This is a genomic window from Alkalimonas mucilaginosa (assembly GCF_036327005.1).
In the GTDB taxonomy this organism is placed as follows: Bacteria; Pseudomonadota; Gammaproteobacteria; order Enterobacterales; family Alteromonadaceae; genus Alkalimonas; species Alkalimonas mucilaginosa.
This window is the reverse complement of the sequence record NZ_JAUGZK010000005.1, coordinates 1-115,343: the sequence shown is the minus strand read 5'-3', so window position 1 is coordinate 115,343 and position 115,343 is coordinate 1. Positions and strand designations below refer to the sequence as shown.

The following is a 115,343-nucleotide window of genomic DNA, read 5'->3' as shown; positions in this document are numbered from 1 at the left end:
TTACCTATGCAGAGCTGCGCTTTGGTGCCATCGGTAAAAAGGCTTCGCCAAAGCACAACTTGATAGTAGATCAGTTTATGGAGCGTGTTGACGCTGTGCTGCCGTGGGATAAAGCAGCTGTAGAGGCCACAGCGACAATAAAGCGCTATCTGGCCGAACGTGGTACGCCTATCGGTGCAAATGATGCTGCGATAGCTGGCAATGCGATTGCCGCGGGGTGCGTTCTGGTAACTAATAACACCAGAGAATTTGAGCGAGTGCCTGACCTTCGCATTGAAGATTGGTCAGCATAAGAGGATACAGTATGCCGAACGATATTGACGTATTAAACATTTCTATCGGCGATGGCTAGATGCCATCGCCATCGATATGCAGGCCGCATTCACGGCCAAAGCCGTTAAAGCGGGTGTCTTCTTCGCTCATGCCGGGTTCAAATTTGACGGTGGAGTGGGTATCGCCGACCGATAAATAGCCTTGCTCCCACAGCGGGTGGTAGCTCAGGCCGTGCTCTTTTAGGTAATAGAACACATCCTTATTGCTCCAGTCGATGATGGGCTGCACCTTGACCACGCCACGGCTGATTTCCACCACCTGCTTGTCGGCCCGGGTGCTGCTCTGGCTGCGGCGCAGGCCGGTAAACCAGCAACCGACATTGAGCTCACGCAAGGCGCGTTGCATCGGTTCCACTTTGTTCAGCCGGTTGTACTCCTTAATGCCTTCGGCGCTGTGCCACAGCTGGCCGTAACGCGCTTCCTGCCAGCCAGGCGAGAGCGCAGCGCGGTAGACTTTCAGGTTTAATCCCAGTTGCTCGGTCAGCTGATCGATAAACCGATAGGTTTCCGGGAATAAATAGCCGGTATCGGTCAGCACCACCGGGATATCGGCTTGCTGCTGCGTGACCAGGTGCAGCATCACCGCCGCCTGAATACCGAAGCTGGAGCTCAGCATCGGTTGCTGTGGCAAATGCGCCAGCGCCCAGCGCACCCGCTCTGCTGCGCTAAGCGGGGTCAGGATGCTGTTGATTTCAGCCAGCCAGTCTTGCCGGGTGGCTTCATCCTGCGTCAGGATCTGTCGAAATTTGCTCATTCTGGCCTCACTCAGGCATGAAAATCGGTTTTGGAAACTTTGACTTCCGCCACCACACCGGCGCGAATAACAAAATCGCCAAAGCACTCATCGGCCAGCCGCTCGTTGGCCCAGCGGCCAATCAGCTGATCGAGCGCAGTTAAAATCTCGCTTTCGCCGACATTATCCAGGTACAACTTCGGCACCCGGCTGCCGACCCGATCGCCGCCTAAATACAGGTTGTACTTGCCCGGCGCCCGGCCGACCAAACCGGCTTCGGCCAGCATGGCGCGGCCACAGCCGTTAGGGCAGCCGGTGACTCGCAGCACAATATGCTCATCGGCCAGTTGGTGTTTGCCAAGCAGGCCTTCCACCTTGGTCACCAGCTCTGGCAGATAGCGCTCGGCTTCAGCCATCGCCAGCGGGCAGGTGGGGAAGGCGACACAGGCCATCGAGTTCTTGCGCTGCTCGCTGTGGCCATCATCAATCAGGCCGTATTTTCGGGCCAGCTGTTCAATCTGGGCTTTTTGTTCGCTCGGCACACCGGCCACAATCAGATTCTGATTGGCGGTCATCCGGAAATCGCCCTGATGCACTTTGGCGATCTCGGCCAGGCCGGTTTTCAGCGGCTTGCCGGGGAAGTCCAGCACCCGGCCGTTTTCGATAAAGAGGGTTAAATGGTGCTTGCCATCGATGCCTTCGACCCAGCCAATGCGATCGCCACGGTTGGTAAAGGTATAGGGCCGTACCGGCTCGAATGGCACACCCACCCGCTGCTCGACTTCGCGGCGGAAATTATCCAGCCCGATGCGATCGATGGTGTATTTGGTTTTGGCGTTTTTGCGGTTGACCCGATCGCCATAATCGCGCTGCACCGTCACCACATGCTCGGCCACTTTTAAGGTGTGTTCCAGCGGAATAAAGCCCAGCTCATCGGCCCGGCGCGGGTAGGTCGAGGTATCGCCAAAGGTCATGGCCAGGCCACCACCCACCAGCACGTTAAAACCAACCAGCTGGCCGTTTTCGGCAATGGCAACAAAGTTCAGATCGTTGGCATGCACGTCGATGTCGTTATCCGGCGGGATCACCACTGTGGTTTTGAATTTACGCGGTAAGTAGGTATCGCCCAGAATAGGCTCCTGCTCGGTGGTTTCGACCTTTTCTTCATCCAGCCAGATCTCGGCGTAGGCGCGGGTTTTTGGCAGCAAATGTTCACTGATTTTTACCGCCCACTGATAGGCTTGCTGATGCAATTCCGACTGCACCGGGTTGGAAGTGCAGAGCACGTTGCGGTTGACATCGCCGGCCGTGGCGATGGAGTCAATGCCAATCTCATGCAGGAACTGGTGCATCGGTTTGATGTTGGGCTTCAGCACGCCATGGAACTGGAAGGTCTGGCGGGTGGTCAGCCGGATACTGCCGTACATGGTTTTCTCGGCGGCAAAGCAGTCGATGGCCAGCCACTGGGTTGGGGTGATAATACCGCCCGGCATCCGGGCCCGCAGCATCACATTGTGCAGCGGCTCCAGCTTTTGCGCCGCCCGCTCGGCGCGGATATCGCGGTCATCCTGCTGGTACATGCCGTGAAAACGGATCAGCATAAAGTTATCGCCGTTAAAACCGCCGGTGATTTCGTCCTGCAAATCGGTAGTGATGGTGCCACGCAGGTGATCGCTGTCGGCCTTTAACCGCTCGTTATCAGACAGCTTGCCCTCGGCAACAAAAGCTGGGTTGATCGGATACTGGCTCATTAATACACATCCTTCTGATAACGTTTGGCTTGCTTCAATTCATCTAAATACTGTTCGGCCTGCTCCGGGCTTTTGCCGCCGTGCTGCTGGATAATGGCCAGCAGGGCCTGGTGCACATCTTTCGCCATCCGGTTGCCATCGCCACAGATGTACAGGTGAGCGCCGCGTTCCAGCCAGGCAAAGACGTCGCTGCCTTGTTTTAGCAGCTTGTGCTGCACGTAGATTTTCTCGGCCTGATCGCGGCTAAAGGCCACATCCAGCCGGCTCAGCAGCCCTTGCTTCAGATACCGCTGCAACTCAACCTGGTACAAGAAATCCTGGGTAAAGTGCGGGTTGCCAAAGAACAGCCAGTTGTCGCCGCTGGCGCCGCGCTGCTCACGCTCTTGCAAAAAGGCGCGGAAAGGGGCGATGCCGGTGCCGGGGCCTACCATGATGATTGGGGTGTCGTCGTTGACCGGCAGACGGAAGTTGTCGTTTTTCTCGACAAAGACCCGCACCTGGTCGCCTTCGGCCAGCCGCTCGGCCAAAAAGCCGGATGCGCCGCCTAAATGGGTGCTGCCAAAAGCGTCGTAGCGCACCACGCCAACGGTTAAATGCACTTCGTCTTCCACCTCGGCTTGCGATGAGGCAATCGAATAAAGCCGGGGCTGTTGCTTGCGCAGCGCATCCACCAGCTGCTGGGCGCTTGGCATGCCCGGGTATTCGCGCACGATGTCGATGATTTGCCGCACTGCCAGATAATCCCGCAGCGCTGTTTTATCCGCAGCAAGCACTTTTAAGGCCTCGCTGCCAATGGCGGCGGCGTACTTGTCGACAAAGGCCGGGTACGACTGGGTCAGCTCCAGCTGGCAGGTTAAGGCCTCAGCGATGGTGAGGCGCTGCTCGCCGAGCCGCACCGGTGCGGTGCTGGCAATGGCGGTGATTTGCAGCAGCTCGCGAACCAGCGCCGGATCATTGTCGAAATAGACGCCAAGTGCATCGCCCGGCTGGTAGCTCAGATCCGAGCCAGCCAGTGAAATTTCGATATGGCGCACGTCTTTGCTGGAGTCTCGACCGGTGATTTTCTGGTTGGTGTACAGCTCAGCGGCAAACGGCTGTTGCTTGCTGAAGCTGCTGGCAGCGGCGGCGGTTTGGCCCGGCCAGGCAATGACCTGAGCACCACTGGCAGGCGTCGCACTTTCTTTAAACTCCGGCTCAAGCACCTCAATTAACGCCTGATTCCAGCTGATGGCGGCGCTTTCGTAATCGACATCCAGATCCTGCCGGCCTTGCAGTGGCTTAGCGCCCAACTCAGCCAGTCGCTGGTCAAAATCCTGCGCTGTTTTGCAGAAAAATTCGTAGCTGGTATCACCCAGGCCAAGCACGGCGTATTTCAGCTGTGGCAACTGCGGCGCTTTTTTGCTGAACAGGAACTTGTAGAAGGCTTCAGCATTCTCTGGCGGCTCACCCTCACCGTAGGTGGAGGTAACGATGGTCAGGAATTGCTCGTTCTTCAGCTGATTGGCCTTGTAATCGGCCATATCCATCAGGTTGACCGCCCACTGTTTGGCCTTAGCCTGCGCCGCCAGTTGCTCGGCGACATGGCGGGCATTGCCGGTCTGGGAGCCATACAAAATGGTCAGGGTCGCTGCCGGGGCTGCACTGGCAGCAGGCTGCTGCGGCAAAGCGCCACCGGCCAGCTGGGCACTGGCCGCCAGATAGCCACTGACCCAGGCTTGCTGAATGGGATTAAGCTGGCTAACCAGCCCCTGCAACTGCTGCACCTGCTGTTCCGACAACGGGCTGGCCTGCGCGACAAGAGAAGACAAAAGCATAACGACACCTGTTCGATGATAAGGACGCTAGCATAGCCGTCTATATGGATGCGCGTAAAAGAATAGATCTCTCTTTTTTATTCCTTTATGGAATTACAAAGTGGCATGTCGGTTTAGCAAAAGGACTATTTTTTGGTCAATTTCCTTATTTTCGCCAATAGTTCAATCAGAAGCTCATATAAAATACTATTAAAAACAATGAGATAAAATTTGGCATTGCGGTTGCAAAAGTCCATTCACTTGAACAGCAATTTGCATCAGCAACACCCAACAAGAAGGAACAGCATGATGAGCAGCCTCGTATTAACCACCGCCCTGGCATTCACTCTGAGCAGCGGCACGGTGCAGCACCAGCAGTGCAACTTTCAGTTGCAGCATGATTTAACCCTATCGCCGCAGCAGCTGACCCTGTCTTCGGCTGGCTCCGAGCTATGGCGCATCGACCAGGATGGCAACTTCTGGTTGCAGCAAGAAGCGCAGCAGACAACCCCGGCGCAGCGTGCACAGCTGATGCAGTACCGTGAGGGGGTCTATCAGCAAGGCCAAAGCACAGTGCGCATTGTGGTCGAAGCGATGGACCTGGCCTACAGCGCCGTCGATCAGGTGCTGACTGAACTGACCGGCCGGCCGCTGGCGCAGCACAAGGCGATGCAGAGCGCGATGCAACAGGTGGATGACGCCAGAAGCCGGATTATTGCTGAGCAAGGCGATACCCTGGTGATCCGCGGCAGTCAGCTCGATGCGTTGGATGAAGCCTTTGGCCCCGAGTTTGAAGCCGCCGTTGAAGAAGTGGTGAAAAGCTCGATGGGCAGTATTTTCTGGCAACTGGGCAAAGCCTTTTTCAGCGGCGAAGGCAACTTCGAGCAGCGGATGGAAGCCTTTGGTCAGCGGATGGAAAAGTTCGGCGAAGAGCTCGAAGCCAGCATGAACTTAAAAGCCGAAGCGCTGGAGCAACGTGGTGATGCTTTATGCGAGCACATTCAGCAACTGACTCTGCTCGAGCAAAGTCTGATCAGCGAACTGCCGCAACTGGCTCCTTATGCGCTGTTTCAACAGGATGCTCAGGCGAATCGCCGTTAAACCAGTCTTAGCCAAAACACAGTTCCCAACCACAGCCTTGGCGCCTTACTCCGAATGGATAAGGCGTCTTTTTTAGTGAGCGGCAGGCTCAATCCCCAACTCAGCTCGCAATGCCGCCAAGCGCTCAGTCTGGCCAAAAACTTCGGCAAACTCGTCCAGAGTCACGCCTGCTGCGGCATCGCTGGTGTCGCAATCTGTCCGGTAAAGTGCACGGGCGATGCGCCATTCGGCTTTGACCACGGCACCCATCATGGCGGTATGGCCGCGCTTATCGCGGATGCAGCGGTCAGCGCCGTGCTCCAGCAGCAATTGCACTGCGGGCAATTGGCCGGCATAGGTCGCAATCATCAGAGCGGTATAGCTTTGCTCATTGCGGGCATTGACCGGATAGCCATGCTGCAAAAAAGTGTGCAACACCTCGGTATCGCCCAGGCGGGCGGCGGCAAAAAAGTACTGGTCCAGCTGATGGCTGGTGGGCTGAGCCTGAGTGCCGGGCAATGCCAGCAGCAGGCCAAGGCATAACAACCACTTGTTCATGTGTACTCCTTGAAAGTAAATGCCTGCAAAGCTCATCCAGGTGCAGGAAGGATATACGAGCTTTGCAGGACTTTAAGGGGTTAAACAGCTGACCACTCCTGCCAGTGGTTTAGCGCAGGGCTTACAGGGCGGCAGCCAGTTGCTGCACCCGGCTTAAATCCCCTGCGACGGCTTCTGTCAGACGGCTGCCGTAATCGCGGTCCGCTTTGTAGAAGTGCGACAGCATGGCATGCTTGCTGTCACTGTCACGGACTTGCCCAAGATCGGCCGCCAGATTGCGGATCAAATTGCTTTGCTGCTGAGCACTGAACGAGCGGAATAGCTCACCGGCCTGGAAGAAGTTGTCCTGCTTCTCGATGGCGATTTGTTGCACCTGGCCTGTTAATGGCGTTTGGCTGGCCCGGGCGGCTGTGACCGAAGGTTTTGGTGCGATGCGGCTTGGCTCGTAGTTCACATCCGAGCGGGTGTTGCCATGGTTGGCTGCACCATCCTGATTGTTGCTGTTGACGGCAACCCTCGGGCGGTTAATCGGCAACTGCTGGTGATTGGCACCCAGCCGGTACAGCTGCGTATCGCTGTAAGAGAAAATACGTCCTTGCAGCAGACGATCTTCCGATGGCTCAATCCCCGGGATCAGGTTGGCTGGGGCAAAGGCCGATTGCTCTGTTTCCTGGAAGAAATTATCCGGCATGCGGTTCAGCGTCATGGTGCCGACTTTCACTTCCGGAATATCTGACCATACCTTGGTTGCATCCAATGGGTGGTAGCGAAAATCGTTCAGCTGCTCCGGGCGCAGGGTCTGAATGTACAGATCCCACTTCGGGTAGTTGCCGGCACCGATGTGGTGGTACAAATCGCGGGTCAGGTGGTTAAAGTCTGCCGCCTGGGTTGCTGCGACCTGGTCCAGATCCAAAGAGTTCACGCCCTGCTGACTGCGCCAGTTAAACTTGACGTAATGGACGTCACCTTGTTCGTTCACAAATTTATAAGCATGCACGCCAAAGCCATCCATTTCGCGGTAGCTGGCCGGTGTGCCTAAATCGGAATAGACAAAGGTCAGCATATGGGTGGAGGTGCCGCCATCCAGCGAAAAGAAATCAAAAAAGCGATTGGGGTCCTGCAAGTTGGTGACCGGCGATGGTTTCAGGGAGTGCACCATATCCGGAAACTTGATGGCATCCCGGATAAAGAAGACGGGCAGGTTGTTGCCCACCAGATCCCAGTTGCCGGCATCGGTATAGAATTTGGTGGCAAAGCCACGGGGATCCCGCAGTGTTTCCGGGCTGTGCAGACCATGAATCACGGTAGAAAAACGCACAAAGACCGGTGTGACCTTGCCGGGCTCGGCAAAAGGCGCAGCCATGGTCAGGTCCGATAAGTCTTTGCTGGCGACAAATTCGCCATGGGCACCCGTACCCCGGGCATGCACCACCCGCTCAGGAATGCGCTCACGGGCAAAGCGCTGTAATTTTTGGATCAGATGCACATCCTGCAGCAGCACGCTGCCATTGGGGCCGGCGGTGATGGAGTTCTGGTTGTCACCGACCACAGCGCCGTTGTCACGGGTAAGGGGCGCATCGGCAACGGCGGCCATGCTGACGCTGATGGTTATGGTAAGTATAGTAGGCTTAAACATAGCTTTTCGAACCTTTTTGTTTGGGTTGATCCTTCCTGCCGGCATAGACTAGCGCAGATAAACTGTTTTGAAAAAATGATTAATGTAGATTGAGTTAATCACTTTTTATGATTTATGGGCCAGTATTGCCTGGCTGAAAAAACAGGTAAGATGAGCCCCTTGAAAACATAAGGGTTGCCAGGATGAACAGACTAAAAGCAGGGCTGCTGACGCTGGGCCTTGGAGCCGTGGTGCTGCTTGGTCAGCAGTGGGGTTATCCAGCCTGGCAGGCTTGGCTTACCGAGCGGGAAGCTGCCCGGATAGAGGCAAAAAAATCAGCGCCAGTCACAGCGCAGGCGGTGCCTGAGCGGCTCAATCATCAGCGTATGCTGGCCGATCTAAGCTGGATGGCGCATCCTGATCGCGAAGGGCGTGAGTCCGGCCAGCCCGGCGCCTTAGCCACCCGGCACTGGTTGCTGGAGCACTACCAACAAATTGGCTTGCAGCCAGCCGGGTTAGAGGGCTATCTGCACGAGTACGAAGTGCAGGAACACATTCAATTCAGCGGGCTCTTTCGACAGCGTCAGCGGCAGATTGAAGCCATCAGCAATGCGGCTAACGTGCTGGGTAGTCTGCCGGGCAAACAGCCTGACTTGCCAGCCATTGCCATTACAGCGCATTACGATCATCTGGGGGTTCGTGACGGCCAGATTTTTCATGGTGCCGACGACAATGCCTCGGGTGTAGCGGCCATGCTGGAGCTGGCGCGCTACTTTGTACAGCATCCGACGGAGCATCCGCTGCTCTTTATCGCCCTGGATAGCGAGGAAAAAGGCCTGCAAGGGGCGGTCGCCCTGTTCCGCGATCAGGCGGTAAAGCCTGAGCAGCTGGCTTTTAACGTCAATCTGGATATGTTAAGCCGTGATAGCGAGCGTCAGTTGTTTGCGGTAGGCACTTACCAACACTCCTGGCTGCATCCCATTCTGGATCAGGTACAACAGCAGAGCTCAGTGCGGCTGATGCGGGCACACGACAGGCCCTGGTGGCGGGCGGGACGCACCGAGAACTGGGTCAACAGCTCGGATCATGGAGTTTTCCACCGCCATGGTGTGCCTTTTATCTATTTTGGCGTGGCCGACCATCCGGATTACCACACGCCACGGGATACCAGTGATCGGGTCGATGCCGCCTTTTATCAGGCGGTTACTGAAACCGTGCTGGATTTTATTGTAAAACTTGATCAGCAGCTGGCCGCCAGGCATAGGTGACAAGCCGCTAGCTTTGAGTATACTGAGCAGATTGAAACAATTGAGCATGCAGTAATGAGTGAATCAGTAACCCCAGCCAAACCCGCCCGCAAAAAAGGCGGCTTTTTTAGCAACCTGGTGTTTAACATCATTATTCCGGTGGTGATTTTAAGCAAGTTCAGCGGCGATGCGCACCTGGGGCCGATGTGGGCTTTGGTGGTGGCACTGGCGTTTCCGGTGGTCTATGGCTGCTGGGATTTTGTCCAAAGCGATAAAGTGAATTTCTTCTCGGTGCTTGGGGTGATCAGTGTGCTGCTGACGGGCGGTATTGGCTTGTTGCAGCTTGATCCGGCCTACATTGCCATCAAAGAAGCGGCCGTACCGGCGGTGCTGGGCATTGCGGTGATCCTGACCCACAACACCCGCTATTCGTTGGTGCGCAAGCTGCTACTGAATGACGATCTGATCCGCACCGACAAGCTGGCTGCTGCCCTGGCCGCCAAACAGGCAACCCAGCAGTTTGAGCAGAAAGTCCAAATCAGCACTTACCTGCTGGCCAGCTCCTTTGCGCTGTCGGCCGTGCTTAACTATGTGCTGGCCAAGTGGATCGTGGTTAGTCCGGCTGGCACCGAAGCCTTTAATGCTGAGATTGGCCGCATGACCGCGCTCAGCTTTCCGGTCATCGCCATTCCCTGCACCATTATTATGATGGGCGCTGTGCTTTATCTGTTTAGCCAAATCGGCAAACTGACCGGCGAAGAGCTGGATCAGTTTTTGGTGGGTGCGCCTGAAAGCTAATTTTCAGGACGCAGTCACTTCTTTTAGCCGCCAGGAAAACAGCACCCCCAGGCCACTCATGGCGGCGAACAACACCAGCACCGCAAACAGCGACCAACTGGCCACCACAGCACTGACCAAACCGGTTAGCAGCAACAAGGCCCCAATCACGGTATTGCTGACCGAAACGTAATCGGTACGTTTGTTGCCGCCGGCCATATCCAACAAATAGGTTTTACGCCCCACCCGCACTCCGGCATGCGCAATGCTCAGCAGCATAAACAGCAGGGGGTAAAACCAGATGCTGGCCACCAGCGCGCCATCGAGCTGACTGGCGATGGCGGCAATAAAACAGAATACTGAGGCCAGTGCCGCCGCCAGCAAGAGCACCCGACGGCTGGACCAATCGGCCAGCCAGCCCCAGATGCTGGAACTGAGCAAACTGGCCAGGCTGCTCGCCAGCAAAAAAGCCCCCAATAAAGCGCCCGAGCTGCTGTGCTGCTGCGCCAGCACAATCAGAAAGGGCGTGGCCAGCGCCGAGCTGAGTAGCAGTGCCCGGGTAATGACAAAATGGCGAAACAGCACATCGTCGCGCAGCAGCGCTAAGTTGGCAAAGGCTTGCTGCATGGCATTGCCTCCACCGCTGGTTTCGCCGGGTTCTTCATCAATCTGGCTAAATAAGGTGGCTGCGCCAAACCACAGCATGGCAGCCCCCAGCAGCAATAGCACATAGATCAGCACGCCGGCTTCTTTGGCGCTGCTCAGCAGCCAAATAGAGACGCCTGTGGTCAGCAAACCTGACAGGGTGCTGGCCAGGCCGGTTAGACGGCCGCGTCGCTGCTTTGGGATGGTTTTGCCCTGCACATCTTTCATTGCCACCGAGTTCAAGCCACGGCCCAGGCTAAAAACCACCAGCAAGCCGAGTATCGCCAGGCCAGCGCTTAGCCCCTGCAGCCAGAGCACCGCCAGCACCATGCCAAACAGGCTGAGTGCCTGGATGATGGCACCAAGTACTAAGAAGGGTTTGCGCAGCGCATGCTGGCGCACCCAGGCGCCAATCAGCAGCTGCGGCAGCAAAGATCCCGACTCGCGAATAGGCACCAGCCAGGCAATTAAGGCTGCAGGCGCGCCCACTGCGGTCATCAGCCAGGTTAGCACGGTTTTCGGGCTGGTCAGTAAATCGCCCAAGCTGGTCAGGGTTTGGCTGATTAAGATTAAGAAAAAATTGCGCGGCACTTCGGTACAAGCTTGCTCCGAGATATCCTTGCAGGCACGGGCATCTTCTTCGTTGGCTATCAGGCTGTACAGCTTGTCTACTTTTTCCTGGGATGGGGTCACGCTACCTCCGGATGGTGATTCTGACGAAAAAAGTCGCCTTTAGACTTCAATAGCCTTAGTCTAGCAGGCTAGTGTATTGAATTTTAGTCATTTTTATTCTGGCACTGATATTGCTGGATTTATCGTGTCTTTTCTTTGCCAAGGAGCTTGTATGCATCTGCCCGCCTGGTCCCAACTCTGGTTGCTTAGCCAGATCGAATGGCAACGGCTTTTTTTAACCCGCAGAGGCTGGTTAACCATTGCCGCATCTTGTCTGCTGTGGTTTGTGTTGCTGCGCTATCTGGTGATGCCGCTCAGCCAATGGATGCTGGATCCTGCCATTATCGAAGGGGCTGAAATGGTCGCAGGCTGGGTCGATGTGCGGCAGTTATTGCTCTGGCCTCGACCAGAACTGAGCCTGTTTTGGTTACTGGCTTTGGTGTTAAGCCCGATGGCGGCCGTGCTCTTTAGTGCCGGACAGATTTGCCGCGATCGCAGCCGGGGTACCTTGCGCTTGTACTGCCTGCGTATCAGTCGCAGTAGCTTGCTGCTGGGGCGCTTCCTTGGCCAGTTGCTGGTGCAGGGGACTTTGCTGGCACTTACTATGGCAGCCAGCCTGGCGCTGGCTTTTTGGCAGGGGGCGGCTTTGAGCCTTGAGCTGTTAAGCGCGGCCTTGTTTTGCTGGGTTTTTGTGATGCTGTGCTTGCTGCCTTTTACTGCCTTGATGAGCCTGATGTCGGTGTGGCTGAACTCCAGTCGGGCTGCCGTTAGTCTGGCCATCGTCGTGCTGAGTGTCTTGCCAGTGGTGTTAGGAGTGCTTGCCTATTACTGGCCCGGTGTGCTGCCGCTGTTTGGCTGGTTGCCTGGTGCTCAGATCCCTTCACTGATGAACAGTCAGCCCTGGCAATCCTGGGCACCCTTGGCCCTGCCGGTTGGGCAAGCGCTGTTGTTGTTGGCACTTTCGCTGTATAGCTTTCAACGGAGGGGCATATGACAGTACTGGTCGATTGTCAGGGGCTGACTAAGCATTTTGGCAACAAGGCGGTATTGCAGCAACTGGATCTGCAGCTCCATGCTGGAGCTCCGATTGCGCTGGTGGGTGCCAATGGAGCCGGTAAAACCACCTTGCTGAGTGTGCTTTGTGGCTACATTCAGCCCGATCAGGGCCGGGTGCAGGTGCTGGGGCATCAGGCGGGTAGTCCAGCCCTGAGTGGACGCTTAGGTGCTTTGCCACAGGATGCGCAGTTTGATCCGGATTTTGGTCTGGCCAGGCAGTTGCATTGGTTGGCGCGTTTGCAAGGGATGTCAGTGGCAAAATCCCGGCAGGAAACTGAGCGGGTGTTGGCGCTGGTGGATTTAACGGCAGAAGCGGGCTCCAAGGTAGCTCAGCTAAGCCACGGCATGCGCAAGCGGCTGTCAATTGCCCAGTCTCTGCTGGGTGAGCCAGAGCTGGTGCTGCTGGATGAGCCAACTGCCGGGCTGGATCCGCTGCATGCCAAAGCCTTGCGCGATTGCATTCAGCGGTTAAGTAAAGACTGTACCTTTGTAATCAGTTCGCACAACCTGTTTGAGCTGGAGCAGCTGTGTGGCACTGTGCTGATGCTGGAACAGGGCCAGATTCGGCAGCAAGTAGCCCAGGCCAGCGGGGCAGGAGTGCTTCGCTTGCAGCTGTGCCAGGAAAATTATCAACCTTTGCTGCCTTTGCTGCAGCAATTGCCTGGTCTGGTGTCTTTTCAGATAGTGAGCAAATTGCAGCTGGAGTTGCAGTACGATGCCGAGCGGGCGGCCGATTTTGATGTCCTATTGCTGCAATTGTTGCACCAGCAGGGCATTGACTATCGGCAGTTAAGCCGGGGACAGTCACTGGAGCAACAGTTGTTTCAATCAGACGGCTAAGCCAACAAACTGAAAAGTGTTGGCCTTTGTGCTGTTTACTTGACCTGTAGCCCACCCTTCACCACCACCGGAATGGCTTCAAGCAGGCGGATGTTTAGCAAGGGATTGCCTTCAACCGCGACCAGATCGGCATAGGCACCGGGCTCTAACAGGCCAACATTCAGCTGACCTTGTTCATTGCGCCAGTCCAGCAAAGTGGCAGCGTGCAGGGTGGCACTCTGAATGGCTTGCAAGGGGGTCATACCCCACTCCACCATGTAGGCAAACTGGCGAGCATTGTGGCCATGGGTATAAACGCCAGCATCGGTGCCATAGGCCAGATTGACACCGGCCGCGACCGCGCGGCGAAAGTTTTCGCGTTGCAGTTGGCCGACCTGTCGCTCTTTGGCCAGAGACTCAGGCAAAATGCCCGCTGCTTCGCCTTCACTTAAAATATAATCGCTGACATAGATGTCCATCACCAGGTAAGTGCCACGTTCGGCTGCCATTGCCAATACTTCGTCGTTTAAGAAGCTGGCGTGCTCAATGGAGTCGACGCCAGCCTCAATGGCCCGTTTCATACCATGCAGTCCATGAGCATGCGCAGCCACTTTGGCACCACGGTCATGTGCTTCGGCCACCAACGCCTGCATCTCTGCCAGGCTGAACTGGCTGGCATTCACATCGGTGTTGCGTGATAGCACACCACCGGTGGCAGTGAACTTGATGAGATTGGCGCCGTATTTCATGTTTTCCCGAACCCGTTTGCGGGTTTCATCCGGGCTATTGGCGACACCAAAGCCAGTAGCGGCATAGGTATGGGGCAGTAAATTGTTGTCGCAGTGACCGCCTGTCATGCAAATCGAGTGGCCGGCCACCCGCATTCTGGGCCCGGTAATTTCCCCTTCATCAATGGCATTGCGTAAATCTACATCGGCAAAACCCGCTGCGCCCAGGTTGCGGACTGTGGTAAAGCCAGCATGCAGCGTGACTTCGGCGGCGCCAACACCAAAAATAGCTTGCCGTGACGGAGTAGAATTTAGCCGGCGAAAGCCATGTTGCTGCGGATTGGAAGTCAGATGCACATGCATATCAATAAGACCAGGCAACACGGTATAAGCGGATAAATCCAGGGTTGGGATGGCGCGCTGGGCAGGCGATAACTGACGAATGGGCAGGATTTGCTGTATGCGTTGATCCTGAACCAGAATAGCCTGGCTGGCAGTTAGCTCTCCGCTTTGGACGTCCAGCAGTTGGCCTGCCAGTATCAGCTTATCGGCAGCCAGGGCGCCTGTGCTGCACAGCAGTAGCAACAGGCTGGCTATGGCGCTTCGTGTCATCCTTTACTCCTGATCTGAGCTGGGCGGTGTGCTTGGTTGCTTTAGTGGTTGCTGTGCAGCCAATAAGGCGTGCAGTTGTTGCTCCAAGGCATCTACTTTTTCACGGGTGCGTGCTAACACCTGGCGTTGAACATCAAACTCTTCCCGGCTGATGACATCCAGATCAGCCAACTTTTGTTGCAGCACAATTTTGATCTTACTTTCAATATCATCAGCAGCCTGGCGCACTTTGGCCGGGATAACGGCTCCAATCTGCTTGGCCAAATCTTCAATTTTTTTGGGGTCGATCATAATGGGAACCTTTGTTTGTCTGCACAGAGGCTGAGTATAACAAAGCTTGCGCTGCTCTTTTAGCGGATTTTCCGGTAAACTGGCCGGCCTGCTAAACAATGTAAAATGAGCTCTGCCAGTTCGCAATGAAATTAAATCCGCAACAGAATGAAGCTGTGCATTACATCTCCGGACCCTGCCTGGTATTGGCGGGGGCTGGCAGCGGTAAAACCAGGGTAATTATCAATAAAATTGCTTATTTGATTGAGCAGTGCCAGTTGCCTGCCCGCCATATTGCTGCCGTGACCTTTACCAATAAAGCCGCCCGGGAGATGAAAGAGCGTATTAGTTTGCAACTGCCTAAGCCGGCCTGCCGCGGTTTAACCATCTCGACTTTTCATACTCTGGGTCTGGGCATTTTGAAAAAGGAATATCGGGCGCTTGGCTACAAAGCCAGCTTTAGTTTGTTCGATGATCAGGATTCGATGGCACTGTTAAAAGAATTGACTGAAGCAGACTATCTGGGTGACAAAGACTTACTGAAGCAGTTGCAAAGCAAAATATCCAACTGGAAGAATGATCTGATGCTGCCGGAACTGGCACTGAAGCAGGCGCAGCAACCGGAAGAGCAGCTGCAGGCCCAGTACTACTTGCGGTACACCCAATTACTAAAGGCATATAATGCCTTTGATTTTGATGATTTAATTTTATTGCCAACCTTGCTGCTGCAGCATCAGCCCGAGGTAAGAACGCGCTGGCAGCAAAAGATCCGCTATTTACTGGTAGACGAATATCAGGATACTAATACCAGCCAATATCAGTTGGTAAAGTTACTGGTTGGTGAGCGTCAGCGTTTTACTGTGGTAGGTGACGATGATCAGTCGATCTACTCCTGGCGTGGTGCCAAACCGCAAAATCTGGCGTTATTGCAGCAGGATTTCCCTAATCTTAAGCTGATCAAGCTGGAGCAAAATTACCGCTCGTCTGAGCGGATTTTGAAAGCGGCCAATATACTGATTGCCAACAATCCGCATGTGTTTGAAAAGCAGCTGTTCAGTGATATCGGGTATGGCATGCCACTGAAGGTATTGCCCTGCAAGCACGAAGAGGATGAGGCAGAGAAAGTGGTGGCGGAAATTATTTCGCACCGTTTCAGTAATCGAACGCACTACAAAGATTACGCATTATTGTATCGCAGCAATCACCAGGCACGTATTTTTGAAAAGGCGCTGATGAGCAACCGCATCCCCTACCGGATCTCCGGGGGTACCTCGTTCTTTTCCCGAGCAGAAATTAAGGATGTGATGGCCTACCTGCGTTTACTAGTCAATCAGGATGATGACAATGCGTTATTGCGAATTATCAATGTTCCACGGCGGGAAATAGGGGCCGCTACTCTGGAAAAGCTGGGCACTTTGGCACATGAACAGCACAGCAGTTTGTTCAGCAGTTGTTTTGCACCGGAGTTGGCGCACCGTTTGCCCGCCCGTGGTTATCAGGCTGTGCAGGGATTTGCCAATTGGATCCTGGCACTAACGGAGCAAGTCAAGCGCTCTGAGCCTGCCGATGCAATCCGTGACTTGATCCGGCAGAGTCAGTATGAAGCCTGGCTGTTCGAAACCAGCAATAGCCCAAAAGCCGCTGAAATGGCGATGAAAAACGTCAATGAGTTATTTCGCTGGATTGTCGAAATGCTGGAAGGCAAAGAGGACGATGAGCCCATGACTCTGCCGGAAGTCGTCACCCGTTTAACCTTACGCGATATGATGGAGCGTCAGGAACAGGATGAGCAGTCGGATCAGGTGCAGTTGCTCACCTTGCATGCTTCAAAAGGGCTGGAATTTCCCTATGTGTTTATGGTGGGTATGGAAGAAGGCATTTTGCCGCACCAGGGCAGCATTGATGAAGACAACATTGAAGAAGAGCGCCGATTGGCGTACGTTGGTGTGACACGGGCACAGCGTGAGCTGTTTTTTACCTATGCCAAAGAGCGTCGTCAGTACGGTGAGGTGATCCGGCCTGAACCAAGTCGTTTTTTGTATGAGTTGCCACAAGACGATCTGGACTGGCAACACAGCGCAGCCCCAAAAACGGCAGAGCAACGGCAGGAGACAGGTAAAGCCAATATTGATCGCTTGCGGCAATTGTTAAAAAAGCCGGATTAACCGGCCTGTACTTCCCGACAGCTTTGCATCTTGCTGCCGGCATCAGGCTTTGGGGCATTCACCTCCAGCATCTCTGCGGTAAAAATCACAAAACGATTGCTGCCAAGTGATTTTGCCTGATACATGGCCGCATCGGCATCACGCAGCATTTCATCGGCATCCTGGTAATCTGTGTGGTACAACGCAATGCCAATGCTGGCACCGGATAAAACCTGCTGTTGTTCAATAAGCACCGGTTGCCTGACCGACTCAATAATACGATCGGCAACCTCCTCAACATCCAGTTGCTGTTGAATATCCGTCAGCATCACCACAAACTCATCGCCACCGAGGCGTGCGACTACATCATGCTCACGCACTGCTTGTTGTAAGCGGTGGCTGGTTTCAATCAGGTAATGATCACCACAGGCATGGCCAAGACTATCATTGATGGCTTTAAAGCGGTCGAGATCGATAAAAAGCAGCGCCAGTCTGCCATCGCTTTGTCGTTTACGTTGCCTGAACTGTTGCTGCAGCAACTGGAGAAAGCGCGGACGATTTGCCAAACCGGTCAGGGCATCGTGATTGGCTTCGTGAAACAGCTTCTCTTCGATTTTTTTGCGTTCTTCAACCTGCAGACGTAAGAACAGATTAGTCTGGCGTAACTCCCGGGTGCGTTCAAACACCTTGCGTTCCAGATCTTCCTGATGTTTGCGCTGTTGTTCAGTTGCCAGCTTGCGTTGAATGGCAACGGCAATATGGCGTGATACAAAGCGCAGGATCTTCAATTCCTGTTCGCTGTAATCGTATTTATAATCGTAAGCTTGCAGGGCAATCACACCAATCACTTCATCATCCAGCAGCAGGGGGGCTCCTAACCAGCTGGTTGAGTAGCGGGTGGTGCGTAAGGAGGTGACCATGCCACGGGTAATGTCTCCCTGCTGGTTCAGTTGAGTGGCAGCAGCGCCATCAATCAGTGCCGCCTCACCACGGCGGATAATGTATTCAGTAAGTCCTTTACCTAACGGGCGCTTTGGAGCTGCAGGCGTATATTGATCACGGTAAAAGGGGAAGCTTAGGGTGTTATCGCTGGCATCAAGCAAGGCGATGTAACAGTTTTCCGCATACATCAGCTCACACAATACCTGATGGATATCGTGGTAAAAGCTTTGCATGTTTTTGCTGCAGGCTGACAGCTCTGAAATCCGATACAGTGAACTTTGCAGCTTCTCCGCTGCAATCCGCTCTTTGATTTCTTTTTGTAGCTCCTGATTGGTCCGTTGCAGCTGCCGGGTGCGCTCGCGCACTGTTTGCTCCAGCAGCTCACGGCTGCGGACCCGGTCAATGGCAGTGACAGTATGGCTGCCTAAGTGACCAAACACCTCAAGATCCTGAGCTGTGTACTGTTTCTCCGGATCATAACTTTGAATGGCCATCACACCGATGACTTGTTGCTCCCGCTTCAGCGGGATGCCCATCCAGTGAGTTGGCATGCTGCCCTGAGCCTGAATGGCACCACTGGCGATCAGCTGCTCAAACTGCTCTTTGTTGCAGAGTAAAGGTTGTGCTGTGCGAAACACATAGCCTGTCAAGCCGGAAGCAAAGGCATCTGAGGGAACTTGCAAAATAACTTGCTGATCTTTTTCATCGGAGAAGTACTCGAGTGTAAAACTGTCCGATGCCTGATCATGCAGCACCGTGTAGAAATTTTTGGCATGCAGCAGTTCGGCTACCATTTGATGAATGGCAGGATAGAATTCTTTCATATCAGCAACAGTGCTTGCCAGTTCCGACAGGCGCAACAGGGCACCCTGAATGGTATAAGCCTGTCGGTATCGGTCGGCCATATGCTGCAGCCGCTGCTGATTGGCGTCTGCGCGCTGCTGTGCGCGGGTACGATTCGTTAAGTCCTTCAACTTCGTCTCTAATAATTATTGTTGGCTTTGGCGCATAAAACTACACCATTATGCACAAACTTTGCACAGAGGGAAATCAAAGACCATCGAAATTAGGCTGTTATTTATACTTTTTTAATATAGAAAGTAGCGAAATATCTATAAGGGGGTTCTTGCTGAGGAAGCAAAGCTGGCCTGATGCTTTCAGGCCAGCGTACAGGAAATGCAGTGATTAAATATCTTTAATCATAAAGCGAATGGCTTCAGCGATTTCATCTTCAGAGCAATTCATGCAGGTACCCATGGCAGGCATATTGCCAAAACCCTCAATGGAGTGACGCAGCATCACGTCAAAACCCTGATCGATACGGGCTTGCCAGGCTGAAGCATCCCCAGGTTTAGGCGCATCCAGGGCTCCAGTGCCATGGCAGGCAAAGCAAGCGGTTTGATACACCTGCTCACCACTACGAGGGCCTGTATCAGCAACGACCTGAGCCGGGGCTTCACCATCCAGATACACCTGGCCAACCGGAGCAATGCGTTTACGTAGCTCCTCATCAGCAGCAGAACTTGTGGCCAGGCCAGTGAACAGCAAAGCACATGCAGCCGTCGCTACAAGGTAGATTTTTCTCATCGTTGTGGGTCCTGTTTCAATTTTGTACAAATCTTGCGCCATTATAGCGAGCCCGTTGACGTTGGGGAAGCCCCGTTCAACCATGCCGTGCTGTTCTCAGGCAAGCTCGAGTAGCGCCGCAATTAACTTTTTAATGCCGCTGTTGGCTTCTGCAACCGATTGAGCCAGCATGTAAGCTGGGGTGGAAACTACCTTTGCCTGATGATCCACCACAATATCCTGTACCTGGCACTGAACATGCTGTGCCCCCAGGCTCTCCAGCGCAGCGGCTGTATCCGTATCGGTACCAATGGTCAAACTTACCGGCTGTGGATAAATGAGTGGGATTAGCGCTGGAGCTATGCAGATAAAGCCGACCGGCTTGTCTGCCGCTGCAAATGCCTGGATGCATCGCTTCAGCTCCGGTAAGACAGTGGCCCCAGCACCCTGAAGCGCAAAGTCCGACAGATTTTTTGCCGCGCCAAAGCCACCGGGCAATACCAGAGCATCAAAGTCTGTGGCGACTAATTCCGTCAGAGGCTTAATCGCGCCTCTGGCAATACGGGCAGCTTCCACCAGCACATTGCGTTGTTCGGTCATTTCTTCGCCCGTCAGATGATTGATCACATGGTGTTGGGTAACATCCGGGGCAAAACACTGGTAACTGGCATGCTGCAGCTCAAGGTGCAACAAGGTGAGCACTGACTCATGGATCTCTGCGCCGTCGTATACGCCGCAGCCACTTAGAATAACCGCTACTTTCTTCATTATCGCCTCCTGTAAATCATTGTTTATAATGGCTTATAGCAAAGCATTCTTAAACCGATTTTCTTAAGCTAAAATTATTTAAAAAAATGGCTGGCCTGGTTCTCTTTCTGTGATAGTCTACACAACCGCTGACGATGCGTCTGCTGGTTTTTTCTGATCGCCATCAGCTGCCATCAGAAATAATTTTCCACACGATGGAATAAAAAAAATAATAAGGGTTCCAGCTGTTCTCCCTGTTAAATACATTAATACTTTCAATAAGTTACCTGGTGCGAATTTAGCGTTGACCAGCACATTCCTACACCTTCAACTTATCTTTTGCACAAAGTTATCCACAGATTGTCCGGGCGAGGCTACTTTGAACTTGCCACAGTGATCCTGACTATATCCCTTACCCTGCCTGTAGTATGATTCTAACCTAAGCATGACACCTATTGGCAAAAGTACAGGATGCACTATGGCTTCACACCCGGATACTCCTCTTGTTTTAGTAGATGGCTCCTCTTATCTGTTTCGGGCGTATCACGCCCCGCCTCACCTGACCAACTCAAAAGGTGAAGCCACAGGAGCTATTTACGGCGTGGTCAACATGCTGAAAAGCTTACTTAAACAATATCGGCCTGAGCAAATGGCGGTGGTTTTTGATGCCAAAGGACCAACCTTTCGTAACGAGCTTTATGCCGATTACAAAGCGCACCGGCCACCTATGCCAGATGATTTGCGCAATCAGATCGCGCCATTGCATCAAATTATTCAGGCTATGGGTCTGCCACTGTTGTGTATTTCCGGGGTAGAGGCCGATGATGTGATTGGTACCCTGGCCAGAGCCGCCAGTGCGATTGGGCGCGATACGGTGATCTCAACGGGTGATAAAGACATGGCACAACTGGTCGATCAGCATGTCACCCTGATCAATACCATGACTAATACTGTGCTGGATCCAGCGGGTGTGGAAGCAAAATTCGGAGTGCCACCGGAGTTGATTATTGATTATCTGGCATTGGTAGGAGATAAATCAGACAACATTCCCGGCTTGCCGGGAGTGGGCGATAAAACGGCTACGGCCATGTTGCAGGGCATTGGCGGCATTTCAGCCTTGTTAGCTCAGCCGGAGAAGCTGGCTGAACTCAATTTCCGTGGCGCCAAAACCATGGCAGAAAAGCTACTGGCACATCAGCAGCAGGTGGAGCTGTCGTATCTACTGGCTACCATCAAAACCGATGTTGAGTTGCCCTACCAACTGGATGATTTAACCATACAACCAGCGAACACCTCTGCTTTAGCTGAGCTGTACAAAGTTTGCGAGTTTAATCGCTGGCTGAAAGAATTGCTCAGTAGTGACACTGAGCCATCCAGCAATAAAGTCGATGCCGCAGCACTGGAGCAGGAGGCTGAGCAACCGGTGGCTGTCAGCCTGGATCAGTCGGGCTATCAAACTGTGCTGAGTGAGCAGGCGTTTGAACAGTTAATGCATGAGCTGGCGCACAGTGAGCTGACGGCATTCGACACCGAAACCACCAGCCTGGATTATATGGAGGCAGAGCTGGTTGGTCTGTCTTTTGCGACCGAGCCAGGTAAAGCCTGGTATTTACCCTTGGCGCACGATTACCTGGATGCGCCGGCACAGCTGGATAAAGAGTGGGCGCTGGCCAGATTAAAGCCGTGGCTGGAAGATGCAGGCAAAGCCAAAGTGGGGCAGAACCTGAAATACGATCAAAGCGTATTGGCACGCTACAGCATTGCTTTACAGGGCATCGCCTTTGATACCATGCTGGAGTCGTACGTGTTGAACAGTGTGGGCTCCCGCCACGACATGGACAGTCTGGCGTTGAAATACTTAGGCCACAATACCATTAGCTTTAACGATATTGCCGGCAAGGGCGCCAAACAGCTGACCTTTAACCAGGTTGAACTGGAACAAGCCAGTCGTTATGCCGCAGAAGATGCTGATGTCACCTTGCGTCTGCATCAGACTTTATGGCCACAGCTGCAACAAACGCCATCGCTGCTACAGGTACTGCAGGATATTGAAATGCCATTGGTACCGATTTTATCAGCGATGGAACGGCATGGTGTCCTGATTGATGCCAGTTTATTGCGTCAGCAAAGCCAGCAACTAGCTGTACGGCTGGCAGAACTGGAACAACAGGCACACCAATTAGCAGGGCAAGAGTTCAATCTGGCTTCGCCAAAACAGCTGCAGCACATTTTGTTTGAGCAACAACAATTACCGGTTTTGAAGAAAACCCCAAAAGGGACTCCATCCACTGCAGAAGAGGTATTGCAGGAGCTGGCGCATGACTACGAGCTGCCGCGCTTGCTGATGGAGCACCGTGCGCTCAGTAAACTTAAATCCACCTATACTGACAAGCTGCCAAAAATGGTAAAAGCATCAGGGCGGGTGCATACATCCTATCACCAGGCTGTAGCAGCCACCGGCCGGTTAAGTTCAACTGAGCCGAACTTACAGAATATCCCTATTCGCAGTGAAGAAGGTCGGCGCATTCGGCACGCCTTTATTGCCCCACAGGGTAAAAAAATACTCGCTATTGATTACTCGCAGATTGAACTGCGTATTATGGCGCACCTTTCAGGTGATAAAGCACTGCTGGATGCTTTTGCAGCCGGGTTGGATATTCACAAGGCTACCGCTGCGGAGGTGTTTGCCGTGCCTTTGGCGGAGGTGACCTCGGAGCAACGTCGTCGCGCCAAAGCGGTAAACTTTGGGCTGATTTATGGCATGTCAGCTTTTGGCCTGGCACGTCAGCTGGATATTGGTCGTCAGGAAGCTCAGCAATATGTGGATCGTTACTTTGAGCGTTTCCCGGGGGTGTTGGCTTACATGGAGCGAACCCGCAAGCAGGCTCATGAGCAGGGTTTTGTTGAAACCATTTTTGGTCGTCGTCTGTACCTGCCGGAAATCAATGCCCGTAATATGGCCAGGAAAAAAGCCTCTGAGCGTGCAGCCATCAATGCACCGATGCAAGGGACAGCTGCTGATATCATTAAACGAGCGATGATAGATGTTGCAGCTTACCTGGAACAGCACAGTGAGCTGCAAGCGGTGATGATCATGCAGGTGCACGATGAACTGGTGTTTGAAGTAGCCTGTGAGCAAGTTGACACTGCAGCCCGTGAGCTGGCGACAGTGATGGAGCAGGCCGCCAGGTTGAATGTGCCGTTATTGGCAGAGGCTGGCTTTGGCGATAATTGGCAGCAAGCGCATTAAACAGAGCCGACAGCACGGCCATGGCATGGTAATTTTATTACCGCAATATGGCTTACAAAGGCTGAAAAATGATTTTTTGTAGTTTTTTTACCAAACCTGCTTGATTTTTTAGCAGTGCACGCTAACATAGAAAGGGTAGGGTACAGAGGTAAGATGTTCTATCTTTCAGTGTCAGAACCCGGTTCTACACCAGAAGGTAAGCTTACTATTAGCCGCTCCACTGCTTGCAGTGGAGCGTTTTTTTTATGTCCGGCGGGAAAACAAGAATAATTTTTTAGAGTAAATACTTCAAACTGGTATTTTTTTGTAGTATCATTACAACGTCTCGATTGAGACACCCTGTTGATTTGAACTAATAGCTTCTCCCCGTTTGCTATACCGGCCTCCACTGTGAGGCCGTTTTTTTATCCGTTTTCTGGGTAGAACCATTGCGCCAGGGCTTGCTCCAGCTCGGGTAATCCTTGTTTGCTTAAAGAGCTGAATAGTTGCACCTGCACATCACCCATAAAAGCCAGGGCTGCTTCCGATACTTCCAACAGTGCTTTTTTACGTGGCCCAGGGCTTAGTTTGTCCGCTTTGGTTAGTAATAGCCGTACTGGTAACTTACTCGCTACTGCCCAATGGATCAGATCTTGATCCAGATCTTTCAATGGATGTCGGATATCCATCAGTACCACCAGGCCTTTCAGGCTAACGCGTTTTTCCAGATACTCACTCAGCGAGCGTTGCCATTTTTCTTTTACCGCCAGTGGTACCTTGGCAAAACCATAACCAGGCAAATCAATCAGTCGTTGTTGCTCGGTCAGTTGGAATACATTAATAAGCTGGGTGCGGCCAGGTGTTTTACTGGTTCGGGCCAGGCTTTTTTGCCGGGTTAGGGTATTAAGGGCGCTGGATTTTCCTGCATTCGAGCGGCCAGCAAAAGCGACTTCAATGCCTTCATCCGGTGGCAGCACCCGTATATCCGGGGCACTGGTCAGAAAGGTGGCTTGTTGGTAATTGATGGTTTGGGTGCTCACAGCAAACTCCAGTAAGTTTTTTCAGGCCCAATCGCTGCTTTTCACCGTGATCAGACAACATTGTTGTTGCTAAGCCAGCGTCGCTTGGGACGGTTTTCTTGGTTCGGATAGCCTATTGTAACGGATCGAATGGATCGGAAGAAGCAAATGCTGTATAGATGGGATTTTATATTAGCCAGATTCGTGTAAAATAAGTAGCTGGAACAACTTAAGCAATAACAATGGTGCCACCAAGCTGGCGACTAAATGCGGACAGAGACGGAAACAACATGAAAAGACTTGTACTGCCACTTACGCTGTTATTCAGCATGATAGGAGCGGCCCACGCATTTGATGGTGATGCGGCGGCCGGAAAGGAAAAAGCAACCACTTGTGTTGCCTGTCATGGCACCGATGGCAATAGCCCGATCGATATCTATCCAAAAATCGCTGGCCAGCATGCTGAGTATCTGTACAAGCAATTGCAGGACTACAAGCAAGCTATGCAAACCGGTGGTGAGCGGGGGCGTAGCAATGCGGTGATGTTTGGCATGGTGGCTGGTTTGTCCGATCAGGATATGCGCGATCTGTCTGCCTATTTTGCCTCGCAAAGCATGTCTGCCGGAACAACGCCAGAGCATGCGCTGGAACGCGGTCAGCAATTGTATCGCAGCGGAGATGCCGAGCGTGGCATACCAGCCTGTATCGCTTGTCATGGCCCTCGTGGTGCTGGCACCAGCTTGTCTGGTTTTCCGCGCATTTCTTTCCAGCATGCGCCCTATTTGATCGAAACTCTGAAGGAGTTTCGCAGTGGTGCCCGCGCCAACGATATGAATGGCATGATGCGTGATATCGCCCGTAAGATGACTGATGAAGACATTGAAATGGTGTCGCTGTATCTGGGTGGTTTGCATTAAGTCGGTGCTGTGTTGAAAAAAAACCAGCCATTAGGCTGGTTTTTTTGTATCTTCAGCGCAGCTTGTGTGAGATATATCTCACACAGGCTGTAGGATATTTGCCTGCTTTGTTTTCTGTGGGTAGTCTAAAACAGGGTTGTCACCTGTCTAATGTATTGATGCATATACTATTAGTGAATAACCAGATAGCGGTAGTGGATTTTTTTCCGTTTAGAGGTTGTTATCTAGTGAAATTGGCGTAGATTAACACTTCGTTACATGAGTAACGCGTCGAAAAAACGGAACTACGGCACGGAAAGCTTAGTAAGTGCGACGACGAATATACCATTGCTGCGATGCTCGTGCGCTATCTATGGATGACTAATAAAGTATCAGGACGATCGCAAACAAAAAAAGCTACATAGGGATATTACAAAAAAATATCAGGGACCATTCCGGACGCGCTGTCCAAATCAGGTCATTATGACTGCAGCAAATGAAAGTGTCCACTTTAGGCACATGGCAAAGGCGATAAGGTAACTTATCGCCTTTTCTTTCTTCTTAATTCTTCGTATCACTCCTTCCAAACCATAAGGATGTGTTAAAATACAGCACATCGATCAGCGACTTTACCGGCGTTCAGCCAGAAGCGCTTACCAGGTATCAAAACATGACACGTCAAAAGAAGACCCGCAATAGCGGTGAAAATGGGCCTCGTTTTTTACCAGCAGCAGAAGTACGTAAACAGCGGGAACGTAAAGAAGAGAGTAAAAAATCCGGTGCTGGTGGCAAACCGGGGCAGCGTAATTCGCAATTGCTGCGTAAAGCAAGCGAGCCGTCAGGTGGTAGCAGCAATAAAGATCCGAGACTGGGCAGTAAAAAGCCGGTCCCACTGTTGCCAGAGGGAGCCGAGGCTGCATCGCAAGGCTTAAAGCCTATCCAGCCGAAGGCATCGATTGCCAAAGTGGTTGTTGCATCGGGCTTAACCCCCGAACAGGAGCTGGCCCAGCTGGAACAGGACAGCCGTTTGCAGCTGTTGTTAGAACGGGTTGAGCGTGATGAAGTTTTAACCGGCAAAGATGCGAAGTACTTTAATCGCATGACAGAGCGCTATGAACAGCTATTGCAGCAATTAGGCCTGGCCGAGGACGCAGAACCGGAGTTGCAGGATCCGTTGGCTGAGTTTGAGCGTACTGATTGGCGAAAACAGCTGCTGTCGGATGATGAGGAAAACGGATGAGTTGGTTGTGGTTGAGCTTATTGTTGGTTGGCGCCGCCATTATTGCTGGCCTGGCTTTTTATGCCGGGCGCTTGTTGCGGCTGGTACGATTACAAAGCCTGCAAGCCGAGCAAGCAAAACAAAAGAAAAATCAGTATTTGATCGACAGTATTGTGGTTATCAGTCGGGCGATGCAGGCTGAGCAATGCGAATTATCCGAGGGGGCGTTACGGATTTGGGTATTACTGGACCATCTGGAGCTGGTAGAAAAGCCGGATCCGGTCCGTGCTTACCCTGGGCTGCATCAGATGTATGAAGTTGTGAAGGATATGCCAACCCACAAAGCCCGCAAAGAGCATGACAAACGACATATTCGTCAGTTGGATCAGATCCGTGAAAAAGCCGAAGAAGATTTAAAGGACTTTATTCTGGCGGATGTAGAGACGCTACTGCAGCGATACCGGCAGCAGGCGAGCTCCTGATTTTACGGCAGCCGCTCTGAACGGCTGCTGTCTAAACTTCTCAATCGTGTTTATAGATCACACCATCTTTCATGACAAAGCTAACCTGGCCCATTAAGGCGATGTTTTCCAGAGGGTCTCCCGGTACAGCGACCAGATCGGCTTTTTTACCTTGGGTGATAGTACCGAGCTGTTCACTGATGCCGAGCAATTGGGCACCATGGTAGGTAGCAGAGCGGATCGCTTCAATCGCAGGCATGCCCGCTTCGGTCATATAGACAAACTCTTTCCAGTTATCGCCATGGGGGCCAACACCGGCATCGGTTCCAAAAGCAATCTTTACGCCTGCCTGCCAGGCTCGGGCAAAGGTCTGCTGAATGAGAGGGCCTATTTCCTGGGCTTTGGGCCGCACCAGCTCAGGAAAGAAACCAGGCATCACGGCCATTTCAGCAACAAATTTACCAGCACTGATGGTCGGTACATAATAGGTACCATGCTTTTTCATTAAGGCTATGGTGGTTTCGTCCATGTAGGTGCCATGCTCAATGGAGTCTACCCCGGCTCGTATTGCCCGCTCCATACCTTCTTTGCCATGGGCGTGGGCAGCAACTTTAAAGCCATAGTCTTGTGCGGTGGCCACTACCGCCTGGATTTCTTCTTCCGTAAACTGAGCATTCATCCCACTGGCAGCCACGCTTAAGACACCGCCGGTGGCTGTGATTTTGATTAAGTCTGAGCCTTCTTTATAGCGTTGACGCACTGCTTTGCGCGCCTCTTCAGCACTATTAATCACCCCTTCGACCGGGCCGGGATCCCCCATACGACGAAAGGTGATGCCATTGGTTGGATCGGCATGACCGCCAGTGGTAGCCAGTGATTTACCCGCTGCATAGATGCGAGGCCCCTGAACATAGCCGTTGGCGATGGCATTTTTTAAGGCTACGCTGATCTGGTGGCTGTCACCAAGCTCCCGTACCGTGGTAAAACCAGACAGCAGGGTTTTATTGGCAAAAGTAGCACCGCGCAAGGCATAGTCTGCTTCATTCATACGGAAGCCTTCCGCATAAGAGGATGCGCTGATCTGCGTCGAGAAATGGGTATGCATGTCCATCAGACCGGGCATCACCGTATGTTGACGTAAGTCAATCAGGGTATCGGCTGCGCCGGGGGTGAGAAAACCTGCTGCCACGCGCTGAATGATGCCGGCTTCAATCACGATACTCTGGTTGTGCAGAACCTGGTTATCTTCCGCGGTAATCAGGCTACCGGCATGAATGATGGTGGCGGCATGACTAGCCGTGCAGGCCAGAAAACAACAGGCAGCTAATAACCTTGGTCGTAACATAATGGCTCCAGGCGTGAGACAAAGGACAGCTTCCAATCTGGCAGCATTTTTCTTTACAGCAAGATGGATGCGACCAATAGCAGCATTTGGCTGTTTAAATTCATCAACCTGTGACAATATCACGTAAATCAAACAGCGAAGCGGGCCGCTGCCTCAGAGCTGCCCCAGCAGAAAGCGGTAGTCGGCACTTTGCAACCAGAGCTGGTTTGGATTGGGCTGGGGTTGTTGCTGGGCTTCTTCAATCCATTGGTAATAGACAGTGCGGCAAAGCCGGGCTTGCAAGTCTCGCCAGAGTGCAATATAAGGTACCCGCTGAGCCTGATAATCTTGTAAGCAGATGGGATGGTGCTGGCCAATCAACACCTGCTCATTCAGGTTGGTGACGGCTATCAGGGCTGGTCCTGCCGACGTTTGCTGCCAATGCCAGCTGTGGATCAAAAAGGGCACATCCTCAACCTGAATACGCACTTTTTCTACCGGCGTTTTCAGAAAGTATTCCTTGCCTTCGTAGACCAGTACAGAAGCGAATAATTTAACCAAAGACAAACGGCCGATCGGACTATCCTGATACAACCACTGACCCTGCTGGTCAATACGCAACGCCATATCACCGCAAAAAGGCGGATCCCAGCTGTCAAATGGCGCTTGCTGGTGTTCCAGTTGTTGTTGTAGTTTGTGTAAACTAAGCATGGCTAAGGCTTGTTGCGCATTCTGATTGCAAAGCTTAGCGTAAAATGGAAAGGAAATAAAAAGCAGATTGAAAGTGGGGTGACTGATGGGGCTCGAACCCACGACAACCGGAATCACAATCCGGGGCTCTACCAACTGAGCTACAGTCACCACTCTGGTGTGGGCGGTATTTTAGCGAAAATTACGCTGGGTACCAAACTTTTTTTCCCTTGACGGGAAAATATCCTGAGATCAGCGACATTGCGCCTTAAGTCTGTCGACCTTGTGCTATGATTGCGGCGTAATAACAGAAAACCCGTTGGAGATATTTATGGATGAAGTAACGAATTTTGTGGCAGAGAATCAGGAGGTGGTGTACCACCATCTGATTAGCATCGTTATTGCCTTGGTGATCTTTGTGATAGGTCGCTGGATTGCCAAAGGCATCAAAGGATTTTTAGAGCGGTCTTTGCTGGCACGCGCTATTGATAAAGCTGTGGTTAGCTTCCTTGGCAGTATTGTCTACACCCTGATTATGATTGCCGTCCTGTTGATGGCGTTGTCGCATGTTGGGGTCCAAACTACGTCCTTTATTGCCATTTTAGGTGCTGCAGGTCTGGCGGTTGGTCTGGCACTGCAAGGCTCTTTGGCCAATTTTGCCTCCGGAGTATTGATTATTATTTTCCGCCCTTTCAAAGCCGGTCACTTTATTGAAGCCGGTGGGGTTATGGGGACAGTGGATAAGATTGAAATTTTCCAGACGATTTTGAAAACTCCGGATAATAAGCAAGTCATGATCCCCAACGCCCAAATTACCGGTGGTGCCATTACCAACTTTTCTGCCGAAGCTACCCGTCGGGTCGACTTGGTGATTGGCATTAGCTACGACTCTGATCTGCGTAAAGCAAAGCAAATCCTGGCTGACATTCTAGCTGCGGACAGCCGCGTCTTACCAGAGCCTGCGCCTGTTATTGCCATAGGTGAACTGGCGGACTCTTCTGTGAATATTTTGGTGCGGCCCTGGGTTAATGCTGCCGATTACTGGGGTGTCTACTGGGAAACCCTGGAGAACGTGAAGCTGACTTTTGATGAGCAGGGTATTGGCATTCCGTTTCCACAAATGGATGTGCATATTCAATCCAACAAACAGGAGAAAGAATGAAGTACTCAATGACTGCAGTCGCCATGGTATTGCTGGCTGCAGGTTTTCAGAGCCAGGCAGATGAGTTGGGCTGGACGTCCTCAGCCGAGTTGGGGGCAATCACCACCACCGGTAACACTGAAGGAACCTCCATCACCGGACGGCTCAATTCGTTGCAGCGGTTGGAACGTTTTGATAACGAGTACCTGTTCAGTGCTTTTTTTAAGGAAGACAAAAAGCGACTGGAAGATGGCAGCTCTGTGCGTGAGCGTACTGCTGAGCGCTTTAGTCTTTCGGTGAAAAGTGCTTATAAACTGGAAACTGAGCACGATACCTTGTTCGGGTTAGCACGGCACACCGACGATAAATTTGGTGCTTACCGCAAGTACTCGACCTTGGCTGTCGGTTACGGTACCCGTCTGCTGGACTTGACTGATCACAGCTTGAATATCGAGCTTGGTCCTGGTTATTCCTGGGGTAAAACTGCCGAGGGCGAAACGGAAAAAGGCATGCTGGCCCGGGCTGGTGCGACCTATCGCTGGCAAATCAGTGAAAGTGCAAAATTTCGGCAGGATTTGGTGGTGGAATATGGTGAAGATAATACCCGAACCACAGCTGAAACATCACTGACCGCTCGTATCAATGGCCGGATGCAGATGAAAGCGGCCTTTACGGTACAAAACGACAGCGATGTTCCTGTGGATAAAAAACGCACCGATACACAAACCTCCCTTACCCTGGTGTATTCCTTCTAACGACCAGGTAAGCCAGCCCATACGGGCTGGCTTGTGCTCCCGCATTTAGCTTCCTTCTCCTTATGCAAATATAGTCTATGCTTAACTGGCTGATTTTAATCAGAAGCATCAATATTGGTACAGTCAAGGGATGCGTTAGCATGCAAGGGGACAGGATAGGAAGCCGATTGTCAGACACTACTGCTCTGAGCCAAAGACCCTGGTTCGGCGCTTTGCTGTATCTGATTTTCGGCGTAGCCTGGATTGGCGGCAGTGACCATCTGCTTGGCATCGTGGTGACGGATGCGGAACTCTATAGCCAGTACCAGACGTATAAGGGGTGGCTCTATGTTGCTTTTACCGCAGCACTGGCCTGGTTGCTGCTATGGCAACGTTCCAATGCCGAGATGCAGTCGCTGCGTAGCCGGCAGCTTTTTGAGCAAACATTTGAACTGGCGAACGTTGGTATTGCACATGTGAGTTTGCAAGGGCGCTGGCTGAAAACCAACGAGCGCTTGCAGCAACTGCTTGGCTACACCCAGTACGAGCTGCAGGGTATGACTTTTGCGCAGATCACTCATCCGGATGATTTAGACAAAGACGTCAGCCAACTGGCACAGTTAGAAACCGGGGTTCGGCGGGAGTACAGCATGGAAAAGCGGTATCGCCATAAAGACGGGCATTATATTTGGTGTCGGTTGGGAGTACGAATGGTGGATGCCCCGGTGTTTGGAAAGCCTTTTTACATCTCTATTATTGAAGACATCCATGAGTTAAAAGTGATTGAAACCGAGCTGCGTGCCAGCAATCTGAAGTTTCAGGCATTGCTGGATAGTGATGCAGCCATCTCCATTCAGGGCTATGAAGCCGACGGTACTACGATTTACTGGAACCGTGCCAGTGAACGTATTTATGGTTACAGCGCGCAGGAGGCGAAAGGTCAGAATTTATTGGATCTTATTATCCCCGAGTCGATGGCGGATGAGGTAAAAACAGCAATCCAGCAGATGCTGGCAACCGGCAAGCCGATTCCATCAGCTGAGCTGCAGTTAAAACGCAAGGATGGCCGCTTTATCAGCGTCTTTTCTTCGCATGCTCTGGTGCGGTTGCCTGATAAACCACCACAGATGTATTGCATCGACATTGATCTGACCGAACAGAAAAAACATGAGCAGCAGGTGGCCTATCTGGCGCACTACGATGCACTGACCAATTTACCGAATCGGGCATCTTTTGTGCAGCAATTAACACAAGCCATTGAGCGGGCAGCACTGCGCTCTTATCTTATCGCCGTCATCATGCTGGATATTGATCACTTTAAGAACATCAATGACAGTTATGGCCACAGCATCGGTGATGAGCTTTTGCAGCAAATCACCCAGCATCTAACCGAAGCGCTGCAGCCGATGGATTATCTGGCCAGACTGGGTGGGGATGAGTACGCTGTTTTGCTGGAGGATATTGAGCAGGCGGAGGATGCTGTTCGTCTTGCCGATCAACTGCTGCATTGCATCAATCGGGTATGGACATTAAGCAATGGTATTGAAGTCAAAATAAGTGCCGGTGCAGGCATTAGCTTGTACCCTCTGCACGAGATAAATGCCGAAGCTTTACTGCAAGGCGCTGATGCGGCCTTGTATAAGGCTAAGAGCGAAGGGCGAAACGGTAGTGCTTACTACTCCGATGATTTGACTCAGAGTGCCAGAGAGCGTTTGCGACTGGAGTCGCGACTCAGAACCGCGATTTTGGAGCAGCAGTTGGTATTGTATTATCAACCTCAGGTGGATATTGCTTCCGGGCAGATCATTGGTGCAGAAGCCTTAATCCGCTGGTTGGATCCGGAGGACGGCCTGATCTCGCCGGAGCGCTTTATCCCAATTGCCGAGAGCTCTGGCTTGATCCACGAGATTGGTGTGTGGGTGATTGAGCAAAGTTGCCGGCAAGGTGAGCTTTGGCATCAGCAGGGGCTGCATGGTCTTAGCATCGCCATTAATGTGTCGCCCTTGCAGTTTCAGCGTTGCGCACTGATACAACAGATTACAGATACTTTGCTTAGTACTGGTTTTCCTGCGGATTTACTGGAGCTGGAGTTGACAGAAAGTGCCCTGATGACACAGCAAGCTGATGTGCTGACTATGTTGCGGCAGTTGAAGCAGCTTGGGGTACGGCTTGCCATTGATGACTTTGGGACTGGCTATTCGTCGCTTGCTTACCTGAAGTTATTTCCACTTGATGTCTTAAAGATAGACAAAAGCTTTATTGATCAATTACCAAAGCATCAGCAGGATGCCGAAATTTGTCGGGCAATCGTCTCGTTGGCACATACGCTAGGTTTTAAAGTTTTGGCCGAGGGGGTCGAGTATCAGGGGCAGCGTGACTTTTTAACGGCTATAGGTTGTGATTGTTTTCAGGGGTATTTATTCGCGCAGCCGTTAACTGCTGATGATTTCTTCCAACTGGCACTTCAGCACAAAGCGTAATAGAGCTGTTATTGACGACAGGAAAAAACCTGATTGCGGCCTTTGGCTTTGGCTTGGTACAAAGCCGTATCGGCCTGGAGGAGCAAGCGATCAGCCTCAGTGCTGTCGTGGCATGCGGTCACCCCAATACTGACCGTGATGTGTAGCTCGCTGGCAATATCTGAAAAATCCAACTGACTGATTTGCTGTCGTAAACGCTCACACAGCTGCAGTGCCTCCGGTAAGCCGGTTTCTGGCAACAGCAAAGCAAATTCTTCGCCTCCCCAACGTGCCAGGGTATCCGTGCTACGGCTGTGTTGCTGTAAGCTGTGGGCGACCCGAAGCAAGACCTCATCCCCGACAGAATGTGACCAGCGATCATTAACCTGCTTAAAAAAGTCGATATCAATCAGTGCCAGACAGAGTGGATGCTGATGCCGCCTGGCCCGGCTGAACTCCTGCAACAGCATTTCGTCAAAGACTCTTCGGTTGGCCAGGCTGGTTAGCGGGTCTTGCCTGGCTTGCCTGGCAAAGGCTTCCGATTGCAGGCGTAGCTGCTCCAGTAACTCGGACTTCTCGTTATTGCTTTGCTCCAGATGATTGGCTTTTTGTTGCAGTTGAATGGTTTTCTCGGTAACTTGCCGCTTTAGTTCTGTAGCTGCTATTTTCAGCTGGCCAATACGCCAGCGGATCACCATAAAGAGCAGGCTGATGGAGGCGACCAGTACCAATAACCAAAACAGTGGGCGTTGCCAAAGGTGCGGTGCAATGGAGAAATGCAGGCTGGCAGCTGCAGTGCTCCATTCGCCTCCCGGATAGGATGCAATGACTTCAAACTGGTAGTGGCCGGGAGCCAGGTTGGTCAATTCCGTATAAGCTTGCTGGCCGCGTTCTACCCAATCGCTATCAAACCCCTTCAGGCGGGTTCGGTATTGAATCTGCTGCGGCATTACATAGCCAAGGCCAGCATAAAATAACTCAATCCGCTGGGTGCCTGCGGCTAAACTCAATGGTCCCTGTTGCTGTACCGGCTCGCCATCCACTCTTATTTGCTCAAGCACTACCGGTGGGATGAAAGCTGAAAAGTTACTGAGCCGCTCCGGATGAGAAAATGCCACCCCACCTGCAGTGGCTATCCAAACGGATCCGTCCTGGTGCAGGGCTGCGGCAGGGTTGGAGCCACCATTGGCTTGTGCACTTAGCATGCCATCACCTTCTGCAAAGTGCTTCAAAGCCAGGGTGGCTTCCCTGTAGCTCAACACAGCTTGAGCTGCATCCAGCGAAAATTGCAGAATGCCGCGGTTACTGGTAAGCCAGAGATTATTTTGTTGATCCGCCACCACCTGAAAGTATTTATCAAAGGGTAGTCCGGCGCTACGACCCAAAATACTGAGTGTGTTTTTGCTCAGATCGTACCGTACCAGTCCCCGGTCAGTGGTGATCCAGAGAAACTCTTGGTGAGGTAGCTCGAGAAAACCAAAGGCAAACTCAGCAGCATCCTGGCTATACAGATCGAGCGTATGGAGAGCATCATTCTGCCAAAAAGCCACACCGGTACCGGTGCCAATCCAGATACGGCCATCACTGCTTTGGTACAGTGCCATAATGTAATTTCCGGGCAGACCGGATGACATATCCAACTGTTCCATCCGGCCCTGATACCAACGATTTAGACCACGAGAAGTACCAATCCAGACACTGCCATCATCGGCAGGTAGAATAGCGCGTACTTCATTGGTCCAGAGGCCATCGTCCCGGGTAAACAGGCGGCTGGTGCCATCTGCTGCTATGGTGAAGAGTCCATGAGCATAGCTGCCAAACCAAAGCTGCTGCTGTGCATCCTTTGCCAGGCTGAGAATGGATTCACGCAAAAAAGGGGCCGGGTGATTGAAAGGTTCAGCCAATTGATGACGGATATGAGAAACACCACGACTGGTGGCGGCCAATACCGAGCCATCTGCCAGTGGCAGTACAGCCCGGACAAAATTATCGGCCAGACCATGCTGGCTGGTGATGGAGGTAAAAGGAGCATTGCGCAGCCGGAATAGCCCACCGTTGGTGCCAACCCACAAACTGCCTTCGGTATCCTTATGCAGGGCCAGGATCCGGTTAGCAGGCTTATTGCTGTCGGTACCCAATCCTTCCAGGCCGCTGCTGTCCAGTCGAAACAGGCCATCGCTCAGTGTACCAATCCAAAGGGTGCTTTCCTCCATCAACAGAGCCGAGGCCGCCATGGTCAGCTCCGGGTGTATAAGGGCAAACCCTTGCTGTACGCTACCGGTAAATACGCCCTGCTCAGTGGCAACGATGATGTGCCCGGTGTGATCCAGTGCCAGGCTAAACACTGGCCCGACAGGCAAGCCATCTTCTGGCTGGATGGGGGTTATGTTGTTTTCTTCCACCAAAAACAACCCTTTGGCAGTGCCGACCCAGATGGCGCCCGAGTCACTTTCGGCCAGGCTATACATGGCTTCATCCATCAATGCTGGGCTGCTAATACGGTCACGGTGACCGTCCACTTCTTGTCGCCATAGCCCTGCACCCTCTGTGGCAATCCATAAACGTTGCTGTTGATCATACAACAAGGCACGTACCAACGCAGCCGCAGCAGGCAGTGGGGACCATTGATTCTGTTGATAGCGAACAATACCACCACGTGAGCCAGCAGCCATCAACGAATTATTGTCACCGGTATACAAGGCAAAGATGCCAGAATCGGGCAGGCCAGTCGTGGCACTGCGATCAAAGACCGTAAAGCTGCGTCCGTTATAACGGGCTATCCCTTCCCAGGTAGCAAACCACAAATAACCGTCGTCGGTTTGTGCGATGCTGTTGATGGTGTTGTGGGGTAAACCATCGCGGGTGGTCCATTGCTCAAGAAAGAAGTGTTGCAGTGAGTCGTTTGGCGTTAAAGCGAGGAGCGAGAAGCTGAAGAAAAAACAAAGCGTATTGCAGACAAGGGCCAGCTTAGAGCGGAAGGTCCCCGGCAGTATGCAGGGACCAGGCGAAACATCAGACTCAGAAGGGGATATCATCATCAAAGTCGATAGGCGGCTCCATCGGCGGGCGTTGCTGCTGTTGATTTTGCGGCCGTTGAGCTGGAGCACTTTGTTGGAAACCACTTTGTTGTGGCTGCTGATAACCGCCGGCAGGGGCTTGCTGCTGGAAGTTGCTTTGCGGAGCCCGTTGTTGCATTGGCGCTTGCTGGCTTTGATAGCCCCCGCCGGCATTCTGGCCTTCATTGCGCCCATCCAGCATTTGCATTTCACTGGCAACGATTTCAGTGGTGTAGCGCTCAATATTGTCTTTATCGGTCCACTTGCGGGTTTTAAGCTTGCCTTCCAGATAAACCTTGGAGCCTTTGCGCAGGTACTCGCCGGCAATCTCCGCCAGGCGCTGATAAATAACCACCCGGTGCCATTCGGTTTGCTCTTTCATTTCACCGGTGTTTTTGTCTTTCCAGCTCTCAGAGGTAGCCACGCTTAAGTTGGCAACGGCACCGCCTTGCGGCATATAACGTACCTCTGGGTCATTGCCCAGATTTCCGACCAAAATCACTTTATTTACACCACGTGCCATGAATTTATTCTCCTCGCTTGATCACGGGCTCTGACATTATTGTTGCCAGACCTTATCGCCTTTATGTTCAGAGTATACCATGGTATCAGGGCATTCAAGCTGGAAAAGTCCAATAAAAAAGAGGCTGTCTTATACAGCCTCTTAGTGTCATTACCTTGGCAAACTACCCGCGGCTAGTGCTGCTTTCTACGACGGGCATAAGCACCCATACCAAGTAAAGACAAGCCAAACAAGGCCAGTGTGCCAGGTTCCGGCACCGGACGAACATCAATGCGGGCTACTGTGTACAGGGTGCTGAGCTGATTTTCGCCAGTCCAAATTTTTACGGTTCCATCCCCTTGGTCTTCCACGAAGGTGCCAGGCCCTGCCATGTAGCCAAAAGACAGGGAATAGATGTAGTCACCAATGAGCAGAGGAATATTGACTTCCAGCACTTCCGTTTGCAGTACGTCATCACAGATAGTGATATTGCCACCTGGCCTTGGATCGTCGCAAGGCTCTTCGTTCAGAGTTTCGTTGAAATTCACATTGTTGATACCGGCGGTTGCAAACACCAGATCATTGGTTGGTGTTAGCAGTTCGAACATCGCTGCTACCTGAACAAAATTTAACCAGCCGCCTGAGGCCCAAAGGGTAAAGTTGGAATGATGAAATGCATCAATGACAAACCAGCCACCGTTGGTGGTAATAGATGCATAGCTGAACGGGTTGTGCTCTACTTCTAAAAAGCTGGTATCGCTGCCATTTGCCGGGTCACCCCAGGTGACTCTGAGTGGGTCACCTGTGATAGCATCGCTGCCAGAGTAGCTGATGCCACAAGGATCTACGCCAGGATTGCAGGTCCCACTGCCATTTACAAAGCCGCCGCCTACATTGAAATTAAACTCGGTAATCGGTGCTGCAAAAGTATGGGCTGACAACAAGCAGGCGGCACCTGCTAACAGTCCTAAGGTTGTTTTATGTTGTGTTTTCATCGTTGCCTTCCTTTGTCGATTGAGCAAAATATGCCCTGCAAGGAAGAAATTTGCATAGAAAATGCCAACTTTTTTTATAAAGCTAATTCAGTAGATTATAAAGTACATGACTCAGTGGTGAGGGTGAAATGTAAACAAACTCGACATTACTGCTGCTGCAGGGCTTGCAGCTGTTGATAGTCAAAACGACCGGCTTCTACTTTCAGGTAACAGCGCTGTTCCTGAAGCACCAGAGTTGCTTCAATCACCCCAGGTAAGTTGCTTAGCTGCTGCAGCAATGCTTTGGCTTCCTCATCGCCGTTGTGTGGTAGCTTGATGCTTAAACGTTCCGCTTTGGCAGTGATGGTCATGCCAAAAGTAAGACACATCCATAAAGTCGCCAGCAAGGCACTTAACACAAAGACTGCTGGCAGACCAAAGCGGCTGGCCACCAGCCCACCGACCAGACCACCCAGGAAAGCACCAAAAAACTGCGCGCTGGAATACAGCCCCATGGCCGTACCCTTTTGACCTGCTGGAGCCTGGCGCGACAGCAATGCTGGCAGGCTGGCCTCCAGGTAATTAAAGCCGGTAAAAAACAGCAGCAGCGCAGTTGCCAGCAGCGGCAACTGTGCCGGGCCCAGCCAGAACAGCAGAGCAGCACTTAGTAACAGCAATAACGCCAACCGAAAGAAAACAACTTCTTGCTGCCTGCGGACGCTAACAATGATCATCGGTACCATCAGCACAAAGGAAGCAAACAATACCGGCAAATAGAGTTGCCAATGCGTCTCACTGGCAAAATCCAGTGCCAACAGCTGCTGGGGTAAGGCAATAAAGAGCGCTGTGAGTAGAAAGTGCAGCAGCAAAATACCCAGATTCAACCGCAGTAGTTGCGGTGAACGCAACAGTTTGCCAAGCAAGGCAGGCACGGCCAGAGTTTCGCGCTGTGGCGCCTGATTGATGGCTTTGGGGGTACGCAGCACCAGCCCCATGGCAAGAACCGCCATAACAGCCGTAAACCAAAACACGCCACTTAAACCGGCACGGGCGGCGATCATCGGCCCCAGCACCATGGCAGCGGCAAAAGACAACCCTATGCTCATGCCGATAATGGCCATCACTTTGGGGCGTTGTTCTTCGCGGGTCAGATCGGCAGCCAGCGCCAGCACGGCACCGGCAATGGCCCCGGCCCCTTGCAGCACCCGGCCAAAGGTCACCATATAAACCGAGTCGGCCAGCGCAGCCACTACGGAGCCGAGCGCAAAGAGGCCAAGGCCAAGCAGCATCACCTGATGGCGGCCAATTTTATCCGACAACCAGCCCATTGGAATTTGCAGCAGCGCCTGGGTAAAACCATAGGCACCTATGGCCAAACCAATCCACAGTGGCGAGAAACCAGCCAGTTCGCTGCCATAAATGGCAAAAACAGGCAGCAGCATAAACAGGCCCAGCATCCGGCTGGAAAAAACCAGCGCCAGCGCTGTGGCCGCTTTCTTCTCGGCAGAAGTTAACTGATGCGATGTCGGTTGCATAAGCCTTTGAGTGGTAGTGACAGCAGCGCCGGAGTATACCACAGCCCCATTGTCAGATGCACCGCTCCTGCTGAGTGGAAAAGAGTTCATGTTCATTTAATCCAAGGTTGAAAACAAATTAGCGCACAACCTAAACCAGAGAAGGTTTTACAGCGTTCTGTCTGGATGGCAACTTTGCCGCAGTGCAAAGTTAGTGTATATTTGTACAGTTTTTATCATTAGCCAACCCGGCTGCCCGCTGCAGGTAACAGAACGCATGGATAAAATTTCAATTCGTGGAGCCCGTACCCACAACCTGAAGAACTTTTCGCTCGATATTCCGCGTGACAAGCTGATTGTGATCACCGGTTTGTCCGGCTCCGGCAAGTCGTCGCTGGCGTTCGATACCCTCTATGCTGAAGGGCAGCGCCGTTACGTCGAGTCGCTGTCGGCCTATGCCCGTCAGTTTCTGAGTATGATGGAAAAGCCGGATGTCGATCTGATTGAAGGCTTGTCACCGGCCATTTCGATTGAGCAAAAATCCACTTCGCACAATCCGCGCTCGACGGTCGGTACCATCACCGAAATTTACGATTACCTGCGGCTGTTGTTTGCCCGGGTAGGCGAGCCGCGCTGCCCGGAGCATGATTTGCCCCTGGCGGCCCAGACCATCAGCGAAATGGTGGATAAAGTGCTGGCGCTGCCGGAGGGCAGCAAAATGATGGTGCTGGCGCCTGTGGTACAAGACCGCAAGGGCGAGCACGTTAAGCTGCTGGAAAGCCTGGCGGCGCAGGGGTACATTCGGGCCCGCATTGATGGCGAAATCTGCGATTTAAGCGATCCGCCGACGCTGGAGCTGCACAAAAAGCACAGCATTGAGGTAGTGATCGACCGCATTAAAGTACGGGCCGATATCCAGCAGCGGCTGGCCGAATCGCTGGAAACGGCGCTGCAGCTGTCCGGTGGTGTAGTGCGGGTGGCCGATATGGACGACCCGGGTAAAGAAGAGCTGGTGTTCTCGGCCAACTTTGCCTGCCCTACCTGCGGCTACTCGATGACCGAGCTGGAGCCGCGGATGTTTTCCTTTAACAACCCGGCCGGTGCCTGCCCTAGTTGCGATGGTTTGGGGGTAAAGCAATTCTTCGATCCGGCCAAGGTGGTCAGCAATCCGGCGCTTAGTCTGGCTGGCGGGGCGATTCGCGGCTGGGATAAACGTAGTTTTTATTACCATCAGATGCTGCTGTCGGTGGCCGAACATTACGGCTTTTCGGTCGATACCCCTTTTGCTGATCTGACTAAGAAACAGCAACAGGCAGTGCTTTATGGCAGTGGCAGCACTGCGATTGATTTTAGTTACGTCAATGATCGCGGCGATGCGGTGCGCCGGCGCCATCCGTTTGAAGGCATTTTGCCCAATATGGAGCGACGCTACCGCGATACCGAGTCGAATTCGGTGCGCGATGAACTGGTGAAATACATGGCCAGCCAGCCCTGCCCCAGCTGCAACGGCAGCCGGTTGCGTGAAGAAGCGCGCCATGTTTTTATTGGCCAGACCAACCTGCCGATGGTGACCGAGCGCTCTATCGGCGATTGCCTCGATTTTTTCCAGCAGCTCAGCTTGACCGGCCAAAAAGCCAAAATTGCCGAAAAGGTGTTAAAAGAAATTCAGGATCGGCTGCGCTTTCTGGTCAATGTCGGTTTGAACTACCTGACTTTATCGCGTAGCGCCGAAACCCTGTCCGGCGGCGAAGCCCAGCGCATCCGGCTGGCCAGCCAGATTGGCGCGGGTTTGGTGGGTGTGATGTATGTGCTGGATGAACCTTCGATTGGCCTGCATCAGCGCGACAACGACCGCTTGCTAGGTACCCTGACGCACTTGCGCGACCTTGGCAATACCGTCATCGTGGTTGAACACGACGAAGATGCCATTCGCAGCGCCGATCATATTCTGGATATTGGCCCGGGTGCCGGCGTGCACGGCGGCCAGGTGGTGGCGCAGGGCACGCTGGACGACATTAAAGCCTGCGAACAATCGCTGACCGGTCAGTACCTCAGCAACAAGCGACGGATTGAAGTGCCGAAAGCGCGCACGCCGCTGACCGATAAGTGGCTGAAGGTGCTGGGTGCCAGCGGCAACAACCTGAAAAAGGTTGATTTGGCCATTCCCTTTGGCTTGCTGACCTGTGTTACCGGTGTGTCGGGCTCGGGCAAGTCCACCTTAATCAACGACACCCTGTACCGGGTGGCGCACAAGGTGCTGAACAAGGGCGAGGGCAGCGATGCAGCGCCACACCAAGCCATCGAAGGTCTGGAGCATTTTGATAAAGTGATCGACATCGATCAAAGCCCGATTGGCCGCACCCCGCGCTCCAATGCTGCCACCTACACCGGTATTTTCACCGGGGTGCGCGAGCTGTTTGCCGGTACTCAGGAAGCGCGTTCGCGCGGTTATCAGGTTGGGCGTTTCAGCTTTAACGTCAAAGGCGGGCGCTGCGAGGCCTGTCAGGGCGATGGCGTGATTAAGGTGGAAATGCACTTTTTACCCGATGTCTACGTGCCCTGCGATGTCTGTAAGGGCAAGCGCTACAACCGCGAAACGCTGGAAGTGAAATACAAAGGCAAGAGCATTCACGAAGTGCTGGATATGACGGTGGAAGATGCGCTGGAGTTCTTCCAGGCGATTCCGGCCATTAAGCGCAAGCTGCAAACCCTGATGGATGTCGGTCTTTCGTACATCAAGCTTGGCCAGTCGGCCACCACCTTATCCGGTGGTGAAGCCCAGCGGGTGAAATTAGCCCGTGAGCTTAGCAAGCGCGATACCGGCAAAACCCTGTACATTCTGGACGAGCCCACCACCGGCCTGCACTTTTACGATGTGCAGCAACTGCTGAACGTGCTGCACCGGCTGCGCGATCACGGCAATACCGTGGTGGTGATCGAGCACAACCTGGATGTGATCAAAACCGCCGACTGGATTGTCGACTTAGGCCCCGAAGGCGGCAGCGGTGGCGGCGAAATCCTGGTAGCCGGCACGCCGGAGCAGGTTGCCAAGTGCAAAAAGTCTTTTACCGGGCATTATCTGAAGCCGTTGTTGGGGTAGTGGGCATGAGATGTTGTAGAAACATTGCAAAAGTCCCATTTTGGGACTAAGATGGTGGCTATGCGGATCATTGCATTGTCGACACTAAAGTCATTTTGGGAGTTAAACCCCGAGTACATAGATGCAAAAGAGCCAGCTTTATCATGGTATCGCTTTGTGCAAAAAGCAAATTGGCATGCGCCGGCAGACGTAAAAAATGACTTTAGACATGCAAGTATTTTAAAAGATGGCAGGGTTGTGTTTAACATTGCCGGTAATAAATATCGGCTTGTGGTCTGGGTAAATTATCACTACCAAGTGGTGTATATACGCTTTATTGGAACTCATGCAGAGTACGATACGATAGATGTTCAACGTATTTAACAACGGGAGGTAGCAACATGGAGATAAAACCCATCAAAAATGATGCTGACTACCGTGCAGCATTGCAAGAGGTTGAGGCCTTGATGTTGGCAGCGCCGGATACAGCTGAAGGTGAGAAATTGGATGTGCTGGTCACCTTGATTGAGGCTTACGAAGCGAAACACTTTCCGATGGAATTACCCGATCCGGTAGAGGCCATTAAATTTGAAATGGAGCGCAAAGGCTTATCGGTAAAAGATCTTGAGCCTATGATAGGCAAGAGCAACCGGGTGTATGAAATTTTAAATTACAAACGCTCTCTGACGTTAAATATGATCTGGCGTTTACACGAGGGGCTGGGTATACCGGCTGAGTCACTCATTAAACCTTCGGCTAAGTTGCCGACTTAGCCGCTGAAATTAAGGGAGCCGTAGTCACAAAGCAAAATGCTTTTGACTGATCACCTGTATAATCTGTTGCCATCATCGCTATGTTATCATTGCAGCAATGTATCCCGCGCACTAAGGAAAGTAGATGAACCCATCACAGAGGAACAACAACGAGATACTAAAGCAGCGCCGCCTGGCGGTGCCGGTATGGCTAAAAATTGCTGGTTGGTTGGTACTGGGCTTTTATGGTGTCGTTTTTCTGTTTGCCACGATTTATTTGCTGGGCGGTGATGCGTCTACTTCCTTTACTTTCTCGGAGTATACGCTGCAACATCCATTCAGGGTGCTTGCAATGCTGTGGGGCGGGTTTGCTTTGATGGCCATATGCTTTTATGGATTGCTGCGCGGGTACTATGCCGGTCTGTTCAGTTGCCTGGTGCTGAGCTATCTGGGGTTGGCGGATGCGGTCTATAGTTTTGCAACCACAGGTAACTTGGACTTAACCCTACTGATTAGCCTAATTGTGCTTACCCAGCTGCATAAGGTTTGGCGGCGCTGGCGTTTGTTTGCGCAAAGTGAAGCTCTGCTGACTCCCACTAATCGGTAATCTTTTCTATCAAACCACACAACCGCTCGATTTTCTCATTGCTCAGTTGCCGGTAGTCAAAATACGGGCAAACCAGCAAGCGCTGCTGTTTATCCATGGCAAACTCGTGATCCAGCCAGTCGAGTTGGGCGTCAAGGCCGCCAGCCAGCAGCACTTTAGCGTGGGTGCGGCCGGCGATGATATGCAGGGTGTTACTGGTCGGCTGCAGCTGCGGCGCGCTAAACAGCAGTGCTGTGCTGCTGCCTGCTTGCAGCAGGTGCTGGTCACGATAGCTTTGCCAGCTGGTACTGGCTTGTTTCAGAGGCTGCAGGGCTTCTGGCAATGCTTGCACCAGTTTGGCGTACACATTAAACAGCTTACGCCAGCCATTGCCGCAAGCCTGATTGATGCTGTCGATTTCGCCGCGGCACAGTGGCTGTACCCCGTTTAACTGCGCATACTCCTGCATCGGTGGCCGTTTTGCCACATAAACCCGCAGCATGGCATTGGCATCGCCCAGCCCACAGCCATGCTTCATGCCGGCCGCTCCTGCAGTTCAAAGCCAGACTCAAAATGCCGGGCCTCGCCAATGGTTGGGTCGTTGAAGCTAAGCTGTTTGGCCAACAGCTGCAACGGCTGACTGAAATTGGGGGCCTGCTTGGGCAACAGTTCGGGGTAATAGCGATCGTACAAAATTGGCACGCCCAGGCTGAGCATATGCAGCCGCAGTTGATGGGTTTTGCCGGTATGGGGCTGCAATTGAAAGAGCCCCAACTCCCCGCTGCGTTCAGTCAGCTCGATGGTAGAGCGGGCATTGGGCTCGCCTGCGGCAATGCGGTTGATAAAGCCTGGCTTGGCTTTCTCAATGCGGTTGTCTATCTGCCAGCGCTGTGGCAAGGCCGCTTGCTGCAGCTGTGGTGTCAGCCGGGCTACCGCCTGATACTGCTTCTGAATGCTGCCTGTGACAAACAACTGGTAGTAGCCGGGGCGGCTTTTTGGGTTTAACGAAAACAGCACCAGGCCGGCGGTGTCGCGATCCAGCCGGTGCACTGGGACCAGATCGACCAGGCCGGTATCACGCTTTAGCCGGGCCAGCAGGCATTCATTGACGTAATCGCCACCCGGCGTTACTGGCAAAAAGTGCGGCTTGTCGGCAATCAGGATATGCTCATCCTGATACAGGATACGATGGGCAAAGGGGATCACCGGCTCGGCCGTCACTTCGCGGTAATAACAGACCCGCCGGCTGGGTAAAAATGGTGTCTTCTCGCTGATAAGCTCCCCATGATGCCAGTGCACCTTGCCCGCTGCCATGCGCTCACGCCAGATGGCTTCACCTATGTTGGGAAAGCGCTGACACAAAAACTCAAATACGGTAGGACAGCCATTGCTGGTGGGTGGTAAGGTAATTTCAGAGGCAGTTTTGGCAATCGACACGGCAAGTTCCCAGTTATACAGCATGAGTGTACCACAAAGCCGCACTCGCTGTGGTCTGTTGGATACTGAGCTATGAAAATGATTGTATTTCGCATTTAAGCTGGCAATAATCCATTTTTGCATGCAGGAGTTCACGATGCGTATTCAACGCCACAATCCAAGTCAGCGCTGGTCCGATGCCACCGTATTTAACGGCATCGCCCACTTTGTTGAAGTACCGGAGGATACCAGCGCCGATATGGCGGGTCAGGCCCGGCAGATTTTCCAGCTGGCAGAGCAAACCCTGGCGGCCCTTGGCAGCGATCACAGCAAGTTACTCAGTGCCACTATTTTCATTACCGATAGCAGTCAGGTCGATGCTTTTAACCAGTGCTGGGATGCCTGGCTGCCGGCAGGCTGTGCACCATCACGCGCCTGCATCAAGGTAGAACTGCTGGATCCAGCCATGCTGGTTGAAATTGCCTTTGTGGCAGCTTGTCCGGAATAAAGGAGCTTAGAATGAACAAAATCATCATCTTGCTGGCTGCTGCCAGCTGTTTAGTAAGCGTTGCACAGGCTGATCCGGTGCAGTTTGGCGGCGAAGTGCAGCAGGAAAAATTAGTTGCTTTAAGCAGTATCCTGGCTGCCCCGGAACACTATTTGGATCAGGAAGTGACAGTGCAGGGCACCATCGCTGCAGTCTGTGAGAAAATGCATTGCTGGATGCGCTTTGAAACGACAGAGCATCAACCGGCGTTTCGTATCAAGGTGCGGGATGGTGACATGGTGTTTCCGGTAAGCGCCAAAGGCAAAACTGCTTATGCAACCGGCATTTTGCAGCCCTGGCCAGGTGCTGACAGTGCACGGTATCAATTGGTGCCGATAGCCGTCTTGATTGAAACTGCTGAGTAAAATACTGCCGACAACAAAAAGGGCACTCAGGGTGCCCTTTGCAAGATCATAAACTATGGTTTAGAACTGGCCAGTAACGCCCAGGTGCCAAATGTTCAGACCTGATTCGTCACGGTTGCTGCCGTAGCCAGCTGCCAGTGCCCAATTCTGGTTGAAGAAGTGCTTAGCTTTGAAGCCGTAGCTTTTGCTGCGATTGTAAGTAACTGCAACTGAAGTCATACGGGTGAAGTAGAAACCTACTTCTGCTTCCCACTCATTGCGCTCGCCGTCAAAGCGCTCAAATTCAGCGCCCACAGTGATAAAACGATCATCACCCAGAGCAGCGAAGTACTTGCTGCTGATGCTCTGGTAGTCGAAGTCATCATCGGTGCTTACGGTAAAGCCGATGTAGTCGTTGCCTTCCAGCTGCACATTGTAGCTGGCAGAGAACAGGTAAGAAGTGCTTTCGCTGCGTGGGCGAATGGCTTCAGCGCGAACGATGAAGTCATTTGAAAACAGGTAGCCCAGGCCCAGTGTATTGGTATGGAAATCGCTGTTGCGCAGGTGAGCTGCAGAAACTACAACACCTGAATCGGTAAAATATTCGCCACCCAGACCATACAGGTTGGTGCTATCGGCGCGGCTATAACCAGCCTGGATGTTGGAAGTTTTGTTGATGTACTCAAACTGATCCAGCGGACCAAGTACAGTTTTGCTGTCCAGGAAGTAGGTGGCTTCCAATGCGCGTACATTGGCAGAGTTACCGCCTTGACGGATATGATCCCACTCCAGAGAAGAGATCAGTTGGTAATCATTGGCGATGGCAGAAGCGGATGCTGCAACTGCAACGAATGGAAGTGCATATTTTAACATCATAGTGTTATGTCCTTGTCCTGTTGGTGTCACGGCGGCGGATTCTAGGGGGGCAATGATGTAATGTAAAGTCATACCAGTGTCATAAATTGTTTTTTGGGTGTTAACTGTTGGATTGTTATGCAAATTGATTAAAAGTAAATCAGTCTGGAGCCGTTGCCTGACGAGGTAGCTGTGGCTGCTAGCGGAGTCTGTCTGGTGGGTAACAACTGAGCGTTGGGGATGAGGCCAGGCAGCTTTTGCTGCCTGCCCGAGGAGATATTAGCTGTCTTTTTGCAGCAGATAATCTACCAGTTGCTCCAGCTCGGAGGCGAAGTTACGGCCATCCAGATTGGAGTTATTTATTTTGTATTTGCCGTTAATGACAAAGGTAGGGACACCGGTCAGCACGCGTGAACGGGACATTTCATTTTGTTCGTTGCGCATCACAGTGGCGCCCATACGCACGGCAAAGCTGTTGATGCGGCTATCGTACTCGTCTGCTGCAATGCCAACACCCAGGGCGATGGTACGGACATCATTGTCGTTACGTATTTGCTGGCGCTGACGGTGGATATGGTTGAAGACAGCTGTTGAGAAAGCATTACCTCTGTCCAGTGCATCGGCGACGATATAGGCTCGGGCCAGCGTATTTTGCACTTCCGGTGAGGCGCCCCGCACAAAATCCACATGGACTTTTTTAAACTGAGTGCCTTCTGGCAGGTTATCACTTAGCTGCTGTACAACCGGTTCGATACTGGCACAGCCGCCGCAGAAAAAGGAGAAGTACTCTTTTAACTCTGGCTTGTCGGTGCCTTGCTCTGCTATTACCTCGTAGTGCTTGCCTTCAACAAAGGTCTGGGCGTAAGCCGGGGCTGCCAGCAAGACCGTGGCTACCAATAAAGCAAACAACGTTTTCATCATGGAAGTTCCTTTCATAAAGTACAACAATCTGATTGGGCTAGCCTAGCAAAAAAGCCTCGTTTTGCCCATGGCTGGCCTATTAAAAACCGGCCTGCAGCGATAACGGGGGCTGGCGCAGCTGAAACAATTGTTCTTTTAACACCAAAGCCTGCTGCTCCCAGTATTTGTCTGTCGCAAACCATGGAAAGTTCATTGCAAAAGCCGGATCATCCCAACGTCGTGCCAGCCAGGCCATGTAATGAATTATACGCATGGCACGCAAGGGTTCGATCAGTTTCAGCTCCGCCGGGTTAAAATCGCAATATTGTTGGTACTCCTCCAACATGATGTCCAGATACAGCAACTGGTCGGCACGCTCACCCGACAGCATCATCCACAGATCCTGAATCGCCGGACCCATACGGCAGTCATCCAGATCGACAAAAAAGGGCCCTTGTTGATCAATGAATAAATTACCGGCATGACAGTCCCCATGCACCCGAATTAACTGCCTGGGTTGATACAAGGCAGTTGCTTCGGTGATAACCTGGTCCAATACGGTAAAAAATGCATTGTGCATATGCGCTGGGATGTGCGGGCACTGCTGCAGCACCTGCCGGCTTTGCAGCAAGTGGCTATCGGTACTGAAGCTTGGGCGCTGTTGAAACACCTTGCTTTGTCCCACCTGGTGCAGACGCCCTAAAAATCGACCTAGTTGGGCCAATTGTTCTTCGTTGTCCGTTTCCAGGGTGCGCCCCCCTCTGCTGGGAAACAGCGCAAAATAGCCACCGGTATAAGGCAATACGGATTGACCGGCCAGCTTTATGGGGGCGACCACCGGCACATCGGCGGCCAATAGCTCGTAGGTAAAGTCGTGTTCCTCCTGCAACTGGGCATGGCTCCAGCGTTGCGGGCGGTAGAATTTGACGACCCAGCGCTGGATCTCTGGCTGCTCTGGCAATTCGCCGATAAATTGATAGACCCGGTTCTCATAGCTATTGAGAGGGGTTAAGCCAGAATGAATGACAAAGCCGATATGCTCCAGTGCATCCAGTACGGCATCAGGTGTTAAATCGGCAAAACAAAAAGCGGACATGGGGCTCCTATAGTCGCTGCAGGCAAGAACATGCAGCGACTATAGCATGACTTAGCGTCTGGAGAAGAAGCGGTTGGTTTGTGAGACTTCGATATCTGGCTGCCCTTCAATGGTGACCGTAAAGGTGATGTCACTAATGGGTTGCTCCAGCTCCCAGGGATCGGCAGCCAGACTGATTGGCAGGCTGGCAGTCTCACCGCCGGCTACGGTTAGCTCGGTAGGGCCTATCCAACGAACATCAGCCAGCCCCGACATTGAAAACACAAAGGTTTGCGCTTGTTGTGACTTATTAATGATACGTAGCGTATAGGTATTTTCCACCCAACCCTCACTGGTATCACGGTACAAGGCTCCGCGGTCTCGCAGAATATCAAACTCCAGCGGCTGCCGGCTGTATAAGGTATAAACAAAGGCCAGACAAACGATCACCAGTACTGTGAAATAGCCCAGCAGCTTAGGCCTTAGCACATGGGCACCTTTGCCTTGCAGCCGGTTTTCCGTAGTGTAGCTAATTAAGCCTTTTGGATAGCCCATTTTGCTCATGGTATCGTCGCAGGCATCAATGCAGGCACCACAGTTGATGCACTCGTACTGCAGGCCATTGCGGATATCGATGCCGGTCGGACAGACATGCACGCACAGGTTGCAGTCGATGCAATCTCCCAGACCTTTGGCTTTGTAATCGGTATCTTTACGGCTACGTGGGCCACGGGTTTCCCCCCGACGCTCATCGTAAGCCACCGTGAAAGTATCTTTATCGAACATTGCCGATTGAAAGCGGGCGTACGGACACATATGAGTACACATAATCTCACGCATCCAGCCGGCATTGCCATAGGTGCAGAAGGTGAAAAACAACACCGAGAGCGTGGCCCAGAAACCGGCCTGTAGAGTGAAAAAGTTCAGAAAGAGTTGGTCCACCGGGGTAAAGTAGCCCACAAAAATCAAGGCTGTTAACAAGGCAAAGGCTACCCAACAGAGGTGGGTAAGAAACTTTTTACCGAATTTACTGATACTCCATGGCTGCTGGTCCAGCTTCATGCGTTGGTTACGACTGCCCTGAATCTTTTCTTCAAACCACATAAAGATAAAAGTCCAGACCGATTGTGGGCACAAATAACCACACCAAACCCGGCCATAAAACGTGGTAACAAAGAATAAGGCATAGGCCGCTATAATAAAGAGCCAGGCCAGAATGGTGAAATCCTGTGGCCAGAGCGTCAGGGCAAAGATACTGAATTTTTGTTCAGCGATATTCAGCAAAATGGCTTGCTCACCGTTGTACCGCAGCCAGGGTAGCAGCATAAACAGGCCCATAAAAAAGAAGCCCATGTAACGCCGTATAGCCTGATGCATGCCCTTCATGGCCCTGACATAAATGCGATCACGCGATGGGTAACGGCCTGGTGGTGTTTGCTCTGGCTTATGCAGCTTTACGTCTACCGGAATATTTTTCACATCAATCTTATTGGTCACGGTTACCTCTGCCCTGGCATGCATCAGCAGACAACGATTCTGCTGACTGCAGTATACCATTTCTTTGGATGGTGTTCAGGAACAGTGCTTTTACTTTGGTCGGATGCAGACAAATGTTCCGGCAATCAGGTATGATCAAGCTATCTGTACTCAGGAAAAGCTTTGCCATGAAAAAGCTACTGTTCATTTTGCTGGTCATTCTGTTGCTGGCGACCTTTTCTGATCATCCCAGAGTGAGTCCCTATAAAGAATGGCTGTTTCAGCAGTTTTATCAAATGGCCGGATTGACCAGCCGCTCTGGTGAAGCTCAGGCCTTACGCAACATTGACCGACTCTTTGCTGAGTTAGGGCAAGAGCTGGGTGAAGGCCAGCGGGCACAATTGCAACGGGCAGCATCGTCGAAACAGGAGCTGCTGTTATTCCGGCAGCGGTATTGCATCGATGGTGACTTTAATCCGTTGCTGTTTGGCGAACCACTGCGCAAAGCCTGTGGCATTATCGACAGTCAGTATGACATCCTGATGCGACACTGAGCTTGCGGTATATCAATAAAATTACTTTAGGAGATACTGATGCGTGTTTGTGGGGTAGATATTAAAAGCAATGAAGCCATTATTTGTCTGATGACGCTGGAGCAGGGATTATTTCAATTGCCGGATTGCCGCCAGCAGCGTTTTGCCCTCTTGCAGGATAAGGACGCCGAGTCTGTTCGCAAGTTTCAGTTTACACTGCAAAAATTTTTGCAGGACTATAAAGTAAGTCAGTTAGTTATTCGGGAGCGGCCGCAAAAAGGCAAATTTGCCGGTGGTGCTGTGGGCTTTAAGATTGAAACGGCCTTGCAACTGTTGCCGGATATTAACGTAGAGCTGCTATCTGGTCAGCAGATTAAAGACCAGCTCAGTCGTAACCCGCTGCTCATCGATTTTAAAGCCACGGGCTTAAAAGGCTTTCAGCAAACCGCTTTCGAAACTGCTTATGCCTGGTTGCATCGTAAAGAATAAAGCGGGACCTTAGCTGGAGCCTGTTTTATCCGAGGGGGTAACGGGCTCTATCACCAGATCGGGTCTTGGGCTGGCTTGCTGAATTGCCTGCAACACCAAATGCCGGATAATTTTAGACTTTGCTTCACCTGTTAACTCACTAAGCTGATTCAGGGCCTCAATCGCTTCCTGGCTCAGAGTAAAAGTGGCATGGCGCATAGGCTTACGTGGGCCTGGCTCTCCGTCAGGCTGCAGTTGGCGCAGGTTTACGACCTTAGGCAAACCCATGGCATAATTGTTGGCATCATCAATAAACGCATCTACATCGACGGATTTTCGTTCAGACGGCGTAGACTTTTTTTTCAGATCCTGCAGACCCATCTTCTTGTATCGCCTTCATCGACAGCAGTTCAGTAATAATATCCCGGATTTCTACAGCGGCTTTGCCATCCGGATCGATGTCCATCACCGATAAGCCTTTCTCTTCGCTGTCATCATAGATGTTACGGCTGTAGGTAATGGCTTCAAGGACTCGTAAGTTGAATGACTTACAGACTTCCTTGGCATCCAGAATACGGTTCGCCTGGTTCGGCAGGGATGGGCACTGTGTCATCACGCAGCCGACAATCATATCAGGATTGACCACATTGCTGGCGCTGACCAGATCTTCTAAATGCTCCAGTGTTTTCAGATCCCGTCGCTTGGGACGCAGAGGCAATAACACATGGCTGGCAACCACCATGGCCGAGCGCAGGGCAACACTGTCCTGGCCACCGCAGTCTACCACTACCACATCGTAATGCATTTCCAGGCTTTTCAGCTCGTACCGGATTTTGCCGTACATTTGTACGCAGTTAATCCAGGGCAGGTCTGGGTTCAGATGCCTTTCCTGTACCCAATCCGAGGTCGTTCGCTGTGGATCACAGTCGACCAGCATTACATTGGCTTGTTTTTCCCGGGTAAAATACACCGCGATGTTCTGTGCCAGACAACTTTTACCGCTGCCACCTTTTTCTCCACCGACTAACAGAATCATCTGTCTATCCTCATTTGCTGCTTTCAGTGAAATGTTCCTGCGGAACCTACTAAAAAGTATAGGCTGGAACTTTAGAGTATGCGAATAATCAGCGCTGGAAATGAGCGGCGAAACACGCAAAGCTATTGGCAGCGAACTTCAGGTAATTTATCTGTGTATCCGATGTAACAATCGAACAAAAAATATGCGCTAAAGATTTCCAGTTTCAGCAAAAAACAAGTATCCTACTTAGCTCAGTTGGTAGAAAGGCGGGTACGCAATGGCAAATTACAGCGAAGTGAAAGCAGTGTGTGAGCGGTTGCAAAGGGAAGGGCGGCCTATTACGTTGGATATTCTGGCGAAACAGATTGATGGCAGTCGCTCCAGCATTGTGGTGCATTTTGACCACTGGTGTACAGAGTATCAGTACGATCCAGTGCAGGCTGCAGCCCTTGATGCTTCGACAGCAACCACCCGTGGCATCGCTTCGTTAACAGCACTGACTGAGAAAATGCCTGGTTCATTAAGTAAAATGCTGAAATTCAGTAAAAATAAAAAAGCCAATCAGGAAAAAGATGCCGGGCAAGCCGAACAAGCTCCGCCGGCAGAGGTGATGGAGGAGGCCGCTGATTTGGGTACTGAACCTGAGCAGACGCTGACTCAGCCGATGGAGCAGGCCAAAGAGCAGCCAACCGATGCAAAGGAAGCATCTGCAGAACCCGTTGAACAACCAGATCAAGAGCCGGCAGTTGCTGCGAAAACGTCTGCAACCGTTCATGGTGTGCCCAAGGCACAGACTTCCCAACCATCAGCTGCTGTGACAGCGGCTTCTTTAACTGAGCACGATGACATGATTGAGCAATTGGAACTTCAGATTGAACAACTCGAACTGCAGCAGCAAGATATGCAGCAGGAAATTGACCAACTGCGTGAACGTTCGAAAGAGTTGACGGAAGACAGCCAGGATTTGCATCAGCAATTTACCGATGCGCAGCAACTGGCGATTGAACGCCAAAAAGCACTGAATGAATTGCAGCAACAATTAGTGGCTCAGCAGGCAGAGTTGAATCGCTTGAAAGATCAGTTGCTTGAAGTTGAGCAACAGCGGGATGAAGCTGTGCAGGCGAAACGGCAGGGGGATGAGCAATACGAACTGTTGGCGCAAAAATTGGACGCGTTGCAACTGGCCAATGCTGAGTTGCAAGCCGGTGCCAGCTCGAAGCATTCTGAGCATATCAATAAGCTGGAACAAAGCCTGGAGCAAACTCAGCAAGAGCTGAATCTGCAAAAGCAGCAGTTGCCGATCCTTGAGCAGCAATTAAAAAAAGCCGAAGAGTCCCGGACTGCTGTGCAGCACAAGTTGGATGAAGAGCAGCAAGCTTACCGGGCTATGGAAACCAAATTGAGCGATTCTCAGCAGCATGCTGCTGAGCTGAGCGAGCAGTTAAAGCAGCTGGCAGCTGAGCGCGACCAGGCGCTGCAACAACTGAGTGACGTTAAAGAGAGTAAAGAAGAGCAGGAGCAACGCTTAAAAGAGCAAGCCGAAGAGTTGGAGCAATTGGCCTCGAAGCTGCCGGAGATGCGTTCTGAGCATGAGTTCAGTGAGCAAGAACAGGAATTAAAGCGGCTGCGGTCACGCTTGCAAGTGATGGAAAGCAAGATTGCTCACCTGCAAAATACCAATTCCATGCTAAAAGAGCAAAGTGAAGTTACTACCGGCCATCAAACCCGGCAGCGGGAAACCATTAAATTGCAACGCGAAGAGAACAAGCAACTGCGTGAAGCCCAGCAGCAGTATCTGCAGGAGAAGGAGCAGTTGCAGCAACGTTGTCTTAAGCTGGAAGAGCAATTGAACTTTGTAAAGAGTAACTCCACCTCTACCATTGAACGTCTGACACTGTCTAACCAGCAAGCTCAGCAAAAGATCGTGGTACTGGAGCAGAAACTAAGTAAAGCAGCGACCCCTTCTTAAGGGGCGCTGCCGGTTCGTGAAGTGGAGGAGCTTAGCGAAAACGCCGGCGTCGCAGCAACAAACCCAATAACAGCAGACCAGACCAGATAGACAATGAGCTGGCACTGTCAGAATCAGGTTGCTGAGGCTGTTGACCAATCAGGGTATTGGCGACGGGGCTTAAGCCGGCAGCTGTATTTGAACGTGGATCCACCACCACCACACTTTCAATCATCACCAGGTGTTCAGCTGTAACCGCTTTGTTGGCGGCAGCATCGGCGTTGCTGTAATTACGCAAAGGCATGCTGTCGGCAGCACCACCAAGATTATAGCGTGGCAGAGCAGCAATACGTTCCAGCACTTCCATGCCATGCTCTGATACCTGACCAAACACAGTAAAGCCACCATTTTGCGTATCCAGTTGTGGGCCGCCAGCATGGTTGTCTTTCAGATTAAAAAACCACTGATTGGTGGCACTGTTGGCATTTCCGGATACCTTGGCCATGGCAATGGTACCGCGACGGTTGGACAGTTTGGGTTCATTCTGTACGGCTGGTTTGGCCGGGATAACTTTTAATGGCATGGCACCGCTGTATGTAAAACCACCGCCCTGCACTACAAAATCCGGCACCATCCGGTGGATAACACTGTTGTGGTAGCTTTCATCTTCTACGTACTTTAAAAAGTTTTCTACCGTTTTTGGCGTGACATCATCAAACAGATTTACTTCAAAGGTGCCTACCGATGTGCGAAACTCAACGATGGTAGCCTGTATTGAAAAGCACAAACCAGCACATACCAGGCCAGTGGCCATGAGCCGAGAAAGGGGTTTTTTCATGGTTATTTCCGCATGCTATGAATAGAGCAACAGCATACTTCACCAGAGGTGACAGCAACCAGTCTGGGTAACACTTAGTAACCAAAGGCTACCAAAAGCAACAGCTGTGATTGGGCTACAGCATCACAGCCAGCAGCAAAGCCAATAACAGCAGGTCCTCGGTGAGTCGGGATAACAGGTGTCGGATCAGCCGCATAGTCACTCCGCAATGGCGAAATGGAATTGTACAAAATCGAAACGACTTTGCCTAATGACCAATGGATGACAGTTGTGGCTGTTGCTGGTGATCCAAGGGTATGCAAAGGTCGGCCAGCCAAGGCAACTGCTGCCAACTGACACGGGTTAAGCGCTCAAAACTCAGCATAAAGTACTCAAGCTGCTGCTTCGTCATGCCTTGACCATGTTGTTGCCACAGTTGCTGCTCTTGTTTGGCCCGCCAGCGACAGACCGACTCCCAATCCGGTGCCTGCAGCCAGATCAGCGGCCTTAGTAACTGCCAATACTGCTGATAAGCGCCGGCCAATTGCTGGTTGATAAAGTGTCGCCATTGACCGGTCGGATCAGCGTTGGCCTCCAGGCTGTTCTGTGGCTGTTCAAGCTCTTGCGCACTCTGTGGGCTAAGTCCCAGACACCAGCCTTCGACGATCAGCAGTTGCAGCTGTTGCAGCGGCCGGTCAGCGACTGGCTCATCCAGAGCTTTATCAAAACAAGGCAGCTGCACCGGCTTTGCTGCGAGTACCTTGTTGGCATCGGCAATGGCTCTGTCAATGGCGTGGGTGCCTGGTACACCCCGCTGGGCCAATAGAGGATGCACCTGCTCTGCCAGTTGTTGGCGCAATGCTTTGCTCAGGTAATAATCATCCAGCGATACAGTAGCCGTAGTTAGGTCCAAAGCCGTAAGCTGCTCGGTGAGCAGGCGGGCCAAGGTGCTCTTGCCACTGCCCTGAGCACCACTAATGCCCACTACGGCTGGTTTGGGCAAGGCAAGCAAATGGCTGCAGAGCTGAGCCAGCAGCTGCTGATAAGCCGGGCTGGTATCACTTCGCTGCATGGTCAGGGTCTTCGTTATCGCTGTTTGCCGGCTCCAGCCAGCGGTACAGGGTTCGGCGGGTAATGCCAAGCAGCTGGGCGGCCTTTTGTTTGTTACCAGCGGTATGCTGCAGCACCTGCTGTACATAGTTGCGCTGCAATTGCTGCAAGCTGGGCCAACTGGTGTTGCTTTGGTGAGGCTGATTGGTCTCTGGTTGATAATTGCAGATACGGCCGGGCAAATCTGCCGGCTGAATCTCTGTGCTATCGGCGAAGGTAAAAGCGCGCTCAATGGCGTTTTGCAATTCCCGCACATTGCCGGGGAAAGGATAGCGGTACAGACAATCGAGTGTTTCCGGACTGATGCCCTGCACATTTTTGGGTTGCTGTTGCTTTAGCTTTTGTAAAAAGACATCGGCCAGCAGCTCCAGATCATCGGCCCGCTCACGCAGCGGTGGTACCTGCAGACTGAAGGTTTCCAGCCGGTAAAATAAGTCGGCACGAAAGCTGCCCGCCTCGACTTTTTGCTCCAGATCCTGGTGGGTAGCGGCCAGAATACGTACATCAATGCTGTATTCCTGATCACTGCCCACCGGGCGGATTTTTCCTTCCTGCAAGACCCGCAGTAGCTTGGCTTGCAGCAGCAGGGGCATTTCAGCGATTTCATCCAGCAACAGGGTGCCGCCATCAGCTTCTTTAAACAGGCCCTGGCGGGCATTACGGGCACCGGTAAAAGCACCGACAGCATGGCCGAAAAACTCGCTTTCCATCAGTTCGGCTGGGATGCCGGCGCAGTTGACGGCGATAAATGGCTGCTCGCTACGGGCACTTTGCCGGTGAATGGCCTGAGCGACCAGCTCCTTACCACTGCCACTTTCTCCCAGAATCAGCACGGCGCCCTGGGCCGGTGCCACCTGGGCAATGTGCTGGTACAGCCGGCGCATGGCACGACTTTTCCCAATCATCCCGGTGATGCCATCAGGGCTCTCCTGTTGCTGTTGCCGCAGCTGCCTGACCTCGCGTTGCAGCGCCTGGTGGGCCAGCAAGCGTTGTACGGACAATGTCAGATGATCCAGATCCAGCGGTTTGGTCAGAAAGTCATCAGCGCCTTGTTTTAAGGCTGCAACGGCCTGACGCACGGTACCAAAGGCTGTGATCAGCAACAGTGCCGGTGGATTGCTGAGTTGCTTGATGCGGCTTAGTAATTCCAGGCCACTGATACCGGGCAGGCGAATATCGCTGATCACCAGTGCAAAAGAGTGCTCTGCCAGCACAGCGAGCAAATCCTCTGCCTGGGCAAAGGCAGTTACCTGATAGCCCTGGCCGGTCAGTTCTTCCTGCAATAACTCCAGCAGAGCCGGATCATCTTCCACAATCGCCAGCTGGTGGGGTGAGAATGTCATGGCTGTGGCTCCTTCATGGTAGCGAATGGCAGGGTCAGGCTTAGGCGGCAACCTGTTACCTCTTGGTTTGGTTGCGTTTTGTTGGATAGTTGCACACTGCCCTGATGTTCCTGCAGAATTTGCTGCACGATAGCCAGGCCAAGGCCGGTGCCCTGGCCTTGCGGTTTCGTGGAGACAAAAGGTTGCATCACATCAGCTGCTGCCTGGCCTGTCGGCAGGCCGGGCCCGTCGTCTTCAATCAAAATAGTTAAGGAATGCGGATCGCTAATCACCTGAATAAGCACCTCGGAGCGGGCGGCCTGCACCGCATTGCGCAGGCCATTGACCAGTGCCAGCTCTAAGCGAGCCGGATCCAGCGTTAGCACCAGTGCCGGGCAGGGAGTCAGCAGCCGGGGCTCGGCATCACCAGGTTGCAGTTCAAAGCTGATACTGGTGAGTGCCTGCTGGAGCAACTCCGGCAAAGAGATCGTCTGCCAGCTGGCAACCGGGGTATGGGCAAAAGCTTGCAGCTGTTTCACCATCCGGCTTAGACGCTGCACCTGGCCACGAATGGCCTCCAGTTGTCGCTGGCTGTCTTCGTCCTGTTGCAGGCGCAGCAACCGCTGTGCCCGGCCATCAATGACGCTGAGCGGTGCGCCAAGCTCATGCGCAACCCCACTGACCACCTGGCCAATAGCCGCCATGGTTTCCTGCTTCTTCAGCTGTTGTTGCATTCGTTGCTGCTCTGCTTGTTGGCTTTGCAGTTGCGATTGCGCTACTGCCATATCATCCAGCATTTGATTAAGACCAGCAGCGACTTCTGCCAGCTCAGCCGGGCCCTCCAGTGAAGCGCGGTGCTTGCTATTGCCGGCGGCGACCTTACGCATGCTGTCCACCAACTGATGCACCGGCTGACCAATGGCGCGTTGATGACCGCGCCACATAATCAGCAGGCTAAGAAGTGCCAGTGCGACCCAGCTCATCCAGGCCAGGGTCGACATCCGGTCCAGGCTTTGCTCGAAGTCACTGCCTTTACGGCTGATTTGCAGCAAGCCGTGGATCTGACCGCTGCGATCAATCACCGGTAAAAAATGCGAAAACAACGATTGGCCTGAGACCGAATGGTAACCATCCTGCTGCAGACCGGTTCGCACCACCTCCGAAGCCAGCTCGCTGTCGGACAGGTCCCGCTCAGTGACTCCGGTGGCGGCGACCAGTCGACCATCGGTGTTGTAAACCGATGCGCCATACACCCGGCCTATGGTAAACACCGACTCCAGATGAGCATTGATGGCTACCAGATCTTGCTGCAGCAGCGCATCGCTAATGGGTACACGGATAGCACGGCCAATCAGCTCCAAATCAGTGCGCATGCTATTGCTGACTAACTCACTGGTTAAAGCCAGGCCAAAACGAATCGCCAGCCCGACCAGCAACAGCATCGGCAGTACCACAAACAGCAATAAGCGTCGCTGCAAACTGGCTTGTGGCCAGCGTCGTAGATTGGATAAAAATGTCACATTGCCCCCTATTGTGTGTCACTAGTATACACAATTTAATTGGGGTTGCTATGACATCAAACGGAGATGTTGTTTATTGTTGTTTAATATCAGTTGCTTATTGTTTTTCTGTCGGGTTGGCACGCCTCTGGCAACAGTCTTTGCGAACTCAAACCAAAGGAGTACCATTATGAAGAAAACTGCCCTTGCCCTTTGTCTGGCCGCTTTTTCTGCCTCTGTCACCCTGAGTGTTGCACAGGCCGATCCGGCTGCAATGCAGCCACAACAGCAGCAACAGGTTGAAATCACCGAAGCCAAGCTGCTGCAGTTCACCATGGCGATGGATGCGATTGGCGAAATTGGTGCCAAGTACGAAGCGGAATTTCAGAGCGCTGAAAGTGCGGAACAAGCCCAGCAAATTCAGCAACAGGCTCAAAATGAAATGGTCGAAGCAGTGGAATCTGCCGGCTTGACCGCCGCAGAATACAATGCCATTGCGCAACAAGCTCAGCAAGACGATGAGCTGAGAGAGCGCATCCTAAGCATGTCGCGCGCTGACTCCTAAGCTTCGGCTGCAGCCAGAGCTTGGCTGGATTGCTCATACCAGACCCTGTCACGCCGACAGGGTTTTTTTATGACTGACTGAGCTCAGCTGGTACTTCTTTGGCAAAGCCGCTAGGCTAACAGCATGATTATGCATGGAATACAGTCTTTATGCTGAGCAACATAGCCAAACCCTTTGTTCGTCTGACCGAGCGTTATCTGCCGGATCCCTTCGTGCTGGTGCTGCTTTTGACGCTGTTGGTGTTTGCGGCCGCCATGCTGTTTCAGCAACAGGCACCGCTAACTGTTCTGCGGTATTGGGGGGATGGCTTTTGGGGCTTGCTGAACTTTGCCATGCAGATGATGCTGGTGTTGGTCACCGGTTTTTTACTGGCGACCACCCCTTTGGTGCAGCGGGCACTGGATGGGCTGGCTGCCAAGGTGCAGAGTGCCGGTACGGCCATTGTGCTGGTGACGCTGGTCGCACTGGTTGCCAGCTGGCTGAACTGGGGGTTTGGTCTGGTGGTGGGCGCTTTTTTCGCCAAAGCGTTGGCGCGGCGGGTAGCGGTAGATTACCGCCTGCTGGTGGCCAGTGCCTACTCCGGTTTTGTCATTTGGCATGGTGGCCTGGCAGGCTCGGTGCCACTGACCATTGCTACGGAGGGGCATTTTTCTGAAACCCTGATTGGCGTGATCCCGACCAGTCAGACTATTTTCTCCGGCTTTAATCTGACCCTCACCTTGCTGCTGGTACTGCTGATCCCGATGCTGAACCGCTTGATGCTACCCAATAAAGACGAGGCAGTTTTGGTGGACCCGACCAAACTGGCCGAGCCGTTGCAAGCCGCACCTGTCCCCGAGCGGCCGGCTGAGCAACTGGAGCACAGCCGCTGGCTGGGCTGGTTGTTTGGCGGCCTGGGGCTTGGTTACTTGTGGCTGTATTTTAGTGATGGCGGTGGCCTGAATTTAAACAGCGTCAACTTGTTGTTTTTATTTGCGGCGATTTTACTGCACCAGAGCGCACGCAATCTGCTGACCAGTTTGCAGCAAGCGATTAGCGGCAGTGCCGGTATTTTGCTGCAGTTTCCTTTTTACGCCGGCATGATGGCGGTGATGGTGCAATCGGGCATGGCTGCAAGTTTGTCGCAGTGGTTTGTTGGCTTTGCCAGCAGTGAGACCTTGCCATTTTGGAGCTTTTTAAGTGCCGGCCTGGTCAATATTTTTGTGCCTTCCGGCGGTGGCCAGTGGGCGGTGCAGGCACCGGTAATGCTTCCGGCCGCGTTGGAGCTGGGCGCTGATATCGAGCGGGTGGCAATGGCGGTGGCCTGGGGCGATGCCTGGACCAATCTGATTCAGCCATTTTGGGCTTTGCCAGTGCTGGCGATTGCCGGCTTAAAGGCCAAGGATATTATGGGTTTTTGTCTGTTGCAGCTGCTTTTAACCGGGTTGGTGATAGCAGCGGTGCTGACCTGGTACTAACCGTACAGCAGAGACCTGTCAGTTTTGCTATAGTGGCGCAATAACAGTGGCGCCATGATCTTTTTTACGAACCAGGGAGCTGATTCATATGCAACATGTAGTGATTACCGGAGGCAACCGCGGTATAGGTTTATCGCTGGTGAAACAATACTTAGCCAAGGGCTGCAAAGTAACGGTGCTATGCCGCACCATGTCGGCTGAGCTGGCCGATCTGGATGTGACGGTGCACAGTGGCATTGATTTTAGCCAGCCGGAGCAATTGCAGCAGGTGGCGCAGCAGTTTTCCAACAACTCGGTCGACATTCTGATCAATAACGCTGGTATTTTTAGCAATGAAACACTGAATGAGCTGGATTTATCCCGTATTCAGGCCCAGTTCCAGGTCGATGCTCTGGCGCCGCTGGTACTCAGCCACGCCATGCTGCCGGCGCTTAGAAAAGGCAGCAAGATTGCGATGATCACCAGCCGGATGGGGTCCATCAGTGACAATGGCTCCGGTGCCTATTACGGCTATCGTATGGCTAAGGCCGCGTTGAACGCAGCCAGTGTGTCGCTGAGCCTGGATTTGGCCAGTCAGCAGATTTATGTTGGTATTTACCATCCGGGTTTTGTTAAAACTCAAATGGTGGGTTTTGCCGGTGATATCAGCCCGGATGAGGCTGCCCGTCGTCTGGTAGAGCGGATCAACGAGCTTGATGCCGGCTCCAGCGGCCAGTTTTTCCACAGCAGCGGTGAAGCCCTGCCCTGGTAAAGGAATGAGCTGCCATACGCATGCATGGCAGCCACAGCATCAGAACTGATAGCTTATACTGAGCCTGGTATTTCGGCCGGGCATACTCTGATTCTCCGGATCCGGCCAAAGGGCATAGCTGCGGTTGGTCAGGTTCTCAATGCCAAGACGAACTATCAGGCCGTCCCAGCCACTGTATTCTGGCTGATAACTCAGATACAGATGATGCAGTTGAGAGCCTTTGCCATCCATATCCCGATCCAGATACAACTGAGGCAGTCGTTTCATATCGCGTGTCAGTCGTGACACTGTGGTCAGGCTGAACCCTGCCGGTAACTGCCAGTTCAGCCCCAAATTGATACTGTCCTGTGGCGCCCTCTCATAAGGCTGGCTGCGTTCTTCAATGGTCCCAAGAAAGAAGTTGGGAATGCCGGTCACGTCCATGCGCACCCGGCTGTAGTTGGCAAAGACACCAAGTTGCCGGTAACGGTAGGTCAGTTCAAATTCCCAGCCGCGAGACTCAAGCTTGCTGATATTGCGGCTGGAGTAATCCCTGTGGGTGGCTTCCAGCGGTGAGGCAAAAACTTTCTCGCCATCGACCAGCTTGTACATAAAAGGTGCGGTATCAATAAAGTCACGCACTTCGGTCTGGAACCAATTGAGTTTTAACATCAGTTGATCGGCGAAGGCCAATTGTTGGAAAACCAGACCAGTACCCACTTCCAGGTTACGGCTTTTTTCGGCTTGCAAATCCGGCTGTGGTGCGCTGTAGCAAATCTTGGTTGGACGATGGCAGCGCCATTCGTCTTGCTTATACAGCTCACGTAAGTTTGGTCCGCGGAAGCTTTCGTTATAACGGCTGTAGAAACGCAACCATTCGGTGGGGCGGATGGTCACACCAAGATTGGATGACCAACTGCCATCGCTGTTGACCCCTGCATCCTCGAACTGCTCTGAGCGACGCCGGTACTGATCGTAACGAAGACCAGCCTCCGAGCTGAGCCAATGCGACCAATCAGCATCATACCGCATGCCGGCAGCCCAATTGCTGCCTTTGCTACGGCCATAGTAGGTACTGGTTGATTCACTTAAGTGATCGTAGGCATGATCGCGGAACTGACCCCGATCCATCTGCAGAAAGCTGGTCAGTACGCCAGACCAGCTTTGTCCCTGCTGAAACCACTGTTGACTCAGTTTCAAGCCCTGGTTCTGATCACGAAAGCTGTCGTCATTATGAAACGGGTACACCAGCTCGCCCAGAATGATCTCGCCCTGTTGCAAGCGGTCCCGCTCAAAGCGTTGCAGATACAACTGGGCCTGCAGATTTTGCCAGCTCTGTTCGCCCTGATAGCGGTACTCCAGCGATTGACTAATACGCTTGCTGCGTTCGGTTTCGGTCAGTGGTTGATCGGCCCAGCTGTCGGTATTGCGAAAGGGTAAGTCGGCTACATCATTGCGGGTGAGCTGGGTATGGCTACTGACATAATGATGTCCTTGCCGGTGTTCGAGCTTTAGCCTTAGGTCATCGTTTTGGCTGTCATTCTTGATACGTTTGGTCTGGCCGCGCAGCTCACCACTGCTGTCGGTCAGGTTGACCTTCATTTCACCAAAACGACGGCGGTTGCTGTGCAGGGCCGCCGCAAAGCTATCATCGGCATAGAACAACGTTGAGCCATACTGACGCAGATCCGGCGCATCACCATAAGCTGCCCGTAATACCCCGCCAAGCCCTGCTTCTCCTCCCGTGTAATCCCAGCCGCCTTTGGTGACTACCCGGACCTGACCACCGATGGCGCCACTGCCCTGCGCAATGCCATCGGCACCACGGGTTATTTCAACCGCCCGTACTATGCTGGGGTCAATATCCAGTGGATTCAGATACGCATTGGTGGCAGAGCCATCGCTGTATTGCTGGTAGCGGACACCATCCACATCCAGATGGATGCGCTCATTGCCAAAACCCCGAATGCTGATTTGGCCGGCTAAGGGGCGGCTGTTATTGCTGGTAGCGATGCTGGGCGTTTGTCGTAGCGCATCGCTCAGCTCCTGGGTGATGGCATTTTGCAGATGCTTGTCGGTGATAATGGTCATCGAACGCGGGATTTCCAGTTCCTGCTGCATGCTGTCCAGCCGGCTGCCGATCACCAGCAGTACTTCCGTGTCGGTATCATCGGTATGGGATTGCCCGGTAAGCTGTTCTGCCGCATATATGGAGCTGTTTAATAACAATAGAGACAAGGTACTAAGGGTAAACACAGAGTTCATTACATCATCCTAATATCAATGAATGGGGATAAAAGCGCGGATATGATAACGGCACATATAGCAAATGCAAATAGAAATCATTATTATTCATGATTTTCAGGGTTTTCCTCCATCTTGCAGCTGTTATAGTGTTGGCCTTGTCATAAAGAGGACTCTGTTGAAAGGGGAGCTTTTCATGAAGATTGCAATTATCGGGGCCGGTGCGATTGGTGGCTGGCTGGCTGTTTTAGTGGGCCATCATCTGCCACAGCAAGTGCAGTTGTCGGTATTGGCGCGGGGGGCCACGCTGCAGGCCATCCGACAGCATGGTTTGCAACTGACGCAGGCCGGTCAGCTGCATCAGGTGCAGGTGCGGGCCAGCGATAATCCAGCAGAACTGGGTGAGCAGGACCTGGTGATCCTGGCAGTCAAAGCCCAGTCATTAATGAGTGTCGCGCCGGCCGTCGCCGAATTAATGGGCCAGCACGGCAAGGTGTTGGTGGCGATGAATGGGGTGCCCTGGTGGTTTTTTCATGGCGCGGATGCGCTACTTGCCGCCCCACTGCAAACCGTAGACCCGGATGGCCGGATTGGCCAGCTGATCCCGGCTGAGCGGGTGATCGGCTCTGTCATTCATGCCAGTTGCCGCACTACAGCACCTGCTCAGATAGCGCATGTGATGGGGCAAGGCCTGATTCTGGGGCTGCCGGATGGCCAGATCACCCCCCAACTGCGACAGCTGGCAGCCTTGCTGGAGCAAGCTGGCTTGCAAATCAGCCTGTCAGAGCAGATCCAGCGCGATATCTGGTACAAGCTGTGGGGCAATATGACGATGAATCCGATATCCGCGTTAACCCATGCAAGTTGCGATCAAATCCTGGCTGATGCGCTGGTGCGGGACTTTTCCGCCCGGGTGATGGAAGAAGCCCGGCAAATAGGGGCGGCTATTGGCTGCAGCATTGAGCAAAGCACCGAGGATCGCTTCGCCGTCACCGCCAAACTCGGCGCTTTTAAAACCTCGATGCTGCAGGATGCTGAAGCTGGTCGCAGTCTGGAACTGGATGCGCTGGTCGGCTCGGTGCGGGAAATCGGTCAGCGGCTGCATCTCGCTACCCCCTGGACCGATACACTCTATGGTCTGACCCGGTTGATGGCCAAAAACCGTGGTTTGCTTTGTAGGTAGGATAAAGACCGTACTGCTGGGTGTTTTTTAATCAGTTTAGGCTATGCTAAATACAGGCGCCGTTACCGCCAGGCGGTATGCCATTGTGCAACGCATAAGGAGGCATCGCCATGACATCCAAACGCATCATTCTATGCTGTGATGGCACCTGGAATGAACCGCAGGAAAACCCAACCAACATTGTGAAGATTGCCCGGGCTATCCAGCCGATGGCGGAGGATGGCCGTCATCAGGTGGTGTTTTATGATCAGGGAGTAGGCACCTTTGGTCGGGTAGATCGCTTTTTTGGCGGTGCTTTTGGCATGGGGGTGGCCCGTAATGTGTTAAGGGCTTACCGCTTCTTAGTCCACAACTACCAGCGCGGTGATGAAATCTACTGCTTTGGTTTTAGTCGTGGCGCTTATACGGCACGAGCTGTGGTAGGGATGGTGCATGCGCTGGGGTTGGTGTCAAAGCCGCAGTTGCATGAATTAGGGGAAGCTTATCGTTACTACCGTTCAGCGCCCGAGCAACGGGCAACACTATGGTTAAACAACCCTTATCAGCACAACTACCGACCAACCATTCGCATGGTAGGGGTTTTTGATACCGTTGGGGCTCTGGGGGTACCCGTGTTGGCGCTTAATCATTGGGGCCGCTCCCGGATTGGTTTTTTTGATACGCATTTAAGCCCGCTGGTCAAATATGCCTACCATGCGCTGGCACTGGATGAAAAGCGTGAGCCTTTTGCTCCGGACTTGTGGACTGGTGAGATACAACCTGATCAACAGGTTGAGCAATGCTGGTTTGCCGGTGTTCATTCCGATATTGGCGGTGGTTACCCCCGTTCCGGGTTATCGGACACCTGTCTGGAGTGGATGCTGGAAAAAGCCAGAGCGCTTGGATTGAGTTTTGACGAGCCCTATCTGGAACAACAGCTTCGAACCGCCCCGATGCAGCGCGAACACAACTCCTATACCTGGCCTTATCGTTTGTTGGCTTTACTCAACAATGGAGCTTATATCCGCCGTATTTATGGTAGAAGCAATGAAGCTGCGATGGGAGTGCGGGTTCACAGCAGTGTTTATCAGCGCATTGAGTCGGGTTATTATCAGCCGCAGAATCCGGATTTACCTGCCACATTGGCAGACTACCTTGCCAGCCTGCCAGGCGGTATGCAGGATGCTGCCGCCAAGGTGGAGGCAACGGATGGTAGTGAGCGCCGGCAATACCCGCGTTTGGTTGCCAAACCGGATGCTGATTCAGCCCGCTTGTATTTATCCACCGAGGCGTTTGAATGTCAGGTGCTGGATTACAGTGAGCAAGGAGGGGTGCGGCTGCGCTGCAGCAAGGACATGCAACCCGGCACGCGATTACAGCTGGCTTTTGAGAAAACCGGGCTGCGTCAGGCGGTTTGTGTCTGGCAGCGCGGTGATGAATCCGGGCTGCGTTTTGCCGCCTGATAGCAGCTTTCGTGGTAAAGGTTACAAGTAACTGAGCCAGGTTTTTCTGCTGCTGTGTTTGTACTGACTAAACCACTTGGTCGGCCAGTACAGCACCACAGCAAGCACTAGCGTAATCAGCCAGATCAGGCTGAGATGATCGACGCCAAACAAAGCTCCCTGATTGGCTCCAAACACCATAAAGCAGAGACTGTACAGTGCCAGCAGTACGTACAAATGCAAGATGTAGAAGAACATAGGTACGGAACCAAAGGTTACCAGTACCTTTGTTGCTTTGTTGTGCCAGCGCTCCATCTGTGCCAGTAGTAAAAACATAGCCCCTAGCGTAATCAGCAAAAAATGCAGTGACGGTGGGTACTTGGTAAAGTTAAGCAAGGACATAAGGCTGGCCACTGCACTCGCTTGCAGTTGCCAGGGCAAGGTTTCACCATAAATATTGAAACCACGCAGTAGCAAAACCAGCAGTAAAGCGCCTGTTCCCAGGCGAAGTAGCCATTGCCGTCTTACTGGTGCATCCATCTGATACAAGGGACCTGCGACATAACCCAGCAGGATCACACCAATCCATGGCAGCACCGGGTAACTTACTCTGATAGTTAGCCAATCGCTTTGCAGCAAATAGTTGCGATCGTGCAGGATAGTCCACAGGCTGTAGCCCCAATCACCGGGTATAAAGTTGATCGGTGTTAAGGCATTGTGGCCAAAGACAATCAGTAGCCCCAACAGGGCCAGCACGCGATATGGCAATGCCAGCAAAGCTGCCAGTGCCAGCATGCTCAGGCCAATGGCCCAAATCACCTGCAGCCAGATGGTTTGATAACTGCCCATCCAGGATACCGTAATCAGGGTGATCTCAAGAGCAACCAGAAAGAGGCCCCGCTTTACTAAAAACTGACGTGCAGAGCGTGGAACACCTTGTGCCGGGTGGGCATACAACCAGGCCGATAAACCAGTCAGAAACACAAATACCGGAGCGCAAAAGTGCGCGGCAAAGCGGCTGAAAAACAGGCCGGGCTCGGTGATGGCAATGTCCATCGGATCGGACACCTGCATATGCAGGTAGAATCGCTCACGCACATGATCCAGCAGCATCAGCAGGATCACTAAGCCCCGCATCATATCAATCGCATCAATTCGTTTTTTAACCAGAGTCTCTGACATAAAGCTATGCTATTCCCGAAAAATTAAAACTGATAGCGCAGGCTGGCTTGATAACTCAGTGGCTCGCCCGGCACTGTCCAGAGTTCGTTGTACGAGTTGTGCACATAATGGCGGTCGAACAGGTTGTTAATATTCAGCTGCACGCTTAGCTTTTCGCTGAGTTCGCTGCTGGCAAACAGGCTCAGTAGCGTGAAAGACGGCAGTTGATAGTCCGGATTGACGGAGTCGCCCAACCTGCTGCTCACAAACCGTAGCCGAATACCGGCTTTACTGTCTTTGCCAGCCAGTTGCAACAGCTTAGTCAGTACCAGGCTGGCGTTGTGTTTCGGTACATTCACCAGGCGGCTGCCGGCTGGCACCAGGCTGCCCCAATCCGGGTTTAAGGCTTCACCCACGGTATGGGTATCCATATAGGCGTAAGAAAAGTCGGCGTAGAGGCTGTCACTCAGGTGGCTGTGTAGATCGATTTCTATGCCGCTGCTGCGGGCCCGGCCAAGGGTTGCCTGAAAAGTAGCATTCAACGGATCTGACGTCAGAATATTGGATTTTTCTGCCTGAAACAGCGTGATGGTACCTTGCACTGCATCCAGGCTAAATTTGGCACCCAGCTCCAGCGACTCACTTTGCTCCGGTTCAAACATGGTACGGTTAAAGTCGGTGCCGCTCAGGGGCACAAAGCCTTCGGCATAGTTGCTGTAAAAGGTTAAGTGTGGACTGTATTGATACACCAGGCCAAAGCGTGGGCTGAACTGGGTAAACTGCTGCTCACTGGCTACACCGCTGACCTGCTCAGTGAGTTGCTGTTTAATGCGGTCCAGTCGTAGCCCGGCAGACAAGTGCCAGCGCTCGGTGAAAGCAAGATGATCCTGCAGGTACAGACCGATGCCGCGTTGTGTCTCATCGTTGATGTATAAGTTCACAGGTTCAGCAGCGGTACCACCATAGATCGGTTGATAAATATTCAGGCTGTAGCTGCCTGCCGGGCCGCGGAAACGATCCAGACGGGTGTACAGACTGTAATCAAAAGCATCGGTTCCCAGCAACAGATGGTGGGTTACCCCAGCCAACTGGACATTGCCGCTTAGCTCAAAGCGCAGCGTCAAATCTTTTGAGTCGTAATCACGGTAACGACGTTGTCGGGTCAGGGTTTCACCATCCTCGAACAGGCTCTGGCGGGCTTCTGCCAGCTCGGCATCCGACGAGTAACCCTGCAGGGAGGATGTGCGATACCCAAGGCCGGCCAGCAAAGTCCAGCGCTGCCACAGGCTGCTGTCTAAAGTTAACTGATGGCCACTGGCATGTACTTTTGTCGGGCCATCATCGGGCTCCCCCAGGTAGCGTGAGCGCGGTAAAGTACGTAGATCGTTGTTGAGTACCACCACACCACGGTCAAATAATTGCCGTTGCTGCAGGTACTCGAATTCATAGTTCAGAGTGCTGCCTGGGTGAATCCGATAACTGATTGAAGGCGTAAAGACGGTTTTCTCGTTGCCGACAAAGTCACGGAAACTACCATAATCCTGCACAGCACCGTTTAGACGTATCGCTAACTGATCCGTGACACCGTTGGTGTAATCACCTTCCAGCCGGTACTGATCAAACTTGCCGGCGGAAAACAGCAGATAGCCTTGTGGCTCAAATTGTGGTTTTTTGGTGATAATGTTGACCGTGCCACCAGGCTCTGAACGACCAAACAACGCAGAGCCAGGGCCTTTCATAATTTCAATGTATTCAATGTTGGACAAGTCGCGGTTACCGCTGAAGCCACGGCCCGCATTAAAACCATTCACCAGATAACCTGATGGCATGTTTTCATTACCAGGAAAGCCACGGATAGAGAAGCTGTCCCACAGGCCTCCCCCATTATTTTGCCGTGCTATGCTGCCGGATAAATCCAGTGCCTGCTGAAAACTACTGATCCCTGTATCCGTTAATAGCTCCAGATTGATGGTTTCCACCGCTTGTGGCTGCAGGCGCAGTGGTACATCGCCGCGATACGCTTGCCTGTGGTACACACGAATATGTTCGATAACGGCTTGTTCACTGTCGGTTAGGCTAGCCTCTGGAATTTCAGATACAGCAGTGCTGCCAGCGGTGGCACACAGCAGGCAGAGTTGGGTTAGAGTCGATAGCGGCATAGGATATAGGCTAGTGCGTGGTAAAATTGGCTAAACGTTATAACATAACAGTTCATCTATTGGGAAGTAATAATGTAATGGTCTCTGTCAGCAAGCTGGCAATTTAACCATTCAGCGACTAACCTTATTGGTTGAACCCAACGCCGGAGCGGGAAGTCCTGGCTATTTTTTGATGCAACAACAAGGATGCTTGTTATGAAATCTATTTTGATGCCCGCATCAGCGGCCATTCTGCTCGCTTCATGTATTTTCCCTTTGCAGGCTAATTCACTGAAACTGGATATGGATCCCGGCTTGTGGGAACACAGTTTTACCATACAAAGCGAAAGCGGCGAGCTGGAACGGGCGATGGAAGAGGCCAAGCGGCAGCTGGAAAACTTGCCCGCAGCGCAGCGCCAGATGATGGAGTCGATGCTGGAACAACAGGGCATTCGATTTGGTGGCACCAGTTCCTCGATCCAGGTCTGTTTAACCCAACAAGATATTGAGCAGGGCATGTTGCCGCAGCAGGAAGGCTGTGAGCAAAGTTTAACGCCCAAGGGCAACAATCGCTTTGAATTTACCTTTCATTGCCAGACCAACCCGCCCTCCCGCGGTCAGGGTGAAATGGTGCTGGAAAGTCGCCGCGCCTATCGCAGCAATGCGGAGTTTACCACTGAGGTTAATGGCCGCGCAGAACGCATGACCATGCAGCAGCAAGGCAAGTGGCTACAAGCTGATTGCGGTTAATGGTGCCTTTTAGCCGCGTTAGCGTTTTTGCTGCTGGCGTTCAATAACGGTGATTTTTCCTTGTACCAGCGTAATACTGACCAGGTAGTTGCCACCGATAGAGCCAGGTAAAATATAAGACCAGGTTTCGACTCGCTGACCTGCCTGTCCAGGCTCGATGCTAACGGCATGCACTTCAACATCTTTGCTTATCGGCTCGCCAGCCCGGTCCAGCAGTTCAATGCGGCTCATACCGCAGCTTAGCAAGTGGTTCAGATTTGGTTCAGCCAGGGGCAGGCAAAGTGCCGTTATTTTTCATAACAAGATCCGATGAATTATCGTAAGTATTGCTGGTTAACCACTTTCTTTTGTTTGATTACCCCTATGGCTCAGGCCGCCTTGGGTTGGCAGGGCCCCGAACCATTTCGTCTGGAACGCCTTGAAGGACGCTCTTTCGATTACAACCGAGAAAGTTTCTTACAGCGCTTGAGTTTTACCGAGCAACCGTTGCAAGGTGCAACGCCTTTATGGCAGCAAAATGGCTGGTACGGTACGGGTGGCAGCAATCGGGGCAAAGAGTTTTACATTCACTCACAGCTGCAACAAAAACTAACCTTCGAGGCACCGGTTTTTGTTGGTATACGGCATAAACGCTCGGAAGACCTGGATGGTGCCTATGATCGCACCTTATTTGGCGCAGGTTATCAGAGTTCACAACACTGGGACCTGGGCCTTTGGGGCGAGGTGAACAGCGCCAAGGAAGATATGGATCTGCAACTGGAAGCAAACCGTTACTTTGCCGATGGCAGCTGGTTCAGTGGTGCTCTGGTGTTTGCCGATGTGTTCTACAACAATAAAACCTACAGTGACAACCGCTATCAGCGCAGTCCTCTGACCCTTTATGCTGCTGGTGGTAAGGATTTTTCCGGGCATAAATTAAGCACTTTTATCAACTTGAATCTTAAGACCCGCTTTGCTAATCATGAGTTGCAGCAGTTGTTCACGGATGAGCAATACTCTGCCGGTATCCACTGGCAACTGAATGTGCGTCAAAAAGCCCGTTTTATTATTGAAGGGCAAGGGCTTTATGGCCGTCGTAGTGCTGAGGAGCTACCGCAACCGGATGCAGGCCAGGATTGGCAGTTGCAGCGCCGTTTTCAGCAGCTGAACATGGAGTGGCAGTGGTTGTCTTCGCCGCAGTTGCAGGCTGTGGGCATGCAGCTCAATCGGTTGGACGAAAAAGACAGCCGCTTTGCTGATGGTGACCGTGCTGCTGAATACCGCCGTGAAGCTTTTGGTTATCTGCGTGCCGAGCGGCCTTTGGCTGAGGGCTGGCTATGGCGTCCTACGATTTATGCGGGGTATGCCCATATACGCAGTGAGTTCCGTCAGCAAAGTGATGAGCCGTTAAAAGACCATGGCTGGTTATCAAAGTTAAGCCCAAATGTTATCTGGTCGCTTAGCAGTCAAAGCGGGGCCTACGTACTGATTAACCCAACGGTTAAGCTGCATAATCTGCAGTTTGGTGGTGGTAATATTCAGGTTTTTATTCCTTTCTGACAAGGTTGTTCAACCCTTATTCCACAAGTTCTGGTGCGCGGGCTGGCTGAAAAAATCGTGCGGCTGCCAGCAGCGCGGCAGCAACTGGCGCAAGAAGCGCTGTTCGGCATCGTCAAATAGCTTGGCCAAAATTTCTTGCAGCCGCTCTGTTGGTATCACCTCCAGTTGTTTGCGGGCGGGGCGGAAATACAGGTTCTGTGCGATCGGGATCTGATAATCTTTGCCGGTATTTTTGTACTGCAACTGCCGGGTGACAATGCGGCAGTGTGGCACCTGAGGCTGTGTTGGGTAAAGTGCATTGACGATGGCAAATTCGTACTTATCCCGGCTTTGCACACTGTGTTTCGCCGGAATAAAAGCCAGGCCATAACCTTGCGGAAATAAGCCGGTGATTCTGAGCAGTTGATCGACCCAATCGGCACTGTAGAGTTGCTGTTGCACGCCCTGCTTTAATAATAAGGCTGCTTTAGGTAGTGACTCGTAGCGGAAGCGCTTTCGCCCCGGCATCACAATAGAAGTATAGACCTGAGGGACTTTCAACAGGTTGCCAATGCTGGTACCTGGTGCTTGTGCTGCTTCCAGCAGTTGCATAATCCATTGTTGTTGGGCTTGCTGCTGTTGCTCATGCCATTGTCGTGCTTGCTTGTCCGCACCTTGATAAGGCCAATGGCCTAACCCCTGTTGCAATAACTGCAAACTACCCTGATGGCTTTGCAGTAAAAACTGATAACGTTCTTCACTGCTGAATTCGGTTAATGGATCGATGCGACGCTCTGCATTTTGCAGCAACTTTTGCGCCGATGGATGCAGTTGCCCATATTCCTGTAGCATGGTGGCCAGCAGCAAGGGCAATTGGATCTGATGGCGGAACGGACAGTCTGCCTCCGCAGCTTCTTCTGTCTGACGTTGCTGCCAGCATAATTGCCAGCTGGCTGGCATTAAGCTGCGCTCCAGTCGATGTTGCAATAAACGCAAGGTCAGTACCATTTTGTACAGCAGCTTGAAGCTAAATTGCACTTCCAGAGTGCGTCTGGGTTGCTCTGGTACCAATAGTTGCAAACTGCCCAGGATCCTGGCCGAACGGGTCAAGGTTTCCGCTGGCTGGCTGCCCTCGGATAATTGCAGCAGCAACTCACAGCAGTGCATGCATTGCTCCAGTCGGCGTTGCCGCTGCTGTTCTAACTGATAATGCCGCTCGTTATAACGGCTGCGATGCAGGCTGATATCCGGTGCTTGCTGTTGCTTTGCTTGTTGCCAATGCTGCTGCAAAGTGGCGAGTTCCAGCCTAGCAGCTTGCTCATGCTGAAAAAAACGCCGCATCAGCCCATACAGCGAATCATTTGGATTATTTGGTTGATACAGCAGATGCAGCAGCCGGGTCAGTTGCCGCATAGACACAGTTGAGCTGGTGGTGTGAGCTGCAGTTTTGACCACAAGTGCTACTCCGTTGGATGGTCGGTATGGACATGGAGCTTTATCTGGTAGCTAACATACTTGATTGGCATCGAAAGTAAAGAGAACTGCGTTACTTGATGGCTGCTTCATTTAGGTGCATCACGACTTTAGTAAATGAGCTATGAATACGTATTCATCTTGTCCATTGGTTAATTTCTGTCCATAACTGTGCAAGGCATCACCGATGCCGGGTGGGTTGGTGCGACAGGGTGTAACGACGAAAACCCGCCATAACAACAAGAAAAACGGGGACAACAGACATGTTGAAGACCAGAAAAACGCTGCTGACACTGGCGCTTGCTGCCGCCGGTGTCAGTGGTTTGGCTATGGCTGATACAGAACAGGGTGTGCCAGCCAGTGTCGAAGAACAGGTGGAAGTGATCCAGGTGCGGGGCTTCGCCAGCAGCTTATTCCGCTCACTGGACGCCAAACGCTTTAGCGACATCGTATCCGAGACCATTTCGGCCGATGATTTAGGCGCTTTACCGGATGTATCGATGGCCGATGCGCTGACCCGCTTGCCGGGGATATCGGCAGTTCGTACCGGTGGTCAGGCTGCCGAGATAAATATCCGTGGCATGTCGGGTGGCTTTGTGTTTTCCACCTTAAATGGCCGCGAGCAGGTGTCTACCAGCGGTAAGCGGAATATTGAATTTGATCAGTACCCGTCGGAGCTGATCAATTCGGCGGCCGTGTACAAGTCGCCGAAAGCTTCCTTGATTGAAGGCGGTGTGGCCGGTACCGTCGAGCTGGAAACAGCCAGCCCGCTGCGCAACGCCGAACAGCATAGTTTCACGGTAAATTTGCGCGGTATGTACAACGACCGGGCCAGTGAAGTGCCGGATGGTCAGAGTGTGGGCCACCGCTTTAGTTTTTCGTATCAGGGCAAATATCTGGACGACACCCTGGGGCTGGCGCTGGGCTATGCCCGCTTGTACCAGCCCAGTGTCGCAACCCAGTTTATTGGCCTGGCTTACAATGCACAAAAAGATGTTACCGGTAATGGTCAGCCGGAGTTTCTCAGTGAAGGTTTTGAGATCCAGCACCGGGGTGGTGAAGAGACCCGCAATGGTTATCTGGCCTCGGTGGAGTGGGTGCCGGTCAGTAATTTCACCTTAAAAGCCGATGCGTTTTTATCGCGCTTTGATAAAGAAGCTTTTGCCCGCGGCTTTCGGGTAAAACTGGGTGGGGCCAGTGCCGCTGTCGGCAACCCTGTGCTCAATAACAGCTCGGTGGTTGGCGGTACCTTTAACCGCACTTCACAAAGCTTTACCCGGGTGGAAATCGTCAACGATGACAATCGTGACTTCAATAAGGTCAACAGTTTTGGCATGAATGCCGACTGGGATGTGACCGACCGGCTTAATCTGTCGCTGGATGTGTCACGCTCGACTGCCAGCAGCGATTTCCGCAATGGCTTGCTGTGGTCGCTGGTGGCCGAGGACGCCAATGCCGAGGTACCGGTCCTGGATACCAATGTGTCGATCAGCTACTTGCTGAATGGACTGAACCTGCCGGATATGGGCTTTAATCAGGCGGCGGCCTTTTCCGATATCGACCGGGTGATGGTCAGCAAATACGGCATTTACCCTTATGTAAACTCCGATGCGGTCAATGCCTATAAGCTGGATTTGAGTTACGAGCTGGACCTGCCGGTACTGCGCTCGATTGAGGCCGGGGTGCGTTATTCCGAGCGGCGTTACAGCAACGATCGTTCGGTGTTCGAATACGGCAGTGATGGTGCCTTCCTGAGCTCACAACCGCCGCTGCGTTTAACGCAGGACATGGTGGATGTGGTCGATTTTAAAGGCAAATTCAGTTACTTCCCCAGCTACCTGGCGATTGATTTGGATAAAGCGCTAAATGCCTGGTTCCCGCAGGGCATCCCGCAGCCGGTGCAAACCTGGGGCAGCGGCAACCCGGATGTGATCAACAGCCCGACGCCCGGCGTGGGACCGAACTACAGCTGGTCGGTGCAGGAAAGTGGCCGGGTGTTTGAGGATGTGCTGGCCGCTTATCTGATGGCCAATCTGGATACCGAAATTTTTGGCCTGCCGCTGCGCGGTAATGTTGGGGTGCGGCGGGTGCATACCGATCAGTCGGCGACTGATCTGGCCAATGTCGGTGGCGACCCGCTGCAAGGGGCCCAGTTTATTGTCGATGAGGTTGGCTTGATCAACGGCCGCTATGCCCCGGGCATTATCGGCGATACTTACACCCATTACTTACCCAGCCTGAACCTGAACTTAGGGTTGACCGACAGCACCCAGCTGCGTTTTGCCGCTGCCAAAGTGATTTCGCGGCCACCGATTAACCGGCTGGCCTCCAATACCGCGATTTTTATCAGCGACGATGGCGAAGTCAGTGGCAACAGCTCAAACAGCCCGTTCTTGCGGCCGTTTGAAGCGACGCAGTACGACTTGTCCTACGAAGTGTACTTCCCGGCCGGCGCTTTTGTTGCGGCCTTGTTTTACAAGGACATCAAGTCCTTTATCAATGACTTCACCATTCAGGAGTTTGATTTTAAAGCCGCCGGTTTCCCGGTACCGGATCAGATCATTAACGAGGATGGTATTCCGCGAGCGACCTTTAATGGCGCTTTTTCTACCGCGGTCAACAACGACGATGGCGGTTACATTCGGGGTTTGGAACTGGCTTACACCCAGGTGTTTAATTTCCTGCCGGATTTCTGGTCTGGTCTTGGGGTCAGTGGCAGCTACTCCTACACCCAGAGTGAGGTCAATCTGGTCAATCCGCTGGGAGGCGATCCGGTGCCCATGAGCTTTGAAGGTTTATCCCGCGAAGTCCTGACCGCCACCGTGTTTTGGGAGTATGAAGGTTTTGAGGCCCGCATCAGCGGCCGCTATCGCTCGCCTTTTGTCTCCACCCAGATTGGCATTGATGAGCAGGTCACCAACTTTCACAGCGAAACCGTGGTCGACTTTCAGGCTGGTTATCAGTGGAACGACCATCTGAAGTTGTTGTTTCAGGTCAATAACCTGACCGATGAACCGACCAAAAGTTACTTTGGGCAGCAGGCCCAGACCGGCACCCTGCAGTTCTTTGGCCGCCAGTATTTTCTCGGCGCTGTGTATGTCTTCTGACACTGAGCACGGAACTGACTACGAATTGGAGCAAGAAAAATGTCTAGTATGAAACAATGCCTGAAGCTGGGTGCCAGTGCGCTGCTGTTGCTGTTGCTCAGTGCCTGCGGCGGCGATTCCACCGAGCAGGGCCAGGTCCTGTTGACCTGCGCTGTACCGCAAATTCCGAATCAGGCCGGCACGGCCTGTATTGATCCACCGCCAATCCAGTGCCCTGCACCCACAGTGCCGGATGCGATGAATGAAAGTTGCGTGGTGGGGGCGGACCCCAATGCGCCGGACCCGATCATTTTCCCGAATGAAAACCAGGCGGTGCTGTTTTACAAAAGGCCGCAGGATGGCAACTACGATGGCTGGCGGCTGCACACCTGGAACAACGATGCCTGCGATGCTTACCAACCAGCGTCGATAGCCCCCTCCTGGGACAATGGTCTGCCCATTACCGGCATCGATCCCAACTACGGTGCCTACTGGTTGCTGGAGCTGAAAGAGGGCTATGCCGGTACCGAAGGCGCTTGCGGTAATTTTATTATCCATATTGGCACCGAAGACTCCGGCAAAGAGATGGGCGGTGGTGATTTCACCATGCCGTTGTCGCAAGACGACCCGGATTTTGCCCGCATGAACTGGACCTTCTCCGGAGTGGCTTCGGTGTTTGAATACCCGCTGCTGTCGTTGGGTGTCAGTGTGCAGGGTGCGGCGGCACACTGGATCGATCAGCATACTTTGATCTGGAATGCCGATGTCTGGGCCGCCAACCGGGTACGGTTGTTTCACGATGCCGAGGCTGGCATTCAGGTACTGGATGAGGATTTGACTGGCCAGTCGATTGAACTGGTGCCGGTGGATTTAACCGATACGCAGCGGGCGCTGGTGCCTCACCTTGGCGATCAGCCTGCCTTTATGCTGGATGTGGATCGGGCGACAGCTAAGCAACTGGCGCGTCAGCAGCTGGCATTGGCAGCCTACAATCAAGAGGGTGAGTTACTGACAGCAACCTGGGTGCAGGCCGCCAAAGTGCTGGATGATCTTTATGCCTATGGCGAGAACAGTGCCCTTTCGGCCCAGCTGGGGATTCATTACGAGGCGGGCAGCATCCATACCGCGGTCTGGGCACCCACCGCCCATGAGGTGCGTTTGCAGGTCTACAATGCTGCAAAAAATCTGCAAGACAGTGTGTTGATGGATTACGACAGCGAGACTGGTGTCTGGTCGTACAGCACTGGCCGTGACGAGCTGGACCGGTTGTTCTACCGTTATCAGGTCACCGCTTACCACCCTCTGAGCCGCGCCATTGAGGTGATGGAAGCAACCGATCCTTATTCGCTGAATGTGTCGATGAATGGTCGCTTCAGTCAGTTTGTCGATCTGAACGACGATGACTTCAAGCCGGAAGGCTGGGATCAGCGTCCAGTGCCCGTGGTGCAGCACCCGGAAGACATTGTGATTTACGAAGGCCATATCCGTGATTTTAGTATCCGTGATATCAGCACCCGGGCCGGCTGGCGCGGCAAGTACCTGGCTTTCACCGAAGAAGACTCGGCGCCGGTGCAGCATCTGCGGCGTTTGGCCGAGGCGGGCGTCACCCACTTTCACGTGCTGCCCGCGACGGATCAGGCCAATATCAATGAGGATGTCAGCCAGCGGGTGGAAATCACCGATACTGTTGGTCGCTTGTGTCAGCTGAACCCGCAGGCACCGGTCTGTGGTATCGAAAGCAACAGCGCTACCATCATCTCGGTTCTGGAAAGCTACCTGCCGTATGAAACCAAAGCTCAGGCACTGGTGCAGTCGATGCGGCATCTGGATGGCTTTAACTGGGGTTATGACCCACACCACTTTATTGCGCCGGAAGGCAGTTTTGCCACCGCGGTAGAGGGACCGGCCCGGGTGCGGGAAGTGCGGGCCATGATCCAGGCCTTGAATGAGATGGGACTGCGGGTGGCGTTGGATGTGGTCTACAACCATACCAGTTCGTCCGGTCTGTTTGATAAGTCGGTGTTCGACAAAATAGTGCCGGGCTACTACCACCGCTACAACGAAAGCACCGGGGTGATTGAACGCTCGACCTGCTGTGAGAATACCGCCACTGAGCACCGGATGATGGATAAGTTTATCCGCGACTCGCTGGTGATCCTGGCGCGGGACTTCGGCTACAACGATTTCCGCTTCGATATTATGGGCCATCACCGCAAAGAAGACATTCTGGCGGCCCGTGAGGCAGTCCGTGCGGTCGACCCAGACACCTACTTCTACGGCGAAGGCTGGAACTTTGGCGAAGTGGCCAATAACCGCTTGTTTACCCAGGCCAAGCAGCAGGATATGGCTGGCACTGCGGTCGGTACCTTCAACGATCGCATTCGGGAAGGGGTGCGCAGCGCGGCGTTATTCAAGTCGGAGCTAAGTGACTCAGATCGCAGCGAGCTGGACATCATCCGGGTTAGCCTGGCAGCTACTTTAAAAGACTATGTGCTGCTGACGCATCGTGGCAGCTCGGGCCCGGCATCCAGCTTAAACTGGAATGGTCAGCCAGCTGGCTATGCTGAAATGCCAGCCGATATCATCAACTACGTCTCCAAGCACGACAATGAAACGCTGTGGGATCAGTTGCAGTACCGGCTGGATGAGCAGATGTCTGCGGCAGACAGGGTCCGGGCGCAAAACATCTCCATTGCCATTCCGCTGATGAGCCAGGGCATTCCCTTTCTGCAATTGGGGGGTGATTTCCTGCGCTCCAAGTCGATGGACAGAGACAGTTACGACTCCGGCGACTGGTTCAATTACGTGGATTTCACTTTCCAGACCAATAACTGGGCGGTGGGGCTGCCATTGGCAGAAAAAAATGAAGGCAACTGGGATGCGATTGCCCGTTTGTTTTTAAACCCCAATACCGCAGTGCAGCCGGAGGATATTTCCTTTGCTGCTGAAGTCTTTAACGAGTTCCTGCGCATTCGCAGTCAACATCCGTTGTTCCGCTTGCGGACCGCCCAGGATGTGATGGACCGGGTAGGTTTTCACAATGTTGGCAGCAACCAGACTCCTGGCTTGATTGTGATGAGCATCGACGATGGGCTGGGTCTGGCCGATCTGGATCCAACCATCGATGCGCTGGTAGTGGTGATCAACGGCAGTGCCCATGAAGTAGCGCACAGCATCCCAACCGCACAGGACTTTGATTTGCACCCGATCCAGCAGGCTTCGGTTGATAGCCGCGTGCGCTCGGCCTATTTCCAGCAAGGCAATGACGAAGGCACTTTTGTGGTCCCGGCGCGCACCATGGCGGTCTTTATCAAACCGCAGCATGGCGACCAGGGCGAAGGCCTGTCGGCCGATGCGACGACTGGCGCACCGGATATCCCGCCGTATGAAGCCACCAGTGTCTTTGTGCGTGGCGGCATGAATGGCTGGAGCACCGACGATGAGATGCTGTACGAAGGTGGCAATATCTATGCGCTGGAGCGTTATCTGGAAGCGGGCGACTATGAGTTCAAAGTAGCTTCATCCGACTGGAGCTCCGTGGACTTTGGCGGCGGCGCTGATGGTGCCGACGTGGTGCTGGGCAGCAACAAGACGCTGGCGCGTCAGGGTGCCAACTTGCGGCTGACCATAGCAACAGCCGGCACCTATCGCTTTAGCCTGAATGCTGGTAATCCGGAAGCGCCGGTGCTGTTGGTGGAAGAGAAGCGGCCTTATGGGGCGACCACCATCTATCTGCGTGGCAGTTTGACGGACTGGGGGACCAGCATGCCCTTCCAGTACATTGGGGCTGATCAGTATCAGGTCACCATGACATTGGAGGCACAAAACTACGAGTTTAAGTTTGCCGATGCCGACTGGGCCGACATCAATTACGGTGCCGGTGATGACGGCGGCGCCATGGAGCTGGGGGTAGGGAAGACGCTGGTGTTTAACGGCGGCAACCTGAACCTGAGCTTCCCGGCAGCCGGTGATTACACTTTTACCATCGACGCCAGCGAGCCAACGGCACCGGTGTTTACCGTGACCGCAGATTAACGACTTTTCCTGGCCTTGTGGGGGACCTTCGGGTCCCCTTTTTTGATACGCAGCAAAGCGGTATGACTTTGCTATACTGCTTAGTCGGTAACTGTGGGAGATAAAACATGAAACTACTGTACTGGATACTGTTGTTTAGCCTGCCAGCGCTAGCTGGCCAACCTCAAACCACCCAATGCACCCGTGGCGACTCGGTACGCCTGATTGAGGTGGTTTACCCGGAAGGAGGGGAGCTGCCGTGCGAAGTGCATTACAGCCGTGAAGGCGAGCAGCAGGTGTTATGGCGGGCCCGAAATGAAGCTGGATACTGCGCGCAAAAAGCCGCTGACTTTATCGAGCGGCAGCGTGGCTGGGGGTATCAGTGCACGCTGCTCACTCAAAGCCGGCTGATTGCCGACTAAGCAGCTTGTGGCGGTGATGGGATTGCGGAAGACGTCGGTTGCCGTCCTCCGCCCGTCTGCATCAATACACCAAACGTAATTTCACATCGTTCGGGCTGGCCGGATCGTGCTCCAGGCTAATCAAATAGTGCTGATCCTGCTCGAGAGTTAAAGGAGCGGTTTTCTCCAGTAACAGCTCGTTGCCCTGGCTGGTGATGGCTGTCAGGGCCAGCGACACTTCATGGGATGGTAACCGGATTTGTTGATGTTTGCCGATGGCTAACTTTTGTACTTTGTATTGGGCGGTTTGAATGGTTTCATCGGAACGTACAAAATACAGATTTAATTCGGCAAAGGTTTGGTTCAGGTTCAGTACCGTCACATCGTGTTGTTGCCGTTGTGGGCGATTGGCTTCAAGATATTGCAGGTTGCGGGTGGCTCCTTGTTCATCCTGAAACAGCACGACCACCTTACTCTGGCCTTGTTGCAGACTGAGCAGTTGGTTGCTAAGCAGCGGGCTGCCATCGGTGTCTTGCACCGACAATTGGTAATCCCCCTGTGTCAGGACGCTGTAGTCACTGAACTCGGCCTGATTTAACGTGAGCAATGGCTGATGATCCAACAGCACTGCAACAGACTGCATGCTGTTAAACAACCGGAACTGTGCTGGTGCTGCGCGGTGCAGTAACTGGTCCGTTGCATTGGAGTTTAGCACCAGATCAATCACCAACTGCTCAGGCAATGGGCCTTGCTGATCGCGGACAATCAGGCTGTAGGTGCTGTTGTATTGAAAGTGAAAGTTTTGACTTTGAAACAATACCTGCTGCTCACCTGGTTTGGTCAGGTAAAGCGTGTAGTGTCCGCGGGCCAGTTTATTCGTTGGGTAAGCGACTTCAAACGGGCTCAGGCTTTCGAGCCGCTCCGCCTCATTAATACTCTCACTTGGTTTCGCGAGATAGATATCCAGCTCGGGAAACTGCACGGACAGATTGGTTAGTGTTAGCATAAATTGTTGATCTAAATCAGTATTACGATCGAACTCGACGGCCAGTAGCTCTGGTTCACCCTCTTGTTCGGTTAAGATCATCAAATGTTTGTAGCCGGACTTTAGTGTCAGAGTGTCTTCCAGTAATGGCTGTTGGTTCTGCACTGTGCTCAGGTTCACAGTGTGCTCAGCTGCATCCAAAGTCCGCAAGCTGGAAGCCTGCCCTAAACTTAGCTGGCTGGGTTGAAGGCTGTTGATCTGCAGTTCGACCGGCGGCAGATGATCGGCGCCGTGATAAAACTGCAGATAACTTTGCGAGTAACTGGATTCATCATTCTTGCTATCGGAGCTGCCGCCGCAAGCGACGACTCCGGACAGAACAAGCAAACTGAGGCTGATAATACGAAATTGCGTCAACATGGGGGAATACCTATTTGGTTAGTAACTGGCAGAGACTACTGAGAGTTGAGCTGGCAAAGAAGGGCTATTGTCAAAATAATACAATTGATTACAGTGGGTTACACTTTTATGCTCTGGGCAAGTAAGGCAGTGAGCATTTTGGGGCGTTAGAGAGATATTAAGGAGAGCTCCTGAGTGTCTGCCTAAAATGTGCCAAAGGCGTACGGTGCATACGTATTCAGTGCAAAAAGTGCGGATTTGCCACAAAGAAGTGCGTAACTTTAGGGTTAAGCATTTTTTATGGTTTGCGGGGAGCAGAGCAATGCAGTTAAAACCATCCTTATTGGCGCTGGCCGCCAGTGCCGCCTTATTGGCCTGTCAACCGGCGGCGCAGCCTGAGCAGTCGGCTGCGGCCAAGCCAGAGGCCGAGCCCGCCGCCGAGCAGACTGCGGAAGCAGGCAAGGCGGTGGTGTATCAGGTCTTTACCCGGTTGTTTGGCAACACCAACACCAGCAACAAGCCCTGGGGCACGCTGGAAGAAAACGGCGTTGGTAAATTCAGCGATTTTACCGATGAAGCCCTGGCTGGCATTAAAGAGCTGGGTGTGACCCATGTCTGGTACACCGGGGTACCGCATCATGCGGTGATCCGCGACTACACTGCCTATGGCATTTCGCTGGACGACCCGGATGTGGTGAAAGGTCGGGCCGGCTCACCTTACGCGGTGAAAGACTACTACAACGTCAGTCCGGATCTGGCCGATGATCCGGCCAATCGCTTGCAGGAGTTTCAAGCCCTGATTGCCCGTACCCATGCCCATGGCATGAAGGTGCTGATTGATATTGTGCCCAACCACGTGGCGCGCAACTATCACTCCATCAGCCGGCCGGAAGGCGTGGCTGATTTTGGCGCCAGCGACGACACCAGTGTGGCCTACGCCCGCGACAACAATTTCTACTACATCCCGGGCGAAGCTTTTCAGGTTCCGGCCTGGCCCGAGGACTACCTGCCACTTGGCGGTGAGCCGCACCCGCTGGCCGATGGCCAGTTTGACGAGTATCCAGCCAAATGGACCGGCAACGGCTCCCGCGCTGCCCAGCCAGACTTTGACGACTGGTACGAAACGGTCAAAATCAACTTCGGCGTGCGGCCTGATGGCAGTTACGACTTTGATAGCCTGCCAGCCGAGTATGCACAGAAAAGCATTGAGGATCACTATACCTTCTGGCAAGGCCGGGATGTGCCAGATTCCTGGAAGAAATTTCGTGACATCGTGCTGTACTGGATCGACATGGGTGTCGATGGCTTTCGTTACGACATGGCCGAAATGGTACCGGTCGAGTTCTGGAGTTACCTGAATTCGCACATCAAGCAGGTCAACCCGGATGCCTTCCTGCTGGCCGAAGTGTACCAGCCGCATCTGTACCGCGATTATCTGCAGCTGGGTCGGATGGATTACCTGTACGACAAGGTCGAGTTTTACGACAACCTGAAGTGGGCGATGCAAGGCCACGGCAGTACCGATGCGCTGGTGGAGGTGCAGGACAGCATGGCCGATATTGAGCATCATATGCTGCACTTTTTGGAAAACCACGATGAGCAGCGCATTGCCAGCCCGGAGTTTGCCGGCGACGCCCGCTTAGGGATGCCCGCCATGCTGATTTCAGCCACCATCAGCACCTCGCCAACCATGCTGTACTTTGGCCAGGAAGTCGGCGAAGCGGCCAGCGACGATGCCGGTTTTGGTAAGGCCAGCCGCACCACCATTTTTGATTACTGGGGCGTGCCGGCTCATCAGCGCTGGATGAACGGAGGCAAATTTGACGGCGGCGCTCTGACGGAAGCGGAGCGTGAGCTGCGTGATTTCTATGTGCGTTTGATGCGCTTTAGCGCCGAGCAGCCAGCCATGAACGGCCACTACGCCGAAATTCACCGCGCCAACCGGGCGGCGACCGAGCATTACGATGACAAGCTGCTGTCTTTCTTGCGCTGGACCGATGAACAGAAATTACTGATTGTTGCCAATGTACGGGATGCGGCTTACCCGCCGATGCAGCTGACTATTCCGGCAGAGCAGGTTGCCGCCTGGGGTTTGACCGATGGCAGTTACACCCTGACGGAACAGCTGTATGGTGAGCTGTCGGTGCCATTGACGGTGCAAAACGGTGTCGGCACTGTGCCATTGACGCTGGTGCCTTTGGCATCCTTGATCCTGCAACTGGAGCACTAAGCAATGCTTAAATCCATAGGTGCACTCTTTGTTAGCCTGCTGGTGTTTGCCAGCTGGCTGCTGCCAGCGCAGATACTGGACTACCAAAGCCATCAGCTGACGGATGAGGGCCTGCTGATCCAGACCAGCGCAGGTCAATTGACGCTGCGCTTCCATCAGCCTGCGGTGGTGGAAGTGTTTTATCAAAACGAGGGCGTAAAACAACTGCCATCCTTTACGTTGCCACAAAAACCTCAATTGCTGGCGGCTGGGCTGGAAACCAAGGGGGAGGTGCTGTATTACGGCACCGAAGCCCTGACGGTACGGGTTGCGACTAAGCCGCTGCGGCTGAGCTTTTTGCGCGATGGCGAGGTCTTTCTGGCCGAGGAGCAAGGCCTCTTTGTGCACGATACCCTGCGCGGTTTTCGTTTTCAGTTAAAGCCGGATGAAAAGCTACTCGGCGCCGGCCAGCGGGTGCTGGGCATGGACCGACGTGGTCACCGGCTGCCGCTGTACAACAAAGCGCACTACGGTTACACCACCGAGTCCGAGCAAATGTACTTCAGCATTCCCGGGGTGATTTCCAGCCACAACTACCTGCTGTTGTTTGATAACTCGGCCAGCGGCTTTATCGACCTGGGCAAAACCGAAGCCGATGTGCTGCAGTTTGAAGCCGTCGGTGGCCGTACCGGCTATCTTGTGGCTGCCGGCGACAGCCATCAGGACACGCTGCAGCAGTATTTGCAGGCCAGTGGCATGCCGCCACTACCCCCACGTTGGGCGCTCGGTAATTACGCCTCCCGCTTTGGTTACCGCACTGAGCAAGAAGCTCGCGACACCGTGCAGCGTTTCGTCGATCAGGGTTTTCCGCTCGATGCCATCGTACTGGACCTGTTCTGGTTTGGCCCCGATATTCAGGGCCATATGGGCAACCTGGCCTGGGATAAAGCAGCCTTTCCCAACCCGGAGCAAATGATCGCCGATTTTCGTGAGCTGGGCGTGAAAACCATTCTGATCACCGAACCTTTTATGCTGACCAGCTCCAATCGTTGGCAAGAAGCGGTGCGTGAGGATGTGCTGGCGCTGAATCTGGCCGGCAAGCCCAGAACCTTTGACTTTTATTTTGGCAACACCGGTCTAATTGATGTGTTCAAACCCGAGGCGGCTGAGTGGTTCTGGCAGATTTACCATGGCCTGATGCAGCAGGGCGTAGCGGGCTGGTGGGGCGATCTGGGCGAGCCGGAAGTGCACCCGCACGATGCCATTCACCGCCTGCCGCAAGGCACCGCTACCGCCGATGAAATTCACAATGCCTACGGCCATGAATGGGCCAAACTGGTGTTTGAGCGCCATGTGCGCGATTACCCGACGCTTCGGCCCTTTATCATGATGCGCTCCGGCGCACCGGGCTCGCAGCGCTACGGCATGATCCCCTGGACCGGCGATGTTGACCGCAGCTGGGATGGCCTGAAACCTCAAGTGGAGCTGGCGCTGCAAATGAGCCTGTTTGGCTTTGGCTACATCCACTCGGATCTGGGCGGTTTTGCCGGCGGTGAAACCTTCGATGCCGAAATGTACACCCGCTGGATGCAATTTGGGGTCTTTCAACCGGTGTACCGGCCGCATGCGCAGGAGCACATCGCGCCCGAGCCGGTGTTCCACGATGGCACCACCCAGCGTATTAGCCGTGACTTTATCCGTTTACGCTATCGTTTAACGCCGTACAACTACACCTTGGCCTACCAGCACAGCACCCGCGGTCTGCCTTTGATGCGCCCACTGTTTTGGCTAGAGCCGGACAACCCGGATTACCTGACAGAGAAAAACAGCTACCTTTGGGGCGATGCCTTTTTGGTGGCACCGGTCACCAAGCCTGGCGTTAGCAGCTGGACGGTCAATGCACCGGCCGGTGTCTGGTTTGATTTCTTTGCTGGCACTGCCTATCAAGGGGGGCAAAAGCTCGAGGTTCCGGTGACGCTGGAAACCATTCCTGTGCTGGTCAAAGCCGGTGCTTTTGTGCCGATGGTGGCGCCGCTGCAAAGCCTGGATCAGTACAGCACCGAGCAGCTGGAGCTGCACTACTGGCACCATGCCAGTGTGGGCCAAAGCGAAGGCGAGCTGTACGATGACGATGGCCATAGCCGCACCAGTTTAGAGGACGGCGCTTTTGAACTCTTGCAGTTCAGTGCCCGCAATCAACAGGATCAGCAACTGGAAATCAGTCTAAGCCGTCAGGGCGACTTCCCCGGCATGCCGGCAGCGCGCCAATTGATGTTGGTGGTGCACCAGGCCCCCGCGCACTGGCAGCAAGTACAGCTGGGCGAGCAGCGTTTTACCATCCAAGCCGAAGCGCTGGCTAAAGGCGAAACCGGCGCCTGGCGTAACCGCGATGGCGCCATAGTAGTGCAATTTAACTGGCAGCAGGATACTCAGCTGCAACTGCGTTAACCACCATTTCTCCCGTAAAAAACCAGCACAGTGGTCGGGTGCTGGTTTTTTTTGAGACATCCGCTTACATCTTTTCACCACTTCTTTCTGTCGTTTTGGTCGAAATACGACATCCTTAACCGACTAGCCTTAAAAGCAGTTCACAGGAGAGCGTGATGACCGATCAAGAGCATGCAAAGCAGATCCGGCAGTTGATAGACAGTTGGAGTAAGGCGGTAGCCTGTAAAGATGTCGAAGCCATTATGCAGTTTTACAGCCCGCCGTTACGGGCTTTTGATGCGATAGGACCGTTGCAGTTTCAAAGCCGCGATGCCTACCAACAGCACTGGCAGCACTGCATGACGTTCTGCCCTGGTGAGTTTCGTTTTGAAGTGCACCAGTTGGAAGTGCAGGCCGATACCGAATTGGCTTTTTGTCACTTCTTAAATTATGGCGGCGGCACGGACCACCAAGGCCAATTGCATCTGTGCTGGCTACGCTGTACTCAGTGCTGGCAACTGCAACCTGATGGCTGGAAAATCATCCACGAACACTTCTCAGTACCGGTGGAGATGGGATCCGGTCAGGGGCAGTTTGATCTAAAACCGGATGATGAGCGATGAGCAGGTTTGTCCCAGTCATACTTGACACCCTTGCAGTGCTATTTACCTGGCCGCAGGAATGTTGATTGCAAGTGTGTTAATAATGATGCATCTCTGAGGTTCTATTACTGCGGCCAGGCGTTATTCAATAAAACTTTGTTAATAATGAACTTGTAGTCTAAGCTTACTTTCATTAGAAACAGGCATTAAGTTACTGGTTTGACGCTATGAATAGCCATATTATTTTTATAGTTGTGACTGCATCCAGATTGGCTGGGTGGCTGCTAGTACTTTTTCTGCTTACAGGCTGCAACAAAAGCTCTCATCCAGAGAGGGATGCGATCTTTATTGTATCTTCATCCGCCAGCGCGGGGGGCACAGTATTTCCTGAATACCGAACTGTGCTTGGTGGGCAAGTAACTGCTTTTAGTATCTTACCGGATGAGGGTTACCGTATTGCTACCGCTACTGGCTGTGGAGGCTCTTTAAGTGACCATATTTATACGACGGATGTCATCAGTACCCAGTGCTCTATTGCTGTAACATTCGAGCTCAATGATTTTACTGTTGGCGCAGTAGTGAGTGGTGGGGGCCGAATAGCCCCTGACAGTGCAATGGTTAGTTATGGTACTTCAACGACTTTTACTTTATCCCCGGATGAGGGCTATACCTTAGCCAGTGCCAATGGTTGCGACGGCACCCTTACTGGCAATGTTTTTACAACGGGCATTATAAGGGAGCATTGTCTGGTCTTGGTGGTATTCGACCTGAGTCATTATGAAATCCATGCTTCCGCAGAGGTTGGTGGGAGCATTCAGCCAGCCAGCGTATCAGTAAGCCATGGTGCATCGACAGTATTCGAAGTAAGCAACGAAGAAGGCTTTGAACTTGCGACTATCAGTGGCTGTAATGGAGTTTTGGATGGAGCAAGCTACATCACAAGCGCAATCGTAGAACATTGTGAAGTGACTGCAAGTTTTGTGGTGGCTGCACCGCAGTTGCTTGATGTGGTGGCAGGAGATAGCGAGTTAACGTTTAGTTGGCTCGGTATCAGTGGTGGGGAGAGCTATAACCTTTATGTCGACACTGAGCCCAATATTGACGTAACAAGTTTTCCGGCGACCGCTAGCGGCACATTGTTGGAAAATGTTAGCAATCCATTTACATTAACTGGTTTAACCAATAATACGGCTTATTATGCGGTAGTGACAGCTACAGTGGGGTCTATGGAAGGCTTGACCAGCAATGAGATAATTGCTGCGCCAGAAGCGCCTTTTGTGGCTATTGGTGGATTGAACGATACAGGTATCTATTGGTGTGCGGACGCGACAATGAACCAGCAAGATTGCCCTGTTGTGGGCATGGGGTATCAGGGGCAGGATGGTGACTCTGGTCGGGATGCTGCCGCTCGTGCTGGCGCGTTAACAAAGTTAGGCCATGGTGCCACGGGATTTGATTTCACAAAAATTGCAGCGAATGGTAATGCACTGGCTTTGCAAAATACACCTTGGGATGCGGATGGCAGTGAAGCTGAAGGAAGCCAATGGAGCTGCGTTCGCGATAATGTAACAGGGCTCATTTGGGAAGTAAAAACACAGGATGGTGGCCTGCATGACCAAAGCAATACTTACTCATGGTTTGAGCCTGATAGCACTAGCAATGGTGGCGAGGACGGGACTTTAAATGGAGGCAGTTGTCTAGGTAGTGACTGCGATACCCATGCCTATGTGATGGCTGTCAATAGTAATGGGCTCTGTGGTGCAAGCGATTGGCGCTTGCCGACAAGATTTGAATTGCTTGGGCTGCTGCATAATGGCAGAGTGAATCCATCAATTGATATTGATTTTTTCCCAAATACACCTACCGGTTCATATTGGTGGACGTCTTCAAGTTATGCTGGATACAGTTCCTATGCCTGGGGTATTGCATTTTACTATGGGTACCCTAACTTCCGGTACAAGCACTATGGGTATCATGTACGACTGGTTCGGCATGCCCTCTAAGTTCTTGCCATTGGCAGGCCCGGCACTGCTTTCAGGCCTACGGCATTTTGTTGCCTTGGGGGGGGGCTGCTCCATATTACTTTTTTGGGAGGAAAACAATGTTCCCAGTCTTGTCTAAATCCATGTTACTGCTTGCCGGGCTTTTAGCTTTGGTTGGGGTAGGACATTCAGCTATGGCCGCTGACGTCTGTGCGAATGAGAATACGGCAATCCCTTTTCGAACTCCAAGTACAGACTTTCAGGTACACGGGGACGGCACTATCTCTCAACACTCAACCAAATTGATGTGGATGCAGTGCAGTATAGGACAAAGTTGGGATGGTGCTGGATGTGTCGGTGTGATGAACAGTTACCACTGGCTTGATGCTTTACAAATGGCGGAAAGCTTTAGCTTTGCAGGTTACAGCGATTGGCGTTTACCCAATAAAAATGAGTTGGCTGCAATCATTGAAGAACGCTGCTGGTCTCCCAGTGTAAATACCGCTAACTTTCCGGATGCTTCGGATGGTACTTACTGGACATCATCACCGCATGTCAAATACAGCACCCAGTCATGGAGTGTCCATTTTTTCATTGGCTCAATTACTGGCACAGATAAGAGCTCTGAGCTTTACGTACGGTTAGTGCGGTTTGATGAATAATGTTTACGTACAACGATGAGCGGTTGGTAACCATTAAATGGGTTATGTGGGGAAGCGCCCAAAAGTTTAACTAAGCTGCTGTTGAACATGCAGTTTGAATTACAGCCATATTTGCCAGCTCCTTGCACCAGTGGGTGACACTTTTGCTGGTTTGAATACGTATTCATCTTGTTGTTGCACCATAATAGGGTTATCAAAGACAGATCAACAGCGGTTTTAGAGAATAACAATGCAACAGCAAAAACCTGATCTTAGTTTTTGGCAAATCTGGAACATGTGCCTGGGCTTTTTTGGCATTCAGTTTGGCTTTGCCCTGCAAAATGGCAATGTAAGCCGGATTTTCCAAACCCTGGGCGCCGAGATGGACCAGATTGCTATCCTCTGGGTAGCAGCGCCGTTAACCGGCTTGCTGGTGCAGCCCATCGTCGGTCACTTTAGCGACAAAACCTGGACCAAACTGGGCCGGCGCCGGCCTTTCTTCCTCTATGGCGCCATTGCCACCACCCTGGCACTAATTTTTATGCCGAACTCACCGCATTTGTGGGTAGCTGCCATGATGCTGTGGATTTTGGATGCGGCCATTAACGTCACCATGGAGCCGTTCCGGGCCTTTGTTGGCGATAACCTGAACAAGAAGCAGCGGCCGCAGGGCTTTGCCATGCAAAGCTTCTTTATTGGCGTGGGGGCCGTTGTTGCCTCGGCGCTGCCCTGGATGATGACCAACTGGTTTGGTGTGTCCAACATTGCGCCGGAAGGCATGATCCCGGACTCGGTGGTCTATTCCTTCTATGCCGGTGGTGTGGTGCTGTTCCTGGCGGTAGGTTGGACCATTTTGCGCAGCAAAGAGTACAGCCCGGATCAGCTGGCGGCCTTTGAAGCGGCCGAGCAGCAGGCCAACCCGGTGGAAGTCGAAGTCGTCAAAGTCCGCGACAACTACTGGGCCAGTGGCGCTGCGGCTGTGGTGATTGGCGTGCTGTTCTGGGGCTTTGTTTACCTGCAACAGCTGGATCAGAACCTGTATTTGCTGGGCGCTCTGATTGCCTCCTTTGGCGTGCTGCAATGGCTGACCAGCTGGTTTAAGCAGCAGAATAACCGCAACATGCTGGTGCAGATTATTGATGACCTTTATGCCATGCCGGGCACCATGAAGCAACTGGCGGTGGTGCAGTTTTTCTCCTGGTTCCCGCTCTTTGCCATGTGGATTTACACCACGGCCGCCGTCACCAGTCATCACTATGGCACTTCGGACACCACCTCGCTGGCGTACAATACCGGTGCTGATTGGGTCGGTGTCTTGTTTGCTGTGTACAATGGCTTTGCCGCTATTGCTGCCTTGATTATCCCCTGGCTGGCCCGCCGTATCACCACCCAGCGCACTCACAGCATTAATCTGACCTGTGGTGCCCTGGGGCTGTTTTCCTTCTTTTGGATCCAGGATCCAGCCTTATTGTGGTTGCCGATGATTGGCATTGGCATTGCCTGGGCTTCGATTTTGTCCTTGCCCTATGCCATGCTGTCGAACAGCCTGCCAGCCCATAAAATGGGCATTTACATGGGCATCTTCAACATCTTTATTGTGTTGCCGCAACTGTTGGCGGCAGCCATTTTGGGCAGCTTGCTGAAGTACTTCTTCGGCGGCGAGGCCATTTATGCGTTGGCACTGGGCGGGGTCAGTTACTTGATCGCCGCTGTCTATGTGCTCTTTGTTCGAACCAGCAAAACAGTCAAAGGATAAGTGATGCAACTGAATCCCTGGTTTTCTACCACCCTTAAGGCCGCTGGCCTGGCGACCGCTCTGGCTGCGGTCAGCGCTTGCCAGCCGGCACCCGAGTCGGGTTATCAAGCCCCAACTGCAGCGCCTTTCGAGCAGACCGAAGCCCCCTGGTGGGATGATGCGGTTTTTTATCAAATCTGGCCGCGTAGTTTTTACGATACCAGCGGTGATGGTCATGGCGATTTTAATGGCATGACCGCCAAACTGCCTTATTTATCTGAGCTAGGCATTGATGCCATCTGGCTGACGCCGATGTTTGAAGCGCCGTCTTACCATGGCTATGACTTTACCGAGTTTTATCAGGTGGAGTCAGATTACGGTACCATGGCGGATTTTGAACGCTTTTTGCAACAAGCTGAAGAGCGCGGTATCCGGGTGATTCTGGATCTGGTGATCAACCACATTTCCCGTGAACACCAGTGGTTTCAGCGCTCAGCCCAGCGCATTGAGCCGTACAGCGATTACTTTATCTGGCGGGAAAGCCTGCCAGAAACCGGCAAAGGCTGGGGTCATGCCTGGTCAGATAACGATATGCCTGAAGCGGTCTGGCATTTTGATGAGACCCGGGGCGAGTACTACTACGCCGCCTTTGGTGCCACCCAGCCGGATCTGAATCTGGAGCACCCGGATGTGATCGAAGAAATGAAACGGATGGCCAAATTCTGGCTGGATAAAGGGGTTGATGGCTTCCGGCTCGATGCGGTGCGCTTTGTGATAGAGCGTGGCCCTAGCGGTCAGGCCGACTTGCCCGAGACCATTGATTACTGGAAAGACTTCAATGCCTTTGTTAAAAGCGTCAATCCAGAAGCCTACTTAGTGGGCGAAGCCTGGGTTGATATCCCGGTGGCGGCCAAATACTGGGGGGAAGGCAAAGGGCTGGATCAGGGCTTTGATTTTGAGTTTGGTTACATTGTGCTGGATATGCTGCAGCAAGGCTTGGCCACAGAAGCCCAGTTTGGCACCATGAGCCAGCAGTCCGGTCAGGCTGAAGATGGTGCCTTGCATCCACTGGCACAGAATGTGCAGCGCCGGCTGGAGTCGGGCGCACCGCTGGCCTTCTTCACGCCGTTTTTAACCAATCACGATCAGGACCGAGTGGGCTTCCAACTGCAGGAAAGTCAAGCCAAAGCCAAGCAGGCAGCTGCCTTATTGTTTAGCTCGCCAGGGACTAAATACATCTACTACGGTGAAGAAATTGGCATGACCCAGCAGCAAAGTGGCCATGATGTGTACAAGCGGGCGCCGATGCTGTGGGACCAAAGCCATCAGGCAGGTTTTACCCAGGCTGAGCTTAGCTGGGTGCAGCAAAAAGAGCTCTTTACCCAGGCGTTTGATCCCTGGTGGCCGGATTTTCTGGCGCAGCAGCTGGCTGCAGGTGATCGTACGGTAGCAGCGCAACGTGCTCAGCCGGATTCCTTGTGGCAATTGCATCGTTTGCTGATCGCGATGCAAAAGCAGCGGCCGGAAATGCGTTTGGCGGGCTCTTACCAGGTGCAATCACCGCAGCAGGGCATTCTGACGGTGACACGTGAGCTGGGTGAGCAGCGCACGGTGTTTGTGCTGAATCTGGCCGGTGAAATGGCGGATATTGCCACCCTGCTGGCAGAGCATAGCAGTCTGTCAGTAAGTTGGGGCTTTGATTTGGATGGCAGCTTGTTGGCCAGCGATGGCCTGCTGATCTTGCAGTCAAGGTAGTAAAGCAGAGAGCAGGGCTGCATGAAAGGCGCAGCCCTGGTTTATTTAATTGCCCAGTAATTCATTCAGCTCTTTTTTGACATCATTCATCAGTTGTTGCTGAGCCTTTTTTGCATTATTGCATTTGGCAATATCGGTGTTTTCACCTTTTAGTTGAAGTTCGGCACACTCCATCATGACCTTGGCCAAAAGCTCCGGATCCTTGGCCAGTTTATCGGCAGAAGGAGCTCCGCCACAAGCCAGCAAAAGCAGGCTAGAACTGAGTAACACGCTGATTTTTTTCATTCCTTATCCTTTTAATGTGGTACCGCAGGAGGCGCGGATGATGGTTTTTGGCTCAATTTGATTGGTTTCAATCGGTTGATTGTTCACCAGGCGAAGCAGATTCTCTACCAGCATTTCACCAGCCAAAGTGGTGTCTTGCTGAATAGTGCTCAGTGGTGGTGTGGTGTATGAAGCAACCGGAATATCATCAAAACCCATCACCGCGATATCGTCTGGTACCCGAAGTCCGCGCTGTTGAATGCCTTGCATGACACCTATGGCGATCAAGTCACTGGCGCAGAAAATAGCATCGACAGCTTTGCCGCTATCCAACAGGTTCTGTACGGCCAACTGGCCCGCTTGTTCGGTTGAAATGGCATTGAACTGGGCAATAGCGTCGTGGCGGATACCGCCTTGTTGCAGCGCATCGCTAAAACCGAGGAAGCGTTGACTAAACTCCGGGCTACCAGCGGAGGCATTGCCTATAAAGGCAAATCGCTTGTGGCCCAAAGACAACAAATGTTCGCCAGCCAGACGGCCACCCTGACGGTTGTTGCTGCGAATGGTAAAATCCGGGTGACCTTCGACATCGGCCCCCCAGCAGACAAAATGGGTTTCCTGCGCCAGTAGCTTGTTCAGCTTTTCCTCGTAATCCTGGTAGTCGCCATAGCCGAGTAAAATGATGCCATCGGCTTTTTTCGTATCTTCGTAATCGGCATGCCAGTCATTGCTTAGCTGCTGAAAGGACACCAATAAATCCTGCCCACGCTTGGCGCAGGCGCGGGTAATGCTGCCAAGCATGGATAAGAAAAATGGATTGATCAGCGACTCATCGGTGGTGGGATCTTCAAACAGCAACAAGGCCAGGGTACTGCTGCGCTGCTTACGCAGGTTGCTGGCATTTTTATCCACCTTGTAGTTGAGCTGGCGGGCAATGGCCTGCACCTTATCTCTGGTCTCTTTATTGACCTGAGGGCTGTCGCGTAAGGCCCGGGATACGGTAGATTGCGATACACCAGCCAGGTAAGCAATATCGAAGGATGTGGCTTTTTCTTTCATGGATTACGCTCAACTGTGGCTCGTTATGCCAATGGTTTTGCAACGAGCCAGATAAAGAAAGATACCGGAGCGACAACGACTTAATTAAGGTCTTTGCAGACACCTGCTTCCTATCATAGTCGGAAGCAGGTTGGGATTCAAATGCTGAAGCAAAGGAGGGTAAGTTAACTGCTCTGGAATACCGGTTCCAGCAAGCGGAAGCTGCCGCTATCGGCATCCATCTCGGCCGAGGCACCCACAGGGACAATAAACTGGCGCGGTATATGGCCAATCATGGCACCGGTGTAGGCTGGTATATTCAGTGGCAGGATGTAATCGTCCAAAATATCGTCCAGTGTCAGGCTACCCCAGCCACCGCCAGGCTCACAACGGGCACAATCCCCAAAGATAAAGCCGCTGATTTGCGCCAGAGCACCACTTAAACGCAGAGTACTGAGCATCCGATCGATTTTGTAGGGGGGCTCATTGATGTCTTCTAAGAACAGAATTTTATTGGTAAAGTCTGGCAAGTAAGGGGTTCCTGCCAAAGAGGTTAAAACGGTCAGGTTGCCGCCAATGAGTTCACCCCTGGCCTTTCCACCGCGAATGGTACTGGTGCGGTTGCTACGCACTATAATATCATCTTCAGGCCTATGTTCGTTTTGAAAGTTAATCAACTCGCGCTGAAAAAACAGTTGTTCAAACTGCTGGACATTGAAGTCGTGCCAACGACTGCTGCCATTGGGACCATGGAAAGTGATCAGGCCGGTTTTAGCATGCAAGGCATTATGAATGGCGGTAATATCGGAGTAACCCAGTACGATTTTGGGATGCTTGCGTACCAGATCGTAATCAATCAACGGTAGAATGCGGGCTGCACCTGAGCCACCACGCAGGCAGATCACGGCTTTTACCTCAGGATCGGCAAACATGGCATTAAAGTCAGCGGCTCTGTCAGCATCCTGGCCAGCCAGGTGACCATGCCTGCTTTGGAAGTGCGGGCCGGTTTTTACCTTAAAGCCAAGAGCTTGCATGGACTCTACAGCAAATTGAGCGTCCATCCTGCTTGCAATGGCAGCCGATGGACTGACTACCCCTATGGTGTCACCACGCTTGAGCGGAAGTGGACGTAGTTTTCCACCAGGATTGATAGCGCTTTGGACCATGCCCACACTGCTCATCAGTGGCAGTAAAGTAGAGGCGATACCAAGTTTTATAAAGTTGCGTTTATTCATGCAAGCGACTCCCATCAGAGTAAACTGTGACCAGTCTAATACAATTATTTATTACTATCCAAGTTGAATTTCGGAATTTTTTATTCCTGCTAGCGGTCTCTCAACATCGGATAAATTGTGAAACAATGTTAACTCTATTCTGCCTATCTCGAGTCAGTGATAAACTGAGGGTATTCGGATTTATGGAGCAGCTGCGAATGAGAGTGTTGCAAGCGGCTACTTTACTGTTAGCTTCTACTTGGGCTTTTGCGGGCGACAAAGACACGCTGGACGATGGCTATGTAGAGCAATCAAGCTGGCGCTTGTCACTGGCTGTTGGTGCTGGCCAAAGCTCCAGTCCGCTGTATGATGCTGCCAATATGCCACTCTATCTGATGCCGGATATTAGCTATTATGGCAAAGTCGCCTTCTTTGACAACGGCATACTGGGAGCAGGGGTGGATCTCTCACCACACTGGAGTATCAGTTTGGTAAGCCGGTTAAATCCTGAAAAAGGCTATTTTTACCGCTGGCATGTCTCACGCATTCCCTCCATGGAGTACACCTTTGCCAATATGCCGACTGTCTCCCTGGATGCACGGACAGCAGAGCAACAGGTTTCTGTCAATGAAGTGGAGCGACGACCTACCGCCTGGGATGGTGGGGTTCAACTAAACGCCTGGTTTGATGATTGGACACTACGACTGAATGGCTGGACAGATATCAGTGGTCAGCACCATGGCCATGAGCTTAGTGCCGTGGCAGGCCGTCAGTTGGGTACAGCTTGGGGTCAATGGCGCTTCAGTGCTGGTTTATTCTGGAAAAGTGAAAACCTGATGCAGCGTTATTATGGTCTTGGTCCGGACGAGGCTACCTATCTGCCGCGTTATCAGGCTAAAGCCAGTCTGCAACCTGAGCTGGGATTGTATTGGTCCTTGCCGCTGACTGACGGATGGCGCATGATGGCCTTTTACCGTTATCGCTGGCTGGATACTGCTATGACCCGAAGTCCCCTGGTGGAGCAATCGTATCAGCACAGTTGGTTCTTAGGCTGGAGCTACCGATTTTTCTGATGATGGGATTATTATCTAAGACGGCATGGATGCTGCTGATGCCATTATCTGTGAATCCTGCCGAGCAGTGCACCTCTGGCTTGTGCTGGTCGGCCAGCCCTATGGTGTGTATTGCCAGTGCTCAGGGCGAACGTTGTGAAGCCGATTTGCATGTGGTGTGGTCCAGCCCGGTACCGGTTGATCTGTGCTTGTACCTGGCTGATGAAGCTCTGAGTTGTTGGCAACAACAACATCAGGGGCAGTGGGCTTCTCGTTTAATTTGGCCTGAACAGGCTATTTTGTCATTACGGGATGCTGAGCAGGTGTTCCTGGATGAAACCCTGAAAACAGTCAGTCGTCAACCAAAGCGACGCCGACGCCTGGTGGCACCTTGGAGTGTATTCTAATGAGTAAAGTATTGTTGGTAGAGGATGATCCGCGCTTGGCTGAGTTGGTGCAAAGCTACCTGATACAGCACGGGTTTTTGGTTGAGGTGCAAGGCAATGGACTGGAAGTTGCTGCACATTGCCAGCGTTTTCAGCCGGACCTGATTATTTTGGATTTGATGCTACCGGGACTGGATGGTTATGGTGTATGCCGCCAGATCCGGCCAGGGTTTCATGGACCTATTTTGATGTTAACCGCGCGCCAGAGTGATATTGATCAGGTGCTGGGTTTGGAGCTCGGGGCGGATGATTATGTGATTAAGCCAGTGGAGCCTCGCGTTTTACTGGCTCGCATTCATGCGTTGTTAAGACGGCGCCATTCAACCGAACCTGGTCAGACCCATGAGCTGAGCTTTGGTCAGTTGCAATTAAAACGTCGGGCCAGGGAAGCCTTCCTGGCGGGTGAGCGAGTCGATTTAACCAGTTATGAATTTGATTTGCTCTGGATGCTGGCAGTACATGCCGGCCAGACCGTCCGCCGGGAAGAAATTCATCAACAGGTCATAGGCCGGCCTTACGATGGCCTGGATCGCACTGTCGATGTTCGGGTGTCGCATTTACGTAAAAAGCTGGCGGATAATACCGAAACACCCTATCGAATAAAAACTGTGTGGGGTAAAGGCTATTTGTTTGTTGCGGACGCCTGGTCGGCCTGATGCAGCGTTTGTTTCTACAGTTTTATTTATTTCTGCTGGTACTGTTGATAGCTCTTGGCTGGAGCATTGAGCAGTTATGGCAGGTCTGGTCTAAAGATGAGCTACCGCCTTCCGTTGCCTTGTGGCAGCAGCAAATTAAGCTGGTACTGCAACAGCCAAGGCCAGATTTATCGGCTCAGTTGGCTTTGCCGGCACAAGTTTTGCCAATGGAAAGTGTGCCTTTTCCGGCAGCAGAAATGCATGCGCTGGCACAAGGTGAGATTATTCCACTTTTCGGCCACCAGAATGAGTTGTATCTGTTTGCTTTGGGGCAAGAGCAACTCTGGCAGTTTGGTCCAGTTCAGCTGGAGGCTTCGTCGCCACTTCGGCTTTGGTTGACTTTGCTGTTTTTCCTGCTGCTGGGGATAGCGGTTGCTTTATGGCTTTGGCCTCTGGCGCGTGATATTCGGCATTTGCAACGGGATCTTAGTGTGGTTGGCCGGGGTAAGCCATTACAGGTTAGCTTACCCGGTTACTCAATGCTGGCTCCCATCGCCGATAGTGTGCGTCAAATGCAGGCACAGATTCAGCGTTTATTGTCGCTGCAAAAAGAAATGACGCATGCGGTATCGCATGAACTCCGTACGCCGTTGGCCCGGTTGAGTTTTGCGCTGGAAATGGCCAGCCAGTTGAATGCTCAGGAAAAGCAATTAATGCAGCAGGATGTGCTGGTACTGCAGCGGCTGGTGGATGAAATGCTGGATTATGCCCGGTTGGAAGTGGCGATGCCTCAGCTCCAACCCGAGCAAGTGGATTTGTCAGAGCTGTTACACAGCCTGCAGGAACAACTGGCGGTGTTACCTGGTCCGGCTATTGAGTTGAAAGTGCCGCTCCCCTGCTGTTGTGCCGCGGATGGGCACTATCTGGAGCGGGCTATTGTCAATTTGCTGCAAAATGCCAAAGGATTTGCCCACAGCAGGATCCTGGCTACAGTGGAGCTGAAGTCAGGTCAGTTATGGTTGCATGTCGACGATGACGGCCCAGGCGTACCGGATGCCGTCAGGCATGAGATCACTAAGCCATTCCAGCGCTTGGACGAGCCAAGGCGTGCTGGCACCGGTGGTTTTGGCCTGGGACTGGCTATTGTCAGCCGGATTATGGAGTGGCACCAGGGGCGTCTGGTCATTGGCCAGAGCCCATTGGGAGGAGCTCGCTTTAGTCTGGTGTTACAAACCTAAGTCACGTAAAAAGTCTTCATCTACATCCGGGCTCACCTGATCGGCCACTTCGTAATTGCCCTGTTTGGCATTGGCCAGAATATCATCAGGGTGTTCTTGTTCGACTTTTTCAAATTCATGCAACTGAATAAACTCGGTTTTATCCATGGCCAGTTCTAGATAAAAAATATTGTGCTCAGGCGTACTAAAGGTGACCCGTCTGGCTTGGGGTTGATCCAACTGCGTATTAATAAGGATTTGCACTTGCTTGTTGATGGCCATCATTTTGGGCTGGCTTTGATTGATGGAGGTTTGAAGGTCGATCCGCACTTTGTTGGTAAAATCACCAACAATCTGGTTCATCAGCTCGCCCATCACATTGCCGACTTCATCCGAGGTATGAAATTGCGCCAGTTCGGACTCTGGCATGCCCATGCTCATCATGTACTTGCGGTAGATTTCCATCGCAGCCTGAGAGGTAAAGTTGATGACCACCAAGCCGGAAAAGCCACCATCAAACAGCACAAAACAACCGAGATCTGGTCGCAAGCAGGTCTTTTGAATTTTCTGGACCATGGGTGAGTAATTCACCTCGCGGTTACCAGCCGCAGCCAGTACTTCGCTGACCGACTGACACAGGGTCAGCAGAATATCTTCGGTAGCGACGATTTTATTTTTTTTCATGGGGCGTCCTGTTACAGCTATATTTTTGTCAGTATAAGACGAAATAGAGCGCTGCGCCTAGCTTGTCGTGACGATGTTCCTTTATAAAGGCCAGAAAAACAGCAACGCCGGAATGGCAACCGCTATTACCACCAGCTCCATCGGCAAACCGAGCCGCCAGTAATCACCAAAGCGAAAACCGCCGGGCCCCAGAATCAGCGTGTTATTCTGGTGACCAATAGGTGTTAAGAAAGCACAGGAGGCACCGATAGCAACGGCCATTAAAAAAGGATCGGCTTGCACATCCAGTTGATTGGCCACACTGATAGCAATAGGGCACATCATGGCTGCCGTTGCCGCATTGTTCATAAAGTCCGACAGTGTCATGGTGAGCACTAAGATCAATGCCAGTGCCAGTACAGCATTGTCACCTGCTAAATAAAACAACATGTTTCTCGCCAGCATATCGGCTGCGCCTGTGGTGGCCATGGCTCCTGCCACCGGGATTAAACAGGCCAGCAGTACAATCACCGGCCAGTCAATGGCCGTGTAGACTTTACGAAGAGGCATCACTTTTAGTGCCATAATGGCCAGCATACCGGCAGCAAAAGAGATGGCTGCCGGAAGTAGCCCAAAGGCAGCGCCACAAATGGCTCCCAACATAATCAGACTGGCAAATACGGTATTGCGTTTTTCAGGCACCCGGATTTGGCGTTCGGCCAAAGGTACACAGCCAAAATCGGCTGCGAATACCGTAAGAGCTTCTTCCTGCCCCTGCAGCAGCAACACATCACCTGCCTGCAAAGTGGTTCTGCGAACACGTTTGTACGAACGCAGCCCTTGGCGGGAGAGCGCAAGCAGGTGAATATTAAAACGGCGGCGTAAGTTCAGGGTTGCTGCTGTCCGACCTATCAGATCGGAGTTCGGGAGTATTGCCAGCTCCTGAAGGTGGAGCTCAGCATTGTCTTCATTTTTTTGTTTTTCTTTACTGGTCGCGCTGATTTCTGCCTTTTGCTTGTCCTCATTATCTTTTTGATTAACAGGACTTTCTTCCAACGAAAGTCCCAGATTGGATAGCAGAGAGCCTAAACTTTCTGGTTCAGCCTCAATGATCAGTACATCCTGATCAACCAAGCGGTAATAACCGGGCGGCGATGGTGCCCGGTAATTGTTCCGAACAATGCCTACCACCTGGGCATCGAGTTGCTCCAGTTTTATTTCCAGTTCCCGCAACGGGATATCGACCAGTTTGCTTTCTTTGGTAATACGGATTTCTGTCAGGTATTTGCCAGTTTCAAAGCTACTGACATCTGCTCTGTTGCGAACAGGGACCAATCGCCAGCCAATGAAAGCCACAAAAACCACTCCGATCAAGGCGACCAGCACACCAACCGGGCTGTAATCAAACATAGCAAAACCACGCTCCGCTGTTTCGGCGCGAAAACCTGAGACTATCAGGTTCGGTGGGGTGCCAATCAACGTGGTCATGCCGCCCAAAATGGAACCAAAAGCTACTGGCATCAACACCTGGCCCGGAGCAAGGTTGACTCTGGCCGCCACCTGAATCGCGATGGGCATCAATAACGCCAGGGCCCCGACATTATTCATAAAAGCGGATAGAATTGCAGCCAAAGCAGTGAGTGCTGTGATGGTTAGGGTGGGCCCTGCCTGTTTGGGCAGTACTTTCATCGCCAGTACATCAACTGCCCCTGTGGCTTGCAAAGCCTGACTAAGTACCAATACGCAGGCGACAGTAATCACTGCCGGATGGCCAAAGCCGTTAAAGGCTTCATCGGTTGGCACCAGCCCAAACAGCACACAAGCCAGTAAGCTGGCCAAAGCAATCATATCGTGCCGCCAACGTCCGGATAAAAATAACACTACTGTGATGGCCAAAATGGCAAAGATTAAAAGCTGTGCTGGTTCCACTATCAAGCCTTCATTATTGACGTGACGCGCCGCTATGTTGTCATCACTATCCGACAGGATGGAAATTTTCGCAAGCTTACGGTTGAAGATCGCCGCCTGGCCTCAATTTTGCTATGATACGCTTACTTGTCTTAGCTACTGGACTTTCCCTATGCAGCAACTCATTTTGCAAACCCCGGACGACTGGCATCTGCATTTTCGCGATGGCGATCTGTTAAAGGATACGGTTCCGGCGACGGCCCGCAGTTTTCACCGTGCTATTGTGATGCCGAATCTGGTGCCTCCGGTGACGACCGCTGAATTGGCTGTGGCTTATCGTGAACGTATCCTGGCAGCACGGCCTGTCGGCAGCAGCTTTGAGCCGCTGATGACGTTATTTTTGACCGATAAAACCTCAGCGGAGGATATCGCAGCAGCTAAGGCGGCTGGTGTGATTGCAGCCAAGCTGTATCCGGCAGGGGCGACCACCAACTCCAACGATGCGGTCAGTGCGCTGGATAGTCTGTACCCGGTGTTTGAAGCTATGGCGAAAGAAGGCATGCTGTTGTTGGTGCATGGCGAAGTGACCAATGCCGATATTGATATTTTTGATCGGGAAAAAGTTTTTATCGATCGTTATCTGCAGCACATAGTAGCGCGCTTACCGGAGCTTAAAGTGGTGTTTGAGCACATCACCACCGCTGATGCGGCTCAGTTTGTGCAAGAGGCTGCTGCTAATGTTGCGGCCACTATTACACCACAACACCTGATGTTGAATCGCAATGACTTATTGGTCGGTGGGATCCGGCCCCACAATTACTGCTTGCCGGTGCTTAAACGCAGTACCCACCAGCAGGCATTACGCGCTGCGGTAGCCTCAGGTTCGGCTAAGTTTTTCCTGGGTACGGATTCAGCACCTCATGTAAAACACCGTAAAGAGTCTAGTTGTGGTTGTGCCGGCTGTTACAGCGCACCTTGTGCCATTGAGTTGTATGCCGAGGTGTTTGATGACTTGGGTTGCCTGGATAAGCTGGAAGGGTTTGCCAGTCATTACGGTCCGGATTTTTATGGCTTGCCGCGCAATACCGGTACCATAGTATTGCAACGCCAGGATTGGCAGGTACCGGAAGAGTTGTCGCTCACCAATGGTGATACCATAGTGCCTTTTCATGCTGGTCAGGCGCTGAAGTGGAAGCAACTGTAGTCCCTTGAGTGGCCGCCTAACCTTTCAGATAGCTGAGCAGCCGTTCCAGGGCGCGGTAGCTCAGTGCTTCCATTAAATGCTCTTTCCGAATATGTGGTAACTCCTGCAAATCGGCAATGGTACGCGCTACCTTGATCAGCTTGTGGTAACTGCGAGCTGAAAGTTTCAACTGATGGATAGTATCTTCCAGAAAAGCGGCATCCTGAGTGCTCAAAGGGCAATGCTGATTGATTTCGGCCGCCGACAAACGGGCATTGGCTTTGCCTTGACGCGCCAACTGGATCGCCCGTGCTGCCAGTACCCGCTGCCGTACCTCAGCGCTACTTTCTGCTGCGACACCTTGCTGGCTGAGCATACCTTTAGGCAATAAAGGCACATCAATTTGCAACTCAATACGATCAAGAAAAGGGCCAGAAATCCGGTTCAGGTATCGCATCACCTGCTCCGGACTGGCGCGGCCATCGTCATGGTGACCGGTGGGGCTGGGGTTCAGTGCTGCTATCAATTGAAATTGAGCTGGAAACTCAGCCTGGCGGGCGGCGCGGGAAATATGGATCCAGCCCGTCTCCAGAGGCTCCCTGAGCACATCAAGCACCTTACGAGGGAACTCTGGTAATTCGTCCAAAAACAACACACCATGATGGGCCAACGAGATTTCACCTGGTTTGGGCACAGGGCCGCCACCAACCAGAGCCACGGCTGAGCTGGTATGGTGTGGTTGTCGGAAAGGTCGCTGTTGCCAGTCGGTCATGGCGCGGGGCATGCCGGCTATCGAATACAGCGCGGCTGTTTGCAGGGCTTCCTCTTCAGTCAGTTCTGGTAAAATGGCTGGTAAACGCTGGGCCAGCATGGATTTACCGGTACCCGCAGGCCCCAGCATTAATAGGTTGTGTTCGCCGGCGGCGGCGATTTCCAGTGCCCGCTTGGCAGCCGTTTGACCTTTAACATCGGCCAGGTCGGGCCATGATTTGGCACTTTCCAGCTGTAAAGCTGGTATAGGTGGCAGCGCCTGCCCTGATTGCAAAAAGCTGTGAACCTGCAACAAATGGCTGGCACCGAAGACTGTGGCTTTGGGGACTTGCTGGGCCTGGGCTGCGTTCAGCATTGGCATCAGGGTAGCTCGGCCCGCATCACGGCTGGCCATTGCCACAGGTATTTCACCCACTATGGTACGGATTTCACCAGATAAGGCCAGCTCCCCCACAAACTCATAACCTGCGATGCTTTGTTCCGCCAACTGGCCGCTGGCAACAATAATGCCCAATGCGATGGGTAAATCAAAACGGCCACCTTCTTTAGGGAGGTCTGCCGGTGCCAGGTTAACGGTAATTTTACGATCAGGGAAGGCAAAGCCACTATTGATCAAAGCACTGCGAACTCTGTCTCTGGATTCTTTCACGGAGGCTTCCGGCAAACCTACCAGGTGAAAAGCAGGCAAGCCATTGGCAATGTGCACTTCAACGGTAACAAGGGGGGCGGCCAATCCATGGCGCGCCCTGCTAAAAACAATGGCTAATGACATCCTGTCTCCACAATTACCGACGAATGAAATCACATCTCAGTCATTATTGATCAAAAAGTTTAAAATATGCAAATAAAATGATTTGTTTTTGGTTTTTTTTTGTCGGTGCGACTTATTCTTGCGGGCATTCCGAGATCCAGTACACTACACTAAGACTTTGCTTGTTTTGAATCATCAATTTACGGAGGCTGCATGCAGCAATTCTGGCTAAACAGTGCGCTGCGCCATCCCTGGCTTACTATCAGTTGGGCTTTGTTGGCTATTTTGATTCTATCGGCTGGCATGAGCCAGTTGTACTTCCGAGGAGATTACCGGATCTTTTTTTCGCCGGATAATCCTCAAATGTTGGCATTTGAGCAAATGCAGAATGAATTCAATAAAAGCGATAACATTCTGATTGCGATTGCGCCCAGGCAAGGGGATGTGTTTACTACCGACATATTGGAACTGATATGGCGATACACAGACGCTGCCTGGCAAACACCTTATTCCAGCAGGGTCGACTCCATCACCAACTTTCAGCATACAGAAGCGGTGGATGATGATTTGCTGGTGGAGGATTTGTTGTTACAGCCAGCCATGTTGGATGAGAGCAAGCTGGCTGCCATCCGTCAGGTCGCACTGAGCGAACCGGCGCTTTACCGGAGTCTGGTGTCCACAGATGGCAAGGTTGCTGCCATCAATGTCATTGTGCAGTTGCCTGAAATCGATCAGAACCAGGAGGTGGTGGATGCCTATGAATTTGTACTGGCGCTTAGCGAACAGTTTGCAGTCGAGTATCCGGAGGTAGACTTTTACCATGCCGGTATTCTGGCATTAAACTATGCCTTTGCCAGTGAAGCGGAAAAGGATGCCAGTACTCTGGTGCCTTTGATGTTCCTGGTTATTGTACTGATGTTGTTGCTGTTATTACGCTCCTTTGCTGCCGCCATGGCGACGGTGATTATCATTATCGTGACCATCCTAAGTACGCTGGGCATTGCCGGCTGGCTGGGCATCTTCTTAAGTACTGCTACTGTCAATGTGCCGACTATAGTGATGACGCTGGCAGTGGCTGATTGTGTGCATGTGATTGCTTCCATGCAATATGCACTGCGTCAGGGTAAAAGCAAAGAGGAAGCCATCCACTACAGCATGACGCGCAACCTGGTACCGATTTTTATTACCAGCATTACCACTTCCATTGGTTTTTTAACATTAAATTTTTCCGAAGTACCGATATTACGCGACCTTGGCAATATGACGGCAGTTGGTGTGATGTTGGCTTGCTTGTTTAGCGTGACTTTATTGCCTGCTTTGTTACGCCTCTTGCCTGCCAAAGTAGTTCCGGTGAGCCATACAGCCAATGGCATAGAAAAGCTGGCCAACTTCGTGGTGTTGCAACACCGTAGAATTTTGCCGGTGGGCATTATACTGATGCTGGGGGTGGCGGCATTTGCAGCGACCAATCAGGTGAATGATGTGGCGATGCACTATTTTGATAAACGCACAGAGTTTCGCCAGTCGCTGGACTTTATTGAAGACAATCTGACAGGCACTGCGAATCTGGATTTTGCCATTGAAAGCCGGCAAACCAGTGGTGTTAATGATCCGGCGTTTTTGGCCAAAGTGGCTCGCTTTGCCGACTGGCTTGATCTGCAGCCGGAGGTAACGCATGTTGCCAGCATCACTCAGGTGTTTAAGCGGTTAAATAAAAATATGCATGGTGATGATCCGGCTTATTACCGCTTGCCTGAGCAGCAGGATTTGGCTGCACAGTATCTACTGATGTACGAGATGTCTTTGCCCTTTGGGCTGGATCTGAACAATCAGCTTAATCTGGATAAAAGTGCTACCCGGGTTACGGCAACTTTACAAAATCTGGGCAGCAAAGAACTGACGGCCTTTGAGCAGCGTGCGTTACACTGGCTGACTACAGAAATGCCGGATTACGACAGCTCGGCAGCCAGTACCGCTTTAATGTTTGCCCATATCGGGGAACGCAATATGGCTTCCATGCTTAAAACCCTGCCTTTTGCCTTAGTGCTGATATCCGGGTTACTGGTGATCAGCTTGCGCTCATGGCGACTAGGGCTGTTTAGTTTAATTCCCAATATCATGCCGGCATTGGTTGGCTTTGGTATTTGGGCGCTTTATTCTGGCGAGATCAATCTGGGATTGTCGGTAGTGGCCAGCATCAGCTTGGGCATCATTGTTGATGATACTGTACACTTTCTGAGTAAATATCAACGGGGCTTGCAAGAAGGACAGGATACCGAGGGTGCAGTGCGCTATGCTTTTCATAGCGTAGGCCGTGCGCTTTTTGTGACTACCGTGGTGCTGATGGCGGGTTTTGCGGTATTGGCGATGTCCGGTTTCCGGCTGAACTCGGATATGGGGTTATTAACCGGCCTGATTATTTTGCTGGCGCTGATTATTGATTTGCTGGTGTTACCGGCACTGTTGCTGCGCTTTGATAACAAAGGAAAGAATGATGAGACATTATCTGCAAATACTTCTGTTTAGTCTTTGTCTAGCTGTGCTGGTAATACCGGCCTGGGCGGATGAGCAGGTTGCTGCCGATGAAGGCTTACGGATTTCGACTGAACGCAAAGCCCGGGATACTGGTTGGGGTGATACTGAGGCACAAATGACCATGGTATTGCGAGATGCCCGAGGTCGGGAAAGTCGGCGGGAAATGCGAACGCTAACTCTGGAGGTAGTTGATGATGGTGATAAAGCACTGACTATTTTTGATGAACCACGGGATGTACGCGGCTCTGCTTTTCTGACACACACCAAAACGCTGGTCCCGGATGAACAGTGGTTATTTTTGCCGGCGGTGAATCGGGTCCGCCGTATCGTATCACGCAATAAATCGGGCCCTTTTATGGGCAGTGAGTTTGCTTACGAAGATTTAAGCTCATTTGAGCTGGAAAAGTTCAGCTTTCGCTACCTGCGCAGTGAAACACTGAACGGTGAAGACTGCTATGTAGTGGAGCAAATTCCACAGGATGAGTTTTCCGGCTACAGCCGTATGCTGGTCTGGATTGATAAGAGTCACTACCGGGTGCAACAAATTGAGTATTATGATCGTCGTGACAGTTTACTGAAAACACTGACGATGCATGATTATCAGTTGTACCAAGACAAATTTTGGCGGCCGCATCGGATGGAGATGGTTAATGCGCAGAATCAGAAAAGTACCAGCATGTTATTGAATGAGATTCTGTTTGAGCGTGGCTTAACCAATGCCGACTTTGACCAAAATGCGTTGCAACGTGCTCGCTAGCTGGCCAGCCAGTCTGCCAGCACCGATGAAGGGCCAGTGGTTGGCGGCTTTGTGTTTCTTAGTCTGTGCTATACCGGCAGCAGCTTCAACTGGTGGACAGCTACAGGTGCAGCCAAATGATACTTTGTGGCGCATAGCTAACGATATTCGGCCAGATCACAGTATTAGTGTGACGCAGGTGATGTTAGCCATCTATGAGCTGAATCCGCAGGCTTTCGGTCAGGGCGATTTGAATCGATTGTTGCATGGAGTTACCCTGCAGTTACCCGATAGAGAACACATGCTTAGGCAAAGTTCCCAGCTTTCTGCCGAGCCAGCAGAGGCTCCAGGCGTAGCAACTGAGCCAGCACCACAGATGGAGGCCACATTGGCGGCGGTGCCACCACCTCTTTCCTCTAACCCAGTAGCGACAGCTGTTGTTGTAACTGAAGTATCGGATCCTGCCCCGGTTTTTTGGCAAAATGTAGAATGGTTTTCCCAGCTTAACCTGATGCCTCGCTGGTATCCACAGACCGGTTTGCAGCAGCAGGCGCAATGGCACAGCAGTATTAGCCTGGAGTTTGAAGGCTATTGGCAGTCGGATGATCGTAGCCATACACTGGTATTTTCACCTTATCTGCGCTGGGATCAACGGGATAGTGCGCGCCATCTGTTGGATATTTCCGAAGCTTACTGGTTGTATTTTGGTGGTGACTGGGAGCTACGGGCTGGTATCAATAAAGTCTTTTGGGGGGCGGTAGAGTCACAGCGGCTGGTTGATATTATTAATCAACGTGATTTGCTGGACAGGCCGGATGGTGAAAGTAAGCTTGGACAGCCGATGCTGCAGCTTAGCCTGATCCGTGATTATGGTACTGTGCAGGCTTATCTGTTGCCCTATTTTCGTGAACGTAAGTTTGCTGGTGAAGAAGGGCGCTTGCGTCTGCCTCAGCGGGTAGACTTTTCGAATACTTTGTATGAATCACGCCATAAGCGCAACCATTTGGATTGGGCACTACGCTGGTCGCAGCAGTTCAGCAGCCTGGATTTGGGGCTTAGCTACTTTCAGGGCACGGCAAGAGAGCCAGTGCTGTTACCTACAGAGCAGCAACTGGCACCATACTACCCGCAATTGAAACAGCTTGGCTTGGATGCGCAGTGGATTTTGGGTTCCTGGTTATGGAAAACAGAAGCTGTCTATCGCCATACAGCGGCGGAGCATTCCAAAGCCTTGGTGACAGGTTTTGAGTATACTCAGGTGGGTATCAACGATCATTTCTGGGATCTGGGCTGGCTGCTGGAGTATCAGTACGATAGCCGGGGGCTTGGCGCTGCGACCATTGCACAAAATGATCTTTTTGCCGGTTGGCGATTAGCGCTCAATGATGCGGCTGGCTCCGAAATCTTGTTTGGCATGATGCAAGATCTGGATCGAAGCCACAGCCGCAGTGCTTATCTGGAGGCATCGACCCGCTTGGGTGAACGACTCAGGTTACGTGTCGATGGCTGGCTCTTTCACAGTCGTTACCCAGACGAGCTATTGTACTGGCTGCGACGTGACGATTACATTCAGCTAACGCTGGAGTATTACTTTTAAGGTTCACCTAAGTCGGATGTCTGTTTGCCGAAGACAGGGATGGTCAGTTGCCATTTAATGGCCGCCAGGCGCAGCGCAAGCAGGCTGCTCATGCCCAGCAGCATGGCTAGCAGAGTCGTCGCGCCGGCCAGTTGTGCCAGAATGTATACGGCACCACCAAAAATGCAGGTAAAGGCGTACAACTCACCTCGAAATACCATCGGGATTTCCCGGCACAACACATCACGGATCATGCCACCGGCTACCCCACTCATGGTACCCATCATGACAGCTACAAAATAGGAGGTGCCGTGATCCAAAGCCTTTTGAGTACCCATAATCACGAAAAAAGCCAGGCCAATCGCATCAAAGAATTGCAGGGTATTATTCGGAATGGTGAGCCGCTTTCTTAACAAAATGATGGTGAGCAATGCTGCACTAAAAATTGCGAAAAAGTAATTGTTGTTGTTCATCCACACGACAGGGACATCCAGCAGCACATCGCGCAGACTACCGCCACCAATAGCGGTCACTGTTGCTAATACCAATACGCCAAAGCCATCCATTTGTTTGCGCCAGGCGGCTAAAGTTCCAGAGATGGCAAAAACAGCCACCCCCATTAAATCAAACCAATGCAGATAATCCATCAGCAAGCACTCTGTTTTGTCGCCACTATTGCTTGTGGCCAGTCTATGCTAGCATGCCACTCTATCTGAACGATAGCTATCCTATGTCGCGGCAGAAGTCGTGTTAAGCCGAGGTACAATGAAAAAGAAGCTCATCATCCCAGTCGTTGCTGTGGGTTTATTGGTAGTGGGAGTGCAGTTGGCCAATCGTCAGGCTGCAAAAACCATCGAAGCACAAATTGCAGAGATAAATCTGTCGTATGCTGAAATGTCTCAACAAGGTGTATTGCCTGCATTGCAATTGCAGTATCAAGAAGTACGTGCCAGCGTTTTGCGATCACGTTATCAGATTGAAGGCCTTAGCGTGGAGCTGCAAGGGCTTGGGCAGTTGTTCAGCATTGAGCAAGTGCAACTTCGCGGTATTAAGCCAAACCGCTTGGCTGATCAAGGCAGTGTGTCCTTACGCAGTCTGGCCTTAGGTTCTGGAGCTCGCTTGTTTGTGCCAACAGAACTTGCTGCTTTTAGCGATAGTATAAAGCTGCATGGTGATTACAGCTACAGCTATCAGCCAAGCACTGGTGAGTTGGAGTTGATGCAGCAAACCCGTATCAATGAGGAGTTTTCGTTCAGTTATCAGTTACGCTTGAGCGAGATGCAGGCCATATGGCAGCAATTAACCGATATTTCTGCCATGAACAATGAACAACAGCAAAGGTTACTGGAATCGGACAGCTATATAGAACAGTTTACTGCAGCGATGCTTCAAAGTGCCATTGTGGCTGGTGAGTTGCGGTTGGAAAACGATGGTTTTTTACAGCGTCTGCTGACGTTAACTGCCGGCCAGGGACAAACACCTGATTTTAGCATTGTTCAGGGTATTGCTCTGATGGCCTTGGCAACCGCAGAGACTGTGCCAATGGAGATACGGCAGAGCCTGATTGCTTTTGTGCAGGAACCAAGATCACTGACATTGCGCTTTCAGTTGCAACAGCCATTGCGTTTTACTGAACTTGAAGCAGAAACAGCATCCTTCGCCATCGACACTGTAGACGAGTTGTTGGAATTTGCCGGAGTGCGTCTTACCGTGAATGACTAGGTCAATGGTAACAAGGCAGCCAAAGCTGCCTTGGTGGGTTACGCCAATTCGGTGGTAAGCCGTTGCCAGTGGCGCCTTTGCTCGGCAAAAAGTACCTTTAGTTCCTGATACTGCTTTTGAATGTTCAGTTCTGCATAGCGCTCCTGAAGAGTGCTTTGCAGCTGTTGTTTTTTCTGCAGCAATAGGTCTTTCTTCAATTCATAATATGCCTGCATCCGCTCCAGTAGCACGTCATATTCCTGCTCAATTCTTTGCAGGATATGTTCTGCATCCGGCAGTTTGGACAAGCGCATCTTCGCCCGCTTAAACTGCATGGCTGCTTTAGCCTGCTCAATGCGTTCTTCCGGGCAGGTGCGTAGCTTCGAGGTCAACCCTACCCAGGAAGCAGCTTTGATCAGCCACTTGGTAGGATCAAAGTGCCACCATTTTATGCCATTGCGGTAATCGTATTCGAAGATATGATGAAAGTTATGGTAGCCTTCTCCATAGGTGAGTAAGGCTAAGACACCATTGTCGCGCGCCGTATTTTCATCGGTGTAGGTTTGTTTGCCCCAGATATGCGCCAGTGAGTTGATAAAAAACGTAAAGTGATGGCTTAGCACCAAACGCAGGACACCCACCAACAGAATCATGCCCCAAAGATTTCCAAACAACAGGCCAAGCCCAATCGGGATACCAAAGTTGGTAATTAGGGCCAGAGCCAGATAATGCTTATGCTGAAAGCGAAGAATTTTGTTTTTTTGCAAATCACGAACATTATCGTAGGTATAATGGTCCGGCCCCTGGTAATCGCGTAGCATCCAGCCGATATGGCTGAACCAAAAGCCACGCTTGGCAGAGTAGGGGTCTTTGTCGTTGTCATCGACATGCCGGTGGTGGATCCGGTGATCCGAGGCCCAGTGAATGACACTGTTTTGCAACGCAAAAGCACCGCCAATCGCAAAGATAAACTCCAGGATCGGATGTGCCTGATACGACTTGTGTGACCACAAGCGATGATAGCCAGCGGTAATTGACATTCCGCAGTAGCCAAGGCATAAGATCATGGCGATGATTTCTGCCTTGCCAAAGCCGACAGCAATGGCATACCAGGGGACTGCTATCAGAGCAACTAGAAAAGTACTACTAAAGACCAGGATATTGGTCCAGATAAGTGGGGCTTTTTGCATAAATGATTTTCAGCTTACAAATGTACGCCCAATGTACCGGTGCTGTATTAACAGGTCAAGCTGGATCCGATGAATAACAGTGAAAAAGAGACACTCAAGTGAGCCGAGCGGAGCAAAAAGAGAAAACCAGGCGTGCCATTATTAATGCAGCATTCCAGCAACTGAGTGCAGATAAAAGCTTTGCCAGCCTAAGCCTGCGTGAAGTAGCTCGGGAGGCAGGCATAGCGCCAACCTCTTTTTATCGGCATTTTTCCGATATGGATGCGTTGGGTTTAACGTTAGTGGATGAGGCGGGTCTGATGCTGCGCCAACTGATGCGCCAGGCCAGACAACGCATTGTTCATAATCGCAGTGTGATCCAGACCTCGGTTGAAACCTTTATGGAGTTTATCATTGAGCACAGCAATGTATTTCGATTGTTGCTGCGTGAACGCTCTGGTACTTCAGCTGCTTTTCGCAGTGCTGTAGCACGGGAAATTCAGCATTTCTGTGCCGAGTTAGCCGATTACCTTCGTAAAGAAAATAAGTGCTCAGCTGAAATGGCACTGATCCAAGCTGAAGCTATGGTGATTCTGGTGTTTCATGCTGGCGCTGATGCACTGGATGCCAGTGATGAAGTGCGGCAACGCATTACCATCAAAACCATCCAACAGTTACGCTGGTTGGCCGGTGGCAGTAAGCCACCGACAGTTTAAAAAGGCTTTTAGCTTCTTTTTTGCAGCCAGACACCAGATTCCAGATGAGTGGTGTAAGGAAATTGGTCGAACACCGCAAAACGTTCAATCCGGTGTGTTTGATTCAATACATCCAGATTAACTTTCAGGGTTTCTGGGTTGCAAGAGATATAGATAATATCGTCAAAGCGGCTGACCAGTTCCACCGTGGCAGGATCTAGCCCCGCCCGGGGGGGATCAACCAGCACGGTATTCAGTTGCAGGTTCGATAAATCAAGTTGCTTCAGCTGCGAGCCCTTCAGTAAGGCGGCTGAGACATCTTCTGCCGACATTTGTAGCACCTGTACATTCGTGATCTGGTTTAGATTGCAGTTGTATTCTGCTGAGCGAATGGATTTGCGGGAGATTTCTGTTGCAACCACTTGATGGAAGTGTGCTGCCAGTGCCAGTGAAAAGTTGCCATTGCCACAATACAATTCCAGCAAGTCGCCTTTTAGCTGTTTGGCGACATTGCATGCCCAGCTAAGCATGTGTTGATTCACTACGCCGTTTGGCTGCGTAAAGCTGTTTTCAATTTGCTGATAGCGGAGTGTTCTTTGCTCTACCTGCAATTGCTCAATGATGTAGTCACGGTCCAGTTCAATTTTCTGTTTGCGCGCCCGGCCAATCAGATCCACCGGCGCATAATTTGCCAGTTGCTGTTTAAGGATGTTCGCTGCCTGCTGCCAGCTTGCATCCAACTGCCGCTTGTAGATCAACGTGATCAGCAATTCACCACTCAAGCCAGTCAGATAATCGATTTGGTACAGACGGCGACGTAACTCATCGTTGCTTTTTAGCAGTTGTAACAGTATTGGCATGATATCGCTGATACGTTTATCGGCGACTGGGAAATGATCAATACGAAGCCGCTCTTTAGTAGCGGGATCAAACATAATATGAAACAGATCGTCGCCCTCGTGCCAAACTCTGAATTCTGCCCGCAACCGGTAATGCTCACTTGGTGAGCGAAATACTTCTACTGCAGGAAGATGCAAAGGGTGCAATAAGGCTTGCACTGCGTCTAGTTTGGCGGCAAGCAGAGCTTCGTACTGGTCGGGAAAAGTTTGTCCTGGGCGCATGCGGCATCCTGATAAAGCATAAAAGCGCGATCTTACGTTTTTTTATACTGGCTGCCAAATAGAAAGCGGCAGCGCAGAGCAGGCGCTGCCGGTAATGTAGTTAACTTTCCTGGCGATCTTTAGCTTCGCGAACTTTCAGTGTTCTGTCCTGAAATTCGCTATCATTAAGAGCCTGAATCATTTTTTCAGCATCTTTGGCGGCTACTTCTACAAAACCAAAGCCACGACGACGTCCTGTCTGGCGATCTTTCATCAAGCGCACATTCAGTACCACACCTTTGGTTTCGAACAACTGTTGAACCGCTTCTTCATTCGCTCGGTATGGCAGGTTGCCAACATAAAGAGTTGCGGTATCACCTTGATAAATCTGTTCGACCAAATCGTCACTTAAGTTGATGGCATTACCTTTTACATCTCTCAAAATAGGTACCAGCACACCCGCGAGTAAGACGCCAAGCACAACTGAAACAAATGAAGGTAAGGCTGGATCAAGCAGGTAAAACACTAAAAAAGCAAGAATGGCCACCGCTAAGGTATAAGGTAAGGTGGCGCGTAACGTAGGTAACATAAGATATATCCTATAAGAGTCAATAGATTATTTCGGTAAAAACCTGCAGTACAGGTGCTTTAATCTTAGCGGCTGCTCGGGATCTAGCCAACTGAATTATCATAAAAGACAAATTTACCAAGATAGGCTTGACAGCTGAACTTAAATCACTAAAATGGCGCCCTCGCTTGCAGT

96 protein-coding genes and 1 tRNA gene (1 of these 97 running past the window's edge) are annotated in these 115,343 nt (G+C 52.3%); 50 read left to right on the top strand and 47 right to left on the bottom strand.

Annotation, left to right across the window (positions count from 1 at the left end; genetic code table 11):
* Positions 1-293, top strand: the 3' portion of a protein-coding gene (locus QWF21_RS08720; protein WP_330087666.1) for a PIN domain-containing protein. 124 nt of this gene lie to the left of the window's left edge; 293 of the gene's 417 nt are visible here — the last part of the coding sequence; its start codon lies off the left edge, out of view; it ends in the stop codon at positions 291-293.
* A 55-nt stretch (positions 294-348) separates the two neighbouring features.
* Here the strand turns inward: QWF21_RS08720 and QWF21_RS08715 are convergent, their stop codons facing one another.
* The 3 genes from QWF21_RS08715 to QWF21_RS08705 are packed head-to-tail and all read right to left on the bottom strand — an operon-like array spanning position 349 to position 4,630.
* Positions 349-1,086 (bottom strand): phosphoadenylyl-sulfate reductase, encoded by a 738-nt coding sequence (locus tag QWF21_RS08715; protein ID WP_330087665.1) that lies wholly within the window; start codon positions 1,084-1,086, stop codon positions 349-351.
* Between the two features lie 11 nt (positions 1,087-1,097).
* Positions 1,098-2,816, bottom strand: a complete 1,719-nt coding sequence (gene cysI, locus QWF21_RS08710; protein WP_330087664.1) for an assimilatory sulfite reductase (NADPH) hemoprotein subunit — start codon at positions 2,814-2,816, stop codon at positions 1,098-1,100.
* Positions 2,816-4,630, bottom strand: a complete 1,815-nt coding sequence (locus QWF21_RS08705) for an assimilatory sulfite reductase (NADPH) flavoprotein subunit (protein ID WP_330087663.1) — start codon at positions 4,628-4,630, stop codon at positions 2,816-2,818. The genes cysI and QWF21_RS08705 overlap by 1 nt, the downstream gene beginning before the upstream one ends.
* A gap of 285 nt (positions 4,631-4,915) precedes the next feature.
* On the opposite strand from QWF21_RS08705, the gene QWF21_RS08700 reads away from it, so the two are divergent.
* On the top strand, positions 4,916-5,710 hold the full coding sequence (locus QWF21_RS08700) for a DUF2884 family protein (RefSeq protein ID WP_330087662.1): 795 nt from the start codon (positions 4,916-4,918) through the stop codon (positions 5,708-5,710).
* Positions 5,711-5,782: 72 nt separating this feature from the next.
* Here the strand turns inward: QWF21_RS08700 and QWF21_RS08695 are convergent, their stop codons facing one another.
* Positions 5,783-6,247 carry an ankyrin repeat domain-containing protein gene (locus tag QWF21_RS08695; protein WP_330087661.1) on the bottom strand — a complete coding sequence of 155 codons (465 nt, stop codon included), beginning with the start codon at positions 6,245-6,247 and terminating at the stop codon, positions 5,783-5,785.
* Between the two features lie 121 nt (positions 6,248-6,368).
* The gene (locus tag QWF21_RS08690) at positions 6,369-7,883 is read right to left on the bottom strand and encodes a catalase (protein WP_407935277.1); all 1,515 of its coding nucleotides are present in this window, start codon (positions 7,881-7,883) and stop codon (positions 6,369-6,371) included.
* A 182-nt stretch (positions 7,884-8,065) separates the two neighbouring features.
* Here QWF21_RS08690 and QWF21_RS08685 point away from each other — a divergent pair, with 182 nt between their 5' ends.
* Positions 8,066-9,130 (top strand): M28 family peptidase, encoded by a 1,065-nt coding sequence (locus tag QWF21_RS08685; protein WP_330087660.1) that lies wholly within the window; start codon positions 8,066-8,068, stop codon positions 9,128-9,130.
* Between the two features lie 54 nt (positions 9,131-9,184).
* Positions 9,185-9,907 carry a VC0807 family protein gene (locus tag QWF21_RS08680; protein WP_305946106.1) on the top strand — a complete coding sequence of 241 codons (723 nt, stop codon included), beginning with the start codon at positions 9,185-9,187 and terminating at the stop codon, positions 9,905-9,907.
* Positions 9,908-9,910: 3 nt separating this feature from the next.
* Here the strand turns inward: QWF21_RS08680 and QWF21_RS08675 are convergent, their stop codons facing one another.
* On the bottom strand, positions 9,911-11,224 hold the full coding sequence (locus tag QWF21_RS08675) for an MFS transporter (RefSeq protein ID WP_330087659.1): 1,314 nt from the start codon (positions 11,222-11,224) through the stop codon (positions 9,911-9,913).
* 151 nt (positions 11,225-11,375) lie between these two features.
* Here QWF21_RS08675 and QWF21_RS08670 point away from each other — a divergent pair, with 151 nt between their 5' ends.
* Both QWF21_RS08670 and QWF21_RS08665 read left to right on the top strand, forming a co-directional pair.
* Positions 11,376-12,197, top strand: a complete 822-nt coding sequence (locus QWF21_RS08670) for an ABC transporter permease (protein ID WP_330087658.1) — start codon at positions 11,376-11,378, stop codon at positions 12,195-12,197.
* Entirely contained in the window at positions 12,194-13,099 is a 906-nt protein-coding gene (locus QWF21_RS08665; RefSeq protein WP_330087657.1) for an ABC transporter ATP-binding protein, read from the top strand. The genes QWF21_RS08670 and QWF21_RS08665 overlap by 4 nt, the downstream gene beginning before the upstream one ends.
* Before the next feature lie 35 nt (positions 13,100-13,134).
* On the opposite strand, the gene QWF21_RS08660 is transcribed toward QWF21_RS08665, so the two are convergent.
* Positions 13,135-14,418 carry a Xaa-Pro dipeptidase gene (locus QWF21_RS08660; protein WP_330087656.1) on the bottom strand — a complete coding sequence of 428 codons (1,284 nt, stop codon included), beginning with the start codon at positions 14,416-14,418 and terminating at the stop codon, positions 13,135-13,137.
* A 3-nt stretch (positions 14,419-14,421) separates the two neighbouring features.
* Positions 14,422-14,709, bottom strand: coding sequence for a ubiquinone biosynthesis accessory factor UbiK (gene ubiK, locus QWF21_RS08655; RefSeq protein WP_330087655.1), 288 nt, complete (start codon positions 14,707-14,709; stop codon positions 14,422-14,424).
* Between the two features lie 125 nt (positions 14,710-14,834).
* Between ubiK and rep the strand changes: the two genes are divergently transcribed.
* Entirely contained in the window at positions 14,835-16,853 is a 2,019-nt protein-coding gene (gene rep / locus QWF21_RS08650) for a DNA helicase Rep (protein WP_330087654.1), read from the top strand.
* On the opposite strand, the gene QWF21_RS08645 is transcribed toward rep, so the two are convergent.
* The 3 genes from QWF21_RS08645 to elbB all read right to left on the bottom strand — a co-directional run bounded on the left by QWF21_RS08645 (position 16,850) and on the right by elbB (position 20,108).
* Positions 16,850-18,748, bottom strand: coding sequence for a sensor domain-containing diguanylate cyclase (locus QWF21_RS08645; RefSeq protein ID WP_330087653.1), 1,899 nt, complete (start codon positions 18,746-18,748; stop codon positions 16,850-16,852). The genes rep and QWF21_RS08645 overlap by 4 nt on opposite strands.
* Positions 18,749-18,959: 211 nt before the next feature.
* Complete coding sequence (locus QWF21_RS08640) at positions 18,960-19,361, bottom strand: c-type cytochrome (RefSeq protein WP_330087652.1); 402 nt, start codon at positions 19,359-19,361, stop codon at positions 18,960-18,962.
* A 96-nt stretch (positions 19,362-19,457) separates the two neighbouring features.
* The gene (gene elbB / locus QWF21_RS08635; protein WP_330087651.1) at positions 19,458-20,108 is read right to left on the bottom strand and encodes an isoprenoid biosynthesis glyoxalase ElbB; all 651 of its coding nucleotides are present in this window, start codon (positions 20,106-20,108) and stop codon (positions 19,458-19,460) included.
* A 457-nt stretch (positions 20,109-20,565) separates the two neighbouring features.
* Between elbB and polA the strand changes: the two genes are divergently transcribed.
* Positions 20,566-23,337, top strand: coding sequence for a DNA polymerase I (gene polA / locus QWF21_RS08630; protein ID WP_330087650.1), 2,772 nt, complete (start codon positions 20,566-20,568; stop codon positions 23,335-23,337).
* 404 nt (positions 23,338-23,741) lie between these two features.
* On the opposite strand, the gene yihA is transcribed toward polA, so the two are convergent.
* Positions 23,742-24,356, bottom strand: coding sequence for a ribosome biogenesis GTP-binding protein YihA/YsxC (gene yihA / locus QWF21_RS08625; RefSeq protein ID WP_330087649.1), 615 nt, complete (start codon positions 24,354-24,356; stop codon positions 23,742-23,744).
* 269 nt (positions 24,357-24,625) lie between these two features.
* Between yihA and QWF21_RS08620 the strand changes: the two genes are divergently transcribed.
* The 3 genes from QWF21_RS08620 to QWF21_RS08610 all read left to right on the top strand — a co-directional run bounded on the left by QWF21_RS08620 (position 24,626) and on the right by QWF21_RS08610 (position 26,932).
* Positions 24,626-25,252 (top strand): c-type cytochrome, encoded by a 627-nt coding sequence (locus QWF21_RS08620; protein WP_330087648.1) that lies wholly within the window; start codon positions 24,626-24,628, stop codon positions 25,250-25,252.
* Positions 25,253-25,901: 649 nt separating this feature from the next.
* Positions 25,902-26,471 (top strand): Der GTPase-activating protein YihI, encoded by a 570-nt coding sequence (gene yihI / locus QWF21_RS08615; RefSeq protein WP_330087647.1) that lies wholly within the window; start codon positions 25,902-25,904, stop codon positions 26,469-26,471.
* Positions 26,468-26,932 (top strand): DUF2489 domain-containing protein, encoded by a 465-nt coding sequence (locus QWF21_RS08610; protein ID WP_330087646.1) that lies wholly within the window; start codon positions 26,468-26,470, stop codon positions 26,930-26,932. The genes yihI and QWF21_RS08610 overlap by 4 nt, the downstream gene beginning before the upstream one ends.
* Before the next feature lie 40 nt (positions 26,933-26,972).
* Here the strand turns inward: QWF21_RS08610 and QWF21_RS08605 are convergent, their stop codons facing one another.
* The 3 genes from QWF21_RS08605 to QWF21_RS08595 form a co-directional block, all read right to left on the bottom strand.
* Positions 26,973-28,256 carry a metal-dependent hydrolase family protein gene (locus QWF21_RS08605; RefSeq protein ID WP_330087645.1) on the bottom strand — a complete coding sequence of 428 codons (1,284 nt, stop codon included), beginning with the start codon at positions 28,254-28,256 and terminating at the stop codon, positions 26,973-26,975.
* Between the two features lie 153 nt (positions 28,257-28,409).
* Positions 28,410-28,946: a DUF1285 domain-containing protein gene (locus tag QWF21_RS08600; protein ID WP_330087644.1), complete on the bottom strand. Its 537-nt coding sequence runs from the start codon at positions 28,944-28,946 to the stop codon at positions 28,410-28,412.
* Between the two features lie 74 nt (positions 28,947-29,020).
* A tRNA-His gene (locus QWF21_RS08595) sits at positions 29,021-29,096 on the bottom strand.
* A gap of 160 nt (positions 29,097-29,256) precedes the next feature.
* Here QWF21_RS08595 and QWF21_RS08590 point away from each other — a divergent pair.
* From QWF21_RS08590 to QWF21_RS08580, 3 genes are all read left to right on the top strand, one after another.
* Positions 29,257-30,087 (top strand): mechanosensitive ion channel domain-containing protein, encoded by an 831-nt coding sequence (locus QWF21_RS08590; RefSeq protein WP_330087643.1) that lies wholly within the window; start codon positions 29,257-29,259, stop codon positions 30,085-30,087.
* Entirely contained in the window at positions 30,084-30,821 is a 738-nt protein-coding gene (locus QWF21_RS08585) for a DUF481 domain-containing protein (protein WP_330087642.1), read from the top strand. Before QWF21_RS08590 ends, QWF21_RS08585 begins: the two co-directional genes overlap by 4 nt.
* A gap of 167 nt (positions 30,822-30,988) precedes the next feature.
* Positions 30,989-33,280, top strand: coding sequence for a putative bifunctional diguanylate cyclase/phosphodiesterase (locus QWF21_RS08580; protein ID WP_330087641.1), 2,292 nt, complete (start codon positions 30,989-30,991; stop codon positions 33,278-33,280).
* 8 nt (positions 33,281-33,288) lie between these two features.
* On the opposite strand, the gene QWF21_RS08575 is transcribed toward QWF21_RS08580, so the two are convergent.
* The 4 genes from QWF21_RS08575 to QWF21_RS08560 form a co-directional block, all read right to left on the bottom strand.
* Entirely contained in the window at positions 33,289-36,297 is a 3,009-nt protein-coding gene (locus tag QWF21_RS08575) for a diguanylate cyclase (protein ID WP_330087640.1), read from the bottom strand.
* Positions 36,278-36,838, bottom strand: a complete 561-nt coding sequence (gene ssb, locus QWF21_RS08570) for a single-stranded DNA-binding protein (RefSeq protein ID WP_330087639.1) — start codon at positions 36,836-36,838, stop codon at positions 36,278-36,280. Before ssb ends, QWF21_RS08575 begins: the two co-directional genes overlap by 20 nt.
* 173 nt (positions 36,839-37,011) lie before the next feature.
* On the bottom strand, positions 37,012-37,812 hold the full coding sequence (locus tag QWF21_RS08565; RefSeq protein WP_330087638.1) for a THxN family PEP-CTERM protein: 801 nt from the start codon (positions 37,810-37,812) through the stop codon (positions 37,012-37,014).
* Between the two features lie 146 nt (positions 37,813-37,958).
* Positions 37,959-39,326: an MFS transporter gene (locus QWF21_RS08560; RefSeq protein WP_330087637.1), complete on the bottom strand. Its 1,368-nt coding sequence runs from the start codon at positions 39,324-39,326 to the stop codon at positions 37,959-37,961.
* A gap of 256 nt (positions 39,327-39,582) precedes the next feature.
* On the opposite strand from QWF21_RS08560, the gene uvrA reads away from it, so the two are divergent.
* From uvrA to QWF21_RS08540, 4 genes are all read left to right on the top strand, one after another.
* Positions 39,583-42,405: an excinuclease ABC subunit UvrA gene (uvrA, locus tag QWF21_RS08555; RefSeq protein WP_330087636.1), complete on the top strand. Its 2,823-nt coding sequence runs from the start codon at positions 39,583-39,585 to the stop codon at positions 42,403-42,405.
* 60 nt (positions 42,406-42,465) lie between these two features.
* Entirely contained in the window at positions 42,466-42,768 is a 303-nt protein-coding gene (locus QWF21_RS08550) for a type II toxin-antitoxin system HigB family toxin (protein ID WP_305946078.1), read from the top strand.
* Positions 42,769-42,785: 17 nt separating this feature from the next.
* On the top strand, positions 42,786-43,157 hold the full coding sequence (locus QWF21_RS08545) for a helix-turn-helix domain-containing protein (protein ID WP_330087635.1): 372 nt from the start codon (positions 42,786-42,788) through the stop codon (positions 43,155-43,157).
* A gap of 124 nt (positions 43,158-43,281) precedes the next feature.
* Complete coding sequence (locus tag QWF21_RS08540) at positions 43,282-43,743, top strand: hypothetical protein (RefSeq protein WP_330087634.1); 462 nt, start codon at positions 43,282-43,284, stop codon at positions 43,741-43,743.
* Here the strand turns inward: QWF21_RS08540 and QWF21_RS08535 are convergent.
* Together QWF21_RS08535 and QWF21_RS08530 are read right to left on the bottom strand one after the other, a co-directional pair.
* Positions 43,733-44,260, bottom strand: a complete 528-nt coding sequence (locus tag QWF21_RS08535) for a DUF6942 family protein (RefSeq protein ID WP_330087633.1) — start codon at positions 44,258-44,260, stop codon at positions 43,733-43,735. The two genes, QWF21_RS08540 and QWF21_RS08535, sit on opposite strands and share 11 nt — an antisense overlap.
* A complete protein-coding gene (locus tag QWF21_RS08530; RefSeq protein WP_330087632.1) occupies positions 44,257-45,183 on the bottom strand; it encodes a pseudouridine synthase in 927 nt (308 codons plus the stop codon). Before QWF21_RS08530 ends, QWF21_RS08535 begins: the two co-directional genes overlap by 4 nt.
* Before the next feature lie 112 nt (positions 45,184-45,295).
* Here QWF21_RS08530 and QWF21_RS08525 point away from each other — a divergent pair, with 112 nt between their 5' ends.
* Positions 45,296-45,646 (top strand): RidA family protein, encoded by a 351-nt coding sequence (locus tag QWF21_RS08525; protein WP_330087631.1) that lies wholly within the window; start codon positions 45,296-45,298, stop codon positions 45,644-45,646.
* Positions 45,647-45,657: 11 nt separating this feature from the next.
* A complete protein-coding gene (locus QWF21_RS08520) occupies positions 45,658-46,050 on the top strand; it encodes a DUF4920 domain-containing protein (protein ID WP_330087630.1) in 393 nt (130 codons plus the stop codon).
* Positions 46,051-46,110: 60 nt separating this feature from the next.
* Here the strand turns inward: QWF21_RS08520 and QWF21_RS08515 are convergent, their stop codons facing one another.
* The 4 genes from QWF21_RS08515 to ccoG form a co-directional block, all read right to left on the bottom strand.
* Positions 46,111-46,905: a putative porin gene (locus QWF21_RS08515; RefSeq protein ID WP_330087629.1), complete on the bottom strand. Its 795-nt coding sequence runs from the start codon at positions 46,903-46,905 to the stop codon at positions 46,111-46,113.
* Between the two features lie 258 nt (positions 46,906-47,163).
* Positions 47,164-47,805 (bottom strand): thiol:disulfide interchange protein DsbA/DsbL, encoded by a 642-nt coding sequence (locus QWF21_RS08510; RefSeq protein WP_330087628.1) that lies wholly within the window; start codon positions 47,803-47,805, stop codon positions 47,164-47,166.
* A gap of 79 nt (positions 47,806-47,884) precedes the next feature.
* Complete coding sequence (locus QWF21_RS08505) at positions 47,885-48,880, bottom strand: serine/threonine protein kinase (protein ID WP_330087627.1); 996 nt, start codon at positions 48,878-48,880, stop codon at positions 47,885-47,887.
* 51 nt (positions 48,881-48,931) lie between these two features.
* Positions 48,932-50,356 (bottom strand): cytochrome c oxidase accessory protein CcoG, encoded by a 1,425-nt coding sequence (gene ccoG / locus QWF21_RS08500; protein ID WP_330087626.1) that lies wholly within the window; start codon positions 50,354-50,356, stop codon positions 48,932-48,934.
* Between the two features lie 167 nt (positions 50,357-50,523).
* Here ccoG and QWF21_RS08495 point away from each other — a divergent pair, with 167 nt between their 5' ends.
* Both QWF21_RS08495 and QWF21_RS08490 read left to right on the top strand, forming a co-directional pair.
* A complete protein-coding gene (locus QWF21_RS08495) occupies positions 50,524-50,889 on the top strand; it encodes a hypothetical protein (RefSeq protein ID WP_330087625.1) in 366 nt (121 codons plus the stop codon).
* A gap of 39 nt (positions 50,890-50,928) precedes the next feature.
* Positions 50,929-51,357 carry a DUF3010 family protein gene (locus tag QWF21_RS08490; protein WP_330087624.1) on the top strand — a complete coding sequence of 143 codons (429 nt, stop codon included), beginning with the start codon at positions 50,929-50,931 and terminating at the stop codon, positions 51,355-51,357.
* Positions 51,358-51,366: 9 nt separating this feature from the next.
* Here QWF21_RS08490 and QWF21_RS08485 read toward each other — a convergent pair whose 3' ends face one another.
* Both QWF21_RS08485 and QWF21_RS08480 read right to left on the bottom strand, forming a co-directional pair.
* Positions 51,367-51,717, bottom strand: coding sequence for a replication protein RepA (locus QWF21_RS08485; protein WP_330087623.1), 351 nt, complete (start codon positions 51,715-51,717; stop codon positions 51,367-51,369).
* On the bottom strand, positions 51,677-52,372 hold the full coding sequence (locus tag QWF21_RS08480) for a nucleotide-binding protein (protein WP_330087622.1): 696 nt from the start codon (positions 52,370-52,372) through the stop codon (positions 51,677-51,679). Before QWF21_RS08480 ends, QWF21_RS08485 begins: the two co-directional genes overlap by 41 nt.
* A gap of 259 nt (positions 52,373-52,631) precedes the next feature.
* Here QWF21_RS08480 and QWF21_RS08475 point away from each other — a divergent pair, with 259 nt between their 5' ends.
* Positions 52,632-54,323: a coiled-coil domain-containing protein gene (locus tag QWF21_RS08475; protein ID WP_330087621.1), complete on the top strand. Its 1,692-nt coding sequence runs from the start codon at positions 52,632-52,634 to the stop codon at positions 54,321-54,323.
* Positions 54,324-54,354: 31 nt separating this feature from the next.
* Here the strand turns inward: QWF21_RS08475 and QWF21_RS08470 are convergent, their stop codons facing one another.
* The 4 genes from QWF21_RS08470 to QWF21_RS08455 form a co-directional block, all read right to left on the bottom strand.
* Positions 54,355-55,140 (bottom strand): peptidylprolyl isomerase, encoded by a 786-nt coding sequence (locus tag QWF21_RS08470; RefSeq protein WP_330087620.1) that lies wholly within the window; start codon positions 55,138-55,140, stop codon positions 54,355-54,357.
* A gap of 247 nt (positions 55,141-55,387) precedes the next feature.
* A complete protein-coding gene (locus tag QWF21_RS08465) occupies positions 55,388-56,191 on the bottom strand; it encodes a kinase (RefSeq protein WP_330087619.1) in 804 nt (267 codons plus the stop codon).
* A complete protein-coding gene (locus QWF21_RS08460; RefSeq protein ID WP_330087618.1) occupies positions 56,178-57,572 on the bottom strand; it encodes a sigma-54-dependent transcriptional regulator in 1,395 nt (464 codons plus the stop codon). Before QWF21_RS08460 ends, QWF21_RS08465 begins: the two co-directional genes overlap by 14 nt.
* Positions 57,569-59,071 (bottom strand): sensor histidine kinase, encoded by a 1,503-nt coding sequence (locus QWF21_RS08455; protein WP_330087617.1) that lies wholly within the window; start codon positions 59,069-59,071, stop codon positions 57,569-57,571. Before QWF21_RS08455 ends, QWF21_RS08460 begins: the two co-directional genes overlap by 4 nt.
* Before the next feature lie 169 nt (positions 59,072-59,240).
* Between QWF21_RS08455 and QWF21_RS08450 the strand changes: the two genes are divergently transcribed.
* From QWF21_RS08450 to QWF21_RS08440, 3 genes are all read left to right on the top strand, one after another.
* Positions 59,241-59,615: a DUF4168 domain-containing protein gene (locus QWF21_RS08450; RefSeq protein ID WP_330087616.1), complete on the top strand. Its 375-nt coding sequence runs from the start codon at positions 59,241-59,243 to the stop codon at positions 59,613-59,615.
* Between the two features lie 149 nt (positions 59,616-59,764).
* A complete protein-coding gene (locus QWF21_RS08445; RefSeq protein ID WP_330087615.1) occupies positions 59,765-61,072 on the top strand; it encodes a short-chain fatty acid transporter in 1,308 nt (435 codons plus the stop codon).
* Between the two features lie 88 nt (positions 61,073-61,160).
* On the top strand, positions 61,161-61,823 hold the full coding sequence (locus QWF21_RS08440) for an SDR family oxidoreductase (protein ID WP_330087614.1): 663 nt from the start codon (positions 61,161-61,163) through the stop codon (positions 61,821-61,823).
* Positions 61,824-61,862: 39 nt separating this feature from the next.
* On the opposite strand, the gene QWF21_RS08435 is transcribed toward QWF21_RS08440, so the two are convergent.
* Positions 61,863-64,067, bottom strand: coding sequence for a TonB-dependent receptor domain-containing protein (locus QWF21_RS08435; RefSeq protein ID WP_330087613.1), 2,205 nt, complete (start codon positions 64,065-64,067; stop codon positions 61,863-61,865).
* A gap of 175 nt (positions 64,068-64,242) precedes the next feature.
* On the opposite strand from QWF21_RS08435, the gene QWF21_RS08430 reads away from it, so the two are divergent.
* Positions 64,243-65,229: a 2-dehydropantoate 2-reductase gene (locus QWF21_RS08430; RefSeq protein WP_330087612.1), complete on the top strand. Its 987-nt coding sequence runs from the start codon at positions 64,243-64,245 to the stop codon at positions 65,227-65,229.
* A 110-nt stretch (positions 65,230-65,339) separates the two neighbouring features.
* Positions 65,340-66,671 carry a DUF2235 domain-containing protein gene (locus tag QWF21_RS08425; protein WP_330087611.1) on the top strand — a complete coding sequence of 444 codons (1,332 nt, stop codon included), beginning with the start codon at positions 65,340-65,342 and terminating at the stop codon, positions 66,669-66,671.
* Between the two features lie 21 nt (positions 66,672-66,692).
* Here the strand turns inward: QWF21_RS08425 and QWF21_RS08420 are convergent, their stop codons facing one another.
* Positions 66,693-67,832 (bottom strand): DUF1624 domain-containing protein, encoded by a 1,140-nt coding sequence (locus QWF21_RS08420; protein WP_330087610.1) that lies wholly within the window; start codon positions 67,830-67,832, stop codon positions 66,693-66,695.
* 23 nt (positions 67,833-67,855) lie between these two features.
* Positions 67,856-69,970: a TonB-dependent siderophore receptor gene (locus QWF21_RS08415; protein WP_330087609.1), complete on the bottom strand. Its 2,115-nt coding sequence runs from the start codon at positions 69,968-69,970 to the stop codon at positions 67,856-67,858.
* A 195-nt stretch (positions 69,971-70,165) separates the two neighbouring features.
* Between QWF21_RS08415 and QWF21_RS08410 the strand changes: the two genes are divergently transcribed.
* Entirely contained in the window at positions 70,166-70,699 is a 534-nt protein-coding gene (locus QWF21_RS08410) for a DUF3617 domain-containing protein (protein WP_330087608.1), read from the top strand.
* Positions 70,700-70,717: 18 nt separating this feature from the next.
* On the opposite strand, the gene QWF21_RS08405 is transcribed toward QWF21_RS08410, so the two are convergent.
* The gene (locus QWF21_RS08405) at positions 70,718-70,930 is read right to left on the bottom strand and encodes a hypothetical protein (RefSeq protein WP_330087607.1); all 213 of its coding nucleotides are present in this window, start codon (positions 70,928-70,930) and stop codon (positions 70,718-70,720) included.
* Positions 70,931-71,008: 78 nt separating this feature from the next.
* Here QWF21_RS08405 and QWF21_RS08400 point away from each other — a divergent pair, with 78 nt between their 5' ends.
* Entirely contained in the window at positions 71,009-72,238 is a 1,230-nt protein-coding gene (locus QWF21_RS08400; RefSeq protein WP_330087606.1) for a hypothetical protein, read from the top strand.
* Positions 72,239-72,247: 9 nt separating this feature from the next.
* On the opposite strand, the gene QWF21_RS08395 is transcribed toward QWF21_RS08400, so the two are convergent.
* Positions 72,248-73,672 carry a hypothetical protein gene (locus QWF21_RS08395; protein ID WP_330087605.1) on the bottom strand — a complete coding sequence of 475 codons (1,425 nt, stop codon included), beginning with the start codon at positions 73,670-73,672 and terminating at the stop codon, positions 72,248-72,250.
* Positions 73,673-73,953: 281 nt separating this feature from the next.
* Here QWF21_RS08395 and QWF21_RS08390 point away from each other — a divergent pair, with 281 nt between their 5' ends.
* The 3 genes from QWF21_RS08390 (at position 73,954) to QWF21_RS08380 (ending at position 81,212) form a co-directional block, all read left to right on the top strand.
* Entirely contained in the window at positions 73,954-76,797 is a 2,844-nt protein-coding gene (locus QWF21_RS08390; RefSeq protein WP_330087604.1) for a TonB-dependent receptor, read from the top strand.
* Between the two features lie 39 nt (positions 76,798-76,836).
* Positions 76,837-80,811 (top strand): alpha-1,6-glucosidase domain-containing protein, encoded by a 3,975-nt coding sequence (locus QWF21_RS08385; protein ID WP_330087603.1) that lies wholly within the window; start codon positions 76,837-76,839, stop codon positions 80,809-80,811.
* A gap of 107 nt (positions 80,812-80,918) precedes the next feature.
* Positions 80,919-81,212 carry a hypothetical protein gene (locus QWF21_RS08380; protein ID WP_330087602.1) on the top strand — a complete coding sequence of 98 codons (294 nt, stop codon included), beginning with the start codon at positions 80,919-80,921 and terminating at the stop codon, positions 81,210-81,212.
* Positions 81,213-81,273: 61 nt separating this feature from the next.
* Here QWF21_RS08380 and QWF21_RS08375 read toward each other — a convergent pair whose 3' ends face one another.
* Complete coding sequence (locus tag QWF21_RS08375; protein ID WP_330087601.1) at positions 81,274-82,596, bottom strand: DUF4397 domain-containing protein; 1,323 nt, start codon at positions 82,594-82,596, stop codon at positions 81,274-81,276.
* A gap of 301 nt (positions 82,597-82,897) precedes the next feature.
* Here QWF21_RS08375 and QWF21_RS08370 point away from each other — a divergent pair, with 301 nt between their 5' ends.
* The 7 genes from QWF21_RS08370 (at position 82,898) to QWF21_RS08340 (ending at position 93,926) form a co-directional block, all read left to right on the top strand.
* The gene (locus QWF21_RS08370; RefSeq protein WP_330087600.1) at positions 82,898-84,805 is read left to right on the top strand and encodes an alpha-amylase family protein; all 1,908 of its coding nucleotides are present in this window, start codon (positions 82,898-82,900) and stop codon (positions 84,803-84,805) included.
* A 3-nt stretch (positions 84,806-84,808) separates the two neighbouring features.
* Positions 84,809-87,232, top strand: coding sequence for a glycoside hydrolase family 31 protein (locus QWF21_RS08365; RefSeq protein ID WP_330087599.1), 2,424 nt, complete (start codon positions 84,809-84,811; stop codon positions 87,230-87,232).
* A gap of 155 nt (positions 87,233-87,387) precedes the next feature.
* Positions 87,388-87,834: a YybH family protein gene (locus tag QWF21_RS08360; RefSeq protein WP_330087598.1), complete on the top strand. Its 447-nt coding sequence runs from the start codon at positions 87,388-87,390 to the stop codon at positions 87,832-87,834.
* 206 nt (positions 87,835-88,040) lie between these two features.
* On the top strand, positions 88,041-89,816 hold the full coding sequence (locus QWF21_RS08355) for an Lcl C-terminal domain-containing protein (RefSeq protein WP_330087597.1): 1,776 nt from the start codon (positions 88,041-88,043) through the stop codon (positions 89,814-89,816).
* A gap of 98 nt (positions 89,817-89,914) precedes the next feature.
* A complete protein-coding gene (locus tag QWF21_RS08350) occupies positions 89,915-90,457 on the top strand; it encodes an Lcl C-terminal domain-containing protein (protein ID WP_330087596.1) in 543 nt (180 codons plus the stop codon).
* 229 nt (positions 90,458-90,686) lie between these two features.
* Positions 90,687-92,192, top strand: coding sequence for an MFS transporter (locus QWF21_RS08345; protein ID WP_330087595.1), 1,506 nt, complete (start codon positions 90,687-90,689; stop codon positions 92,190-92,192).
* A gap of 3 nt (positions 92,193-92,195) precedes the next feature.
* The gene (locus QWF21_RS08340) at positions 92,196-93,926 is read left to right on the top strand and encodes an alpha-amylase family glycosyl hydrolase (protein WP_330087594.1); all 1,731 of its coding nucleotides are present in this window, start codon (positions 92,196-92,198) and stop codon (positions 93,924-93,926) included.
* Positions 93,927-93,971: 45 nt separating this feature from the next.
* On the opposite strand, the gene QWF21_RS08335 is transcribed toward QWF21_RS08340, so the two are convergent.
* The 3 genes from QWF21_RS08335 to QWF21_RS08325 form a co-directional block, all read right to left on the bottom strand.
* On the bottom strand, positions 93,972-94,211 hold the full coding sequence (locus tag QWF21_RS08335) for an EexN family lipoprotein (protein ID WP_330087593.1): 240 nt from the start codon (positions 94,209-94,211) through the stop codon (positions 93,972-93,974).
* Positions 94,212-94,214: 3 nt separating this feature from the next.
* Entirely contained in the window at positions 94,215-95,249 is a 1,035-nt protein-coding gene (locus QWF21_RS08330; RefSeq protein WP_330087592.1) for a LacI family DNA-binding transcriptional regulator, read from the bottom strand.
* Positions 95,250-95,413: 164 nt separating this feature from the next.
* Positions 95,414-96,463, bottom strand: coding sequence for a S66 peptidase family protein (locus tag QWF21_RS08325; protein WP_330087591.1), 1,050 nt, complete (start codon positions 96,461-96,463; stop codon positions 95,414-95,416).
* A 197-nt stretch (positions 96,464-96,660) separates the two neighbouring features.
* On the opposite strand from QWF21_RS08325, the gene QWF21_RS08320 reads away from it, so the two are divergent.
* From QWF21_RS08320 to QWF21_RS08305, 4 genes are read left to right on the top strand one after another with little or no spacing between them, the layout of a single operon-like run.
* Positions 96,661-97,515, top strand: a complete 855-nt coding sequence (locus tag QWF21_RS08320; RefSeq protein ID WP_330087590.1) for a MipA/OmpV family protein — start codon at positions 96,661-96,663, stop codon at positions 97,513-97,515.
* Positions 97,516-97,553: 38 nt separating this feature from the next.
* Entirely contained in the window at positions 97,554-97,901 is a 348-nt protein-coding gene (locus tag QWF21_RS08315) for a DUF3019 domain-containing protein (protein WP_330087589.1), read from the top strand.
* Complete coding sequence (locus tag QWF21_RS08310; RefSeq protein ID WP_330087588.1) at positions 97,901-98,596, top strand: response regulator; 696 nt, start codon at positions 97,901-97,903, stop codon at positions 98,594-98,596. The genes QWF21_RS08315 and QWF21_RS08310 overlap by 1 nt, the downstream gene beginning before the upstream one ends.
* On the top strand, positions 98,596-99,813 hold the full coding sequence (locus QWF21_RS08305) for an ATP-binding protein (RefSeq protein ID WP_330087587.1): 1,218 nt from the start codon (positions 98,596-98,598) through the stop codon (positions 99,811-99,813). Before QWF21_RS08310 ends, QWF21_RS08305 begins: the two co-directional genes overlap by 1 nt.
* Here QWF21_RS08305 and QWF21_RS08300 read toward each other — a convergent pair.
* Both QWF21_RS08300 and QWF21_RS08295 read right to left on the bottom strand, forming a co-directional pair.
* Positions 99,802-100,476 carry a DUF3334 family protein gene (locus tag QWF21_RS08300; protein ID WP_330087586.1) on the bottom strand — a complete coding sequence of 225 codons (675 nt, stop codon included), beginning with the start codon at positions 100,474-100,476 and terminating at the stop codon, positions 99,802-99,804. The genes QWF21_RS08305 and QWF21_RS08300 overlap by 12 nt on opposite strands.
* Positions 100,477-100,557: 81 nt before the next feature.
* Positions 100,558-102,384, bottom strand: coding sequence for an SLC13 family permease (locus tag QWF21_RS08295; protein WP_330087585.1), 1,827 nt, complete (start codon positions 102,382-102,384; stop codon positions 100,558-100,560).
* A gap of 151 nt (positions 102,385-102,535) precedes the next feature.
* On the opposite strand from QWF21_RS08295, the gene pyrC reads away from it, so the two are divergent.
* Entirely contained in the window at positions 102,536-103,567 is a 1,032-nt protein-coding gene (gene pyrC / locus QWF21_RS08290; RefSeq protein ID WP_330087584.1) for a dihydroorotase, read from the top strand.
* 16 nt (positions 103,568-103,583) lie between these two features.
* Here pyrC and QWF21_RS08285 read toward each other — a convergent pair whose 3' ends face one another.
* Entirely contained in the window at positions 103,584-105,089 is a 1,506-nt protein-coding gene (locus QWF21_RS08285) for a YifB family Mg chelatase-like AAA ATPase (protein ID WP_330087583.1), read from the bottom strand.
* A gap of 192 nt (positions 105,090-105,281) precedes the next feature.
* On the opposite strand from QWF21_RS08285, the gene QWF21_RS08280 reads away from it, so the two are divergent.
* Genes QWF21_RS08280 through QWF21_RS08270 form a run of 3 tightly spaced genes read left to right on the top strand, consistent with a single transcriptional unit; the run spans position 105,282 to position 109,936 of the window.
* Positions 105,282-107,594: an efflux RND transporter permease subunit gene (locus QWF21_RS08280; protein ID WP_330087582.1), complete on the top strand. Its 2,313-nt coding sequence runs from the start codon at positions 105,282-105,284 to the stop codon at positions 107,592-107,594.
* A complete protein-coding gene (locus QWF21_RS08275) occupies positions 107,563-108,360 on the top strand; it encodes an outer membrane lipoprotein-sorting protein (RefSeq protein ID WP_330087581.1) in 798 nt (265 codons plus the stop codon). The genes QWF21_RS08280 and QWF21_RS08275 overlap by 32 nt, the downstream gene beginning before the upstream one ends.
* Complete coding sequence (locus tag QWF21_RS08270; protein ID WP_330087580.1) at positions 108,350-109,936, top strand: FimV/HubP family polar landmark protein; 1,587 nt, start codon at positions 108,350-108,352, stop codon at positions 109,934-109,936. The genes QWF21_RS08275 and QWF21_RS08270 overlap by 11 nt, the downstream gene beginning before the upstream one ends.
* Here the strand turns inward: QWF21_RS08270 and QWF21_RS08265 are convergent.
* Positions 109,933-110,565 (bottom strand): trimeric intracellular cation channel family protein, encoded by a 633-nt coding sequence (locus QWF21_RS08265; protein WP_330087801.1) that lies wholly within the window; start codon positions 110,563-110,565, stop codon positions 109,933-109,935. The two genes, QWF21_RS08270 and QWF21_RS08265, sit on opposite strands and share 4 nt — an antisense overlap.
* A gap of 115 nt (positions 110,566-110,680) precedes the next feature.
* Here QWF21_RS08265 and QWF21_RS08260 point away from each other — a divergent pair, with 115 nt between their 5' ends.
* Entirely contained in the window at positions 110,681-111,637 is a 957-nt protein-coding gene (locus QWF21_RS08260) for a hypothetical protein (protein WP_330087579.1), read from the top strand.
* Between the two features lie 38 nt (positions 111,638-111,675).
* Here the strand turns inward: QWF21_RS08260 and QWF21_RS08255 are convergent, their stop codons facing one another.
* Complete coding sequence (locus QWF21_RS08255) at positions 111,676-112,806, bottom strand: acyl-CoA desaturase (protein WP_330087578.1); 1,131 nt, start codon at positions 112,804-112,806, stop codon at positions 111,676-111,678.
* Positions 112,807-112,904: 98 nt separating this feature from the next.
* Here QWF21_RS08255 and fabR point away from each other — a divergent pair, with 98 nt between their 5' ends.
* Positions 112,905-113,501: an HTH-type transcriptional repressor FabR gene (fabR, locus tag QWF21_RS08250; RefSeq protein ID WP_330087577.1), complete on the top strand. Its 597-nt coding sequence runs from the start codon at positions 112,905-112,907 to the stop codon at positions 113,499-113,501.
* Between the two features lie 8 nt (positions 113,502-113,509).
* Here the strand turns inward: fabR and trmA are convergent, their stop codons facing one another.
* Together trmA and QWF21_RS08240 are read right to left on the bottom strand one after the other, a co-directional pair.
* The gene (gene trmA, locus QWF21_RS08245; protein ID WP_330087576.1) at positions 113,510-114,601 is read right to left on the bottom strand and encodes a tRNA (uridine(54)-C5)-methyltransferase TrmA; all 1,092 of its coding nucleotides are present in this window, start codon (positions 114,599-114,601) and stop codon (positions 113,510-113,512) included.
* 100 nt (positions 114,602-114,701) lie between these two features.
* A complete protein-coding gene (locus QWF21_RS08240) occupies positions 114,702-115,169 on the bottom strand; it encodes an RNA recognition motif domain-containing protein (protein WP_330087575.1) in 468 nt (155 codons plus the stop codon).
* Between the last annotated feature and the right edge of the window lie 174 nt (positions 115,170-115,343).

Excerpts from the sequence above, each read along its gene's own strand:
- QWF21_RS08510 (WP_330087628.1), bottom strand. The coding sequence starts at position 47,805 with ATGATGAAAACGTTGTTTGCTTTATTGGTAGCCACGGTCTTGCTGGCA.
- QWF21_RS08305 (WP_330087587.1), top strand. The coding sequence starts at position 98,596 with ATGCAGCGTTTGTTTCTACAGTTTTATTTATTTCTGCTGGTACTGTTG.
- QWF21_RS08375 (WP_330087601.1), bottom strand. The coding sequence starts at position 82,596 with ATGTTGACGCAATTTCGTATTATCAGCCTCAGTTTGCTTGTTCTGTCC.
- QWF21_RS08690 (WP_407935277.1), bottom strand. The coding sequence starts at position 7,883 with ATGTTTAAGCCTACTATACTTACCATAACCATCAGCGTCAGCATGGCC.
- QWF21_RS08520 (WP_330087630.1), top strand. The coding sequence starts at position 45,658 with ATGAACAAAATCATCATCTTGCTGGCTGCTGCCAGCTGTTTAGTAAGC.
- QWF21_RS08590 (WP_330087643.1), top strand. The coding sequence starts at position 29,257 with ATGGATGAAGTAACGAATTTTGTGGCAGAGAATCAGGAGGTGGTGTAC.
- QWF21_RS08610 (WP_330087646.1), top strand. The coding sequence starts at position 26,468 with ATGAGTTGGTTGTGGTTGAGCTTATTGTTGGTTGGCGCCGCCATTATT.
- QWF21_RS08430 (WP_330087612.1), top strand. The coding sequence starts at position 64,243 with ATGAAGATTGCAATTATCGGGGCCGGTGCGATTGGTGGCTGGCTGGCT.
- QWF21_RS08565 (WP_330087638.1), bottom strand. The coding sequence starts at position 37,812 with ATGAAAACACAACATAAAACAACCTTAGGACTGTTAGCAGGTGCCGCC.
- QWF21_RS08465 (WP_330087619.1), bottom strand. The coding sequence starts at position 56,191 with ATGCAGCGAAGTGATACCAGCCCGGCTTATCAGCAGCTGCTGGCTCAG.
- QWF21_RS08340 (WP_330087594.1), top strand. The coding sequence starts at position 92,196 with ATGCAACTGAATCCCTGGTTTTCTACCACCCTTAAGGCCGCTGGCCTG.
- QWF21_RS08715 (WP_330087665.1), bottom strand. The coding sequence starts at position 1,086 with ATGAGCAAATTTCGACAGATCCTGACGCAGGATGAAGCCACCCGGCAA.
- QWF21_RS08660 (WP_330087656.1), bottom strand. The coding sequence starts at position 14,418 with ATGACACGAAGCGCCATAGCCAGCCTGTTGCTACTGCTGTGCAGCACA.
- QWF21_RS08685 (WP_330087660.1), top strand. The coding sequence starts at position 8,066 with ATGAACAGACTAAAAGCAGGGCTGCTGACGCTGGGCCTTGGAGCCGTG.
- QWF21_RS08275 (WP_330087581.1), top strand. The coding sequence starts at position 107,563 with ATGAGACATTATCTGCAAATACTTCTGTTTAGTCTTTGTCTAGCTGTG.
- uvrA (WP_330087636.1), top strand. The coding sequence starts at position 39,583 with ATGGATAAAATTTCAATTCGTGGAGCCCGTACCCACAACCTGAAGAAC.
- QWF21_RS08600 (WP_330087644.1), bottom strand. The coding sequence starts at position 28,946 with ATGCTTAGTTTACACAAACTACAACAACAACTGGAACACCAGCAAGCG.
- QWF21_RS08480 (WP_330087622.1), bottom strand. The coding sequence starts at position 52,372 with ATGATTCTGTTAGTCGGTGGAGAAAAAGGTGGCAGCGGTAAAAGTTGT.
- QWF21_RS08330 (WP_330087592.1), bottom strand. The coding sequence starts at position 95,249 with ATGAAAGAAAAAGCCACATCCTTCGATATTGCTTACCTGGCTGGTGTA.
- QWF21_RS08385 (WP_330087603.1), top strand. The coding sequence starts at position 76,837 with ATGTCTAGTATGAAACAATGCCTGAAGCTGGGTGCCAGTGCGCTGCTG.
- QWF21_RS08440 (WP_330087614.1), top strand. The coding sequence starts at position 61,161 with ATGCAACATGTAGTGATTACCGGAGGCAACCGCGGTATAGGTTTATCG.
- QWF21_RS08620 (WP_330087648.1), top strand. The coding sequence starts at position 24,626 with ATGAAAAGACTTGTACTGCCACTTACGCTGTTATTCAGCATGATAGGA.
- QWF21_RS08280 (WP_330087582.1), top strand. The coding sequence starts at position 105,282 with ATGCAGCAATTCTGGCTAAACAGTGCGCTGCGCCATCCCTGGCTTACT.
- rep (WP_330087654.1), top strand. The coding sequence starts at position 14,835 with ATGAAATTAAATCCGCAACAGAATGAAGCTGTGCATTACATCTCCGGA.
- QWF21_RS08485 (WP_330087623.1), bottom strand. The coding sequence starts at position 51,717 with ATGGGTCTGCAGGATCTGAAAAAAAAGTCTACGCCGTCTGAACGAAAA.
- QWF21_RS08240 (WP_330087575.1), bottom strand. The coding sequence starts at position 115,169 with ATGTTACCTACGTTACGCGCCACCTTACCTTATACCTTAGCGGTGGCC.
- QWF21_RS08365 (WP_330087599.1), top strand. The coding sequence starts at position 84,809 with ATGCTTAAATCCATAGGTGCACTCTTTGTTAGCCTGCTGGTGTTTGCC.
- QWF21_RS08460 (WP_330087618.1), bottom strand. The coding sequence starts at position 57,572 with ATGACATTCTCACCCCACCAGCTGGCGATTGTGGAAGATGATCCGGCT.
- QWF21_RS08355 (WP_330087597.1), top strand. The coding sequence starts at position 88,041 with ATGAATAGCCATATTATTTTTATAGTTGTGACTGCATCCAGATTGGCT.
- QWF21_RS08285 (WP_330087583.1), bottom strand. The coding sequence starts at position 105,089 with ATGTCATTAGCCATTGTTTTTAGCAGGGCGCGCCATGGATTGGCCGCC.
- QWF21_RS08640 (WP_330087652.1), bottom strand. The coding sequence starts at position 19,361 with ATGAGAAAAATCTACCTTGTAGCGACGGCTGCATGTGCTTTGCTGTTC.
- QWF21_RS08405 (WP_330087607.1), bottom strand. The coding sequence starts at position 70,930 with ATGAGCCGCATTGAACTGCTGGACCGGGCTGGCGAGCCGATAAGCAAA.
- QWF21_RS08260 (WP_330087579.1), top strand. The coding sequence starts at position 110,681 with ATGAAAAAGAAGCTCATCATCCCAGTCGTTGCTGTGGGTTTATTGGTA.
- pyrC (WP_330087584.1), top strand. The coding sequence starts at position 102,536 with ATGCAGCAACTCATTTTGCAAACCCCGGACGACTGGCATCTGCATTTT.
- QWF21_RS08350 (WP_330087596.1), top strand. The coding sequence starts at position 89,915 with ATGTTCCCAGTCTTGTCTAAATCCATGTTACTGCTTGCCGGGCTTTTA.
- QWF21_RS08470 (WP_330087620.1), bottom strand. The coding sequence starts at position 55,140 with ATGAAAAAACCCCTTTCTCGGCTCATGGCCACTGGCCTGGTATGTGCT.
- QWF21_RS08695 (WP_330087661.1), bottom strand. The coding sequence starts at position 6,247 with ATGAACAAGTGGTTGTTATGCCTTGGCCTGCTGCTGGCATTGCCCGGC.
- cysI (WP_330087664.1), bottom strand. The coding sequence starts at position 2,816 with ATGAGCCAGTATCCGATCAACCCAGCTTTTGTTGCCGAGGGCAAGCTG.
- QWF21_RS08490 (WP_330087624.1), top strand. The coding sequence starts at position 50,929 with ATGCGTGTTTGTGGGGTAGATATTAAAAGCAATGAAGCCATTATTTGT.
- QWF21_RS08585 (WP_330087642.1), top strand. The coding sequence starts at position 30,084 with ATGAAGTACTCAATGACTGCAGTCGCCATGGTATTGCTGGCTGCAGGT.
- QWF21_RS08325 (WP_330087591.1), bottom strand. The coding sequence starts at position 96,463 with ATGAATAAACGCAACTTTATAAAACTTGGTATCGCCTCTACTTTACTG.
- QWF21_RS08535 (WP_330087633.1), bottom strand. The coding sequence starts at position 44,260 with ATGAAGCATGGCTGTGGGCTGGGCGATGCCAATGCCATGCTGCGGGTT.
- QWF21_RS08310 (WP_330087588.1), top strand. The coding sequence starts at position 97,901 with ATGAGTAAAGTATTGTTGGTAGAGGATGATCCGCGCTTGGCTGAGTTG.
- QWF21_RS08525 (WP_330087631.1), top strand. The coding sequence starts at position 45,296 with ATGCGTATTCAACGCCACAATCCAAGTCAGCGCTGGTCCGATGCCACC.
- QWF21_RS08435 (WP_330087613.1), bottom strand. The coding sequence starts at position 64,067 with ATGAACTCTGTGTTTACCCTTAGTACCTTGTCTCTATTGTTATTAAAC.
- QWF21_RS08680 (WP_305946106.1), top strand. The coding sequence starts at position 9,185 with ATGAGTGAATCAGTAACCCCAGCCAAACCCGCCCGCAAAAAAGGCGGC.
- trmA (WP_330087576.1), bottom strand. The coding sequence starts at position 114,601 with ATGCGCCCAGGACAAACTTTTCCCGACCAGTACGAAGCTCTGCTTGCC.
- QWF21_RS08335 (WP_330087593.1), bottom strand. The coding sequence starts at position 94,211 with ATGAAAAAAATCAGCGTGTTACTCAGTTCTAGCCTGCTTTTGCTGGCT.
- QWF21_RS08425 (WP_330087611.1), top strand. The coding sequence starts at position 65,340 with ATGACATCCAAACGCATCATTCTATGCTGTGATGGCACCTGGAATGAA.
- QWF21_RS08255 (WP_330087578.1), bottom strand. The coding sequence starts at position 112,806 with ATGCAAAAAGCCCCACTTATCTGGACCAATATCCTGGTCTTTAGTAGT.
- QWF21_RS08530 (WP_330087632.1), bottom strand. The coding sequence starts at position 45,183 with ATGCTGTATAACTGGGAACTTGCCGTGTCGATTGCCAAAACTGCCTCT.
- ssb (WP_330087639.1), bottom strand. The coding sequence starts at position 36,838 with ATGGCACGTGGTGTAAATAAAGTGATTTTGGTCGGAAATCTGGGCAAT.
- QWF21_RS08550 (WP_305946078.1), top strand. The coding sequence starts at position 42,466 with ATGCGGATCATTGCATTGTCGACACTAAAGTCATTTTGGGAGTTAAAC.
- QWF21_RS08670 (WP_330087658.1), top strand. The coding sequence starts at position 11,376 with ATGCATCTGCCCGCCTGGTCCCAACTCTGGTTGCTTAGCCAGATCGAA.
- QWF21_RS08560 (WP_330087637.1), bottom strand. The coding sequence starts at position 39,326 with ATGCAACCGACATCGCATCAGTTAACTTCTGCCGAGAAGAAAGCGGCC.
- QWF21_RS08320 (WP_330087590.1), top strand. The coding sequence starts at position 96,661 with ATGAGAGTGTTGCAAGCGGCTACTTTACTGTTAGCTTCTACTTGGGCT.
- QWF21_RS08410 (WP_330087608.1), top strand. The coding sequence starts at position 70,166 with ATGAAATCTATTTTGATGCCCGCATCAGCGGCCATTCTGCTCGCTTCA.
- QWF21_RS08575 (WP_330087640.1), bottom strand. The coding sequence starts at position 36,297 with ATGATGATATCCCCTTCTGAGTCTGATGTTTCGCCTGGTCCCTGCATA.
- QWF21_RS08415 (WP_330087609.1), bottom strand. The coding sequence starts at position 69,970 with ATGCCGCTATCGACTCTAACCCAACTCTGCCTGCTGTGTGCCACCGCT.
- QWF21_RS08705 (WP_330087663.1), bottom strand. The coding sequence starts at position 4,630 with ATGCTTTTGTCTTCTCTTGTCGCGCAGGCCAGCCCGTTGTCGGAACAG.
- polA (WP_330087650.1), top strand. The coding sequence starts at position 20,566 with ATGGCTTCACACCCGGATACTCCTCTTGTTTTAGTAGATGGCTCCTCT.
- yihI (WP_330087647.1), top strand. The coding sequence starts at position 25,902 with ATGACACGTCAAAAGAAGACCCGCAATAGCGGTGAAAATGGGCCTCGT.
- elbB (WP_330087651.1), bottom strand. The coding sequence starts at position 20,108 with ATGAAGAAAGTAGCGGTTATTCTAAGTGGCTGCGGCGTATACGACGGC.
- QWF21_RS08540 (WP_330087634.1), top strand. The coding sequence starts at position 43,282 with ATGAACCCATCACAGAGGAACAACAACGAGATACTAAAGCAGCGCCGC.
- QWF21_RS08450 (WP_330087616.1), top strand. The coding sequence starts at position 59,241 with ATGAAGAAAACTGCCCTTGCCCTTTGTCTGGCCGCTTTTTCTGCCTCT.
- QWF21_RS08370 (WP_330087600.1), top strand. The coding sequence starts at position 82,898 with ATGCAGTTAAAACCATCCTTATTGGCGCTGGCCGCCAGTGCCGCCTTA.
- QWF21_RS08605 (WP_330087645.1), bottom strand. The coding sequence starts at position 28,256 with ATGTTACGACCAAGGTTATTAGCTGCCTGTTGTTTTCTGGCCTGCACG.
- ubiK (WP_330087655.1), bottom strand. The coding sequence starts at position 14,709 with ATGATCGACCCCAAAAAAATTGAAGATTTGGCCAAGCAGATTGGAGCC.
- QWF21_RS08345 (WP_330087595.1), top strand. The coding sequence starts at position 90,687 with ATGCAACAGCAAAAACCTGATCTTAGTTTTTGGCAAATCTGGAACATG.
- QWF21_RS08475 (WP_330087621.1), top strand. The coding sequence starts at position 52,632 with ATGGCAAATTACAGCGAAGTGAAAGCAGTGTGTGAGCGGTTGCAAAGG.
- QWF21_RS08545 (WP_330087635.1), top strand. The coding sequence starts at position 42,786 with ATGGAGATAAAACCCATCAAAAATGATGCTGACTACCGTGCAGCATTG.
- QWF21_RS08445 (WP_330087615.1), top strand. The coding sequence starts at position 59,765 with ATGCTGAGCAACATAGCCAAACCCTTTGTTCGTCTGACCGAGCGTTAT.
- QWF21_RS08700 (WP_330087662.1), top strand. The coding sequence starts at position 4,916 with ATGATGAGCAGCCTCGTATTAACCACCGCCCTGGCATTCACTCTGAGC.
- QWF21_RS08380 (WP_330087602.1), top strand. The coding sequence starts at position 80,919 with ATGAAACTACTGTACTGGATACTGTTGTTTAGCCTGCCAGCGCTAGCT.
- QWF21_RS08300 (WP_330087586.1), bottom strand. The coding sequence starts at position 100,476 with ATGAAAAAAAATAAAATCGTCGCTACCGAAGATATTCTGCTGACCCTG.
- QWF21_RS08505 (WP_330087627.1), bottom strand. The coding sequence starts at position 48,880 with ATGTCCGCTTTTTGTTTTGCCGATTTAACACCTGATGCCGTACTGGAT.
- QWF21_RS08665 (WP_330087657.1), top strand. The coding sequence starts at position 12,194 with ATGACAGTACTGGTCGATTGTCAGGGGCTGACTAAGCATTTTGGCAAC.
- QWF21_RS08515 (WP_330087629.1), bottom strand. The coding sequence starts at position 46,905 with ATGATGTTAAAATATGCACTTCCATTCGTTGCAGTTGCAGCATCCGCT.
- QWF21_RS08315 (WP_330087589.1), top strand. The coding sequence starts at position 97,554 with ATGCCATTATCTGTGAATCCTGCCGAGCAGTGCACCTCTGGCTTGTGC.
- QWF21_RS08390 (WP_330087604.1), top strand. The coding sequence starts at position 73,954 with ATGTTGAAGACCAGAAAAACGCTGCTGACACTGGCGCTTGCTGCCGCC.
- QWF21_RS08420 (WP_330087610.1), bottom strand. The coding sequence starts at position 67,832 with ATGTCAGAGACTCTGGTTAAAAAACGAATTGATGCGATTGATATGATG.
- QWF21_RS08360 (WP_330087598.1), top strand. The coding sequence starts at position 87,388 with ATGACCGATCAAGAGCATGCAAAGCAGATCCGGCAGTTGATAGACAGT.
- QWF21_RS08495 (WP_330087625.1), top strand. The coding sequence starts at position 50,524 with ATGAAAAAGCTACTGTTCATTTTGCTGGTCATTCTGTTGCTGGCGACC.
- QWF21_RS08400 (WP_330087606.1), top strand. The coding sequence starts at position 71,009 with ATGAATTATCGTAAGTATTGCTGGTTAACCACTTTCTTTTGTTTGATT.